This is a genomic window from Paenibacillus sp. VTT E-133291 (assembly GCF_002264395.1).
Taxonomy (GTDB): domain Bacteria; phylum Bacillota; class Bacilli; order Paenibacillales; family Paenibacillaceae; genus Paenibacillus_AQ; species Paenibacillus_AQ nitricinens.
In genome coordinates, this window is record NZ_NFVA01000013.1 from 1 (window position 1) to 94,068 (window position 94,068).

The 94,068-nt window shown below is 44.2% G+C and carries 95 protein-coding genes and 2 pseudogenes; 82 read left to right on the top strand and 15 right to left on the bottom strand.

All coding sequences use genetic code 11. From position 1 onward, the window contains the following. Positions 1-757 precede the first annotated feature (757 nt). From CA598_RS08095 to melA, 6 genes are all read left to right on the top strand, one after another. Complete coding sequence (locus CA598_RS08095) at positions 758-2,092, top strand: sugar ABC transporter substrate-binding protein (protein ID WP_094876179.1); 1,335 nt, start codon at positions 758-760, stop codon at positions 2,090-2,092. A gap of 107 nt (positions 2,093-2,199) precedes the next feature. Then, complete coding sequence (locus CA598_RS08100) at positions 2,200-3,513, top strand: sugar ABC transporter permease (protein WP_094876180.1); 1,314 nt, start codon at positions 2,200-2,202, stop codon at positions 3,511-3,513. After that, positions 3,510-4,352 carry a sugar ABC transporter permease gene (locus CA598_RS08105; protein ID WP_042186333.1) on the top strand — a complete coding sequence of 281 codons (843 nt, stop codon included), beginning with the start codon at positions 3,510-3,512 and terminating at the stop codon, positions 4,350-4,352. The genes CA598_RS08100 and CA598_RS08105 overlap by 4 nt, the downstream gene beginning before the upstream one ends. Before the next feature lie 96 nt (positions 4,353-4,448). Beyond that, positions 4,449-6,503 carry a methyl-accepting chemotaxis protein gene (locus tag CA598_RS08110; protein WP_094876181.1) on the top strand — a complete coding sequence of 685 codons (2,055 nt, stop codon included), beginning with the start codon at positions 4,449-4,451 and terminating at the stop codon, positions 6,501-6,503. A 164-nt stretch (positions 6,504-6,667) separates the two neighbouring features. After that, positions 6,668-7,600: an AraC family transcriptional regulator gene (locus CA598_RS08115; RefSeq protein WP_373455813.1), complete on the top strand. Its 933-nt coding sequence runs from the start codon at positions 6,668-6,670 to the stop codon at positions 7,598-7,600. A 118-nt stretch (positions 7,601-7,718) separates the two neighbouring features. Then, positions 7,719-9,224: an alpha-glucosidase/alpha-galactosidase gene (gene melA / locus CA598_RS08120; protein ID WP_094876182.1), complete on the top strand. Its 1,506-nt coding sequence runs from the start codon at positions 7,719-7,721 to the stop codon at positions 9,222-9,224. A 249-nt stretch (positions 9,225-9,473) separates the two neighbouring features. Here the strand turns inward: melA and yhbH are convergent, their stop codons facing one another. The 4 genes from yhbH to CA598_RS08140 all read right to left on the bottom strand — a co-directional run bounded on the left by yhbH (position 9,474) and on the right by CA598_RS08140 (position 20,044). Further along, positions 9,474-10,637, bottom strand: a complete 1,164-nt coding sequence (gene yhbH, locus CA598_RS08125; protein ID WP_094870413.1) for a sporulation protein YhbH — start codon at positions 10,635-10,637, stop codon at positions 9,474-9,476. Between the two features lie 221 nt (positions 10,638-10,858). Further along, positions 10,859-12,544: a DUF11 domain-containing protein gene (locus tag CA598_RS08130; RefSeq protein ID WP_094876183.1), complete on the bottom strand. Its 1,686-nt coding sequence runs from the start codon at positions 12,542-12,544 to the stop codon at positions 10,859-10,861. After that, positions 12,541-19,278: a DUF7507 domain-containing protein gene (locus CA598_RS08135; RefSeq protein ID WP_094876184.1), complete on the bottom strand. Its 6,738-nt coding sequence runs from the start codon at positions 19,276-19,278 to the stop codon at positions 12,541-12,543. The genes CA598_RS08130 and CA598_RS08135 overlap by 4 nt, the downstream gene beginning before the upstream one ends. Before the next feature lie 121 nt (positions 19,279-19,399). Further along, positions 19,400-20,044 carry a methyltransferase domain-containing protein gene (locus tag CA598_RS08140; protein WP_094876185.1) on the bottom strand — a complete coding sequence of 215 codons (645 nt, stop codon included), beginning with the start codon at positions 20,042-20,044 and terminating at the stop codon, positions 19,400-19,402. 204 nt (positions 20,045-20,248) lie between these two features. Between CA598_RS08140 and CA598_RS08145 the strand changes: the two genes are divergently transcribed. Further along, the gene (locus tag CA598_RS08145; RefSeq protein ID WP_094870363.1) at positions 20,249-20,716 is read left to right on the top strand and encodes a hypothetical protein; all 468 of its coding nucleotides are present in this window, start codon (positions 20,249-20,251) and stop codon (positions 20,714-20,716) included. Positions 20,717-20,802: 86 nt separating this feature from the next. Here CA598_RS08145 and CA598_RS08150 read toward each other — a convergent pair whose 3' ends face one another. Continuing rightward, positions 20,803-21,264 (bottom strand): hypothetical protein, encoded by a 462-nt coding sequence (locus CA598_RS08150; RefSeq protein WP_094870364.1) that lies wholly within the window; start codon positions 21,262-21,264, stop codon positions 20,803-20,805. A 169-nt stretch (positions 21,265-21,433) separates the two neighbouring features. Here CA598_RS08150 and CA598_RS08155 point away from each other — a divergent pair, with 169 nt between their 5' ends. Further along, complete coding sequence (locus CA598_RS08155; protein ID WP_094870365.1) at positions 21,434-21,820, top strand: DUF423 domain-containing protein; 387 nt, start codon at positions 21,434-21,436, stop codon at positions 21,818-21,820. A gap of 77 nt (positions 21,821-21,897) precedes the next feature. On the opposite strand, the gene CA598_RS08160 is transcribed toward CA598_RS08155, so the two are convergent. Next, a complete protein-coding gene (locus CA598_RS08160) occupies positions 21,898-22,425 on the bottom strand; it encodes a hypothetical protein (protein WP_094870366.1) in 528 nt (175 codons plus the stop codon). A gap of 215 nt (positions 22,426-22,640) precedes the next feature. On the opposite strand from CA598_RS08160, the gene CA598_RS08165 reads away from it, so the two are divergent. The 9 genes from CA598_RS08165 to CA598_RS08205 all read left to right on the top strand — a co-directional run bounded on the left by CA598_RS08165 (position 22,641) and on the right by CA598_RS08205 (position 33,239). Continuing rightward, positions 22,641-22,943: a YunC family protein gene (locus tag CA598_RS08165; protein ID WP_094876186.1), complete on the top strand. Its 303-nt coding sequence runs from the start codon at positions 22,641-22,643 to the stop codon at positions 22,941-22,943. Between the two features lie 245 nt (positions 22,944-23,188). Next, the gene (locus CA598_RS08170; RefSeq protein ID WP_094870368.1) at positions 23,189-23,650 is read left to right on the top strand and encodes a Dps family protein; all 462 of its coding nucleotides are present in this window, start codon (positions 23,189-23,191) and stop codon (positions 23,648-23,650) included. 313 nt (positions 23,651-23,963) lie between these two features. Next, positions 23,964-24,746: a Fe-S cluster assembly ATPase SufC gene (gene sufC / locus CA598_RS08175; RefSeq protein WP_042186351.1), complete on the top strand. Its 783-nt coding sequence runs from the start codon at positions 23,964-23,966 to the stop codon at positions 24,744-24,746. 27 nt (positions 24,747-24,773) lie between these two features. After that, a complete protein-coding gene (gene sufD, locus CA598_RS08180; RefSeq protein WP_094876187.1) occupies positions 24,774-26,075 on the top strand; it encodes a Fe-S cluster assembly protein SufD in 1,302 nt (433 codons plus the stop codon). After that, positions 26,072-27,298, top strand: coding sequence for a cysteine desulfurase (locus CA598_RS08185; protein WP_094876188.1), 1,227 nt, complete (start codon positions 26,072-26,074; stop codon positions 27,296-27,298). The genes sufD and CA598_RS08185 overlap by 4 nt, the downstream gene beginning before the upstream one ends. Beyond that, positions 27,285-27,716, top strand: a complete 432-nt coding sequence (sufU, locus tag CA598_RS08190) for a Fe-S cluster assembly sulfur transfer protein SufU (RefSeq protein WP_094870370.1) — start codon at positions 27,285-27,287, stop codon at positions 27,714-27,716. Before CA598_RS08185 ends, sufU begins: the two co-directional genes overlap by 14 nt. A 24-nt stretch (positions 27,717-27,740) precedes the next feature. Beyond that, a complete protein-coding gene (gene sufB / locus CA598_RS08195) occupies positions 27,741-29,138 on the top strand; it encodes a Fe-S cluster assembly protein SufB (RefSeq protein WP_042186357.1) in 1,398 nt (465 codons plus the stop codon). A gap of 475 nt (positions 29,139-29,613) precedes the next feature. Continuing rightward, positions 29,614-31,374 carry an ABC transporter ATP-binding protein gene (locus CA598_RS08200; protein WP_094876189.1) on the top strand — a complete coding sequence of 587 codons (1,761 nt, stop codon included), beginning with the start codon at positions 29,614-29,616 and terminating at the stop codon, positions 31,372-31,374. Between the two features lie 5 nt (positions 31,375-31,379). Then, complete coding sequence (locus tag CA598_RS08205) at positions 31,380-33,239, top strand: ABC transporter ATP-binding protein (protein ID WP_094876190.1); 1,860 nt, start codon at positions 31,380-31,382, stop codon at positions 33,237-33,239. 69 nt (positions 33,240-33,308) lie between these two features. On the opposite strand, the gene CA598_RS08210 is transcribed toward CA598_RS08205, so the two are convergent. From CA598_RS08210 to CA598_RS08220, 3 genes are all read right to left on the bottom strand, one after another. Continuing rightward, a complete protein-coding gene (locus CA598_RS08210; protein ID WP_094876191.1) occupies positions 33,309-33,557 on the bottom strand; it encodes a DUF7667 family protein in 249 nt (82 codons plus the stop codon). A gap of 424 nt (positions 33,558-33,981) precedes the next feature. Next, the gene (locus tag CA598_RS08215) at positions 33,982-35,022 is read right to left on the bottom strand and encodes an HD-GYP domain-containing protein (protein WP_094876192.1); all 1,041 of its coding nucleotides are present in this window, start codon (positions 35,020-35,022) and stop codon (positions 33,982-33,984) included. A gap of 77 nt (positions 35,023-35,099) precedes the next feature. Continuing rightward, entirely contained in the window at positions 35,100-35,813 is a 714-nt protein-coding gene (locus tag CA598_RS08220) for a molybdenum cofactor biosynthesis protein (protein ID WP_094876193.1), read from the bottom strand. 136 nt (positions 35,814-35,949) lie between these two features. Between CA598_RS08220 and CA598_RS08225 the strand changes: the two genes are divergently transcribed. The 13 genes and pseudogenes from CA598_RS08225 to CA598_RS08285 all read left to right on the top strand — a co-directional run. After that, positions 35,950-37,389 carry a bifunctional metallophosphatase/5'-nucleotidase gene (locus CA598_RS08225; RefSeq protein ID WP_256990399.1) on the top strand — a complete coding sequence of 480 codons (1,440 nt, stop codon included), beginning with the start codon at positions 35,950-35,952 and terminating at the stop codon, positions 37,387-37,389. A gap of 73 nt (positions 37,390-37,462) precedes the next feature. Further along, on the top strand, positions 37,463-38,290 hold the full coding sequence (locus CA598_RS08230) for an undecaprenyl-diphosphate phosphatase (RefSeq protein WP_094870377.1): 828 nt from the start codon (positions 37,463-37,465) through the stop codon (positions 38,288-38,290). Positions 38,291-38,435: 145 nt separating this feature from the next. Further along, a complete protein-coding gene (locus CA598_RS08235) occupies positions 38,436-39,539 on the top strand; it encodes an HD-GYP domain-containing protein (RefSeq protein ID WP_094876195.1) in 1,104 nt (367 codons plus the stop codon). A gap of 231 nt (positions 39,540-39,770) precedes the next feature. Beyond that, a complete protein-coding gene (yfkAB, locus tag CA598_RS08240; protein WP_094870379.1) occupies positions 39,771-40,907 on the top strand; it encodes a radical SAM/CxCxxxxC motif protein YfkAB in 1,137 nt (378 codons plus the stop codon). A 51-nt stretch (positions 40,908-40,958) separates the two neighbouring features. Further along, positions 40,959-42,287 carry a hemolysin family protein gene (locus CA598_RS08245; RefSeq protein ID WP_094870414.1) on the top strand — a complete coding sequence of 443 codons (1,329 nt, stop codon included), beginning with the start codon at positions 40,959-40,961 and terminating at the stop codon, positions 42,285-42,287. Between the two features lie 163 nt (positions 42,288-42,450). Next, a complete protein-coding gene (locus tag CA598_RS08250; RefSeq protein ID WP_094876196.1) occupies positions 42,451-43,131 on the top strand; it encodes a response regulator transcription factor in 681 nt (226 codons plus the stop codon). After that, positions 43,128-44,882, top strand: coding sequence for a sensor histidine kinase (locus CA598_RS08255; RefSeq protein WP_094876197.1), 1,755 nt, complete (start codon positions 43,128-43,130; stop codon positions 44,880-44,882). Before CA598_RS08250 ends, CA598_RS08255 begins: the two co-directional genes overlap by 4 nt. A gap of 42 nt (positions 44,883-44,924) precedes the next feature. Then, the gene (gene pssA / locus CA598_RS08260; RefSeq protein ID WP_094870381.1) at positions 44,925-45,449 is read left to right on the top strand and encodes a CDP-diacylglycerol--serine O-phosphatidyltransferase; all 525 of its coding nucleotides are present in this window, start codon (positions 44,925-44,927) and stop codon (positions 45,447-45,449) included. 7 nt (positions 45,450-45,456) lie between these two features. Next, positions 45,457-45,951: a DedA family protein gene (locus CA598_RS08265; protein WP_094870382.1), complete on the top strand. Its 495-nt coding sequence runs from the start codon at positions 45,457-45,459 to the stop codon at positions 45,949-45,951. Positions 45,952-45,999: 48 nt separating this feature from the next. Next, a complete protein-coding gene (locus CA598_RS08270) occupies positions 46,000-47,025 on the top strand; it encodes an AI-2E family transporter (RefSeq protein ID WP_094870383.1) in 1,026 nt (341 codons plus the stop codon). A 209-nt stretch (positions 47,026-47,234) separates the two neighbouring features. Continuing rightward, entirely contained in the window at positions 47,235-47,453 is a 219-nt protein-coding gene (locus CA598_RS08275) for a spore coat associated protein CotJA (protein WP_094870384.1), read from the top strand. A gap of 3 nt (positions 47,454-47,456) precedes the next feature. Continuing rightward, complete coding sequence (locus CA598_RS08280) at positions 47,457-47,723, top strand: spore coat protein CotJB (RefSeq protein ID WP_094870385.1); 267 nt, start codon at positions 47,457-47,459, stop codon at positions 47,721-47,723. Positions 47,724-47,773: 50 nt separating this feature from the next. Next, positions 47,774-47,971: pseudogene (locus CA598_RS08285) on the top strand (manganese catalase family protein); the annotation flags it as partial. A 28-nt stretch (positions 47,972-47,999) separates the two neighbouring features. On the opposite strand, the gene CA598_RS08290 reads toward CA598_RS08285, so the two are convergent. Then, complete coding sequence (locus CA598_RS08290) at positions 48,000-49,577, bottom strand: recombinase family protein (protein WP_094876250.1); 1,578 nt, start codon at positions 49,575-49,577, stop codon at positions 48,000-48,002. Positions 49,578-49,764: 187 nt separating this feature from the next. On the opposite strand from CA598_RS08290, the gene CA598_RS08295 reads away from it, so the two are divergent. Further along, the gene (locus tag CA598_RS08295) at positions 49,765-50,103 is read left to right on the top strand and encodes a LytTR family transcriptional regulator DNA-binding domain-containing protein (RefSeq protein ID WP_094876198.1); all 339 of its coding nucleotides are present in this window, start codon (positions 49,765-49,767) and stop codon (positions 50,101-50,103) included. Between the two features lie 165 nt (positions 50,104-50,268). On the opposite strand, the gene CA598_RS08300 is transcribed toward CA598_RS08295, so the two are convergent. Next, positions 50,269-50,496, bottom strand: a complete 228-nt coding sequence (locus CA598_RS08300) for a helix-turn-helix domain-containing protein (RefSeq protein WP_094876199.1) — start codon at positions 50,494-50,496, stop codon at positions 50,269-50,271. 209 nt (positions 50,497-50,705) lie between these two features. Continuing rightward, a complete protein-coding gene (locus CA598_RS32205) occupies positions 50,706-51,176 on the bottom strand; it encodes a hypothetical protein (protein WP_179283614.1) in 471 nt (156 codons plus the stop codon). Positions 51,177-51,339: 163 nt separating this feature from the next. Here CA598_RS32205 and CA598_RS08310 point away from each other — a divergent pair, with 163 nt between their 5' ends. The 44 genes and pseudogenes from CA598_RS08310 to CA598_RS08525 form a co-directional block, all read left to right on the top strand. After that, positions 51,340-51,606, top strand: coding sequence for a helix-turn-helix transcriptional regulator (locus CA598_RS08310; protein WP_094876200.1), 267 nt, complete (start codon positions 51,340-51,342; stop codon positions 51,604-51,606). A 16-nt stretch (positions 51,607-51,622) separates the two neighbouring features. Next, positions 51,623-51,865: a hypothetical protein gene (locus CA598_RS08315; RefSeq protein ID WP_094876201.1), complete on the top strand. Its 243-nt coding sequence runs from the start codon at positions 51,623-51,625 to the stop codon at positions 51,863-51,865. 132 nt (positions 51,866-51,997) lie between these two features. Further along, positions 51,998-52,513 (top strand): helix-turn-helix transcriptional regulator, encoded by a 516-nt coding sequence (locus tag CA598_RS08320; protein ID WP_094876202.1) that lies wholly within the window; start codon positions 51,998-52,000, stop codon positions 52,511-52,513. Between the two features lie 9 nt (positions 52,514-52,522). Further along, entirely contained in the window at positions 52,523-52,792 is a 270-nt protein-coding gene (locus CA598_RS08325) for a hypothetical protein (protein WP_094876203.1), read from the top strand. Continuing rightward, positions 52,789-53,673, top strand: a complete 885-nt coding sequence (locus CA598_RS08330; protein WP_094876204.1) for a hypothetical protein — start codon at positions 52,789-52,791, stop codon at positions 53,671-53,673. The genes CA598_RS08325 and CA598_RS08330 overlap by 4 nt, the downstream gene beginning before the upstream one ends. 115 nt (positions 53,674-53,788) lie before the next feature. Then, positions 53,789-54,094, top strand: a complete 306-nt coding sequence (locus CA598_RS08335) for a hypothetical protein (RefSeq protein ID WP_094876205.1) — start codon at positions 53,789-53,791, stop codon at positions 54,092-54,094. Between the two features lie 12 nt (positions 54,095-54,106). Next, positions 54,107-54,295 (top strand): hypothetical protein, encoded by a 189-nt coding sequence (locus tag CA598_RS08340; protein WP_094876206.1) that lies wholly within the window; start codon positions 54,107-54,109, stop codon positions 54,293-54,295. 21 nt (positions 54,296-54,316) lie between these two features. Further along, a complete protein-coding gene (locus CA598_RS08345) occupies positions 54,317-55,123 on the top strand; it encodes a DnaD domain protein (protein ID WP_094876207.1) in 807 nt (268 codons plus the stop codon). Continuing rightward, a complete protein-coding gene (locus tag CA598_RS08350) occupies positions 55,101-55,451 on the top strand; it encodes a hypothetical protein (RefSeq protein ID WP_094876208.1) in 351 nt (116 codons plus the stop codon). Before CA598_RS08345 ends, CA598_RS08350 begins: the two co-directional genes overlap by 23 nt. Beyond that, positions 55,414-56,784 carry a replicative DNA helicase gene (dnaB, locus tag CA598_RS08355; protein ID WP_094876209.1) on the top strand — a complete coding sequence of 457 codons (1,371 nt, stop codon included), beginning with the start codon at positions 55,414-55,416 and terminating at the stop codon, positions 56,782-56,784. Before CA598_RS08350 ends, dnaB begins: the two co-directional genes overlap by 38 nt. A 76-nt stretch (positions 56,785-56,860) precedes the next feature. Further along, entirely contained in the window at positions 56,861-57,049 is a 189-nt protein-coding gene (locus tag CA598_RS08360) for a hypothetical protein (protein ID WP_143812401.1), read from the top strand. 70 nt (positions 57,050-57,119) lie between these two features. Beyond that, positions 57,120-57,656: a DUF2786 domain-containing protein gene (locus tag CA598_RS08365; protein ID WP_094876211.1), complete on the top strand. Its 537-nt coding sequence runs from the start codon at positions 57,120-57,122 to the stop codon at positions 57,654-57,656. Positions 57,657-57,695: 39 nt separating this feature from the next. Further along, the gene (locus tag CA598_RS08370; RefSeq protein ID WP_094876212.1) at positions 57,696-58,211 is read left to right on the top strand and encodes a hypothetical protein; all 516 of its coding nucleotides are present in this window, start codon (positions 57,696-57,698) and stop codon (positions 58,209-58,211) included. Positions 58,212-58,215: 4 nt separating this feature from the next. After that, positions 58,216-58,518: a hypothetical protein gene (locus CA598_RS08375; protein ID WP_094876213.1), complete on the top strand. Its 303-nt coding sequence runs from the start codon at positions 58,216-58,218 to the stop codon at positions 58,516-58,518. Positions 58,519-58,520: 2 nt separating this feature from the next. After that, positions 58,521-58,730, top strand: coding sequence for a hypothetical protein (locus CA598_RS08380; RefSeq protein WP_094876214.1), 210 nt, complete (start codon positions 58,521-58,523; stop codon positions 58,728-58,730). Between the two features lie 98 nt (positions 58,731-58,828). Continuing rightward, entirely contained in the window at positions 58,829-59,320 is a 492-nt protein-coding gene (locus tag CA598_RS08385; protein ID WP_094876215.1) for a hypothetical protein, read from the top strand. A 175-nt stretch (positions 59,321-59,495) separates the two neighbouring features. Continuing rightward, a complete protein-coding gene (locus CA598_RS08390) occupies positions 59,496-60,056 on the top strand; it encodes a tyrosine-type recombinase/integrase (protein WP_094876216.1) in 561 nt (186 codons plus the stop codon). Between the two features lie 241 nt (positions 60,057-60,297). Continuing rightward, positions 60,298-61,044 carry a phage terminase small subunit gene (gene terS / locus CA598_RS08395; RefSeq protein ID WP_094876217.1) on the top strand — a complete coding sequence of 249 codons (747 nt, stop codon included), beginning with the start codon at positions 60,298-60,300 and terminating at the stop codon, positions 61,042-61,044. Further along, positions 61,044-61,727, top strand: a complete 684-nt coding sequence (locus CA598_RS08400) for an HNH endonuclease signature motif containing protein (protein ID WP_094876218.1) — start codon at positions 61,044-61,046, stop codon at positions 61,725-61,727. Before terS ends, CA598_RS08400 begins: the two co-directional genes overlap by 1 nt. Before the next feature lie 135 nt (positions 61,728-61,862). After that, positions 61,863-62,189 carry a hypothetical protein gene (locus tag CA598_RS08405; RefSeq protein ID WP_094876219.1) on the top strand — a complete coding sequence of 109 codons (327 nt, stop codon included), beginning with the start codon at positions 61,863-61,865 and terminating at the stop codon, positions 62,187-62,189. After that, complete coding sequence (locus CA598_RS08410; protein WP_094876220.1) at positions 62,186-63,898, top strand: terminase large subunit; 1,713 nt, start codon at positions 62,186-62,188, stop codon at positions 63,896-63,898. The genes CA598_RS08405 and CA598_RS08410 overlap by 4 nt, the downstream gene beginning before the upstream one ends. 4 nt (positions 63,899-63,902) lie before the next feature. Further along, positions 63,903-65,165 carry a phage portal protein gene (locus tag CA598_RS08415; protein ID WP_218832589.1) on the top strand — a complete coding sequence of 421 codons (1,263 nt, stop codon included), beginning with the start codon at positions 63,903-63,905 and terminating at the stop codon, positions 65,163-65,165. Then, complete coding sequence (locus CA598_RS08420) at positions 65,152-65,790, top strand: HK97 family phage prohead protease (RefSeq protein WP_094876221.1); 639 nt, start codon at positions 65,152-65,154, stop codon at positions 65,788-65,790. Before CA598_RS08415 ends, CA598_RS08420 begins: the two co-directional genes overlap by 14 nt. Positions 65,791-65,810: 20 nt before the next feature. After that, on the top strand, positions 65,811-67,094 hold the full coding sequence (locus CA598_RS08425; protein ID WP_094876222.1) for a phage major capsid protein: 1,284 nt from the start codon (positions 65,811-65,813) through the stop codon (positions 67,092-67,094). A 39-nt stretch (positions 67,095-67,133) separates the two neighbouring features. Further along, the gene (locus CA598_RS08430; protein ID WP_094876223.1) at positions 67,134-67,418 is read left to right on the top strand and encodes a hypothetical protein; all 285 of its coding nucleotides are present in this window, start codon (positions 67,134-67,136) and stop codon (positions 67,416-67,418) included. Then, positions 67,418-67,702, top strand: a complete 285-nt coding sequence (locus CA598_RS08435; protein WP_094876224.1) for a hypothetical protein — start codon at positions 67,418-67,420, stop codon at positions 67,700-67,702. The genes CA598_RS08430 and CA598_RS08435 overlap by 1 nt, the downstream gene beginning before the upstream one ends. A gap of 1 nt (position 67,703) precedes the next feature. Further along, on the top strand, positions 67,704-68,048 hold the full coding sequence (locus CA598_RS08440; RefSeq protein ID WP_094876225.1) for a phage head completion protein: 345 nt from the start codon (positions 67,704-67,706) through the stop codon (positions 68,046-68,048). After that, entirely contained in the window at positions 68,048-68,476 is a 429-nt protein-coding gene (locus CA598_RS08445; protein ID WP_094876226.1) for an HK97-gp10 family putative phage morphogenesis protein, read from the top strand. The genes CA598_RS08440 and CA598_RS08445 overlap by 1 nt, the downstream gene beginning before the upstream one ends. Then, the gene (locus CA598_RS08450; protein ID WP_094876227.1) at positions 68,469-68,822 is read left to right on the top strand and encodes a hypothetical protein; all 354 of its coding nucleotides are present in this window, start codon (positions 68,469-68,471) and stop codon (positions 68,820-68,822) included. The genes CA598_RS08445 and CA598_RS08450 overlap by 8 nt, the downstream gene beginning before the upstream one ends. Before the next feature lie 2 nt (positions 68,823-68,824). Continuing rightward, positions 68,825-69,721, top strand: coding sequence for a major tail protein (locus CA598_RS08455; protein ID WP_094876228.1), 897 nt, complete (start codon positions 68,825-68,827; stop codon positions 69,719-69,721). A gap of 57 nt (positions 69,722-69,778) precedes the next feature. Further along, a complete protein-coding gene (gene gpG / locus CA598_RS08460; RefSeq protein WP_094876229.1) occupies positions 69,779-70,090 on the top strand; it encodes a phage tail assembly chaperone G in 312 nt (103 codons plus the stop codon). 242 nt (positions 70,091-70,332) lie between these two features. Beyond that, positions 70,333-73,227 carry a phage tail tape measure protein gene (locus tag CA598_RS08465; RefSeq protein WP_094876230.1) on the top strand — a complete coding sequence of 965 codons (2,895 nt, stop codon included), beginning with the start codon at positions 70,333-70,335 and terminating at the stop codon, positions 73,225-73,227. 48 nt (positions 73,228-73,275) lie between these two features. Next, positions 73,276-74,037 (top strand): distal tail protein Dit, encoded by a 762-nt coding sequence (locus CA598_RS08470; RefSeq protein ID WP_256990400.1) that lies wholly within the window; start codon positions 73,276-73,278, stop codon positions 74,035-74,037. Positions 74,038-74,042: 5 nt separating this feature from the next. Next, complete coding sequence (locus tag CA598_RS08475; RefSeq protein ID WP_094876232.1) at positions 74,043-76,211, top strand: hypothetical protein; 2,169 nt, start codon at positions 74,043-74,045, stop codon at positions 76,209-76,211. Positions 76,212-76,223: 12 nt separating this feature from the next. Then, the gene (locus tag CA598_RS08480; protein ID WP_094876233.1) at positions 76,224-76,511 is read left to right on the top strand and encodes a hypothetical protein; all 288 of its coding nucleotides are present in this window, start codon (positions 76,224-76,226) and stop codon (positions 76,509-76,511) included. 79 nt (positions 76,512-76,590) lie between these two features. Continuing rightward, complete coding sequence (locus CA598_RS08485; RefSeq protein WP_094876234.1) at positions 76,591-77,823, top strand: hypothetical protein; 1,233 nt, start codon at positions 76,591-76,593, stop codon at positions 77,821-77,823. 95 nt (positions 77,824-77,918) lie between these two features. Beyond that, positions 77,919-79,574: a phage tail protein gene (locus CA598_RS08490; protein WP_094876235.1), complete on the top strand. Its 1,656-nt coding sequence runs from the start codon at positions 77,919-77,921 to the stop codon at positions 79,572-79,574. A 62-nt stretch (positions 79,575-79,636) separates the two neighbouring features. Next, positions 79,637-80,155, top strand: coding sequence for a hypothetical protein (locus CA598_RS08495; RefSeq protein ID WP_094876236.1), 519 nt, complete (start codon positions 79,637-79,639; stop codon positions 80,153-80,155). A gap of 71 nt (positions 80,156-80,226) precedes the next feature. After that, entirely contained in the window at positions 80,227-80,460 is a 234-nt protein-coding gene (locus tag CA598_RS08500; RefSeq protein ID WP_094876237.1) for a hypothetical protein, read from the top strand. Positions 80,461-80,538: 78 nt separating this feature from the next. Next, a complete protein-coding gene (locus CA598_RS08505) occupies positions 80,539-80,823 on the top strand; it encodes a hemolysin XhlA family protein (protein ID WP_094876238.1) in 285 nt (94 codons plus the stop codon). A gap of 4 nt (positions 80,824-80,827) precedes the next feature. After that, positions 80,828-81,094, top strand: a complete 267-nt coding sequence (locus CA598_RS08510) for a phage holin family protein (protein WP_094876239.1) — start codon at positions 80,828-80,830, stop codon at positions 81,092-81,094. After that, positions 81,094-81,795: a M15 family metallopeptidase gene (locus CA598_RS08515; RefSeq protein ID WP_094876240.1), complete on the top strand. Its 702-nt coding sequence runs from the start codon at positions 81,094-81,096 to the stop codon at positions 81,793-81,795. Before CA598_RS08510 ends, CA598_RS08515 begins: the two co-directional genes overlap by 1 nt. 138 nt (positions 81,796-81,933) lie before the next feature. After that, positions 81,934-82,194 carry a hypothetical protein gene (locus CA598_RS08520; RefSeq protein WP_094876241.1) on the top strand — a complete coding sequence of 87 codons (261 nt, stop codon included), beginning with the start codon at positions 81,934-81,936 and terminating at the stop codon, positions 82,192-82,194. A 15-nt stretch (positions 82,195-82,209) separates the two neighbouring features. Continuing rightward, positions 82,210-82,593 (top strand): annotated as a pseudogene (locus CA598_RS08525) (manganese catalase family protein); the annotation flags it as partial. A gap of 279 nt (positions 82,594-82,872) precedes the next feature. Here CA598_RS08525 and CA598_RS08530 read toward each other — a convergent pair. Further along, positions 82,873-83,388, bottom strand: a complete 516-nt coding sequence (locus CA598_RS08530) for a DUF3231 family protein (protein WP_094870386.1) — start codon at positions 83,386-83,388, stop codon at positions 82,873-82,875. Between the two features lie 206 nt (positions 83,389-83,594). Between CA598_RS08530 and CA598_RS08535 the strand changes: the two genes are divergently transcribed. The 4 genes from CA598_RS08535 to CA598_RS08550 all read left to right on the top strand — a co-directional run bounded on the left by CA598_RS08535 (position 83,595) and on the right by CA598_RS08550 (position 89,157). Next, a complete protein-coding gene (locus CA598_RS08535) occupies positions 83,595-83,954 on the top strand; it encodes an MmcQ/YjbR family DNA-binding protein (RefSeq protein WP_094876242.1) in 360 nt (119 codons plus the stop codon). Further along, complete coding sequence (locus CA598_RS08540; RefSeq protein ID WP_094876243.1) at positions 83,955-85,334, top strand: MATE family efflux transporter; 1,380 nt, start codon at positions 83,955-83,957, stop codon at positions 85,332-85,334. It abuts the gene before it with no gap. A 346-nt stretch (positions 85,335-85,680) separates the two neighbouring features. After that, the gene (locus tag CA598_RS08545; RefSeq protein WP_179283615.1) at positions 85,681-87,366 is read left to right on the top strand and encodes an ABC transporter ATP-binding protein; all 1,686 of its coding nucleotides are present in this window, start codon (positions 85,681-85,683) and stop codon (positions 87,364-87,366) included. 72 nt (positions 87,367-87,438) lie between these two features. Next, complete coding sequence (locus tag CA598_RS08550) at positions 87,439-89,157, top strand: ABC transporter ATP-binding protein (RefSeq protein WP_179283616.1); 1,719 nt, start codon at positions 87,439-87,441, stop codon at positions 89,155-89,157. 128 nt (positions 89,158-89,285) lie between these two features. On the opposite strand, the gene pgmB is transcribed toward CA598_RS08550, so the two are convergent. Together pgmB and CA598_RS08560 are read right to left on the bottom strand one after the other, a co-directional pair. Then, positions 89,286-89,978, bottom strand: a complete 693-nt coding sequence (gene pgmB / locus CA598_RS08555; RefSeq protein WP_094876246.1) for a beta-phosphoglucomutase — start codon at positions 89,976-89,978, stop codon at positions 89,286-89,288. 20 nt (positions 89,979-89,998) lie between these two features. Continuing rightward, positions 89,999-92,287, bottom strand: coding sequence for a glycoside hydrolase family 65 protein (locus tag CA598_RS08560; RefSeq protein ID WP_094876247.1), 2,289 nt, complete (start codon positions 92,285-92,287; stop codon positions 89,999-90,001). A 111-nt stretch (positions 92,288-92,398) separates the two neighbouring features. On the opposite strand from CA598_RS08560, the gene CA598_RS08565 reads away from it, so the two are divergent. From CA598_RS08565 to CA598_RS08570, 3 genes are all read left to right on the top strand, one after another. Beyond that, the gene (locus CA598_RS08565; protein ID WP_094876248.1) at positions 92,399-93,157 is read left to right on the top strand and encodes an AraC family transcriptional regulator; all 759 of its coding nucleotides are present in this window, start codon (positions 92,399-92,401) and stop codon (positions 93,155-93,157) included. A gap of 161 nt (positions 93,158-93,318) precedes the next feature. Then, positions 93,319-93,465 (top strand): hypothetical protein, encoded by a 147-nt coding sequence (locus tag CA598_RS32210; RefSeq protein ID WP_179283617.1) that lies wholly within the window; start codon positions 93,319-93,321, stop codon positions 93,463-93,465. Continuing rightward, a complete protein-coding gene (locus CA598_RS08570; protein ID WP_094876249.1) occupies positions 93,437-93,769 on the top strand; it encodes a hypothetical protein in 333 nt (110 codons plus the stop codon). The genes CA598_RS32210 and CA598_RS08570 overlap by 29 nt, the downstream gene beginning before the upstream one ends. The last annotated feature ends 299 nt before the right edge of the window (positions 93,770-94,068 follow it).

A 94,068-nucleotide genomic window follows, 5' to 3' on the forward strand; every position in this document is an offset into this window, starting at 1 on the left:
CGGCAAAACTACCTCGAAAGCATACGCTTAAGTTTTGTGAGCGATACTTTTCCGAACCATTGACCACAGCGCGTGGAGGTTAGAATGTCGCTATTGTTATTGGTTGCACAGTTTTTTATGCAACATGCGCAAATGATGAGGCAATCTTGCACATAACAAAGAGGCACAACCGCCGCGAAGTAGCTTGTCCGAGGTTGTACCTTTCATAAGTAACATTGCCTTTTAGTTATATAAAACAGGAGGCAGACAATAGATGCGTTGATTCATGTTGGAGTGCCTCTTAACGATTTGGATTATAGCATGGAATAAAAGGGCTTTCAATACTCTTGTTCAAACCATTGCACAAATTTTCACTTAAGTATATGCGCGTTTCTACGCTCAGATAATTGTAAATCTATAGGAAAAGTGAATTTGTGGGATATGAGGGGCAAATAAAATAACAATTCCATTTTTAAACACATGAATTATCGATTAATTAAAAGATATCATGTGAAAAATGGAGATAAATGCCTATAGTCTTTATCAATTAATGGAAAATGGTCAAATATGGTATGTGCAAACGTTTTTAAAAACAAACGATACTGTTGTATGATGTATTCATGAATGAAGCGCTTTCTTGCACTGCGAATTGCACCTCAAGAAGGAGCGAGCTAAAAGAATAACTTTTTTTTTAGCTTTTCTGAAATCGTTTGCGCAAGTTTCTGGTTCTACTATTTTACCATCTTATTCTTTTTTAAAATTGGGAGGGGTTAAAGTAATGAAGTTGAAAAAAGTGATGGTTATCACCGCTGCTGTCTCTATGGCACTGTCCGTTACAGCGTGTGGTTCGAACAACAATGGGAATGCCGGGGGAAACAATGCAGCAAAAGCTACTAATGCTGCTAACAACACTACAGAGACTGCAGCGCCAGAGAGCACAGATGCAGCTGCAACAGGTGAGATTGTCCCTGAAGATGGAGCGACTCTAGTCGTATGGGAAAGTAAGGAAGAAAGACCATTCGCAGATGAAATTGCTAAGCAGTTCACAGCGAAATATAACGTTCCAGTCAAGATCGAAGAGTTGGCACCACCAGATCAAGTAACTAAACTTACGCAAGATGGTCCTTCAGGATTAGCTGCAGACGTTATCCTTATTCCTCACGACAACTTAGGTAAAGCGGCAAGTGCGAGCTTGGTTCTTCCAAACGATGTCTTCGGTGAAGAAACAAAAGCCAGCAATACTGAAGCTTCGATTATCGGATCTTCGTACGAAGGCGAATTGTATGGTTACCCAAGAGCAGCAGAAACTTATGCATTGTTCTACAATAAATCACTCGTTAAAGAAGCACCTAAGTCTTTTGACGATGTTCTTGCTTTCAGCAAAACATTCACCGATAAATCCAAGAACAGATACGGAATTATGTGGGAAGTAGGAAACTTGTACTTCAACTACATGTTTATCGCTTCCGATGGTGGATATCTGTTTGGTAAGGACGGTACAGATAAAGACGATATCGGACTTGCTAATGACGGAGCTGTTGCAGGACTTAAAGAATTCGTGAAAATGAAAGAAGCATTGCCAATTAAGAGCGGAGATATCAACGCTGATATCAAACGCAGCTTGTTCACCTCAGGTGATGTAGCGATGGATATTACAGGACCTTGGGAGCTTGGAGGATACAAAGCCGCTCTTGGAGATAACCTTGGTATCGCACCGATCCCTACAGTGAATGGCAAAACAGCTATCACATTCTCTGGTATCAAAATTTTCGCAGTTAACTCGTTTACTCAATATCCGAATGCTGCTAAATTGTACGCTCATTTTGCATCAAGCAAAGACGCTCAATTGCTATTGAACAAAACGATCGGTTCTGTTCCTACAAACAACGAAGCGCTTCTTGATCCACAAATTGTTAACGATCCATTCGTATCCGCTATTGCAGCACAAGCTAAGAGTTCCCAACCAATGCCTTCTATCCCTGAAATGGGTAACGTTTGGAGCCCTGTGAATGCAGCGCTTCCAGAAATTTGGGATAAAAATGTGGATCCAAAAGCAGCAATGGACAAAGCCGTTCAACAAATCAAGGATTTGAACAACAGTTCATCGCAATAAGGATCATAAATCACAGTCTTAACAGCATACAGTGAATCAAGCTGCCCGTCGCATGTTTAGCGGAGGGCAGCTTCTTATTTTCACTCGGAGAGGAGAACGGAAGCGAAATGCAGCGACATCGCACGAGGGCCGCAGTACTGTCGACGATTTTCATGGGATTGGGACAAATATATAACCGCCAATTCATCAAAGGAATCATGTTTTTAGTTGTAGAAGCCGCCGCTGTTTATTATTTTATTCAGAATCTTGCTACGGCTTTATGGGGTTTTGTCACACTAGGAGAAAACCCTAGCCGTTTGGTAAAAGTAAAAGGCATCGCTAAGATGGTAGCTGGGGATCACTCGATCTATATTTTGATTCAAAGTTTGATCACCATTCTAATGCTTATCATCATAATCCTCGCTTGGTATTTGAACATTAAAGATGCTTATAAGACTGGAGAGAAACGCGATAACGGTCTTCAGGCAAACACCTTTAAACAAAGTGTTCGCTATATACTAGATTATAAGTTCGCTCAGACGTTCTTGGTCTTGCCAGGTATTGGTGTTCTGTTCTTTACGATCATGCCAATCATCTTCATGATCCTGCTAGCGTTTACGAACTATTCCGCACCTGATCATCTTCCACCCGCTAAATTGGTGGACTGGGTTGGATTTCAGACCTTCCGTAATTTATTAGTTCTCAAAACCTGGAGTCACACTTTTTATGGCGTATTAACGTGGACGATTATATGGGCAGTTCTTTCAACGATTACTACATATTTCGGAGGACTATTGGTAGCCTTACTGGTGAGCCAAAAGGGTATTCGTTTCAAAGGAATGTGGAGAGTTATTCTGATTGTGCCTTACGCAGTACCGCAGTTAATCTCTTTGCTGCTCATGCGCAATTTATTTAACGGTCAATTCGGCCCTATCAACCAATACCTCGGATATTTTGGAATGGGTGGATTGCCATGGCTGACAGATCCATTCTGGGCTAAGGTTACCGTAATTATTGTTAACATGTGGGTTGGTATTCCAGTCTCGATGTTACTTATTATGGGCGTGCTGACTACAATTCCTCGGGATATGTATGAAGCAGCTGAGGTGGATGGAGCAACAGGTTATCAGAAGTTCCGTATTGTTACGTTACCGATGGTCTTGTTCTCCACCGCGCCTACTTTAATTACGCAGTTCGCAGGTAACATTAACAACTTTAATGCGATCTTCCTATTAACAGGTGGTAGTCCTGTAAATGGTGATTATCAATATGCCGGTTCCACGGACTTGCTAGTAACCTGGCTATACAAATTAACACTTGATCAGAATAAAAACAACATGGCTTCGGCAATAGGGATTATTATCTTTATCATTGTTGCATCATTCTCCCTGTACAATTACCGCCGGACGAAATCATTCAAAGAGGAGGATATGATCCAATGAGCAGAAAGATCGCGAACTTTATTCGCTTAAGTGGTAGCTACATCATCTTGATTGCTTTGTCGATAGCGGCCCTCTATCCGGCCCTCTGGATTTTATTTGCTTCCTTCCGACCTGGTAAATCACTGTACAGTAAAACGTTTATCCCTGAGCAATTCACCTTCGATCACTACAGAGAATTGTTCACATCCCCGAGCTATATGTTTGGAACTTGGTATGCGAATACATTGAAGATAGCCGTATTCTCCATGCTTATCGGTGTAGTTCTTACCTTGTTAACCAGTTACGCTGTATCCAGATTCCGGTTTAAAGCGCGTAAAACAGCGTTATCGACCGTTCTGATTCTTGGTATGTTCCCTGGTTTTATGAGTATGATTGCTATTTATATGCTCCTTAAGGAGTTTAATTTGCTGGATACACATATTGCCTTGATTATCGTTTATGCGGCTGGGGCGCCGCTCGGGGGAACATTTATCGCGAAAGGCTTCCTCGATACGATTCCTCGTTCTTTAGATGAGGCGGCTCGAATAGACGGGGCGAGCAATTTCGGGATATTTATGCGAGTCATTCTTCCCTTGTCACGCCCTATGATCACTTACATGGCGCTGACTCAATTTGTCGGTCCTTGGGTGGATTTTATTTTCGCCAGACTTATTTTACGGACGAAGGAGAACTGGACCGTCGCAGTCGGAATGTGGGATATGGTTAACTCGAACCAAAATACTAACTTTACTTTGTTCTCTGCCGGTGCTGTTCTGATCTCTATTCCAATTATGATTTTGTTTGTATTCTTGCAACGTCTGCTTGTTGATGGATTGACTGCAGGAGCTAGTAAGGGGTAAACGAATTCGCTTCTTTATACTAAAGAATGAACAGGGTACAGCCTTTGTACAGAAATGCAAGGCTGTACCCTTATTCCATCATAGGGAGTGAACATAATGAAAAAGCTATGGACTCTACAATTTAGATCCGTTGGAATAAAACTGTTCGTTATTCTATTTAGCTCCATAGTGCTCTTATCCTCTGTACTAGGATTGACTTCATATTATGCTGCTAAAGATATCATTACAGATGAGGTTGCCGCAGCCTCTTCGCAGTCTGTAGTTCAAGCAGCGGACAAGCTGGATTTTGTCCTAACAGAATACGAAGCGCTCTCAAGGCAGTTTGCCCTCGACTCCGCATTAAAAGGTGATTTGGAAAACATAAAAAGTGGAGAACTTACAACGGTAGCCAAAGTTTCCGCGGAAGATCGGATTCGTAGAAAGCTAGACTTAGTTAAAGGATCAGATGAACGGATGTATGGCGTCAGACTGGTATCTAAGAGCTTGGAAGAAACGGAATCGTATAAATCTACTGGCATTAGTGGCCTTCGTAGTGATGAAGGTATTGCTGAAAGACTGAAACAAATTGCAGATGCTAAAGGGGAGCCAGTGTGGTTTCCGGTTCGTGAGAAGGGCTTCTTTGATGCTTATACTGAACCTACTTTAACTATGGGGAGATTGCTTCGCAATCTTGTACATCCTGAAGCGGAGTATTATATGCTGATCGAAGTTAAAGGCAAGGCCATGACCGAAATGTTGTCTAATCTTCAGATTGGAATTACGGGTGAGATTCGAATTTTGAGCACAGAAGGTAACATAGTTTATGGTGCGGATCATGCTAAACTGGGTCAACCCTCTTACATAAAAGTAACAGATGAGCAAGATGTAGAGAAGAAACATTCTTTTACAGCAGCCGATGAGAACGGAAGTCCGCAGCTTGTCGTGTATCAGCCTTTAAAAACTGCGAAGTGGACACTCATGGGCTATGCACCGGTCAGTGATTTTACGAAGTCGGCGGACAAGCTTCTGTATATCACGTTCTCTGTGGTGCTGGCAGCTGCCGTGATAGCCCTGTTAATTGGTTATATTCTGGTTCGTTTGGTTGGACGTCCTCTGGGTAAGCTGGCGACTTTAATGGAAGATGGCGAACGGGGAAATCTTCGGGTACGAACGAATTTTAAAGGTAAGGATGAGATTGGCCGGCTTGGGCAAAGCTTCAACAAAATGATGGAGCAAATTTCTCTGCTTGCAAGCCAGAGTGAGATGTCAGCGGATGAAGTGCTGGGTACCTCGGAACAATTAGTTAAAGCATCAGGTACAACCTCACTTCATGCCAGAGAGGTCGCGTCTGCTACGGGTGAGATTGCACTTGGAGCCGCCAGCCTTGCTGCTGAAGCAGAAAGAAGCCATCATAATGTCGAAATCATTGGCAGTAAAATGAGCCAAGTAACTGAATTGAATACAGTAATGGACGCTTCTGCGGAGCGGGTTATCGAGGTTAGTGATCAGGGGACAGAGCTGATGAAGCTGCTAGTAGAGCAGAGTGAATCTACGGTGGAGATGTTCAATCGGATACAAGAAAACTCCAATAAGCTTAGAGAGAGTACACATTTAATTCGCAGTATTCTTAGTCCTATGATAGCCGTGAATAAGCAGACCAATATCTTGGCACTAAATGCCACTATAGAAGCGGTAAGAGCGGGTGCGGCAGGCAGAGGTTTTATAGTGATTGCGGATGAAATCAGACAGCTCGCTAACCAATCGAATGAGTCGATTCAATCGGTTTCCAAGATTACAGAAGAGATTGGTCTACACATTGAGAACACCGTTAAGGATATCAATGAGACCGCTCCAAAGTTTCGTGAACAGATTTCTTCCGTACGGGAGTCATCGACGATATTTGCCAGTGTGAAAGAGGAAATGGAACACTTCATGGGACATATTAATGAATCCTCATCTTCTATTCATGAACTGATAGCGTTTCAGCGTCAATTAGGCGAATCCATGGCGAGTGTCAGTGCCATAGTGCAGCAGACAACGGCTTCGACAGAGGAGGTAGCTTCGATGTCCTCACAGCAGTTTACTGTAAGTGAGGAGCTTGTTGCTTTATCTCAAAAGCTAGAGAGCTTAGCAGCAGATCTTAAGCAATCTATGGTTTCTTTTCAAGTATGAGAATTAAATCTTATTAGTAAAAACAATAAAACGAGCAACTCTCCTATGTATTGGAGTTTTGCTCGTTTTTTTAACTTAATGACTTTAAGGCGTTCTTCTTGTCTTAGAAGGAGTTTGGGAGATACACTTGGATTAACATTTTAATAGTAGAAAAGAGTGATCGATTGACAAATTTGCATCTAAGTCTTAGTGGGAGTCTTTTTCAGCAGGCATTAATTGAAGGGGATTATAGTCCTCATTTTTTTGCTTACTATTATAAACAATGGAACAATTACTATATGTCCTACCATCAGCATAATTCAACCGAAATTATGTATTTGATCTCAGGGAGCTGTGTCGTGGATGTTCACCCGAGAGCGGGGCAAGAAGAGAGATTTAGATTAAAGCGGGGAGAATTGATCATCCTTGATGCGAATGTTCCGCACAGACTGATTGTCGAGGATGGGGCGCCCTGTAGAATGCTGAATGTGGAGTTTGGATTTACGGAATATACAGGGGTTGCTCCATCTATCGGCAAGCTAGCTCGGAAAGAAGCGGCACTTGCTGAATGGTTAAAGGTTCCCTTTTCCAGTCTAGTCATGCCTGATCCGGAGGAAATTTATCATGTTCTAAAAGGACTTGTACTGGAGCTTGATCAAAGTGGCGGAAAAGGTGGAAGTATGGTCGACTTATTGTTTTGTGAGCTTCTGCTTCGATTATCTAGCTTGCGACAGGATCAGCTTCATGCCAGTCAACAGCCGTCACAGCTCTATGTGCGGCGTAGTATCGAATTCCTGCATCAGAATTACGACCAGAGTATTCAGGTTAAGGATATCGCTGCCGCGGTCAATCTGCATCCCGGATATCTGCATCGTATTTTTAAGTCACATACAGGTAGGACACTCAGTGATTATTTGAATATGCTGCGAATGGAGAAAGCGAAGATGCTGCTGGGGCAAAGTGATATTCCGATTGCTGAAATTGCCGATTATGTAGGAATTAGTAGCAGACAATATTTTCATCTCCTCTTCAAGAAATATACTGACTGCACACCCGTAGAATATCGTAATTCCATTGAGCGTCATGCTTGGAGTTATGAAGAGATGGATGTTCAATAGACAAGTTAGGATTTTTGACACCTTCCTTCAAAAGAGGTCATGATATTGGTTACGCTTTCCCTAGCGCCCCTGCTACAATGGACAGGAACAATCAATTCATTACCGGAGGATGATAAGGATGTCATTTAAAGTGTCTTTTATTGGGGCAGGCAGCATTGGATTTACCCGTGGATTGTTGCGGGACTTACTAACCGTGCCGGAATTTAATCATATTGAAGTCTCGTTTATGGATATTAATAGCCACAACCTGGAGATGGTTACCGAACTGTGCCAACGTGATATTAGAGAGAATGGATTAAATATTCAAATCCAGGCAACGACGGATCGAAGAGAAGCCCTGAAGGATTCCAAGTACGTATTTTGTACTATTCGTATGGGTGGGCTGGAAGCATTTGCTACAGATGTGGATATTCCTTTGAAATACGGCGTCGATCAGTGCGTAGGGGATACCCTTTGTGCAGGAGGCATTATGTATGGTCAGCGCGGGATTGCGGAAATGCTGAATATTTGCCGTGATATTAGGGAGATGGCTGCGCCGGATGTACTCCTGCTTAACTATTCGAATCCTATGGCTATGCTGACTTGGGCTTGCAACAAATACGGCGGTGTACGGACGATTGGTCTGTGTCATGGAGTGCAGCATGGGCATGGGCAAATTGCAGATGTGTATGGGCTGAAGAAGTCAGAAGTCGATATTATCTGTGCGGGTATCAATCACCAGACCTGGTATATTTCAGCGAGTCATCAGGGAAAGGATTTGACCGAAGGTCTTTTAGAAGCTTTTGAGAATCATCCAGAATTCAGTCGCACAGAAAAAGTTCGGATCGACATGCTGCGCCGGTTTGGATATTACAGTACTGAATCCAATGGTCACCTAAGTGAATATGTGCCATGGTACCGTAAACGGAGCGATGAAATTATGGATTGGATCGACCTAGGAAGCTGGATTAACGGAGAGACTGGCGGATATCTACGTGTCTGCACTGAAGGGCGGAATTGGTTCGAAACGGATTTTCCGAATTGGATGAAGGACCCGGCACTGGAGTATACGGGGGAGAATCGTGGAGAAGAGCATGGCTCTTTTATTATTGAAGGATTGGAAACGGGCAGAGTGTACAGAGGTCACTTTAACACTGTGAACAATGGTGTGATCTCTAATTTGCCGGATGATGCGATCATCGAAGCACCGGGGTATGTGGACCGGAACGGGATATCGATGCCGTTTGTGGGAGAATTACCGCTTGGTCTCGCAGCGGTGTGCAACGTTAGTATCTCAGTGCAGCGTCTAGCCGTCGAAGCCGCGGTGCATGGCGATGACAAGCTGCTGCGTCAAGCCTTTATGATGGATCCGCTCGTGGGTGCCGTATGTAACCCGAAAGAAATCTGGCAGATGGTCGATGAGATGCTCGTAGCTGGGGAGCAGTGGCTGCCACAATACAGCGAGTCCATTGCACAAGCGAAGGAGCGCTTAGCTACAGGAAATCTGATTCCAACGAAGACTAATAACGAAGGCGCTGCTCGCCTGAAGGTGAAAACGGTGGAAGAGATGATGCAGGACCGGGATACAGCGAATAGAAATGCCGGTGAGTCTGACAAAGGCAAGGATAGGGAAAAGGCTCATTAGATTGTAGTGGGTGCAGCACACTTGGAAGAAGCGATAACAAAGGCACTGTGAGACGGCTTCAGACAGTTGATTAGAGCTCCTTTATATAAACAACCTCCCCTCCCAAGCACTGGGATGTGGAGGCTGTTTATATGGGTTTCTATCCGATAGCTCCGAACCTTGGAGCCCCCAAGCTGGGTAGAGGAATCCCCAAAATATGAGTATCCCAAAAGTCATGAAATGACTGATGGGATACTCATGTATAGGTGATTATGAAGTTACAGTACCCTTTTGACTGAAGAAGGTCTTTAGCGCCTGGTACACTTCTTTTTTGTCTTTAATGACATAATGCATGAATTGCTCGTGCTTCAGATGACGATAAGCGGACATTAGTGTGCTGCTGCGGTTGTACTGATTCACTTCCCCGTAACCAAACATATTGCTTCGTTTTAGCAATTCTCCAATTAGCTTCACACAACGTTCGTTGTCGGAGGTGAGGTTATCGCCATCAGAGAAGTGAAACGGATAAATGTTGTACTGCGCTGGCGGGTATCGGCTATCGATAATCTCAATCGCTTTTTGATAGGCTGAGGAACAGATGGTTCCCCCACTCTCGCCACGAGTGAAGAAATCATGCTCGCTGACCTCTTTGGCCTCCGTATGGTGGGCGAGAAAGACAATCTCTACCTTCTCATACTGGCGGCGCAGAAAACGGGTCATCCAGAAGAAGAAGCTGCGGGCGCAGTATTTTTCAAAAGATCCCATCGAACCTGACGTATCCATCATCGCAATAATGACCGCATTGGAGTGAGGCGTTCGAATGTCATCCCATGTTTTGTAGCGCAGATCATCAGGACTTATGCTGTGAATGCCGGGATTTCCTCTGCTTGCATTACGCCGAAGATTCTCCAGCAGGGTACGTTTCTTATCGATGTTGGACATCATGCCTTTTTTACGGATATCGTTGAAGATGATGGATTTAACCTCAATCTCTTCCTTATTCTTGGGCTTCAGATGTGGCAACTCCATATCCTGAAACAAGATGTCCTCCAGATCCTCCAGATTGACCTCTGCTTCCACGGTGTCTTGACCAGGTTGATCGCCTGCTTTTTCCCCCTTGCCGGGCTGTGCAGACTGTGAATCCCGCCCAAGTACATCGCCGACCTGACTTTCCCCGTCGCCCTGTCCTACATGCTTTTGCTTACGAAAGTTATAAATAATTCGGTACTCATCCAGACTGCGAATCGGAACCTTAACAATCTGCTTACCGCCTGACAAAATAATATTTTCTTCGGTCACGAGATCCGGCAAATTATCCTTAATAGCTTCTCTGACCTTTTGTTGATGACGCTCCTGATCCTGATGGCCTTTGCGATGAAGGGACCAGTCTTCTTTTGAGACTACAAAGGAAAAGGGACCAGATGAATGCGACAGGATGACCACCTCCCATGGAATATAAATGTTAATCGAGGGAACCTTTTGCAAAGCCTCACTTTGTGAGGATGTTTTGAAAATATAAGAAAGTATAGGTTTTACCCTATCCATTATCCTTATATTTCTACGAGAAACGGTTATCGTCTTTAGAAGATGACAACGTCGTTTCTTCTTGGGTTGTAACTAAAGTATATTCATGGGGATGGGGGATATGTGATTTCTTATTCGCTGATCTCATCCACGGTCAATGTATAACTGTTCGACTGGCTCTCGCCAGCATATTCACGTCCATCCAAATTGAAAGAATATTGAGCGGTTACTAAGCCTTTAAGGAAACGGATCATTACATGTTCACTTACCCTGACAAAATAATGGATGTTTACAGTAGCAGCACCTTTGACTGTCCCTAGCGACAAGATACCGTTAAATGAAGATTGTGGATTTGGAATTCCGTCAATCACAATACTGCTAGGATCAATAAGACATTCCTCCGGTGATAGCCGATCAAGGGATATTTTTGCTGGCCAATTCCCACTATTCGTTAGGGAGACCCAGCACTGGACATGTTCTCCTTCTTCCACAAGGGTAGGCTTTGCATGAGTTTCGAGAGAAATCACAGGTGTGACGATTAAGGTAGTAACGGTATTGGAACGAGAGGTTTGTCTTACTGTTCGTCCGTCCGGGAGTACAAAAGTATACTGAACACTTCCATGGTTTTGTACAGCTCCGATGGCCTGAATGTTTATAGCTGCGGGGACGCTCACTTGAAAGACTACGACTGCTGAAGTTCCGCCTCTTAAAGTACCAAGCTGAATGCCGTCTGCGGGACGGGCTCCTTTTTGCATGACTCCATTTAACAGAACACTATCCCATACGAAAAGAGTGCCGGGAGGAATAGCATCCGTCAGGATTGCATTTACGGCCAAGTTCCCGCTGTTGCTTACAGTTAGTTCATATCTTAGGTTGTCACCTGGAGCTGCTGTAACATGATCTACTCTCTTGCTGATGGTGACACCTGCCAGAACAAGTGAGACAACGACGGTGTTACTCTCGGTTATATTGGGATCGTCATCGACGGTATAAATGACAGTTGCCCGATTAGTCAGGTCCAAGGATGGAGGGATCTCAGTCACTCGAACACGAAAAGAAATATCAATACTTAGGTCTTTATCAAGCTGACCGATTCCTATTCCTTGCATAGGATCTGATTCTGGATAATAGACTCCACCTGCAATGACGCTCCCTGGAATGAACACAGCTCCGTTCGGAATAGATATCGTTGCGCTGATTTGATTTAATAGGCTGTTACCTTCGTTCGTGAGCCGTAATGTATAGGTAACTACATCGCCTATAAAAGAGGTCGGAGTGCTTGCGGTCAACGAGGTAGAGAGCTGATACGAAAGCAAAGAAACGAATACGGAATTAGAATATAAATCCCCGTTAATGATTCTTCCCTCCGGTGTAGCAAAAGAAAAACGGCCTAGTGCTTTATTTTGTAGCACAAGCGTAGAAGGCAGTGAGATGATAACGACTTGAAAGGCGATGTTCACCTGACTCTGTGGAGCGATGGAACCTAGCGTTATGCCTGAAGACGGTGTAGCCCCTGGGAGAGGCACACCGTCTCTAAGCACGCTGTTAGAAATAAAGGATACACCCTCTGGAAGAGTGTCGTACACAGTTACCACAGCTTCTGTGTTTCCATTGTTGGAAGCTGTAATGGTATACACTAGAGTGTCACCTAATGAGGCATGGGATTTGTCTGTACTCTTCAGCAATGAAAGCACGGGGCCCACGACCGGGGTGTTAACGGTATTGGAATAGACAATGCCGTCAACACCCGCTGCCGAGTTGAAGAGTACCATAGATTGATTGGTTACGACAGGCTGGGTACGTGAGCCGGGAATCATAACGCTACTACCTGAACCTGGAAGGTGATGGTTGAGGAAGCACCAGCAGCAATCGTTCCGATGGCAATACCGGAAGCCGGGCTGCCATTAGGTCGTGGGGTTCCGTCTACAGTGATGCTGCCTGTTACAAACTGGCTGCCTGCTGGGATAGGGTCAACCATGATGACGTTATTCACAGGTGAAATTCCCAAATTGGTAACAACAATTGTATAAGTGATGATGTCGCCGACCACAGCATCTACAGAGGCAGTGCTCTTAACGACACTTACATCCGGAGAAGAAACAGGGATAATTAAGACGTTCGAAACTGAAGTTCCAGTGAGTAGACGACCATCTGGTGGTGTGAACGAGAACGTTGATGAAGCTTGATTGACTAACTGCTGCGGTGACGGAAGAGAAGCTACTGTAACCTGAAGGGTTATGGTCACTGTTATTGTGCTTCCCGGAGCAACTGCTCCAATATTTAATCCAGTAGACGGGTCGGATCCTGGTTGCGGCACTCCGTTAACAAGTACGCTATTTGGAACAAAGATAGCTCCGCTAGGAATCGTATCAGTTATGACTACATTTGCTGTGAGATTACCAGTATTCGTTACATTCAGGGAGTACGTAATCGTATCTCCGACAGTTGCAGCAGTTCTATCCGCACCTTTGATAACAACGATGATAGGCTGATAAACAGGAATAACAAGCGTATTAGAGAATGAAGATCCTGAGAATGCCCCAGATGTGAAGCTTACGGAAGCTTGGTCGGTTAACGTAGCAGGATTAGGCAGCACATTGACGATAGTGTTGAACGAGATATTGACTGAAACGCCCGGTGCAATGGTGCCGAGTGAGATGCCATTCGCAGGATTGGCATTAAGATGTGGAATACCATCAACGAGCACACTCCCAGTGACAAATGTAGATCCAGCCGGTATTGGATCACTAATATTTACGTTGTTGATGTTGGCTATTCCACTATTGGTAACCGTCATGTTGTAGGTAATAGTATCGCCAACAACGGCATCTGTAGCTGGTGAAGACTTAGTTACGATGACATTTGGTGAAGATACGGAAATCGAAGTTGAATTGGAATTGATCGAACTGTTAAATGTCCGACCATCAGGCAAGGTGTAAGCAAAGGCTACGGAAGCTTGGTTTATCAGCTGCTGGCTTGCTGGCAGTGTTGTAATGAGTACTGAGAACATGACAGACAGTGTTGCACCTGCGGATATTACACCAAGTGGAATGCCAGCTGCAGGATCTGCTCCTGGAGCCGGAGCGCCTTGAATAAGTACGCTATTAGGCACAAAAGTCGTTCCGGAAGGGATGGTATCACTTAGAGTAGCTAAAGCCCCGTAATTCCCTGTATTGGTTACGTTAATTGTATAGGTTATGGTATCACCGACGGTCGCTTGAACTGTATTGGAGCTTTTTGCTGCGGCTAGAATCGGTAAATAAATAGGCGTTGATACAATGTTAGAAAAGGCTACATTAGAGAGTACTCCTGAGGTGAAGCTAACGGTTGACTGGTTATTTAGTAGACCTGAAGGCGGCAATGAGACTGTGTTCACCGTGAAGGCTACAGTTACGGTTACACCTGGTGCGATACTGCCTAAGGTTACCCCCGTGGCAGGGCTGCCCCCCGCACGAGGCACACCATTAACAAGAACACTGCCGGATACAAATGTAGTACCCGCAGGAAGGGCATCCGTGAAGACGGCGTTATTCACCGTTTCAATTCCGTTATTGGTAATCGTAACCGTATAGGTAATCGTATCACCCACCGTTGTTGATGTGGTAGGTGTAGATTTTACTACAGCCAGATTTGGTGAAGAGACAGGGATAGTAATTGTATTGGATAGGACGGAACTACCAAGTGTGCGGCCGTCAGGCAATGTGAAGCTATAGGCTACGGTACCCTGATTGACCAACTGCTGAGGATTGGGCAGTGAGGTGATATCAACAGTGAATACTACTGCAGTAGTGGCACCGGGTGCAATAACTCCAGCTGGAATCCCCGTAGATGGATCCGCTTGCGCTAAGGGGAGTCCATTAATGAGTACACTATTCGGAACGAAGGTAGTACCCGCAGGAATATTGTCCGTAATGATTAAGCTTGCCGGATAGTTCCCTGTGTTGCTCACGGTCAGGGTGTAGCTAACAGCGTCACCTGTTGTAGCGTTATTCGTACTTGCTGTTTTGACGACCGAGATGTTCGGCTGGTACACAGGAATGGTAACTGTATTGGAGAAAGTCGAACCGGAAAAAACACCTGATGTAAAGGTTACAGATGCCTTATTGATAAGTGAAGCAGTAGGAGGAACAGAGGTCACGATAACACTGTATGCAACTAGAGTCGAAGCTCCAGGCGCTAGGGTACCAATTGATATCCCCGAAGAAGGGTTCAGGTTTGGAAAAGGCACTCCATTCACGGATACGCTACCTGTTACAAAAGCAGCACCGGTTGGTGTTGGATCATTAAGTATTACGCTATTGACAGCTTCTATACCGCTATTTGTAATATTTACGTTATAAGTGACCGTATCTCCGATCGCTACGGAAGTTGAGGTTGAGCTTTTGGCAACGATGATGTTAGGAGCTGAGACTTGTAGTGTGACTGTATTAGATACAGCATTTCCGCTTAAAGGTCTACCGTCAGGAGGGGTAAAGGTAAAGCTTGCAGAAGCTTGATTGCTGATTTGTTGTGGTGATGGCAGCGTCACGATATTAACAGAGAAGCTAACAGGGATACTGGCCCCTGGCGCCACACTGCCTACAGCTATGCCGGTATCGGGCGCTGCACCTGGCTGCGGCATGCCTCCTACAATAACACTGTTAGGATTAAAGACAGTTCCAACAGGAATGTTATCGGTTAAAGTTACATTTGCAGCAAGATTACCTGTATTACTTACAACCACCGTGTAGATGACTGTATCACCTACAACCAGTGCATCGGCATCTCCATCTCCATCGACTGCACTTTTTAATAAGGAGATCTGTGGTTGAGTGACTGGTGTGCTAGTAATGTTAGATGAAGAAGAACCGGAGAATACACCGGATGTAAAACTGACGGATGACTGATTATTAATCTGTGATGGTATCGGCATCGTTATCCTCACCTCGAATGTTACGGTAGCTGTGGCGCCTGGACCCAGACTACCGATTGGAATGCCGGCGGACGGAACTGCTAGCGGCTGGGTAATGCCGCCTACAATTACGGTTCCGGGAATAAAAGCTGCATTCTCAGGCAGTGGATCGCTGAGAATGATGTTGCTAACTGTAGCAATACTGTTGTTCGTCAATACAGAGGTGAATGTAAGGATATCACCTGTAACGGCGTCAGTAGCATTCACGCTTTTAATGACACTGACGTTAGGTGCAGAAACAGGGACAGAGAGCGTATTCGACACTACATTTCCTCCAAGTTGACGCCCATCTGGGAGGGTGTAGCTATATGTTGCTGAAGCGGAGTTTAGCAACACCTGTGTAGGTGGTAATGCAGTTATCGTGACCAGAAAGCTTACGGACACACTGTCACCTGGTGCCAATGGGCCTACAGGAATGCCGGTTACAGGATTGTAGCCGGGTAAAGGTGTTCCACCTATGATTACACTATTAGCGTTAAATACAGCTTGGGGTGGAAGCGTATCAGTCAATAGTAGTGTGGTTGCAATATTTCCTGTATTGCTAATGAGGATCGAGTAAGACAAAGATCCCCCAACGGATGCCTGAGCTGTATTCGCGCTTTTGACCATACTAATGATCGGTTGATAAACAGGAGTTACTACTGTATTCGAGAGTGAGGAACCGGTAAAGGCACCGGAGGTGAAAGAAGCGCTGGCTCTGTTTGCAAACTGTGCTGGATTTGGTAAAGAAGAAACGTTCACTTTAAAAGAAAGTGTTGTAGAGTTGCCTGCAGCGATACTACTAATAGATATTCCTGTATTTGGATTTGCGGCTGGCACCGATGAGCCGCCAACAATAACGCTACCTGCTACAAAGGTGCCTCCAGTAGGAATGGGGTCAGAGACGACGATGTTACTCACAGCTACGCTACTTGTGTTGGACACTGTGATTGTGTAAGTCAGATTCTCTCCGACTGCGACATCTGCAACGCTTGCGGTTTTGCTTAGCGTAACATTAGGGGCAGAGACAGGGATGCTGACGGTGTTTGATTGGCTAGTTCCGGATAAGGATCTGCCGCTTGGTAATTGGTAGGTGTAACTGCTACTGGCTAGATTGTTCAGAACAGGTGGTGAAGGAAGAGATTGGACAGTGACTAGAAATGTTACGGGCACAACAGTTCCTAAGGCCACTGTACCTAGATTAATGCCTGTAAGTGGAGAATCTGTTGGTCGTGCGACTCCGTTTACAGTCACACTACCCGATACAAAGGTAGCCCCTGAGGGAATATTGTCGGTTAAGGTTACAGCAGCTCCAATATTTCCAGAATTCTGAACATTTAACGTATAAAGAACATTGCCACCTACGGTTGCACTAGCGGTGTTCGAGCTTTTAACAATTTGAATGCTGGGTTGATATACTGGAGTCGTAGTTGTGTTGGAAAGTGAAATACCAGTAAAGGCTCCTGAACTGTAGGATGCTGTAGACTTGTTTAATAGCTGTGCTGGACTAGGCAATGAGATAACATTGACCTGAAAGGTGACGGTAACCGAACTCCCTGCAGCGATTGAACCAACAGTAATACCTGTTCCTGGATTTGCAGAGGGTTGTGACGTCCCTGCAACTGTAACACTTCCCGAAACCAGTGAAGTCCCAGTGGGTATGGTGTCTGTAAGGATGACATTAGTAACTGCTTCGATCCCGTTGTTAGTGATAACGGAGGTATAAAGGAGTGTATCGCCAACAGCGACATCAGCAAATCCTGCGCTTTTGACCACGGCAACATTAGGGAGTCTCACTGGAATAGACAAAGTATTGGATGAGGCTGATCCAGCAATAATTCGCCCATCTGGAACCTGAAAGGTATAAGCAGCGCTTGCTTGGTCGACCAGTTGCGGTGGAGATGGAAGGCTGTTGACTAAGACACGAAATTGAACAGTAGAGCTGCCTCCAGCAGCGATCGTCCCAATAGCAATTCCTGTAGCTGGATTTCCAGCGACAGGAGATCCATTGACGGTAAAGCTACCTGCAACATAAGAGCTCCCCGTAGGAATATTATCCGTAACTGTTGTTAGCGCACCGATATTACCAGTGTTGGTGATTTGAAGTGTATAGGTAATTTGATCTCCGACGGTCGCATTTGCAGTATTTGCTGATTTTACAATGTTAAGGATGGGCGAATATACGGGTAAAGTTACCGTATTGGATGGAATGACCCCCGTCATGATAGAACCGCCAGCTACACTTTGAAATGTAAAAGCAGCATTTGCGGTGTTAGCGATATTCTGCGGACTTGGTGGTAATGAAGTGACTTTAGCTTGATATGTAACCGTTATTGAAGTGCTCAGAGCCAATGACCCCAAAGAGATTCCTGCTGTAATGTCAAAGGTGGGCCTTGCGACGCCGGCCACTACAACGCTTCCGGTGACAAAGGTCGATCCTGCTGGCAGCGCATCTGATAAAACGACGCTAGCCGCACTCGCTGTTCCAGTATTACTGACGATTACAGTGTAAGTTACCGTATCTCCGACAATCGGACCGGACACATTGGCACTTTTAGTAACGTTTATTTTAGGTGCATTAATATCTACTTGTATGGCATTTCCATTAAGTACATAAGCATCACCGGAGGTAGTTAATTGTAAAATCGCTGAAGACTGATTATTTGCAAGTCTGGCTGACACGTCGACATTAGTAATGTCCCAGCCTTGTCGGCCACCGATGATGTTGGTGCCGGGATTTCCGTTTGTTTGATTGCGATTTCCGAATGTTCCAGTGGTATCCAGTACACCTAGATCGTTGTTAATCTGTGAAGCGAAGAAGTTGTTGGAAAAGTTATTGGGTCCTGATAAAGCTACGAGCGTTGTTGATGTAGGCCCGAACAATGCCTGGTCTCCCGAACGGTTCGCATCACCCTCCTGTGCGCTAAATAGTGCCCTACCTCCAAGTGCACCTGTAATTGGAGTTGCAAAGCCTGTTATTGTAGTAGAGACTGGTGCTGAAGTTGCCTGTACAAGTATTGCACCTGCCCGTAAGGACATATTACGGAAGGGCAAGGATGTATTTTGATAGATTACACCAAGTGTCCAGCCCGCATGGTTAGCTGTGGAATCACTAGGAATAACGATCGTGCCAACTACACCACCAGTGGTGTAGGTTCCGGCACCGCCTTGTGAAATAATACTGGTGACATTAGCAGAACGAACATATGCAGATGCGCCATTTCCTAAATCAACAGTATTACTAGTTACTGCATCGGGAGTTATGCTGAACGTACTCCCGGCAGGATTTATCAAAGAGACAGGGTTGTTTATTGCTGCACTGAGGTTTACGGTTCCATTGATATAGGTTCCGCCCCATATCAGCTCTGCATATAGCACAGTGCTGCCTGATGGCAGGACCAGTATAGCGGATGAACTGTTGCTCGTATAAAGACTTGTAGTTCCATTGGGATAGGTGCCAAAAATAGATGTAGTGTTAACAGTGGTGAAACCGCCGATGCTGTCTAGTGTCCCTGGCACTCCGACCGTATCGGAGCGACTAAGTCCAAGTGTGTTGCCCGTAAATGTGATAGCACCGGTCGCATTGATCGTTGCCCGTACGACTAGTGGAATGATTCTCACCTCCTTCGAGGTTAATTTGCTTTTAAAAAAGTGAACCGTCCCATAATCAGGACGGCACAGTTAATACCTGTATGTTAGCCTATGATGTAATTCGGGTATAATTGTATGTCCCATCAATAAATTATAGGAAATTTTGTCTATCGTGTGATTTTAGCCTGCGTTTCATAAGAACACGGGGTTCAGCGTAATGCCCTCTACTCATCATTTCCAGCTCATGAATAGAAATTTCTGCCTTGATTACGGTGAAATGGTACATGATCTCATGCACAACATTGGCTTGAAGCGTCTTTAGTATTTCTAGTTCTTCTGTTTCATAAAGTGGATCTTCATAAGGGTATTGATAGAAAAGCTCCATCCGCATTAACCGAAAATCGAACGGCGGCACAGGGATTGGATAGTCAGGAATCGATGGGCATACTGGACCGGACGGGGGCTGAAAAAAGGATCCTGTGAAATACCTCGGAGTATATTCATCAAACTTCTGCTTAAAGGAAGGATTGGACATATGAACAAAACTGTGGGCATACGGGGCCAGAATACAAACAATGGCTTTGTGGATGCAAATTCTGTGAATTTCCGACATAGCCGCGGATAAATCGTCGATATAGGGTAGTACACGACTAGCCATTACAAACTCAGCGGTATTGTCCGGTAAAGGGATGCCTTGGCTAATGTCACAGACAATATCCACCTCGGGACCCGCGATACGATCGATTCCGAGATAACCTGCTTCTTTACTGGATCCGCAGCCGATATCGATTCTCAAGGGGACCACTCCTTAGGGATAAATCAGGCTCAACACTATTGTATTAATCTCGCTTCAGCCTGCATCCGGCGGATGCCTATTAAAAAATGGAAGTTATTAAAAAGTAATGTATTATGAAACCTTAGCAGAGTTGAAAACGTTTATAGAGTAGGCTTGTCAAAATGACTTTGAAAATAACCGCTAAACATAGAGGAGGCAATCACCATGAAAAAACAACGTTCCTTACCCGCCATAGCTGCAATAGCAGCATTAACACTAGCCCTAACCGCTTGCGGCGCTACTAATAATTCGGCACAGCCGTCTGCAGAACCAACTGCAACAGCTTCTCCAGTACCAACAGAGGAGAGCACAAGCACACCCGTACCTACAGAAAGTACGAGTACAACTGCACCCACAGAGAATCCTAGTACTCCAGCGCCCAAACCTACTACAAATCCAGAAGCCAAAATTCTTAAAGGAACAGGCGTTTACGTCGGACAAATAGATAGTCATTCTGTTGAGATTGAGACCAAAGAAGGTCCTACGGCTTTTGAGATCACAGCTGGTATGGAGAGCGTTCTTGAGAAGTTAAATACGGATGATGCTGTAGTTTTTGAATATGTAGAAAAAGCAGTGGATGGCGATGCTACAGTTAAACAGCGGATCCTTTCGAAACTATCCCTTGCAAAATAAAGAACTTTATCATTATAGGAATAATAAAAGGGCTGCCCTGATTAAATTCAGGAACAGCCCTTTTATTATGGAATCTGATAGAAACGTTATAACGTCCCGGCATTGACTAAGAAAATAGTAATAAGCAACATAAAGAGTAAGAGAATCACACCATTAATGATTGTGCCTATGATACCGAACACTTTCCGTCTCTTCCGGATGGAAAGTCCAATAATGCCGATGACAACACCAATTACATTAAGAGCTGAAAGAATAATAACAGTCATTCCAAGAAGCATGATGGACTGCGAGGATTCGGCTAGTAGATTCGAATTCTCGTTAACCATGGAAGAAGCCTTCATAATAATGAAGATGAAGAGAGCTGCATAACCCATTATGGTCACGAGGCTGATGATGAAAGAAGCAATACCAGGTCCAGAGTGTTGTAGATCATGATCTGCTTTCTGGTACGAAGACGACGAACCAGCACTTGGTTGGCTCAGATCAGGTTGGGTATTTCCTACCTCTGCTGTAGGCGCGTCAGATTTTGAGAGAGAATTAAGGTTCATAGGTTGCACTCCTTGAGAGATAAGAATGAAATGTTGTTTATATCCACTTTTTCATATTGATGCTAAAAAAGCAACCCCTGATTGTGGCTAATTCGTAAATGGCTGCTGGAAAAAGCAATCGGTAATCGTTTATGATAGAAGAAGTCTAATATTAAGGAGTTGTAATCACATGCAACGGAAACTTATGGCCTGGGGGGCTGTGCTAGCAATGCTGGCAGTAGGAATAGGCGCTTTTGGCGCTCATTTATTAAAACCTGTTATTAGCGAAGAATATATGAAGGTATATGAGACGGGTGTACAGTATCATTTGGTACATGCGCTGGGTGTAATTCTGATAGCGCTGGCTGTGGGTCAATGGGGAGAAAGCACCCGGTTACGCTGGGCAGGAAGGCTATTAATAGCAGGCACGATTTTGTTCTCGGGCAGCTTGTATGTACTAAGTATTTCCGGGATTAAGGTGCTTGGAGCGATTACACCTATTGGTGGTGTATGCTTCATAGCAGGCTGGTTGTGTTTGGCTGTGGAAGCATTCTCACGCAGCAAAGAGGCATCCTAAGCGATCAAATTAAAGAAGTTGATAAATAAGCATCCGTTCCTTTTAGGGGCGGATGCTTATTTATGTAACGTATACGTTTACAGGAATTCGTCGATCTCATTTAAATTAAAGCTGTATACCTGTTTCTCATCCACGTGATAGACACTAATTGAGTTGGCCGCTTCATCAAAATTTAAAATACGACAGGGCATGGACACTTGTTTTCCGTACCGATTCGCTCGTAAGCGTACTAATTGGTTGTTCTGAATATACTGTCGAATTTTCCCGTATGCATCAGCAGGTGTCTCAATAGCTGACTGCTGTGCAGGCAATTCTGCCTGTTTATCTATCGGTTTATCGAGCTGCTTTTTAGCGGTCTTTGGAGGCAGCTTAAATGAAGTGGGAGGAGCAGAGCTTTGATTCAAGGCTAGTTTGGCAGAACGAAGCAAGCTGTCAATGGTTCTCCCTAATTCAAGACCGGAGTTAATGTTGAAATCTGTGATTTTGTCATTATTGTTCAACATTTCAAGCAGATATTGCAATGCAAGCGGGTTGGTACGGGCATTAATCAGGATGTCGACATTAAATAAATAGTTGCCGTCTGTGTGTTGTAGTTTCTCGTCCATAGATCCCCCAGCTTTTCGTTTGAACATTTCTTTACAATTATAAGAATGTAAATAAACTATAACATTAAACAAGTAATAATCATATACCTGACATTAGAGAAAATGGGACCAAGGTACTGTGTTTTTTACGAAAAGCCTAGGACTACCAACTGCACATCAGCAGGGAGTGAAGCATACATATACATCGTGGTTGGTGAATAAAGGAGGTGCTGCTATTGGTTACTATGGAGCCCATTATCGTAGGTGAACATACGCTGATCGGGGTAGAGGTTAAGCTTCCGAAAACAACGCTGCTCTCAATCAACACAAGCCGAGGGTATATAATGTGTGGTGCGCTGGATGTTGGTTTGCTCAATGAAAAGCTTAGTGATCGGAATATTATCGCAGCCAGGGCGGTTGGTGTACGTACGCTGTCCCAGCTGTTAGCTGCCCCATTGGAATCGGTTACCATTGAAGCGGAGCGTCTAGGTATCGTACCCGGTATGACGGGTGCGGATGCATTACTTCTCATGGTCTGAGTGAACCATCTTACAAAATCCAAAACACAAGAGGCCAATGGCCTCTTGTGTTTTTTTTGGAAAGAATTACAAATTGAACATTATAGAGAGTGTCTCTAGTGTAAATAATTGAAACAGAGATATTATGGAAGGGTACTTCTTGTTTCGTCTTACATGCTAAGGGGTAAATTAAGAATAGACAAGTTGCTGCCGGACGAAGGATTAAGCAGCCCGGTAAATATAAAGGATAAGGATGGGATCATCTCATGGCTAAAGCATCTAATAAAGTAAATACAACTTCATTGGAACAAATTATGAATCGTCAGGTTGCTAACTTGAATGTACTGTACGTTAAAATCCATAATTTTCATTGGTACGTAAAGGGAGAACAATTCTTCTCTCTTCACGTGAAATTTGAGGATCTATATAATGAAGTGACGCTGCAAATGGATGAAGTTGCAGAGCGTCTGCTAAGCATCAAGGGAAGTCCCGCTGCGACGATGAAAGAATATCTGGAATTGGCAACGATTCAAGAAGCTACGGGTAAAGAGGATACACGTGGAATGGTCCAGTCTCTGATTGAAGACTTCGCTACTATTTCTGAAGAGTTGACAGAAGGCATTGAGCTTGCTGAGGAAATTAAGGATCAGCCAACCTCCGACATGTTTATTAAAATTCGTGGTGATCTTGAGAAACATCAATGGATGCTGCGTTCCTTTCTTAGCTAAACGATAAAGCGCATGAAATAAGGCTTCCTGCGGGAGGTCTTATTTTTTGCGTTAACCTGATCATCATTGTGTTGTACTTGGAGTCAACGCTAAAAATAGCGAAATTATGCGGTATATCATAGGCAAAATAAAAAGAGATATTTGTAAAAAAACAGGCTTTGTTATAAAATTGTTGAGAATCATTGATAATCATTGTGATTCAATTTATAATAATTATAATGTGATATAGAATCTAATTGTGCTGGGAATCAGGATCATCCTGTTTCAATACAACTTTTGATTTCGCAAATCGATCAATGGAGGGAATAATATTATGGCAGCAGATTTTGTCATTGAGGGACTTAAAGCGACGATTGAGGGAAAAGAGATTTTGAAGGGGATTAACCTTCAAATGAAAGGTGGCGAAATTCACGCCATCATGGGACCAAACGGTACAGGTAAAAGTACCTTGGCGTCAGCTCTTATGGGTCACCCTAAATATGAAGTGACTGAAGGAACAGCAACACTTGAAGGTGAAGATCTTCTGGAGATGGCGGTTGATGAACGCGCACGTGCAGGTCTTTTCCTTGCTATGCAATACCCAAGTGAAATTTCTGGAGTAACAAACTCCGATTTCTTGCGCTCTGCCATTAATGCCCGTCGTGAAGAGGGAAGCGAAATTTCTTTGATTCGTTTTATCCGTCTTATGGAAGCGAAGATGAAAGAACTGGACATGAATCCTGAGTTCCTACACCGTTACCTGAACGAAGGCTTCTCCGGTGGTGAGAAGAAACGTAACGAAATTCTACAAATGATGATGCTAGATCCAAAAATCGTGATTCTGGACGAAATTGACTCTGGTCTTGATATTGATGCTTTGAAAATTGTTGCCGAAGGCGTAAACTCCATGCGGAGTGAAGATCGCGGCTTCCTGGTTATTACCCACTATCAACGTCTCTTGAACTACATCAAACCTGATTTTGTACATGTTATGATGCAAGGTAGAATTGTCAAATCCGGTGGTCCTGAGCTTGCACAACGTCTGGAAGCTGAAGGCTACGAGTGGATTAAAGAAGAACTCGGAATCGAAGACGAAACAGTAGGGCAAGACGCGTAAGAAACGCCAGGAAGGAGGAGAACACTTATGACGACACAGACCATTCTTCCGGTGGATGCCGAGCGCTTGAGCGAATTATCGCATAGTAGCGGCGAACCGGGTTGGCTGAAAGAAAGCCGCTTGAAAGCACTTGAACTGGCAGCTACTCTGACACTGCCTAAATTAGAGAAGACACGGATCGATCGTTGGAATGTGAACAATTATGGTAGCTACAAAGCAAGCGAAACCATTGCTTCACTGAAGGATGCACCTGCTTCCATTTCCTCCTTGATCAAGGATCAGGAAGAAGGCAGTCTGATTATTCAACGTAACTCTGGTGCAGTATATACACGACTAGCGCCTGAACTTGCAGCACAGGGTGTTATTTTTACCGATCTGCAAACAGCTGTTAAAGAGCATGGAGATTTGGTACAACGGTACCTGCATAAGGCAATTCAACCTGACGAGCATTCAATCGCTGCGCTTCATGCAGCATTATGGAACGGTGGAGTATTCCTCTATGTTCCTAAGAATGTAGTGGTTGAAACTCCACTTCAGGCGGTGCTGTTAACAGATGATGCGGAAGCTTCGTTTGTTCCTCACATTCTTGTTGTAGCGGATACTAATAGTTCCCTGACATATGTAGACAACTATGTGTCGGATAAAGAGGAAGCTGGCTTGCACAATGGTGCTGTAGAAGTATTCGTGGGTGCAGGCGCTAAAGTACGTTATGCTACAGTGCATCAGCTGGGCGTGGATACAACAGATGTGACTTACCGCCGCGCTGTTGTTGAGAATGACGGAACGATCGAATGGATTGTTGGAGAGATGAACTATGGTGATACAGCAAGTGATACCAAGTCTGTGCTTAAAGGTAATGGCTCTAGCTCGGATGCTAAAGTAATTGCTGTGGGTACGGGATCACAGAAACTGAATTACACTACTCAAGCTCAGCATTTCGGCAAAAATACCCCAAGTGACATGATCACTCGTGCGGTTATGCGTGATAATGCGACTTCTATCATCAACGGAATTACCAAGATCGAGAAAGGTGCTACAAGAGCCGACGGTCAGCAAACGGAGAAAGTATTGATGCTGAGTCCAAAAGCCCGTGGTGACGCCAATCCGATCCTGCTGATTGATGAAGATGATGTTACAGCAGGCCATGCCGCTTCCGTAGGACAGGTCAATCACGAGCAAGTCTTTTACCTGATGTCCCGCGGAATTACACGGCATGATGCAGAAACTCTGATCATCTATGGCTTCTTGGCTCCTGTTGTGTCGCAAATTCCACTAGAGGGACTGCGCAATCAGCTCCAATCTCTTGTGGAAAGGAAGTTAGGTCAATGATTAGCAATGCCATCCGGGAGCAATTTCCCATACTGAACCAGAATGTGAACGGACATCCACTGGTCTATCTGGACAGTGCTGCTACTTCACAGAAGCCTCGTCAAGTGATTGAGGCGGTCAAGTCGTATTATGAGTGGGATAACGCCAACGTACACCGTGGCGTCCATACTCTAGGCAGCCGTGCAACAGATGCCTACGAGGGAGCCCGGGAGAAGCTAGCTAAGTTTATTAACGCCCGCAGCACTAAAGAAATCATCTTTACGCGCGGCACAACCACTGCCCTAAATCTTGTTGCCTCTTCTTACGGGCCATCTGCAGTGGGTGAAGGCGATGAAATTGTCATCACCCTGATGGAGCATCATAGTAATTTGATCCCTTGGCAGCAGCTAGCTAAGAAGACAGGTGCTACTTTAAAATATATACCGTTGCAACCTGACGGAACGATTACGCTTCAAGATGCTGAGAAGACGATTACGGATAAAACTAAGATCGTTGCTATCGCTTATGTATCTAATGTTATGGGAGTAACTCATCCGATTAAAGAGCTTGCGGCAATTGCTCATCGTAACGGTGCGGTAATTGTCGTAGACGGCGCACAGAGCACACCTCATATGAAGGTTGATATGCAGGATCTGGATTGTGATTTCTATGCACTTTCCGGACATAAAATGCTAGCACCGACTGGAATTGGAGCTTTGTACGGCAAAAGAGCACTTTTGGAAGCTATGGAGCCTGTTGAGTTCGGTGGCGAAATGATTGATGATGTCGGTCTCTACGAATCGACATGGAAGGAACTCCCTTGGAAGTTCGAGGGAGGCACACCGATCATTGCGGGTGCTGTTGGATTAGGTGCGGCAGTAGATTTCTTGCAAGAAATCGGCATGGATGCGATTCACAGCCATGAGAAGCAGCTTGCAGCATACGCAGAGCAACGTCTATCTGAAATAGATGGTTTAACTATTTATGGTCCTCACAATCGTGAGGTTGGCGTTGTCACCTTTAATCTGGGTGACGTTCACCCGCATGATGTCGCTACAGTACTAGATGCGGAGGGTATTGCCATCCGTGCTGGTCATCACTGCTGTCAGCCGCTGATGCGCTGGCTGGAAGCCAGTTCAACAGCACGTGCGAGCTTTTACCTGTATAACACCGAGCAGGATGTAGATCGACTGGTGGACGCTTTAATCAAGACAAAGGAGTACTTCGGCTATGAACTTGGATGACTTGTACAGACGCGTAATTATGGATCATTATAAAAGTCCTCGGAATCGTGGTTCATTTGAAGATGATGCTCTGAAAATTGAACTGAATAACCCAACTTGTGGTGACCGTATTACACTTCAGCTTAAGGTAGAGGATGGAATCGTAAAAGATGCCCGTTATAACGGTGAAGGTTGTTCGATCAGTATGTCATCGGCTTCGATGATGACTGAGGCGATCAAAGGACAAACGGTTGAACGTGCGCTTGAACTAGCTGATAACTTCTCCTTACTGATGAAGGGTGAAGATGTGGATTTTGGAGAGTATGAAGATATCGAAGCCCTATCGGGTGTGAATAAATTTCCTGCGCGGATCAAATGCGCAACACTGGCTTGGAACGCACTTCGTAAAGGAATTGACGAAGAAGAGCAACATAAATAATAGTAGAACAAGGAGGCTGACACCATGGCTAAGAAAGCGCCTGATATGGAAGAATACCAGTACGGGTTCCGTGATGAGCATAAGTCGATATTCCAGTCTGGTAAAGGTTTGACGGCCGAAATTGTTAAAGAAATTTCAGCAATCAAAAATGAACCACAGTGGATGCTTGATTTCCGCTTAAAATCCCTTGAACAGTTCCGTAAAATGCCAATGCCTACATGGGGCGGCAATATGGACGATTTAGATTTTGAGGATATTCAATATTATGTAAGACCTTCCGAGAAACAAGGGAAGACCTGGGAAGAAGTTCCTTCCGAAATCAAGGAAACCTTTGATAAGCTGGGTATTCCTGAAGCGGAACAGAAGTTCCTCGCCGGCGTCTCGGCACAATATGAATCTGAGGTTGTATACCACAGCATGCAGAAGAGCCTTGAAGATCAAGGGGTTATTTTTACAGATACCGATACTGCACTGCGTGAACATCCTGAACTTCTTAAGAAGTTCTTCGGGACGATCATCCCTCCAACCGATAATAAATTTGCAGCACTTAATAGTGCAGTTTGGTCAGGCGGAAGCTTCATCTACGTTCCTAAAGGTGTGAAATGTGAAGTTCCTTTGCAGGCTTACTTCCGTATTAACTCCGAGAACATGGGACAATTTGAGCGTACCTTGATCCTCGCTGACGAAGACAGCTTCGTGCATTATGTAGAAGGTTGTACAGCGCCAATCTATAGCACGAATTCTCTGCATAGTGCGGTTGTTGAAATCTTGTGTATGAAGAACTCACGCGTTCGTTATACTACGATTCAGAACTGGGCTCCAAACATCTACAACCTCGTTACTAAACGTGCGGTTGCAGAAGAGAATGCTACGATGGAATGGGTCGATGGCAACATCGGTTCCAAGCTGACTATGAAATACCCTGCGGTTGTTCTTAAAGGCCGTGGAGCTAAAGGTTCAGTGCTGTCCATCGCGGTAGCGGGTAAAGGCCAGCATCAGGATGCAGGCGCCAAGATGATCCATTTGGCTCCAGACACAACTTCCACCATTGTATCGAAATCAATTAGTAAGCACGGCGGTAAAGTGACTTATCGTGGTCTTGCTTCCTTCGGCCGTCAGGCAGAAGGTGCGAAATCGAACATCAAATGTGATACACTCATTTTGGATAACGAATCCACTTCGGATACGATTCCTTACAATGAAATCATGAACGATAACATCGTTCTTGAGCACGAAGCAACGGTATCCAAAGTTTCTGAGGAGCAGCTGTTCTATCTAATGAGCCGCGGCCTAACAGAAGCTGAGGCAACTCAAATGATCGTTATGGGCTTCATCGAACCGTTCACCAAAGAACTGCCGATGGAATATGCAGTCGAAATGAACCGTTTGATCAAATTCGAAATGGAGGGAAGTATCGGTTAACCTTGATTTATCAAGGTTCCGGCTTCACTCTAATAAGTAATACAAAATACGTATTCGCAGTGATCTTGATGCTTTTATGCTCAAGTCACTCGTATACGTATTTTTTTATTGGAAATTGAAGTGAGGTTTTCATTTGAGAGGCCTAAAATCCAAATTTTATGCAAAAAAGCATGATAAAAGTTTTTTTTGGAGGGGGCGGTCACATTAAGGATTATGATGTTTCTTAATTCAACAGCATTAAGGAGGAAACTCGAGTATTTTAAGACAATGATGGTCGTTTATCACCTATATATGGGTCTTTTTTCCGAAATAACAGGATAAACGCTCAATTCTACCCTTTGCCGCTTTAAATTAGGGATGATACACTGCTTAAAGTCACTAAATTGAAAGCGCTAAAAAATAGCTTTACGAAGTAAAGCTAAGTCTATGCTTACGAAGGTCAGATTTACTTCGTAAAGCTTTAAGGAGGAGAGATATGGATGTTCTCAGGCAACTGCGAGGCTATTACCGAGAGAAGCTGCATTATTTAATTCTTTCGATTGTATGCTTGGCCGCCGCAACTGCAGTGGGGCTAATTACCCCCAATTTGTTAAGGAAGCTGATCGATGAAGTAATTGTTCCACTCAAGTTTAAAGAGGTGCCTGTGTTGGCTCTCAGTGTGTTAGCTGTAGTAATCGTAAAAGCATGCCTGCAATTTGCACATGGTTTTTACGGAGGGCGGTTAGGTAATTTTCTAGCATATAGGCTACGTAACGCTTGTTATGAGAAATTGCAATTTCTATCTTTCCGTTATTATGATACCGCGAAAACAGGAGATCTGATGTCCCGGCTGACCGGGGATTTGGAAGCGATTCGGAACTTTATCGGTTTTGGTTTTGCTCAGTTGCTAAATGTGTTTTTTATGGTGTTCTTTGGTTCTATTATGATGTTCACCATTAATTGGCAGCTAACATTGGTTACTTTGATTACTATGCCATTTCTGGCAGCAGTAGCTTTAAGATTTGAGTCCAAGATTCATCCGGCCTTCCAAGAGATGCGCCTTGCGCTGAGTTCTCTGACAACGGCTGTACAGGAGAATATCACGGGTGTGCGAACTGTCAAATCGTTTGCTAGAGAGGCTCACGAAGTTGAGAAATTCTCACACCGTAATGAACGTTATAAGAATAATCAGATTTTTGCCGCAGAGCTCTGGAGTAAGTTCTTTCCTGTCATGGAGCTTTTAGCATCGGTGAGTATAGCTATCCTGTTAGGCGTAGGTGGTACACTTGTCATTAACGGGAAAATGTCACTAGGGGAATTGGTTGCCTTCTTCAGTTTGATTTGGTACATCATTGGACCGGTATGGGGGCTAGGCTTTCATATTAATAACTATACACAGTCCAAAGCTTCGGGAGAACGTGTACTTGAAGTACTTAATCAAAAAATTGATGTGAAGGATAAAGAGGATGCCCGTGAACTGGTGCCTTCCGAGGTTAAAGGGGACGTTGCCTTTAATCATGTCACCTTTGCGTACGGGAACAAAATGCCTGCTGTTACTGACATCCATTTTGAAGCCAAATCAGGTGAAATTATCGGATTTCTTGGAGGCACAGGTTCAGGTAAATCCACTATTACTCAACTGATGATGCGTGCTTATGATGTCAATGAAGGGAGTATTACGCTGGATGGCATTGATATTAGAGAATATAGTGTGCGCAGTCTGCGGTCACAGATTGCCACCGTATTCCAGGAAACATTCCTGTTCTCCTCATCCATCCGCAACAATATCTCATATGGTTTGAAAAATGTAAGCATGGAGGAGATTATCCGTGCTGCACAGCTGGCAAAGGCGCATGATTTCATCATGGAGATGGCAGACGGCTATGACACTGTAGTGGGTGAACGCGGGATGGGGCTCTCTGGCGGACAAAAGCAGCGGATTGCGATCGCAAGAGCCCTGCTTAAGAATCCGCGTATCCTCATCCTCGACGATGCGACTAGTGCGGTCGATATGGAAACGGAACATGAGATTCAAGCGGGATTCCAGGAGGTCATGAATGGGCGTACAACACTTATAATTGCCCATCGGATATCCTCCTTGCGACATGCGGATCAGATCATTGTCATGAACGAAGGTCATGTTCAGCAGCGTGGTACTCATCAGGAGCTAATTGAGGTTCCGGGCCCATACCAAGATGTATACCGGATACAATATGCTGACTATCTGGCCAGAGCTACCGGAAGAGGGGAGGAGTGAGGCATATGAAACTTGAAGCCAAACAGAACACCGCTACGGTAGCAAAGCGTAAAGCAGCCGAGCAGAAGACACTTGATGAACGTTTCGTGTACAAAGACGATGATGTTATCGACAAAGCGTTTGACTGGAAGCAGTTCACCAGATTATTCAGCTATATGAAGCCTTACGCCAAACAGATGCTTCCACTGGTATCTATCATGATGATTCTGGGAACCATTACGAAGCTGACCGTTCCTTTCTTGACAAGTTTAGCTATCGACCGTGCTATAGCACCTAAGGTTGGGAATCCAAGCTTAACACTTCTTTATTCGCTTACGGCAGGTGTCATTGTCTTATATCTCATTCAATGGATTGCAGGTGTGTACCGGATTAAGTACACGAACATCATTGGACAAAGAGTCATTTATGACTTGCGTTCTGACTTGTTCAAGCATATTCAGAAGCTCTCTTTTAACTTCTTCGATAAACGCCCGGCAGGCTCGGTATTAGTACGTGTAACGAATGATATCAACTCACTGCAGGATTTGTTCACGAACGGGGTAGTCAATCTGATGATTGACTGTGTACAGCTTTTGGGGATTACCATTATTCTGTTATTGATCAACTGGAAACTTGGTCTTGCAGTAATGGTTACGGTTCCGATCATGTTCTTTATTTCTACTAAGCTGCGTCAGAAGATTCGGATCGCTTGGCAGGATGTGCGGATGAAGAACTCTAGAATTAATTCTCACTTAAACGAATCGATTCAGGGGATCAGAGTCACACAGGCCTATACACAAGAACGTGAAAACATGAATTATTTCGATTTTATGAATACAGACAGCAAAAAGTCCTGGAATAAAGCATCTGCGATGAACCAAGCTTTCGGGCCGATGATCGAGATCACTGGTGGTTTTGGAACGATGATCCTCTTTTGGCTAGGAGCGTATCTCATCCAATCTGGCGAGCTTACTGTCGGTTTGCTGGTAGCGTTCAGTTCTTATGTCAGCAACTTCTGGGACCCGATCAACCGTCTGGGGCAGATGTATAACCAGCTCCTGGTAGCGATGGCTTCCTCAGAACGGATCTTTGAATATTTGGATGAGAAGCCTTCGGTTCAAGATAATCCAGGGGCTAAACCACTAGGGATGATTCGTGGAGATATTACCTTTAATAAAGTTGTTTTTGAATATGAAAAAGGTCGGGCGGCTTTAAAAGGCATCGATCTGGATGTAAAAGCTGGGCAATCGATCGCGCTGGTGGGTCATACTGGCTCAGGGAAAAGTACAATTATTAATCTGATTGGCCGGTTCTATGATATTAAGAGCGGAAGAATTACGATTGACGGTGAAGATATCCGTGAAGTTACACTAGATAGTCTGAGAAGGCAGATCGGAATCGTGCTGCAGGACACCTTCATCTTCTCAGGAACGATTCGCGATAATATCCGATTTGGCCGACTGGATGCTACCGATGAAGAAGTGGAAAATGCTGCGAAAGCCGTAGACGCCCATGACTTTATTATGAAGCTTCCTGGCGGGTATGAGACAGAGGTAGAAGAGCGTGGTAGTGCCTTGTCCATGGGACAGCGTCAGCTGCTCTCCTTTGCCCGTGCATTATTGGCGAATCCACGGATTCTGATCCTTGATGAAGCTACGGCAAGTATTGATACAGAAACGGAGCTGAAGATTCAAGAGGCACTCAAAATCTTACTTCAGGGCCGGACCTCCTTTATCGTCGCTCATAGACTATCTACCATTCGCCATGCGGATAAAATAGTCGTTCTGGACCATGGTGAGATTAAAGAAGAAGGAACCCACCGGGAACTGACATCACGTGATGGTGTGTATAACGGATTAATAGAAGCGCAGTTCCGCTTTCTATAGCAAAGAACAACAGCCCATTCCCCTTGCGAAAGCAAATGAGGAGTGGGCTGTTTTATATCGTACATCCAATTATTTCGGGCGTTTAGGTAATCTACCCGTTATACGTAGCTCAAACATTTGGGCACAAATATCCTGATGCCACTGTGTATCCGTTGTTTGTTCCGCTAACAGTATTTCATTCTGTAGTCGTGCCATCTCGAAGCAGTAAGTAGCATTCACCTGAAGGCATTGCTGTTGTTCCGTTTCTTCGGAGGCTGTAAGCTGACGTAGACGACTTAGAGTGTATAGCTCGGCAAGACGTTCATGGACTGGAAGCATACATTTTACCTCCTGGAAATAGTTAAGCCACATATTAGTCTCGCCAAAAAAATTGTAATTCAATCATCATGAGAATAATGATAGGAAGGTTACAAATGATTAAGGATTTTGAGCAATGGGAGAACCTGTGGGATATTTAAAGGAAGGTTTGATAAAGGAAGGTACAGAATTAGCATTCTGGATTCGGAGCTTTCTATTGCAGTATCTACAATAGAAAGCTCCTTTACCGCTCACAAAATAACATCTATTGTACTTTGTGCAACTGTTATTCAAAAAATGTGCTATTAAAGGGCATTTTACTATTATTGATTGCAGAAAATACAACAGAACTACATTCCAGCTCAATATACATAAATTCTGTTGCACAAAATACAACAGAAAAAATCCCCCCGAAAGAAAACGGGGGATCATGAATCGAAACGTCTTAGTCCATATAAATTTCTACAATGGTAACGTTCCGTTCGCGGGAAAGATCCACGAACATTCCGTCAATCTTTACCAGTGGACGGAAAATATCGACCATATTGTTCATAATAATCACGCCAATATCACCTGTGTCCAGCAACACACGCTTGCCGATGAAATTGGGCATTAAATGCTGGATAAACGCTTGAACCGTTCTAGCATTCAGTTTACCGAAGCTTAGATTGTTTATTTCACGCAGGACGGAAATAAGCTCTTGCTTCGACTGATAGACTCGTTTAGAAGTCATTGCACTATAGATGTCAGCTACAGCTGCGATTTGTGCATAAGGATGAATATCGGCTTTGGTTAGACCGCTCGGATAGCCAGAGCCGTCCTCACGTTCATGATGTTGGAGAGCAGCCAAAGCTGTGTAAGAATCGTCCATGGAATTCCGTATAATTTCGTAGCCGTACTTTGTATGTAGTTTGATTTCCTCGAACTCATCTGGCGTTAGCTTGCCTGGTTTATTCAAGAGAGAGGGTGAAATCCGACATTTTCCAATATCAATCAAATATCCTGCACGGCCAATTTCATAGCATTCTTGTTTGGAATAACCAAGCCATATCGCAATATAATAAGAGAGCATGCCTACCTGAAGGGAGTGATTATAGGTATAGTTATCTTCCCGATCTAGCAAAAGCAGGAGGGACACTACATCTTTATGCTTGTCCAAAGTTTGAAGCGAAGGCTGAAGAATGTCGTTTACCACGGATTGGTTGAAGCTTCCTTTTAATAACGCTTCCATATAAAGAGACTCGAAGCCGTCAATCATGGTATCAAAACTAGTGGTCACCGTTTGAATAATTGAAGGTCTGCTGAGGGGTGATACCTCTTCCTCTAACGTCTCGATATCAACATAATCAACTCCGAGCTGCATCAGCTTGGCAATATCATTTATTTGGAGCAGCGATCCTTTTGGTAATACATGTAAACCCCTAGAACTATACGCGTCCGCGTTAAGGTGATTACCAGGTTTTAGATCCGAGACGTGTACTCTCAATGCCTATGCCACCTTTTATCCGATTTTATCCAGAATATCAACAAAGTTCAGATTTTTCAATCAAAAAGGAGAAAAGATTATTTGGAGGTTATATCGATAGCTTTTTGATCAGCGTTCACCCAATGTTGGCCCGATTCATTAATGTCTTTTTTCCAAACGGGAACCGTCTGTTTCAATCGTTCAATGGCAAAGCGGCTGGCTTCGTAACAGGTATCGCGATGGGGTGTGGAGATGGCAATGATAACACTTGCTTCCTTTAAACCTACATGCCCAATGCGGTGAGATATGGCGCAGTTTGCGCTCCAGCGGTTCTTGACCTCTTTACCAATCTCCTCTAGTTTACTTAAGGCCATAGGAATATAGGCTTCATAATGAAGTGCGGTTGTACGTTGTTCACCGGTCATTTCACGTGTAGTGCCGATAAATACTAAGGATGCTCCGTGATCGACGTCAAGAACAGCATTTAGAAGCTTCTCTGCATTTAAAGGCTGGTCCGATATACTGTAGAGACCATTAGTAGAAGTTTCATATATAGTGCCATTCTCCCCCCCGGAAACTGGAGGAATAAGTGCGACTTCGGAAGACGCTGTGATGATAGAATCATCAGGAGCATATTCTTGGTCAATGGCAATTAAAGAAGCCCCAATTTGGGATGCTGCGTTCGGATAAGAGGCAGATAGAAGCTCCTTCAGCTTGCCAGCTGTTAAGGGAATCTCAGTCGCTTGGAAGGACAGAGAAGAAGAGCCGATTGTCTCAGCCAGACCCGCGAATAGTCGGATAGTAATATGCATTTTTATTCTCCTCTGATGTATGATCTGATGTCTTCAATATACCATAATGTGTCTGAAAATGTTATGCTAGGCTCTATAAGATCACGCACCGACTGCTTCATTAAAGAGCAGCTCAAGGGTAGGAGGAATGTTGCTTATGGGGCATGTGCCGCAAAGACTGACCATACTTCATACCAATGATATACATAGCCATTTTGAAATGGTAAGTCCGATGGCAGCGGAAATATTCGCACAAAGGGCTGCAGCGGGAGAAGAGCCTATACTGCTGCTGGATATTGGTGATCATATGGATCGTGCAGCTGTTGAAACAGAAGGCACTATGGGTCAGGCTAACATCGACGTATTAAACTTAACAGGATATGATGCTGTAACCATTGGCAATAATGAGGGACTTACGTTCTCACAGGAAATGTTGTCATCTATTTTTGCCGGGTTACAGTGTCCGGTAGTTTGTTGTAATTTTGTAGAGTCTTCGACAGGAAAGCCACCAAGCTGGATGAAGTGTCATGCGATCTTGGAGAAGGATGGAATTAGAATTGGAGTGACCGGAGCAACAGCGGCATTTACTTCGTTCTATTCCCTTTTGGGCTGGGATGCTTTAGATCCTGAGACTGCGCTCCGGGAACAATGCCAACTTTTAGCGCCACAGGTGGATATTTTAATCGTTCTATCTCATCTCGGACTTCCTACGGATAAAATTCTGGCAGAACGGTTAGAGGGCGTACATGCCATTCTTGGTGGACATACGCATCATTTGCTGGAAGAGCCGCTCATGATTAACGGAACAGCGGTATGCGGAGCGGGGAAATTCGGGCGATATCTTGGGAAGTTGCAATTTGAGCGGAGAGATGAACAAGCTGAATTCTACCTGGTTACAGGTGGTTGTATTTCAATTGACCCCTTACTTAAGGAAGGGATTGTAGGTCCTGCCGTCGCAATTCATTTGGAGCATGGTCGTGAATCTCTTCAGACAGTAGTAGCGATTACAGATCGTGAGCTTCCTTTGGATTTGCAGGGAGAGTCTCCTTTTGGCAATCTTCTGGCACAAGCAGTACGTAGATTTACAGGAACTAGTTTGTCATTAGTTAACACGGGTCAACTGCTAGGACCATTGCCGGAAGGCGAGGTTACGACAGGGATGCTACACGCACTTTGTCCTTCTCCCATCAATACTTGCATAATTAAGCTAAAGGGTAAAGATATTCGCACAGCTTTGGAACAGAGCCTTACAGAGGAATTTTATAATAAGGTCATCTACGGGTACGGTTTCCGCGGGATTCATCTGGGCAGTTTGGCAGTAGATGGATTAAAAATCTTGTACGACCCACTAAAGATACCGTATGATAAGAGTGTTGCAGTTTTTGTCGAAGGAAACCCACTGGAGGATGAAAGAGAGTATAATGTTGGTACGCTGGACATGTTTACTTTCAGGGCTGGCTATGAGACGATCGCGAATGGGAAGGATGCTTTGTTTCTATTACCACATTTTTTGCGCGATCTCTTGCGGATGGAGTTACAGCGTCCAAACAGCCTCGATGAATGCTTGCTTACTCGCTGGGAGGCTAAGTCTGAATAAGGCCAACAGCTCATAATCTACACTTATAGGCTCGATCTAACAGTGCTAGATTTCCAAAAATAGGAGGACAGTTATGGACACGATTACCGCTATTATTCTAGCAATTGTCGAAGGGATCACTGAATTTATTCCTGTATCTTCGACCGGGCACATGATCTTGACTACGAAGCTATTGGGTTTCGCTGAGCAAGATTCGATTATGAAGACTTATGAAATTGTAATTCAACTAGGGGCGATTTTGGCGATTGCACTTGTTTACCGCAAGCGTGTGCTTAATTTGCTAGGGATAGGACGTAGTAGTTCGGGCAGAGGAGGCGTTATGCCGGCATCCCGTCTGAATTTAATTCATGTGATTCTTGGGATTGCCCCAGCGCTTGCTGTGGCATTTTTTGCCCGTGATTTTATCAAAAGTCTCTTTGGTGCTTCCACTGTGCTCTGGGCGCTTGTGGCCGGAGGGATTCTAATGATTGTAGCAGAATGGGTGAACAGACGCAAAATACGGATTACTGCTCACGAACTGGATGATTTGTCTTACGGACAGGCGCTGGCGATTGGATTGTATCAGATTATTTCGGTCCTCTGGCCTGGCTTCTCCCGCTCCGGGTCTACGATTTCTGGAGGGATGTTAAGCGGGGTCAGCTATAAGGCCTCTGCGGATTTTTCCTTCCTCATAGCGATTCCTATCATGTGTGCGGCTTCCGGATATGAACTGCTGGATTCGTATAAAGATTTCACAAGTGAGTCGATTGGTTATTTTGTAATTGGATTTTTGATTTCTTTTGTAGTGGCGTATATAGTAGTCATTTTGTTTATGAAATTGATTCAGAAAATTAGATTAACGCATTTCGCGATCTATCGATTCATACTTGCTGCTGTATTCTGGTTGTTTATTATGCGTTAATGTCCATTGGCATATACCTAGACACATCTGATTTTCTTAAAGGTACACCTGTCTGAATGTCCATCAAAACGGTATAGACAAAGCGTGTTGCCCAAGGATTTCAATACAGAATAGTATTTTACCGTTAAAGGCAGGAGTGAGTTTAGTGCGTTTAGTATCCGTGAATCAGCTTCAAGCAGGCATGAAATTAGGTAAAAAAATATATAATGATGAAGGTCTAACTCTACTCGCGGATGGGGTGGAGCTTACGGATGCATTGATCAAGCGTCTTGCAAGGATTGACATCGGCTATATCTACATAGAGGATTCTGTCACAGACGATATTGTGATTACTAGTATTCTACAGGATGAGACGCGCAATCAGGCCCTAAAGGTGATTCGTAATCAATTTCAGCATATGTCTGGGGCTTCAGGAATTACCAAGGGTCTGTATCATCTGGACAAAAAATTTTCTAAGATCATGGATAATATTTTAGATGATATGTCTTTGCAAGAAGATCCGATGATCATGCTGATGGATATGCACACTGCTGATAACTATTTATATGTCCATTCCCTGAATGTCTGCTTGTACACTTTAGTGCTTGGTATAGCTCACGGGTATAGCAAAGAGGAACTTCGAGTGATTGGGCTTGGCGCGCTGCTGCATGATATTGGGAAGACACAAATTCCGATAAAAATCGTACAGAAACCCGACAGGCTCAGTGATGAAGAATTCCGCCACATGCAGGCTCATACCGAAATCGGGTTTCAGATTCTAAAGGAGGAACCGAATATCCCGCTGCTCGCAGCACATTGTGCCTTGCAGCATCATGAACGCATCGACGGTTCCGGATATCCTCGGGGATTAACAGGACCCCAAATCCATGAATATGCCAAGTGGCTGGGTATAGCGGACTCCTACGATGCCATGACCTCCAATAGAGTCTACAAAAAGGCTATGCTGCCACATCAAGCCGTTGAGGCCCTCTATGTTGGTTCCGGTACTTTGTATGAGCAGAAGCATTTAGAGTTGTTTAGAGATCGTGTAGCTATCTATCCGCTGGGACTTACGGTGAAGCTTAGTACGGGTGAGAGCGGGGTTGTGGTCAAAATAGATCCAAGTACGCCTCACAGGCCCACCATACGTGTGCTTACGGGTGCTGAAGGAGAGAAAGTCGTACCATTTGAACGAGATCTTAGTAAAGCCCTCTCCGTTGTTATTATTGACGTCGCAGAACAAGGCGGTTCTTTGGAAACGCAAAATTGATTATTTATAGCAGCGTGGAGAGAAGATTAGGCTTGTCCGAAGAGATGTCGGAAGCCTATTTTTCGTCTCGCTGCTTTTATTTTTTTGAAATGTAAGGTAAGTAAAGACGGCCAGAAAGACATCCAAAGTGCAGTTTTTTTGACTAACGTGGTATGATATAGGGTAAGTCATCGTTCTTTCTTCATGATTTTGGGTTAATAATAGGAATAAGATTTAAAGGAGCTAGTACAAATGAATGTTTTAAGACCATTAATATCTTCACCGAGGGAGCTGTCGCCAAGTTACGATCCATGGGATCCAATCACTTCTCTACGTAAGCATGGCCGCCATGTGCTAACGAGTGTGGAATTCACTGTAACCAATTTATGCAATATGCGATGCGAGCACTGTGCTGTAGGTGATAGTCTAACCTCTAGAGAAGGGGATATGCTACCCCTTAAGAATATGCTAGACCGTTTAGAGGAAGTTGAACATCTGGAGACCATTAGTATTACAGGCGGAGAGCCTATGTTCCGCGCCGGAACAGTAGATAATATCATTGTGCCATTGTTGAAGTACGCCAAGGAGCGGGGAATCAGATCACAAATTAATTCTAATCTGACAATGCCATATTCCCGATATGAGAAGCTGCTTCCTTATCTGGACGTTATGCATATTTCATTTAATTATGTGAACGGTGATGATTTTCATGAAGTCGGTTTTGCGAACAGTGGTCATGCGGTTGCCAAGGAAGCCGCTTACCGGTTATATAATACAATGATTGAGAACTCTCGTCAGTTAAGTGAGGATGGTATGTTAATTTCTGCGGAAACTATGATTAATTACCGTACCCACACTAAGCTGCCTGAAATTCATAAGCTGATTCTTGACATGGGAGCAAAACGACATGAGGTTCATCCGATGTACAATTCAAGCTTTGCTTCCGCACTGCCAGTGTTGTCCTTAAATGAAATGCGGACTGCGATCCATTCGTTACTGGACCAGCGTGATCCAGAGGTATGGATGCTGTTCGGCACGCTTCCGTTTTTTGCATGTAGCTTCCTGGAAGAAGATCAGAAGTTGCTAAGTAGAATGCGTGCAGAGAAGAATGTTACGCTTCGTAATGATCCGGATGGTCGGAATCGTGTGAACGTAAATATGTTTACTGGAGATGTTTTTGTTACAGATTTCGCGGATATCGCAGCCTTTGGCAACATAGATAACCAAAAATTGGATGATATATTTATCGATTGGCAGACGAAGCATCCGCTGAACCAGAAGGTAAACTGTTACTGCGATGCAGCTGGTTGTTGCGGACCTAACCTGTTAGTAGCGGATATGTATTATCCGGAAGTGGACTTCAAAACTAGAAAAGCGATCAATCTGTAGAAATGAGGCGTTGTTAACGTGGTGCATACGGAATTTGAAGTTGGGAGATTAATGCTTAATCTTTTGCTTGTTCTGGTGCTCGTATTATTGAACGGTATTTTTGTAGCAGCGGAGTTCTCATTAGTTAAGGTCAGACAGTCTCGTCTGACCCAACTTGTCAGTGAAGGTAATAAAATGGCTGGATATGCACTCAAGGTCAATAAGAAACTGGATTCGTACTTATCTGCCACCCAATTCGGGATAACACTTGCCTCACTGGGGTTAGGTTGGGTCGGTGAGCCGGCCATTTCTGAGCTGCTCGTCGAACCGTTAATGTATAAGATGGGAATTACCGATGGTACTCTGATTTCTACCGTTTCTGTTGTTATTGGATTTTCAATTATTACATTTTTACATATTGTACTTGGGGAGCTTGCACCGAAATCCCTTGCAATTCAAAGAACAGAAGGGTCTGCGCTATTGCTCTCGGCACCTCTGATGTTCTTCTATAATCTGTTCATGCCTTTTATCTGGGTACTGAATGCATCGGCGAACGCATTGCTTCGCTTAGTGGGTGTTGAGCCTGCGAATGAGGGAGAAGCCGCCCACTCAGAAGAGGAAATTCGTATCCTGATGAATCAGAGTGCTAAGAGTGGTGTCATTGATAAAGATGAGATGAAGCTGATGGATAATATCTTTGAATTCTCTGATCTGCTCGCACGTGAAGTTATGATGCCGCGTACGGACATGGATGTGCTGTACAGTAATCTTTCGCTCGAAGAAAACATGAAGATCATTACCGAAACGAGACATTCACGTTATCCGGTTGCCTTTGAAGATAAGGACCGTATTATCGGTTTTATTCATATTACCGACCTGTTGTTTGCTCCACCTGAGCAGCAGAATGATCTTACGACTTTGGTTCGACCGATCCTTAACGTACCGGAATCGATGGAGATTAGCCACACACTGCGATTTATGCAGAAGAATAAAGCTCAGCTAACGCTAGTTGTTGATGAATACGGCGGTACAGCCGGGCTACTGACAGCAGAAGAAATTCTGGAAGAAATCGTAGGCGATCTTCATGACGAGTTCGAAGATGAGCGTCCAAGTGTGGAACGTAATGGAGAGTATATTTCCGTTGAGGGCCGGATGTTGATTGAAGATGTCAACGATCTTACAGGTGTAGTGATCGAAGATGATGAAGTGGATTCCATAGGTGGCTGGTTGTTTAAGGAGCTGGAAGGTAATCCAAGTAAGGGTAAACGAGTTAAAGTTGAAGATGTTGTTTTTGAAGTAGAGGAATCGACAAGACTACGGATTACTAGAATTAATATTCATCACGAACCGCGTGTGGAGGATGAAGAAACCTCTTCAGAACAAGACGAGGATAAAGATTAACCTATTGAAAATAGTACGTATTGTTCCGGGTGATCAGGGATAAAATGAACTCCTCCTGCTAGAGCTGCATGGCTCATGACAGGGGGAGTTTTTTGTGGACACATAAAGGACATAGCGTTCGACTATGCTAATGTTTATAAATGATTTGAAAGCGGGGTCTAGATTGAAAAAGAAGCTTCTTCTCGTTGAGGATGAAATTCGTATTCGTGAACTGGTGTCTGATTATTTCATACAGAATGATTGGGAAGTGCTCGAAGCGGATAATGGAAAAGATGCATTGATTTGGTTTGACTCAATGCTGCCGGATCTGCTGATTTTAGATATCATGATGCCTGCCATGAATGGCTTTGAAGTGTGCCGAGAAGTTCGTGAGAAATCAGCGATACCAATCATATTGTTAACTGCCAAGTCCACAGATGAAGACAAGATCTATGGATTTGAATTAGGTGCGGATGATTATGTTACAAAGCCATTTAGTCCAAAGGTGTTGGTAGCCCGGGCAAATGCACTTATGAAGCGTGTTGAAGGCACCCATCAGCCTGAATCCAGTATAATAAAATTTGGTTCTGCGATGTTTAACACCTTAGCTCATCGGTTAGAGGTAGAAGATGCGGAAGTGGAGCTTAGCCCTAAGGAATACGATCTTTTATGGCTTTTAATACGAAATAAAGGGATTGTCATTTCAAGGGATACGATCCTTAGTCGGATTTGGGGAATTGAATTTGAAGGAGACTCCAGAGTTGTGGACAGTCATATTAAAAAGCTTAGAAGTAAATTGGGTTATGAATCTCGGTTTATTCGTACGGTGATTGGTACAGGGTACATGTTTGAGGAAGAGGCATGAGAAGACGCGGAATTACTTTTAAACTGTTTGTGATGACTGTTATCTTTTTCCTCTGCTTTTATGGGATGGTCATTCTAAGCCAAACGCTATTGTTTGATAATTTCTACCAAAAACAAAAAGAGAACCGCGTGGAGAAACATCTTAAGAGCTTTGCTGCAAGATATATAAGCGAGCCGTGGGGAAGCACTCGAACCTCCCAGGAGCTCGTTCGGTTTATGCTGCGGAATAAAACACAAATGGTTATTTTGAAGCTGGATGGAAAAATGAATTCGGAAGATCCATTTCATATAAAGTTAATTGATGATGATGGAAAGAGTATGGTTGTTTCTTTATCCCTATTCATGAATCAGTACGGGGATGCGCTTAGAGCAGCAAACATAAAAGTAGATGATCAGTTGAGCGTTGAAGGTGAACTTCTGGATGAAGACAGTTCTTCACCCGTTATACTCTACCCTATAAGTATTACAAAAAAAGGGAGCGGGACAATAGGGGAGACGGAAGAAACCGGGATGATTCATGCATCTGGTACAGTTGCAGAAATTGTACTGCCTGATATGAAAATATGGAATCCACGCCAAGGCATACTGTTTGAGGCTCTAGAGGAATGGTTTCCATTGACGCCGGCGCAGATAGACGACTTCAAAAATTTGAAATTGCAGAAGCAAGACTGGATTGCTCCCTGGAGTGGGAGTCGTAATTCTGTGATTATCATGCCCCTTAAGCAAAGTAACGGAGAAATTGAACTACTATTCACAGTTACCTCATTACAGGAAGTCAAGGATTCGAACGAGGCGTTGCGTTGGTTCTTTTTATATCTGGGAATAGGCGGTATTGTTCTGATTTTGGTTCTTTCTCTCTTTTTTTCGAAAATGGTCACGCGTCCGCTAATTAAGTTAAACAACATAGCCAAACGGATGGTTTCTCTGGACTTTACAGGGGATACATCGATTCGGCAGAAGGATGAGCTAGGCAGTCTTTCTAATAGCATGTTTACTTTATCACTAAGTCTGGATTCTGCTTTACGAGAGTTAAGAGAGGCCAACCAGCAGCTGGTTGAGGATATGGAGCAGAAACAAAGAATGGAGATCATGCAGCAGGACTTTTTTGCTAATGCCTCCCATGAATTGAAGACACCGCTCAGTATTATCAAAGGTTTTGCGGAGGGATTAGAAGACGGTGTTAGCGCCGGAAAGCAGGATCACTACATTAAGGTGATTATTGAGGAAGCAGATAAAATGGAGTTTCTTGTTAAAAACATGCTAGATCTAGCTCGATTGGAGTCGGGCACGATTAAACTTCGGAAAACTTCCTTCATGTTAAGTGAATTGACGGAAAAGGTGACGGACAAGCTGGTTCACTTGCTGAGTGAAAAACATTTGGAGGTCATCATTATTCCTGCGAACGAATTACCAATATATGCTGATATGAACTGGATCGAACAAGTTGTGCTGAATTTTATGACCAATGCTATCAGACATGCGGAAGAAAGAAGTTCTATCACTGTCAATATTGAGAGTCATGCCCAGACTATTGTATTCACAGTTCAAAATATAGGAGAATCCATCCCCGAAGATCAGCTGGAGCAAATTTGGGAACGGTTCTATCGGTCTGAGCCGTCTCGCAGTCGAATGACGGGTGGTACAGGTCTGGGGCTTTCCATTGCGAAGCGAATACTAGATATGCACGCTTGTCTTTATACAGTGAAAAATACGGAGAACGGCGTCAGCTTTACTGTGACCTTTGAAGGTTAAACGGATCTACAAAAAATACTACAATGAAAGGGGTGAAACCGTATGAAATTGAATTGGTTGCCTTCAATGTGCACACTTGGAAACTTGGGGCTTGGATCACTATCTTTGTATTTCACGGTTCAAGAACGATACAGCCTGGCTTTATTAATGATATTGTTTGCGGCAATATGCGATGTACTCGATGGATTACTAGCAAGAATACTGCAATGTACCAGTGAATTCGGTAAACAATTGGACTCATTGGCGGATATTATATCATTTGGTTTAGCGCCAACCTTCCTTATCTTATTGTATAGGTTAGAAGATGCTCACTGGATTGGACCTGCAGCTTCAGTTTTCTTTTTGATCTGTGGTGCACTTCGTTTGGCCAGATTTAATCTGTCGGCGCCTTCCAAAGGGTTCGTGGGGATGCCCATTACTGCTGCTGGAGTCATTCTGTCGATGATTTCTTTACTAGATGAACGCATGAAACCAGGACTAGTCATCGTATTAATGGCAATACTGTCCGTAATGATGGTCAGTCGTATCCCATTTCCGTCACTTAAAAAATCCTTCAACAGGAAGTGATACACCCATGCCTTGGATTATTGAGATCATTTCGCAGTACGGATATTTAGCCATATTTGCCCTTATGGCACTTGGGATTATCGGACTTCCTGTACCGGATGAGGTGTTAATGCTGTTTGTAGGCTATTTATCATCCGTTATGGTTTTGGACTTTTCACTTTCTGTATTGGTTTGTTTCATGGGATCTATCACAGGAATGCTTATCAGCTATACCATTGGTTTAAGACTAGGGCAACCTGTGGTAGAAAAATTCGGCAAGTGGGTTGGACTTACACCCAAGCGTTTTGCCAGTATGAAAAGATGGTTTTTGCGGTTCGGCAACTGGGCGATTTTTATTGCCTATTTCATTCCCGGTCTGAGGCATGTATCAAGCTATATCTCAGGAATCAGTGCGATGTCTTTCAAAAAATATATACTCATAACGACTGCAGGAGCCCTAACCTGGTCACTCCTTTTTGTTTCCATCGGCTTTTTTGTGGGGGCAAGGTTTTCCTTTTTATAGCCAATGGATGATCAGCAATATTAATCGCAATTGAATGGAGCAAGATCTATGAATGTATTGAAGCGATTCTACGCGAATATAACCACCAGGCGTTTTTTTATTCTCGCACTTATCGGGTTGCTGCTGTTCAGTATTCGAGGGATGCTTAATCTGGTGTTGCTGACGTTTTTGATTGCTTTTGTCATGAACAGCTTTCAGACATTGCTTAGTAAACAAATCGGTAAATTTATGAAGGTCAACAGTAAGGTGATTATTGTCATTTTATACCTCGCTTTAATCGCAGTGATTGTACTGGCCCTTGCTAAATATCTCCCTAAAGTATTGGAACAGATTAAGCAATTAACCATCTTCCTTACCAATCTCAAATCAGAAGATCTTCCGCAGAACAAGATTACATTGTATTTGTATGATATGTTCAGGGACCTTAACTATCAGTCCTACATCAAAAGAGGTATCGATTATGTGCTGAAGGTTAGCAACTGGGGTGCGACATTTGTTATATCGACCATTCTAAGTTTTGTGTTTATTCTGGAGAAGAACCGGGTCGTCAGTTTCACTTCTAGGATGAGAGAGAGCCGGATTGCCTGGTTTTATATAGATTTGGAGTATTTCAGCCGAAAATTCATCGTTTCCTTTGGGAAAGTAATTGAAGCACAAATTCTCATTGCCATGTTCAACACCTGTCTTACTGTAATTGGCTTGTGGCTGCTTAACTTCCCATATTTATTTGCCCTTTCGATCTTGATTTTTCTGCTCAGTCTCATTCCGGTGGTTGGTTTTTTGATTTCGCTCATTCCGCTCTTAATCATCGGCTACAACATCGGTGGTCTGACAACAGTCACTTATGTGCTGGGGATTATTGCGGTATTGCATTTTATCGAAGGCTATTTCTTGAATCCTAAGTTGATGTCTACAAAAATGAATTTGCCGATGTTCTACACCTTTATCGTGTTGTTGTTTTCTGAGCATTATATAGGTGTGTGGGGACTTCTTCTTGGTATTCCCATCTTTGTATTTATGTTGGATATCCTTGAGATTACCCACGAAGAGTCGTCCGAAAAAGTGAAGTCTTGATCTTAATACTCAATATGATCCAAGTTACAAGCTGTTTTCGGTACTTTTCCGAAGGCAGCTTATTTGTCGTGTAATTACACGAAAAGTACAAGCCTGAGAGATTTTTTTGTAAATAACGTTTTATATTGTGTTCTGCTGTCATAAGTTAGCTAAGGAAGCTATGTTCAGATTCTTCAAAAAAGGAACAGGAACAAAGGAGGTACGAAAAGATGGAATCACAGGTACGGAGGTACACCCCCTTTAGGGGCCCATTTGATCCTTGCCCGCCGGTGCCGTTTAAGACTTATGTAGTTCCACCCAATCAATTCGTTAATTTTCAGCCGCCAGATTTACCTCAGTTTAGTTTGCAGGAGGCTCTAAGGTATGGCACGTTATGGCCAGCATTTTACAGTCCGTATGAGTCCAAGTGCAAAGGAGGAGGGAAATAGACTATGGAGGCAAATCCTTGCGACCAACGTTATTACGAATTGCTTGAGCAGCTGCAGACACTTGACTTTGCCTTAGTGGAGTTGAACTTATATCTAAATACTCATCCTGATGATTTGAGAAGTATTGAACAATTTAATCAGCTGACTCAGGAACGTACCAAGCTAGCGAATCAATTTCAGGAATTATATGGTCCGCTGCAGAATTTTGGCCGCGCTTATTCGAAATGTCCGTGGGAATGGAATCAGACGCCTTGGCCTTGGCAGGTATAAGAAGTGTGTACTGTAAATAACTAAGTTTCTAGAGGAGGGGAAGTTCCCGAATGTGGATATATGAGAAGAAGCTGCAATATCCGGTACGGGTCGGCAAATGTGATATCCGGATGGCGCGTTATTTAAGTGAGCAATACGGAGGAGCAGACGGCGAGCTGGCCGCAGCCCTGCGCTATATGAATCAAAGATACACGATACCGGATAAAGTTATTGGCGTTTTGAACGATATTTCTACAGAAGAATCAGCGCAATGAGGTTATCAGTAAAGAAATAACCTCATTGCTCAGGCAGTTTTGGATACAATCGCATGTCGAATTCCCGCATGGTTTCTGGTTTCCTCCAATGCCCTCGTTTCTCCTTGCTATATACGGTGCCTTGAAGCACTGATTTTAGCAGACTATTGCGCTCGGATGGATCGTCTATTTTATCATACACATCTAGGACATGCTCCACTTGAGGTATAATCCCCGCCTTTGCCTCTCTGCGATGTCTCTCCAGATTTAATTCTTCATTTGCTGCAGACAACCCATTTTCAGCATCGGCAATTCTTTCAGACAGGTTTTGGGATCGCTCCATAAACACTTCAATACTGTACACCCCACGTTCTAATAAATCATGCAAAGCACTGGACTGCTGCCGCAATTCCCCTAATGTTTTCTCCAGATCCTTAACTATCAGAGATTTGGTATTAAGTAGCTCATCGGTATTCTCCGTTTCAACAGGCATATTGTTGTCCCATTTTGCTTTATACTGGTTGATCCAGATCCGCAAACCCTCAAGAATACGTTCTTCTACTAAAATAAACTGTGAACTGATTTGTTTACACAGAGGAGTCACACATATAAGAGATGGTTCAGATTGATTTGAATATGGACGTCGCACCATCAAACGCCCACATAAAGAACATCTTACAAGTCCTGCTAAAGAACTGGTTATTACTCCTGAAGGAGCTGGGACATGATATCTTCCCTTAAGGATTCTTTGAGCCATATCCCATGTCTCCTTAGTAATAATTGCTTCGTGCTTTCCAGGTACTCTAATCCAAAGATCTTCTGATACTTCAGGACGTTTTTTCTGAATCTGGCCATCTTTACGAGTTTTCTTTTCTGGGCGCCGATTCCATACGATTTCACCGTTATAAACCGGATTTTGTAAAATTCCGCTGATTGTTGCTACAACCCATAATGAACCTCTGGCAGTTGGCACACCAAGGAGATTGAGCTTTTTCGCAATGTTACCCATGCCCATGTTTTGAGTCGTATACATATCATAGATCATTTTAACGATTGGAGCCTGTTCAGGATTAGGTGTTAGGCTGTATGACTTATCCTCTAATCGTATTTTATTATAGCCATAGGGAGGGGTGTTCCCAATGTAGTTACCCTCTTTGACGGACTGAATCCGCCCAGCCTGCTGCCTGCGATTGATAGTTTTGTATTCGCGGCGGCTCATAAACAACCCGAATTCAAAGTATTCTTCGTCGAATTCATTGTCAGGGTCATAGACTTTAACCGGAGTAATGATTTTGGTGCCGCTATATTTAAAGGCTTGTGCAACAAACCCTTGATCCATAGTATCTCCCCGGGCAAGTCGCTCAATTTCCATTACTAACACACCTGCCCATTTCCCATCTTCAACATCCTGCAGAAGTTGCTGCATTTCTGGACGATCAGCAACCCTTTCACCTGAAACAATTTCTCTATATATCTTTGAGATATTTATATTCATTTTTTTAGCAATTGCAAGCAGCGCTGTTTCATGCTTTTTAAGAGTTTCCCCTTCGCCACGAGCTTCTGCGTCCATATCTGCACGAGATTTGCGTAAATAAAGAGCGTAATCTTCAAATATGTTCATGCTCAAATCGGTTACCTCCCAATGACTTCTAGCATTATGTGCTTATTTTATAGCAGATGGAAGTCAAACACCATAGCACCATAAGTGGGACTTTACGGAAGATTGTTCCATATATTACAACGAGATTTTTTCTTCCGATACCTCTACTATTGATACAACAGCATGATTATCAGAGGAGATTAAGGGTATGAAGATTATAGGAGTAAAAATCGAAGGCAGGACAGGTGAGGAATCCGATTTCGTGATTTTCCCGATACAATCAGTAAATTATATCACGATGTTTAGTATTGGTAGATCGGCAGAACCACTGCCAGCCTTCCACACTACGGGTGGGTCATATGCTCCGATTGTAACTCTCCGTGATCTTGCAGGTGCTTTGAGTCAGTTTGGATTTACTTACTATGACAAATCAACTTTGGTTAATAAGAACCGTATCAAAGGACGTAAAAGAGACAAAGGTGTCTTAATTGTGACCTTTGTCGATAATTCGGAAATTGCAGTTGCTGGACGAAGCCGCTATAGATAAATAAAAGCTGCAATTGAACCCCCTTAAGTTGCACTCCAAAACCGACAATATATGACATAATACGCGAAACAACCCATGTATAATATAGAAAAGGCAGAAACTCACGGGTTAGACTTCAAGAATTCTTGAAGTTCGCACCGGATCGGGAGGATAAACCTCCGCGCCTCACTTGGATATTTCGACTATGCGCCAGGTATACAGCATTTCAGGGTTGGACAGCTTCATTGCTTTACTGATTGTTATCGCTGTTCCGAATCCCATTTTAGTGCGGTTATGGGCATAGTCAGATAATTGACTCTCAGGATATCCAGTGCTAATATGCACCTCGCGCTGAGATATACCGGTCAATTTATACAATTCCAAGAGGCGGCAACGATCCGGTTCATACCGCATCGTCCCTACTCCTTAATAGTTTTCTAAATTTTGAGAACAAGAGAACGTTTACGAACATATGCTCTTATGTTAAGATGGTTAAATAAATCACCCACGAATCGGATGGTGACAAGATGGATTCTACAGACAACGAAAAGATGCTTAACAAAACATTGGGTGGGTTGAGTTTATCTGACGAGCAAATTTACAAGTTATCTGAACATACTAAATCAATCTTCACTGGAGAATATGATTTTTGCTGCTCTCTTGAGTTTTTTTTGAACTTCAACATCGGAGAGGTCAAGTCCTAAATCGCTTTCTAAGTGCCTGAAGAAATCAATTTTTTTCTGGGTTTCTATATCGTCTTTTAAATCAACATTGTATTTTGTTGAGGACTCGTTAACCGTATCTCCTTTTTTCACTAAATAACCTGAATTTGAAGCTTCCGCGAGAATCGGTTTGATCTCATCGGGGGCTTTTTCAATATGTCCAGCTAAAAGAAGTGAATCAACGTCCCCACCGGTAATTTCAGCTAGCGCTCTATTGAGTGCATCTGATGCAGGTGGGTTTTTTCCGTTTTGTAGTCTGCTTAGGTATTGTTTGCTTGCAGACAGTCCTCTTTTTTCAAGTTCTAAAGAAATGTCGTCCAGGGTGAGTTTAGAACGATTTATAAAATTCTTTAAAAGTTCTGCATAATTCAATGCTTTCAGCCTCCTTCAACAACCTATTATCTCATTATTGACATTAAAATATCAATTAGTGCCCGTTGATATTTTTATATTATTTATAGTTGACATTATTATGTTGTGTTGATATTATTGTGTTACAAAGTAAACATAAAAATATCAACTTGGTGGTGAACAAATGAAATATTCTGAGATGCTGAAAGACTCCATCAGAAAAGAAAAGTTGACTCTTAATGAGATTTCAGAGAGACTCGAAAATCTTGGACGGAAAACTAACAAGATATACATCAGTAAACTTCAAAACGGTAAGCTGCCTCCAGCTAGTGACAATTTAAACGATGCTTTAGCAAAAATCCTTAACATTGATCCAGTCGAATTAATGGCAGCTGCTTACCGCGAAAAGATACCACCTGAAGTACTGAAACGACTTTGCACCTCAGCATAGACAGGAGGTAGATATAATGGCTGTCCCACTCAATGAGCTGCATACACATAGATCAAGAGGTGATGCGGCAGTGAGTAGTAAAAATTCGCTCCCAGAAGGCAATGTCGTTAAAACGGTCTGGATCGGTGAAAGCAAAATTGAGTTTTGTGATGATTTTGTAGCTCGTACACCGGAAGCCATCGCACAAGTAGAACGTGAGTTTCACTTGGCGGGTTGGAGCATCATTAAGAAGCTCCGCAAACAAGGAATTCATATATAACAAATCCCGCCTTGCATATCGCATAGGCGGGCGGGGAATGGCATCGGCAAGGGGAATTGCTTGGATTAATCATACATCACGCCTCTGTCCAAAAGCATTCCCTATATTTGGACATTTACAGGAGGAATTGATATGGCAGTTGGACATTTTCCCGAAGCGCTAAAAGAAGTCATGCAGCGCAAGGGTGTCACCTTGGCTAAAGTTGGGCAAGCCGCCCATGTAGATGGTTCACAAATCGGTAAGATCGTTAATGGTAGCCGCAAAGCTTCCAAACAGGTGATGCAGGCTACAGCGACTCATTATGATGATGCTCAATTAATACTGGCTGCGGCAGCTGAGGTAACCGGGGGTGCTTCGGTCCCCTGGCTCAATAACGCCGATCTTCATCCCAGCTCAACGCATATCAAAACTATCGAAGAGATTCAGGAAGCATTGCAGGCGCTGCTTACCCTACCGATCACTAAGAGCCTTGAACAACTAAAGGATAGGGACCGAGAGAATATCAAAAACGGCATCATGGAACAGCTTGAGGCAATAACGGCGCTTACTCATAATGCTGCTGCACTTTGCCAAAAGTATGAATTTTCATACATAGCCCTTTGGACAGAGCATCGGGCAGAGCTTAAAGCAAAAAACTATGTGAAATGAGGTAGAGAGATGGAAAGAACAGCATTGGTTGCCGAAGCAAGAGCAGCCGGGAAGACAGCCACCCATAACTTGAAGGTGATCCGTAAACAGCCGGACAAGATGTTGCCGGGGAAAGTCGGGGATGCAGAGATTTATCTGAATACCATGATCCGCATTGCAAAATTTGAAATGAAAAACGACCGCCGGTCAGGGCAGTCGCAGTTGAGATTCCGTCTAAAGAGCCTCGTTGTGTCCATTTTAACCGTAGATCAGCCAAAACGCAAGGAGGCACGGCTATGAGTGATGATAAAAAAACAGTTACTAAGGGATTCAAAGTGACTCCAGACAACAAGAAATTTATTGATGATTTGTTCGCTGCTTCGGGATTTGCAGATCAAGAAGAGTTTCTTCTTCATCTTGCTGCGCTCTACGAAATGGAGCAGTTAAAGAACGGGGAATACGCCGGATATTCCAAACAGCTTGACGAAATGGGGTTTCATACCCGCAGAATGACTGAACTGTTCCTTGGAATGATTCAGACGGAAAGCCATCTACGGTCCCAACTGAGTGAAGATCACGCCATTCGACTTGCAGACGTGTCAAGTGAAATCGCGACCCAACAGGATGAAATCCGCAACATCACAGTTGAGTTGAAAAACGAAACTCAAGCCGGGGCCGAACAGCGGAAGCAAATCGGAGAGCTCGAAAAGCATGTTCAGCAGCTCCAGCAAGCGAACGAACGGGGCGAACAGTTGATTTCCGAATACAAGGGGCGTATTGATTCACTTTCCGCACTCGTTGCCGATCAGCAGGAATCAGTTAACCAAGCGAAGGCGGTAGATCAACGGTTAACCGAGTTATCCAAGTTAACCGAAGAACAGGCGCGAAAGATTGAGCGGAAGGCGGAAGCCTCCCATGAAGATGCGCTTAAGCACGAACGTGAATTGTCCGAGCTTCGTTCCCGCGCTGAGTTGGAGCAAGAGAAGGCTTTGCTTGCAGAGCGCCGTCAGCTTCAAGACCAGCTTAATGCTGAACGTGAGGCAAACAATGCGGAGCAGCGCAGACTCTACGCCGATTTGGATAAGCTTCGTCAGCAACTTTCAGATAGCAAGCAGGTGAAAGCGAATAGTCAGGCTGCCAAACCAAAGGTCGGCAAACCGAATGAGTCAGAAAGCAAATAGGGCAGGGCTTCAGCCCCTGTCTTGGAATGTCGGACCTTAGAAATAACCTTTCCTCCGTCCGGGATTCCAAGATGCGGCTGACGCATCAGAATCTAATTGAAAGGGGAACGGCATTATGATACCTGATCATTTACTTCAGGATCGTTACTGGCGGGGGCTGCTTCACATCTTTATGAATCATAACAAGCTTAAGCAATTATTGTCGAAGCCGGAATTTGTTGATTTTGAAGAACTTACTGTCCATGTGGATGAATTGATTAAAGCTTCAAAAAGTTGGAGTCCTTCTGAGAGATTTATGCTCACATGTGCTCTTCATTTGTTCAATGGTATTAACACCATCGACATCCCGCAAGCTGATCGCTTAGACGACAAGAACACGGAAATACTGCGAGAAGCTCTGCTACTTCGCTTAGCGAGATAAGGAGGCGGGCTTATGCTACTCGTTCTCAAGGGCGACACCGTTCGGACAAGCTCCGGGCTATCAGGTGAAATAACGGATATATGGGGTATTGCTCGACCTTGGGCGAAACTCCGGCAGGAAGGCGGCGAATTAGCCTTTATCCTGCGAACAGACATTACGGAGATTTTAAAACGCCCTCCAGCTAAGAAGGGCAAACGATGATGAGACAGCAGAGGTGAGATTATGGATTTTGCGGACGAAATGACCGCCTTCACAGATTGGCTCGAAACAAACCCATTGGAGCCATCCGCACAAACTTTGCTCGTGCACCTCATGGTGATTGCAAATAAGAGTGGATATCCAGAGTGGTTTGCCGTAACCAATCCCCTGCTTCAGGCGAAGGTGGGCATTTCGGAAAACTCACTGACCAAGCACAGGAACACGCTGATCCAAAAAGGTCGGATTGAATACAAGAATCAGGGTAAGCAGCAAGCTGGAAAGTATCGGCTAACCTTCTTTACCTCAAATAATGCGGTAAAAGATGAGGTAAAACGTGCGGTAAAGCATGAGGTAAAAGGTGAGGTAAAAGGTTCAGCATTATTAAGATCTTTTAAAGACCTTAATTCTTCTTCTTCTTCATCTGCTGATCAGACGGAATATGAATCCTATTACATGGCCCACAAAAGAGTATTCGGGTTCGAGTGTAACCCCATCCAGGCAAATAAACTGGGTGTGTACATCGACCAGGACGGTCTGGAAGAAGCTGTCGTGATAAGAGCTATCGAAAGAGCTGGCTTAGCTTCCAAGGGGTATCGGTTCAATCTTATTACCACGATTTTGGATGATTACTTTCACGCCGGGGCGATTACGATATCTGCTGCAGTTGCCTTGGATGCTGCGTTTGACGCTTCCCAGCAATCGACAACCAACAGAGCGCCGAAGTCCGGTGGCAATACACCAAAGAAGCAGGGTGGCAGGGTAGACAAGCTTGCTGACCTACGGCGTAGAGCAGAGGAGGAAAAGCAAATTGAAGCGAGCGCAAGTCATTGATTTGCTAGTAAAAATTGCAGAAGAGTATAACCAGGTTGATACAAGCGATTCAGAAATTAATCGGCTTTATGAAAACCTGAAGGATTTCCCTTTTGACGTTGCCTACGAAAACATCCGGCAACACATGCTAACTAATCCATGGCCTCCTAAGATTGCGCAAATCCGTGGTGGGTCAGGGGATCTACGAGATAAGGGACTTCTCAAGGATCAGACATCAGAGTATTTTGCCGAAAGAGACAGATCCCGAGCTGCCGCTAAGCCAGTACCTGCGGGATGGAAGGAGGAACTATATGCGCGCCTTAAATCAGGAGCCACCGCACGACATTGAAGCAGAATGGTCTGTTCTTGGAGCAATCATGATTGATACCACTGGTGATGCTATAGATAAGGCGATTTCTTTAGCACCACAAGTGTTCTATGATCCGATGAATCGAACGATCTTCTCAGGAATGGTTGAGCTTCACAACGCGGGTGAGCAAATTGATATCCGATCTCTGACGGGGGCACTTCTACAGTGGAAAAGCCTGGATAAGGTTGGTGGCGTTCATCACCTTTCCCAAATTGCTCGATCATCACCAACTGCAGCGAACATCGAATATTTTATCGGCATCCTCAACAACAAATTCACTTTGCGAGAAGCCTTGAAGAATGCTTATGAGCTAATTGAAATGGTTCATGAAAGTGAGGATGCCGATGCTGTAGTGTCCCATGCTCTTACCAAGTCAGCCGCGCTATCCGATCAATCCGCGCCTAAGCAGGATTTCAAATCAACGAGAGAAATCGGAATTGCTTATATCGAAACGATAGAGCAACGGGTTAGTAACCGGCTGAGTGGAACCATTAGCGGTAAAGAGACCGGATTTAAAGATTTGGACAAGCTTACGGGCGGGTTTCAAAAGCAGGATCTGATTATTGTCGCGGCTCGTCCATCTGTAGGTAAAACGGCATTTGCCCTTAATATTGCTCAAAATGCTGCTAAATTAACTAATGAACCTATTGCTGTATTTAGCTTGGAGATGTCAGAGCAACAGCTTATGCAACGTATGGTGTGCGCTGAGGTTAATCTCGACGCTAATGACCTGAGAATGGGCGATATCACCAGTGACGATGATTGGGGTAAGTTGACCATTGGTATTTCTTCTCTTGCAGACAAGAACATTTTAATTGCTGACGATCCAGTTGTCACCGTGCATGATATTCGAGCCAAGTGTCGGCGTTTGAAAAGAGAACAGGGTCTTGGAATGATCATCATTGATTACTTGCAGCTGATCCAGGGAAGTAGTGGAAAACGTGGGGAAAATCGACAACAAGAGGTTTCAGAAATTTCCCGAGTGTTGAAGCAAATAGCTCGTGAATTGGATGTGCCGGTTATCGCGTTGTCCCAACTCAGCCGTAAAGTTGAAGAACGCCAGGACAAACGTCCGATGATGAGTGACCTTCGAGAGTCTGGTTCTATTGAACAGGATGCAGATATTGTAGCTTTCCTTTACCGGGATGATTATTACAACCAGGAGTCCGAGAAGAAAAACATTATCGAAATCATCATATCTAAGCAGCGTAATGGTCCTACTGGAACGGTTGAACTTGTGTTCCTCAAGAATTTTAACAAGTTCGTGAATTACGAAAGGGCGCATGTCAATAACTTGCCTCAGCCAGCCTGAAAATAAAGAAAGCTGGGCATTGGCGCAGAGTAGACGCATACAGCGAAGGAAGGTGAATTGCATGGATGAAAAAATAATGACTATCGCGGATTTGATTGACTATTTGCAGACATTACCGCTTGATGCTGAGTTGTTTGTATATCTCTGTAACGGTGGATTTGGATCTCTTGATACCGCCAATGATATCGAGCAATATTTTAAATTCGATGAGTCAGCTAATACCTTGTATCTCGATCATGTTCGTTATGAGTTGGAAAATAAATAATGATACTGCGCAGTACGAAGGATGCTGAACAATAGACGCATACGGTGCAAGAAGGAGGGTAATTAGAAAGATGTACGATAAGGAAAAAATGTTAGAAAAATTGAAGGGGCTAAAAGCTTTGGCTGAGCGTGGAGTTGATGGAGAAAAGGAATCCGCGCAAAGGATGCTTGAAAAGCTCATGGAGAAATACGGCATCACGGAAAGTGACATCGGTGCCGAAACGGTGGAAATCGCATGGTTCAGGTATCATGACGATTCGGAACTTCGGCTACTGAATCAGATCCTTTATATGGTGCTTGGGGATTGTGATTTTTACAGCAAATTAGGAGCTTCAAAGAGGAAACATAAAGTCTTAGGCGCTTATTGTACGGCAGCAGAACGTTTGGAAATAGAACTGAATTTTGATTTCTACAAGCGAGCGATGCAGGAAGAGTTGAAGTTATTCTATAGCGCATTCATGAACAAAAACAAGTTATTTCCTTCTGAAGAAAAAGCCAAGGCAACAACTTCTGGTAAGGCTCTATCACGAGAAGAAGAACTGAGGCTATCTTTCATGATGGAGGGCATGGAACGGCGCACCATGACGAAAATGATAGAAAATGATTGATGTGCAGTACGAATACACGGTGAAGGAGTGAAACGGAAAATGTCTTATGAATATTATATTTCCCCTGAAGACTATGAACGGGCAGCATACAACGGTATCAAACGCGGGACTCTAGATTGGAGGGTTCGAGTTGCTGCTTGGGGTATAGAACAGGCAGTTCGAATACCTCCACGGAAACTGAAAAATCACTCAGAATGGATTGAGATCGCGGCTAAGAACGGTATCCCGTATCAAAATTTCATTAACCGTGTAAGTTTAAAATGGACGCCAGAACGCGCAGCTACTCAACCGCTTTTGACTAATGAGAAGCGCGCTGAACAGATGAAGAAGCAGAATCCTGTAAAACGTAATTATCCAGAAGAATTGATTAAGCAGGCAGCCAGTAATGGAGTTTCCCGAAACACCTTTTATGCGCGAGTTCGCAACGGCTGGGATTGGGAAAGAGCAGCATCAGAACCGCTTGTCTCTTCTCAGGAATGCGGACGCAGAGGGATTGAATCAGTGTACAAGAAATACGGGAATATTAACGCTCTAATTTTTCAAAAAAGAGGCTGAGGCGTTGAGCACATTATCCCCAATCCATCCACAAGCCGTGAATATGATCAATATGGCTCTTAGCAAGGTAATTCGCAAGGGCGGCAAGATCGAGCGAATGCAGCTTTATGTATGCCCACGGTCAGAACTGGCTCAGCATTACATAATAAAAACAGCATTTGGAGATTTACGGATTCATCCAGGCGATTTCGTCCCGAAAGGCTATTCTTATCTGCTTGAAGATCCAGGTGGAGATAAGAGAGGATTTGCTTGGGTATCAATACCGAAAGATGCGAGGATAACAGAAAATCGGCAAAAGGAGGCGTAGAAGTGATCATCAAAACAGTCAAAAATATTAATTCGGCAGCTGGAAGTATTGTTTCAGGAGTGTCATTCCGGGCGCAGCGTGAAAAGAATGGGTACAGCATAACATTCGGAGAATTCAAAGGTCAGTATATCCCAGCATCATCAGCAATCATACTCAGTGATATTGTTCTTGACGAAGATGGGAAGATGCCGCGTGGATCGAGATATGCATAGACAGAAAAAGACCCCCTAATCCTTGGCGGGGGCTGGGGGTCAATGAAAGTCAACTTTTAACCTCAACCCATTATAACTGATAAAGGGGATTGAGGGGAATGGCAATGGTATTGGAACAAGGGGAATTGTTTCCAAGTGCAAGCTTGGCAGAGATAGAACGAACCAAAGTCCTTTTAATGGAATATCGGAAAATGCGGCTTCTGATGGATGATTATGAGAATCACCAGTCAGACATGCAGCAAGTTGCTATTGACGGTGAAGTCGCACGACGGGTAGATCAGGACGAAATGCACGCTGATAAGACGGCGAATGCGGTGATCCTTGCTGAAAAGCAACGCCTGGTATATGAGCAGTACCGATACAGAGATGAGGCACTTAAACGGGCACACAATATTATTATAGATGATGAAACTAAAAAGGTAATAGATTACCGATACTTTCAGGGCTTTACAATGAAGGAAACATGTCTGTTCTTCAAACGGGACGTGGGAGACAGCACCATAAAGCGTAAAGCCAAAGAAGGAGCTATCATGATTGCCAACAACCTCAAAACTCTATGTTTCTTTGATAAGGATGTAGTGAATTTTTGACCCGATTGTGACCCAGTTGTGACCTTACATTGACCCTAAGCTGATCCACCGTTGAACCTTTTTCCGTGATATATTGATATCGTAGAAATTTAGGCGAGACACAAAATGTATTTCTAAGAAAGTCGCTCTTAACTGGGCGGCTTTTTTTTCATGTTCATAATACTGGGGTGGTGATATGAAAGTAGTCCAGCCGATCCGCGATGAACGGATCATTGATGGTATGAAGTATTATTTTCGGAGCCGAAGCATGCGAAATTATCTTTTCTTTTGCTTGGGTATTTACTCAGGGCTTCGGGTTTCAGACTTACTAACACTTTCAGTCAGAGATGCTAGGCACGACTATATTAGTAAAGTCGAGCAAAAGAACAAGAACAATAAGAGATTCCTTGTTCATCATAGCATTCGCAAAGATTTAGATGAATTCATTAAAGGTAAAGCAGATGACGAATTTTTGTTCGCCAGTAGGCAAAAGAAAAAAATAAGTCAGCTTAAGCAACAGCCGATAGATCGTTCAACGGCTTATCGGTTTCTTAACGATGCAGCTAAACATTTCGATCTTGAAGAGTTTGGCAACCACACGCTTCGTAAAACGTGGGGATATCGGCTATATAAACAAGATGAGAGAAATCTACCGTTACTAATCGATGCGTTCGGTCATAGCGATATGCGGGTTACATTACGGTATATTGGCCTGACACAAGACCTTTTAGACCGTGCAACCATGCGTATGCGTTGATTCTAGCGCACCACAATTAGGCGTGTGTCGCACTCAGTAAAGAAAGGATGGATACATTATATGAAGGAACAGAAAAAATAGAAGAATGTTCTACTGCACCAGAATTCCTTTATGGTTCACTCAAAGCCTGTTTTTGAGGGGTTTAGCAGCAGCAGCCTTTAGGCCAGTAAAGTAACGATTGTAAATAACTGTTAAAAGTGTACTGTCCAAACTCGAATGTCGTGCGGAGGTGTTTGAATGAGTGGGTAGGGGCCGCAGTGAAAAACGTGACAAAGCATTCCGTATGTGGGAGAAAAGTGGCCGGACAATGCCACTGGTGGACATCGCCAAGAAGATGGATGTAGCTGCTTCGCTCATACGGAAATGGAAGCATGAGGATGCATGGGAGGCGAAGCCAAGCCGAAAGCGCGGCGGACAGCCTGGGAATAAGAATGCCGAGGGCAATAAAGGCGGCGGCGCTCCACCGGGGAATAAGAATGGCTGGAAGCACGGCATGTATGAATCCATGTGGATGAGCGAGATCGCCGCCGAGCATAAGATGAAGCTCATGACGATGGAAACAGATCCTCGTCAGATCCTCATCAATGAAGTATCGCTGCTTGAATACCGGGAATACCGCCTTATGCGGTACAGCCGAGAGATTGAGCAGGGATGGGATGCAACGATTGTCCAGTCCAAGAAAGAGCGCTTCAAGAAAGTAGTCGAGGATTTTGGCGACACTCCTACCTTTGATGCTCATGGTTTCCTTGAAGTGGAGTTGAAGCTTGAGCATGAGATGATTGAAGTGGAGACCGTGACAAAGACTCCACAAATGCTGGAGCGCCTGCTTGCAATAGAGGGCCAGCTATCAAATGTGCAAGGCAGGAAGCTGAAGTGTATTGCGCTTCTCGATCAGTTTGATCGTAATGAGCTGACAACCGCAGAACTGCAGCTCAAGGTGGAGCGTATGCAACTTGAAGTGAATAAGATCAGATCGGAGGCGTGGTAATGGCAAGGCATGCAATACTCCAGACGTTTTACACATCAGAGAAGTGGATAGTCTTTCGGCTTAATCTGATCGTGGAGCGCGGCAACTCTTGCCAGCGCTGCGGCTGTATCATTGGTAAGCCCGCTGATATCATCGGTCACCATAAGATTGAGTTAACGCCTGAGAATGTTAACGACCATTCAATTAGCCTTAACCCGGATTTGGTTGAGCTGGTCTGTTACGACTGCCATAACCAGGAACATAAACGGTTTGGCTACCAGAACAGGAAAGAGGTCTTCTTAGTCTACGGTCCGCCGCTAGCTGGGATGGTGGATCTTGTGCGGCAGCAGATGAGTCGGGGGGATCTGATCGTAAACATGGATCTTCTATACTCTGCGCTGTCGGGCCTACCTGACTATGACAAACCGGATGCGCTGTTCAGCAATGTGATCGGTGTGCAGAACTTCCTTATCGACAACATCAAGACACGGCTGGGAAAATGGGGGACGGCTTGGATCATCGGCGGGTTTCCCGAAAAGTTCAAGCGTGATCGAATTGCCGAAGAGACTGGCGCTGAACTGATCTACTGTCCAGTGAGCCGGGAGGATTGCCTTGCAAGATTGGAAGGCAGCATGGAGCTGCGATATCGCAAGGATGAATGGCGCGGCTACATTGAGAAATGGTTCGAAAAATTTCAGGAATAAATAAAAATATTTTTTTTATTTTTTTCTCAGACCCCCCCGGGTCAAAAATATTTTTTCAGCTTTGGGTAACCGTAGAGGGGACCCTTTTATTTTACACGCCTAAAATTTTGAAATTGGATCGAGGTGCTGAATTCTATGGAAAAATTGGAGGTCTACAGTCGAGAGTTGGCGAAGTTGCAGGCCATCTTTTCCGATGTTGATCCGGCTAAGGCTCAGCTGGTAGAAGGGCTGATGGAGGATGCGGCGTTCCTGAAAGCAGAAAACGCCGTTCTGAAGCAGGCGCTTAAGGCAACTGGCATGGTGAAGATCCACCCGAATAATCCAGATCTACAGAAGCCGGTTGAAGCTGCGCGGCAGTACCTGAAGAACGTCAATGCGTATGCAGTGGTCATAAAAACACTGAACGGTGTGCTTTCCAAGAATGCACTTGACCCGGATGATGATATGGAAGACTACGAATGAGTGGGTCATATTCGTCATTTCTACATGAGTATATGTATAAGTGCAGAGCTGGTGAGATCATTGTTGGGCAGGAACTTGTACAGATGTTCGATATCCTTGAGGAAAACATGCGTGATCCTGATATTCGATTCGACACTGCTGATGCTCACAAGCGGATTAGCCTGATTGAAACCAAGTGCAAACATTACGAAGCGCCATTTTCCGGAAAGCCGTTTATTCTGGAGCTGTTTCAGAAAGCTTTCATTGAGGCGATTTATAGCTTCAAAATATTTGATGATGAAATTGGCCGATGGGTCAGGCTCTACCAAGACATTCTATACTTGGTTGGGCGTAAGAATGGCAAGACCCCACTTATATCCGCTTTGATTCTGGCTGAATTCTTCTGTGGACCGGAGGGACTAAAGGCTCTGTGTTCCAGCAACGACTATGAACAGGCTGACCTAATGTTCCAGGCGATCAATGCCATGCGGGAAGAGAGTAAATCGCTGGAGCGGAAGACCCGGAAGAACATTAAAGGCATTTACTTCGGAAACCCGAAGAAGCCGACTCATACCGGAAAGTTCTCATACCGGAACAAAGGCTCTATTCGTAAAATCTCTGCTAAGACTGGCGCGAAGGAAGGCCGGAATATCGGCGTGGGTGCGGTGGATGAAGTTCACGAGATGAAGGACAACACCAGCACTATGCCAATCCGTCAGGCTCTATCCACTCAGGATGAGCCTCTTTATATTGAGCTTACGACTGAGGGATTTACGAATGAGGGCTACCTTGACGGACGTATGCGGGAGGCTCGGCAGGTTTTAAGCCATGAGCTGGACCGCCGCCGCTGGCTGATCTGGATGTACACGCAGGACAGTGAACAGGAAGTATGGAGGGATGAGAAGACTTGGACGAAAAGTAACCCCGGACTTGGGAGCATTAAGAAATGGAGCTTCCTTCGAAAAATGGTTGAAGAGTCCAAGACCAATCAGGAGATGCGGGCGTTCGTGCTGGCAAAGGATTTCAATGTCAAACAAAATAACGCTGCAGCTTGGTTGATGGATCAGGACATTGCCAACGAGGATGTTTTCGATATCGAACAATTCCGCGGGGCTTTTGCCATTGGTGGCGTTGACCTTTCCAAGTCCGGCGACCTTGCTTCTGCTCGGGCGCTGCTGATGAAGGACGGTAAGAAATATACCTGCCAACATTACTTTGTTCCCGCATCTAAGATCGCGAATCTGTCCAGGGAGGACAAGGAGCGTTTCGACAAATGGACAGCGCTCGACTTGGTCACGGTGTCGGATGGTAATGAGAACGACTTCCGGCATGTTACCGCCTGGTTCATGCGCTTATTCCGCGACTATGGCATCCGGTTCTACAAAGTAGGTTATGACAAATGGTCGGCAACCTACTGGGTCAAGGAAATGGAAGAGTATGGCTTCGATATGGTGCGGATCAGTCAGGAATACGGAAGCTTATCGGAGCCGATGAAGCTGGTCAAAGCGGATTTACAAAGCAAGCTGATCAATTACAATCAGCATCCTATTGACCGCTGGTGCCTGGAGAATACGGCATTTGAGATTAATAGCAAAATGGAGATCCGGCCCGTTAAAGTTCAAGGCAAGGATGAGAAGAAGATTGATGGAACGGTGACAATGATCTTCGTGTACAAGGTTTACATCGACAACCGGACTGAATTTCTGGATTTGGTAAAGAGAGCGGGGTGAAATAGTGGCATTAATTGATAGCTTCAAAGGGCTTCTGCCATTCAAGTCCAAAGAATACAAGCGTGCGAAAATGCTGAACGGGTATATGCCTGTATTTAGTCAGTTCGGTAATAACATTTATGCTTCTGATATTGTTCAGAACTGTATTGACATTATCGCAACGGAAATCAGCAAGCTGGAACCCCGGCATATTCGGACAGATGCAAATGGTAATCAGACCACGCCGCGCGGAAACCTGAATCGGCTTTTCAAGTTTGGTCCGAATGAGCTAATGACCACCCGGGACTTCCTTGAAAAAATTGTGTGGTTGCTGTTCATGAATTTCAACGTATTCATTTACCCTATGTACACTGTAGAGACTTCGGATGAAGGGGTAGAGAGCCGGAGTTATAGTGGATTTTATCCGCTGAATCCCTATCAGGTTGATTTTTTGCAAGACCCTACTGGTCGCCTGTATGTAAAACTATTTTTTTCTTCTGGCGAGAGCTTCACCGTTCCGTATTCAGATATCATCCACATTCGGAAACGATACTCAGTGAACGAGATCATGGGTGGCGGACAGAATGGTCAGCCGGATAATGAAGCGCTGCTTAAGATATTGCGAATCAATGACACAGTGCTGCAAGGTGTGGAAAAGGGAATTAAGACAAGCATGTCCATTCGCGGCGTTCTGAAAATTGCGACTATGCTTGATGATGATGCACAGCGTAAGGAGCGGGATCGCTTCGAGAAGCTGATGGCTTCCGGTGATTCCGGCATTCTACCGGTGGATCTAAAGGGCGATTTCACTCCGATTACCATCGACCCCAAGATGATAGACAAGGATACGCTTGCGTTTCTTAAGGACAGCACTCGGGAGTGGTTCGGAATGCCCTTTGCTATTCTTGCGCGGGATTACACCGATGATCAATACCAGTCCTTTTATGAAAGCACCCTGGAGCCGATTCTAATTTCACTGACTCAGGGATTTACAAAAACGACTTTTACATCCCGGCAGCTGGATGTAGGGAATGAGATCATTTTTTATCAGCGGAACATGATGTACCTCAGTACAGCGGCCAAGCTCAACCTGATCAAGACGGCAGGGGAGCAGGGGCTGCTCAACGATAATCAAAAGCTGGCTCTGCTCGGTTATCCTCCACTCCCGGACGGCAACCGAATTACGCAGAGCCTTAACTATGTGGATCGGTCCATAATCAACATTTATCAGTTGAATGGAACGAAGCCCCAACCTACCAAGGCGGTGAATGAAGATGCAGAAGAATAAGCTTCCGGTCATGCATGAGCCGGAGCGCCGAGCGTTTGTTATGAATGATCTTCGGGCAGATCCGGCTGGAAACGTCGTTGAAGGTCATGCGGCTGTGTTTGAACAGGTAACCGTTATCGGTGGCTGGTTCAAGGAGATCATTGAGCGCGGAGCATTCGACAAAACCGATTTTAAGGATGTGATCATGAGCGTTAATCATGATCTGAAGCGGATTCCCTTAGCTCGAAGCCGGAATAACAATGCAAATTCCACGCTTCAACTTCAAGTGGACGAGCAGGGGTTGAATACGAGGGCTGAACTGGATGTTGAGAACAACATGGAGGCTAAAGCTTTATACAGCGCAGTTGGACGAGGGGACATTTCTGGAATGTCCTTTATTTTTACAGTACGGGACGAAACCTGGGAAGGGCTTGATACAGAACTTCCCACCCGCCGCATTAAGGACATCGGCCGAGTGATTGAAATCTCTGCGGTATCCTTTCCGGCTTATGACGGGACTGATATAAATGCTCGTGACCTGCAGGCACTGGAGAGCGCCCGCACCGCACTGGAGAGTGCGCGGTCTGGACTGGATAGTTCATTGAGCGATTTGGATTTAGCAAAAGAGAAATTAAAATTCATCTAATTAACTGGAGGTAATCGTAAATGAAAGAATTCCTGAAGAAGCTTTTGAAAAATAAAGAAGAAGCCCGGACTGCTCTTAAAGACAAGGGTTTGAAAAGCAATGACATTGTAGAAGTACGTTCGATTGGTTCACAAGTGGAAGCAATTGACGTTGAAATTGCTGAGCTTCGGCAGCAACTGGAGTCCATGCCTGATGATCCGATTGCTGGTGGAGCTACTCCTCCAGAACCTGAACAACGGGGAGCGGGACAACCTCCTGCTGGAAATGCGGCAATGACACAGTTTTTGAAATCATTTGGAATCGGAACGCCAACACAGCAACGTTCGGATGAGCCGGTCGATCCATACGGCACCGTTGAATACCGGAATGCTTTTATGGTCTATGCCAAAACGGGCGAGATCAAACCGGAGCTTCGGGCTAATGCGACAACAACCACGGCAGATGTATCTGCGGTTATCCCGACAACCATCTTGAATGAGATCATTAAAAAAGTCACGGTTTACGGGCAAGTGTTCAGCCGTGTTCGGAAGCTCAATATCAAGGGTGGTGTGGAGGTTCCTATTCTTGCACTGAAACCAGTAGCTACTTGGATCGGTGAATCTCCGGTATCGGATAAACAGAAGGTGCAGGCCAATACGAAACTGACGTTCACATATTTCGGACTGGAATGCAAGGTAGCAATTTCACTCCTGGCTGACACAGTAACGCTTGCTGGATTTGAAACGGTAATCACGGATCTGATCGTAGAAGCAATGGTCAAAGCTATTGATTTGTCGGTAATCAAAGGTACGGGCACTGGACAACCAAAAGGTATCACCGTGGATGACCGTGTTCCAGCTGCACAGATCGTAACAATGACACCGACTCAGTTTGCAGAATGGGATAGCTGGGCGAAGCTTGTTCTTGCCAAGATGCCGTTGGCGTATAAGGCTGGAGCTGCTTTCATGATGGCCTCTGGTACGTTTGAGGGTTATATCAATGGAATGGTTGATGATAACGGACAACCAATTGGCCGAGTGAATTACGGAATTGCAGATGGACCACAGGAAAGATTTGCGGGGAAAGAAGTGATCCAGGTCGAGGACGATGTGATTGTGCCATATGCTTCTGCTGCCACAGGAGATGTGGTTGCCGTATATTGCAACCTTAGTAACTACGGATGGAACAGCAATATGCAGATGACTATGTTTCGTTACTTCGACCATGACACGAATGAGTATGTAGACAAGGCGATTCTGATCGCAGATGGTAAACTGATTGATCCAAATGGCGTTGTCATTGTCAAGAAGGGTGCAGCGTCCTAATAAACGGGGCCACATGGCCCCATAAAGGTGGTGAAATAAATGGCTAAAAAGTCACAAGCTACAAAGATTGACGGTGTTGAAGTTTCTACGCTGACAGGTGAAACTGTATTACTTTGGAAGGCAACGCGCGAATTATCTGAAGTCGAGCACGAGCAGCTTTCTATCAAGCTCAAGCAGGAACAGGAGCATGCAGGGATTAAAATCATACTGGTTCCGTTGTCCGTTGACCTTGAGGTAATCACGCAGGGCGAAGTCGAGCCAGCTCCAGAACCGGATACCAATCAGGAACCGTCAACAGAACCGAAGCAAGGCGGGGATGAATAATGACGGATACAGAACTGCTTGCCGAGTGTAAGGCTGGTCTAGGCATGCCCATTGACGGTACGCAATTTGACGGAGTTTTAAAGCCGAAACTACTGGCCGTCAAGTCATACATGGCCGGAGCGGGTGTGTCCGCTGAGATGTTGGCTGATGATTTGGCGGTTGGTGCAATCGTGGTCGGTGTGACGGACTTATATAATTTGAGCAGCGGGGATATTTCATTCTCCGCTGTTTTTCATGTGCTTCTTACTCAACTGGCCTGTCGAAGCCTACCGGAGGTGACTTGATTTGTGGAAGCCAGGAGTCCAGCAGTTTAACACACAGATCCGAGTGCAGCACAGGCATGAAGTACGGGTAAATGGTGCGCCGGATATCTCCTATGTGGATGCGGCTCTGCCTTTAGATTGCTGTAACTGGAAAGGACGTGGAGGTTCAGAGAGCGTTACGGCAGGGACATTAGTTGTTGCCGATACAGCAGAGCTGACTATGTGGTATCGACAGGATATAAGCGAGCGTGACCGCATTCTTTTGCGAGACAATGCGGATCTTGCCTATGAGGTGACCAATATTGAGAACGTGGAAATGCGGGATCAATTTTTGATCATCAAGGTCAAACGGGATGTGAATGCTTAATGGCAAGAAGCCGGAGAGTGACCAACTCACGCACCATCACACTAGACGTGTCTGGCGTTGAGGATTACCTTGCTCGGGTGCAAGCAGCTGGCCGGAGTGTGGACGATGCTGTGAAGGCGGCACTGACCGAGAGCGCCGCACCTATTCAGGCAGATATTAAAAAATGGGCAGAGAAGCACGAGCTGACCGGAACCACGTTGGCCGGGGTAGATGTCGCAGAACCGAAGCAGTACGGGAACAACATCGTTGTCCAGGTCGGTATTGATGATACCAAATCGCCGGGAGCGTGGCACTCCACGTTTGTCGAATATGGAACACCTACCCAACCCGCAGACCCGGGAATCCGACTAGCTTTTGAGAAGAACAAGAATAAGGTGAAGAAGATTCAGCGCGAAGTGCTGAAGCGGGAGGGGCTGCCGGTTGATTAATATCTATGAGCTGACCTGTTCCACGTTGGAGCAGCTGGGGCACGATGTGCGGGAGCAGGGCTCATATGCTCAAAATTCAAATCTTCCAGAAAGCTTTGTGACTTATCAGGTAATTGATGATAGTCCTGCGGGACATGCAGACAACAAGCCCACATCTCTCGTGTGGCGTATTCAGGTGTCGATGTATAGTAAGAGACCCACCATCAAGCAAGGCGCTTCTGAGACGATTAAGGCGGTTATGCTGGAAGCTGGATTTATGAGAGTTGGTGGACGTGATCTGCCGTTCTTGGAGACCGGACATTATGGATATACCTGTGATTACAGGTTCTATGAAATGGAGGAATAATTGTGGAGAAAAAATATGGTGAATTTGTCGGAGTAGACAGCCTACACTTTGCCAAGGTCACGGATACAACGGAAAGTTATACAGCAGAGGCTCCGAAGTATCTTGCACCAGCTGCAGAAATTTCCGCTGAAGCGGAAACCAGCAATACACCGACTTACTATGACAACGTTCCAGGCAATAACTATGTTTCTGAGGGTGTAACCACCCTGACGATTACGGTGTCCGGCATTCCGGCTTATCTGGCGGCGGAGCTGCTGGGTAAAGATTTTGATTCGGCTACTGGACGGCTAATTGACAGCGGACAGCCCAATCCGCCAGATGTGGCAGTGGGATACCGTGCCAATATTGGCAGAGAGGATTATCGTTACACCTGGTATCTCAAGGGTACGTTCTCGGGCGGCGCTGAAGAGGCAGCGACCAAAACAGCAGATGTTGATATTCGCACGTATCAGCTGACCTATACCGCTGTCGCAACCACTAAGCAGTTTGAAGTGCTAGGCGAGGACAAGCCAATCAAGAAGATTTCAGGAGATACGACACATGAAGCATTTAATCCTGCGGGTTGGTTTACGCAAGTTCAGACCCCAGATAACTCAGGAGCGCCTGCCGCGCTTACGTTGACCAGTGTCCCAGCCAATAACGCCACAGGCGTGGCAGTAGGAGCCAATGTGGTTCTGACATTTGCTAATAAACTTGCGTCTTACTCAGCCGTGCTGCTTAATGGGGGGTTTGATGTTATTGCTTCGGCAAACACGCTTGATGCTACGGGCAAGATCCTGACGATTAACCCGAATGCAAACCTAGCAGCAGCTACAGAATATGCGGTGATCATTAACGGGGCGACGGATGTGTACGGACAGATGCTACCGCAGACGGTGATTAGTTTTACAACGGCGTAATTTATCCAAGGGGCGGAGCGATCCGCCCTATTTTATTTATCCAGGAGGCAAGAATTTATGAAAGCAGTATTTATCAAATTCACAGATGCTCAGGGCGCACCTGAGAAGACATTCAGTACATGCAGTCTTAAAACGGGGATTATGGACACGATTTTTGAAATAGCAGAACGTGCAGAGAACTTTAAGTCAAGTAATCCCGACATGCAGGAAGTTCGAGAGTTTTACAGGGAAGTCAAAACGGTCATTGTTGCGGCGTTCGGCAGGCAGTTCACTTTTGACGAGCTGAACGAAGGCGTTGAAACTGATGAACTGATGAATGTATTTCAAACGCTGTGTAAAAACGTCATGAGTGGTGTCAAAAAAAACTAGCCCCGGGGGATCAACCGAAAGACGATTCCCCGGCCAGCTACCGCACAACACTGCTGAGCCTGAAATTTAACTTAGTGAAAAAAATGGGTTGGACTCTACATGCGATTGATGAGACGGATTTCCACAATTTGCTCTCTTTCCTCAACTTTAAACCAAGTGACGATCCAAATACCCGTGTAATCAATGGCAAGACCTATCGCCGCGCAAGTAGTGCGCCTAGTTGGATATAAGGGGGCGAATAGATGGCAGATAATCAAAATGACATCGGCGGGCGAGTCAGTCTAGATACATCTGATTTTAAAGCAAATATTGCTGCACTTGATCGGCAGATTAAGCTTATAGACACCGGATTCCGGGCTGCGGCTGCGGGTATGGATGATTGGGGAGCATCTCAGGACGGCCTTGAACAGCGAATCAATGCTTTGAATGGTATCACGGACTTACAGCGCCAAAAAGTGGCCAACCTGACTGCGCAGTATGAACAAGTTGTAGCGGAGCAAGGCGAAAGCAGTCGTGCAGCCCAAACTCTTCAGATCACAATCAACCGCGAGACGGAGGCGCTGAATCGGAACTTGCAAGAGCTGGGAAGAGTTACCCAGTCTCTTGGAGATCTTCGTGACGGCGCTGAAGATGCATCCGATCAAACAGATGAGTTGGCTGATTCCGCCGATGAAACCTCTGATTCGCTGAGGGAAATGGGCGAAGATGCAGCTGAAAAGGCAGCGCTCGGTATTGCTGCAATTGGCGCGGCTGCAATAGCTGCTATTACATCCCTGGTCAAGTTTGGGGATGATTCGAACAAGGCCATGAACCACCTTCAGACTCAAACCGGAGCGACAGCGGCAGAAATGGAAGAGTTTCGCAGTGTCGCCAATGATATTTATGGTGACAACTTTGGTGAATCCGTGGATGATATCGCAGATTCTATGGCAGCGATCAATCAGGTCACCAAGCAAACTGGGGATGAACTAAAGGCCACTACTGAAAACGCTCTGCTAATGCGGGATGTATTTGGCCTTGAGGTAGCTGACAGTATCAAAACGGTCAACACCCTCATGAACAATTTCGGGATAACCGCCGATGAAGCGTATGCCTTGATTGCTCAGGGCACGCAAATGGGTGCTAATGCCAGCGGTGACTTGCTCGACGTTATGAACGAATTCGCACCACATTTCGCGCAGCTTGGTCTGGATGCGAATGAATTTACCGATACCCTGATCCAAGGGGCATCATCCGGTGCATTTGAGATTGCTACAGTGGGAGATGCCGTCAAAGAATTCGGTATCATTACTCGTGAGGGAACGGACGATGCACGGACCGCGCTCACAGATATGGGACTGGATGCATCTAAATTGTTCGCTACCTTCGCAGCGGGTGGGCCTGAATCAGCAGCAGCCTTTAACGATGTTGTTGAGCGGCTCGGTGCAATGAAAGACCCGATTGCCCAAAATCAGGCTGGCGTAGCTCTGTTTGGCTCGATGTGGGAAGACTTGGGTGTTGAGGCAATCAAGGCACTCGGTGATATAGACGATAACGCCGATATGACACGTGACACGCTGAAGCAGCTCAATGACGTTCAATACAATGATATTGGATCGGCGCTTGAAGGGATCAAGCGGACGCTGATATCTGAACTTGCCGTGCCGGTGAGTGAAGTAGTTATGCCAGCAGTTAACGATTTAATTGATAAGATCAAGAATATGGACTTCAGTCCTCTAGTGAATGCTATGCAGTGGCTAGTGGACAACGCCGGTAATGTGGCCGCGGGTCTGGCGGGTATTGCAGCAGCCATGATCACAATGGAGGCAGTGAAAATCGTCACCTCCATTGTAGATGCATACAAAGCTTTCAAACTAGTTACAGAGGGTGCAACAGTCGCTCAATGGCTAATGAACGCAGCGATGGCAGCCAACCCCATAGGTCTAATCATTACGGCCGTGGTAGGTCTGGTAGCGGGTTTGATCGTTTTATGGAACACGAATGAAGATTTTAGAGAGGCTGTTATTGGCGCGTGGGATGCTATTAAAGCGGCTGGTGTAGCGGTATGGGATTGGTTAGTGAAATTCTTTACGGAGGATATACCTGCGGCTTTTACAACGGCCATCGAATGGTTTCAGCGACTTCCCGAGAAAGTTTCTGAGTTTTTCGGTAGCTTACCTGAAAAAATATCAACTGTTTTTTCATCAATCATCGAGAAGATTAAACAGTGGGGAGTCAATGCGATTACCTGGGTTACTACTGAAGTACCAAAAATCATCGAAAGTATCTTTAAATTTTTTAACGAGTTGCCCGGTAAAATCGGATATGCTCTTGGTCTGGCGATTGGAACCCTAATTAAATGGGGAGCTGATGCTCTAAAGTGGATCATTGCCGAGGTGCCGAAGCTGATCCAAAAGGTTGGAGAATTTTTTGCGCAGTTGCCGGGGAAGATTGGATCTGCTTTAACATCAGCAATAAACGGTATAAAAAACTGGGGTATCAATATTGGAACGTGGATTTCGACTGAGGTACCCAAACTGATCTCTAGCATCGTCAATTTCTTTGCTGAGTTGCCAGGGAAGATTGGTCAATGGCTAACATCTGCTTTGCAAAAAGTAACTGGCTGGGGTGCTGATTTAATTTCTACAGCAAAAACCGAAATCCCGAAGGTAATCAAAACTATCGTTGACTTTTTCAAGGAACTTCCAGGGAAAATGCTGGACATTGGTGAAAACATCGTGCGCGGCCTATGGGACGGTATTAAAAACATGACCGGTTGGATCAAGGATAAGATATCAGAATTTGCTGGAGGAATCGTGGACGGCATGAAAGATGCGCTCGGTATACACTCTCCATCCCGCGTCATGCGTGATCAGGTCGGTATGATGGTCGGTGCTGGGATGGCTGAAGGGATATCGAACAGCGCCCGACAAGTCAATGCAGCTATGCAAGATTTGAGTGGTAATGTAACAGGTGCTCTGCCTGCTATGAATAATGCGGGATCGAGATCTAGTACATCAGGAACAACGAATCATATCAGTCTCGCGGACATGTTCCGGGGGGCTAATTTTAATGTGCGGAGTGATGATGATTTGACAGTGCTGGGGCAACTACTCGGCGGGCAAATCACTGGTGCTCTGCGCGGAGCGGGGGTGTAGCCATTGAGCGGCGTTGTTGCATACTTGGGCGATAAGCGCCCGCAGGAGTTGGGCCTGCAAACACTTCGAGAGTCACAGCGGCCCATCCTGCCGCCTACTGTAGACCGGACGTACACGGTGCCGTACATGCATGGTGCCTACGATTTCGGGGCGGACATGGGTCCGAGACCTTTGCCGCTAGAATGTGCCTTTATGGAACGCAACGCGTATCAGTTGCAACGGCGGGTATCAGCACTAGCAGCACATTTAGTGGATGGTGATGGCAGGCCGCGCACGTTGCCATTGATCTTCGCCAATCAGCCGGATCGACAGTACATGGTAAGGTTATCCGGTCAGCTGCCTATTGACCGCATGGCGGGATTGGGTGAATTTTCGTTGCCGCTGGTGGCGTATGATCCGTTTTCCTATAGCACCTACGAATCTGACGACATTAACGTTGACACTCCGGTGCTGGTTGATACTCCTATATCTGTAGATGCTGCCTATAATTATGCTTTGACTGGCCCGACGACACTGGCAATTGATAATTTTGGCGGTCTGAACGTTAAGCCGGTCATTGAATTAGTGGGTAGCTTTACCTCTCTATCGCTGACCGTAGGCGGTGTGGTTACCACATACAGCGTGGCAATGTCCGGTACTCTTGTACTGGACTTCCAGCGTAGCACGGCCCGGATCGGCAGCACCAATGCGCTGCTTAACACAAATGCTCGGTTCGGTACGCTTCCACCCGGAATCTCAGCGGTGTCGGTTGCCGGAACAGGGATCAATATCGCAATGGCAATTAAATTCAGAGCAAAATATGCGGGGTGATGGAGATGGCTGACATTCAGCTGATCAAAGGAGCGGCAAACGGGAATCCATCGGATTCGCTGCCGATCATGTATGACAAAGTGAACAAGAATACGGCGAATATCAATACTCAGGTAGTTAACCATGAGGGGCGGCTTGGAACGGCAGAAGCGGCGGTTAGTAATCACGGAAGCCGGATTGCTGAGAATGAAACAGAGTTGGTTTCCCAAGATCATCGAATTAATAACTTGGTGGCGAATGCCGGAGACAGTAATGCGGAAATTGTAGATGCTCGCCAACCTGAAAGTGGAGTTCCATACGCAACTGTCGGGAAGCGCCTAAACAAAGTTGATGAACAGTTGGCGGAGATAGCGATTAACGTCAAGATGTTTGGTGCTGTCGGAGATGGGGTGACCGATGATACTGAAGCGTTCAGGTCCGCCAATCTATACGGTTACGAGAGAGCAAGAACCTCAACACCTCAACTAGTACCTACAGCTTCAATGCAAATATACATCCCTTCTGGAGTTTATAGGCTGAAAGGGCATCGTATTTTCGGTTCTCCTGTACCTGACGGAATCGTAGGCAATGAAATTCCGCAAGTGGTGTTCAAAGTTGCTGGAGATAATGCAACGATCATATGGGACTTAAATACTGTTAATGATGAATTGTTTTATTTTGACGGTACTATTGATGCTCCTAAAATTAGCGGATTAAATATTTTTGTAGTGTCTGAAAATAATACTATACCGATTGGCGGAACAATATTCAGATATTCAACAGATACTACATTGGGCTATTCTGGTGCTTCAAAGTCTGTGTACGATGGGATCACCGTTTGGAGTGGACGGTCTATAGCAAACACAAGTTATTCTACTCGCCCAAAATATGTATTTAAGCTGACTGGCAATTCTATGGCTGACCAGGCTGCTGTTATTAATTCGAGATTTAACTATTTTGAAACTTGTTTCCGATGCGAGAATCAGGAAAGTGTGAATTGGACATTCGATAGTTGTTCTTTTTATGGCGGCGGATGGGGTACAAGTATTTACTTTGATTTTACTAAGATGGGAGATAACTTCAACGTAAACAATTGTTCATTCAGTATGAATCAAAATGAGACGCTGCTGAAAACTAATTCGCCTTTATCTGGAGGGTTCTATACCCAAGGAGCTTTGTACAATTTCAATTTTGATAGCAATAGAATCGAGATTTACGGAACTTCAGGGAACACATGGAAATTATGCGACATGAACTTCGGTAGATTTAATATGAAAAACTCAAATCTACGATTAGCCTCAGGAGCGGCGAATGTAAAAACAATTGTTTCAACCTATGGCCTAGCTAATGTCAACTTTGAAAATGTCGCCTTCAACAACACACTATTCCTATTACCGATAGCTACGGCAGCTTCTCTAACGGGCGGTTTGTCTTCTATGGGTGCTATGTTTCATTATTGTGACTTATTAAGTACACTACATGAAATTAAATATTATGATGGTGTTACACAATATTCCATTAAAGAAGCCTTGACGGGAGCCGGGATATTCAGAACTGTTCGTTTTGAAGATTGTACTTACGCAAATGGAAACGGAACAATCGACTATGATATTTCAAATAATCAATCTGCGGTAGGTACAATGAAGAGAATTGAGCGGACGCTTAATTTCTCTAAAGGCGGTATTGCATTAGGCACTACATTCTCGCTCCCTCCATTTCAAACTATAAAGAACATAAAAATATTTGTCTCCACGTTGCCGTCTACTTACGATAAATTCAGGGTGTATTTTGGCGATAAAACTTTAGGAAACTATATAGATGTAGCCAATCCAAACGCGGGCGGAGATATCAAAAGCGAATTTTTATTGTGGGAAGGGATAGCAACTATTTATTACACCGACATCTCACTGCAATCAATTACAGTTTATGTACTAAATAGTGGCGTTGAAACTGGTTCAATACGATCACAGATATCAGTTACTTGTGAGCCTCTTGATCCCTTGACTTTCGGGCTAAATACAACAGCAGATTCCATTCAGATCAGAACAAAGGTACAAAATACTTCATATGGAACCACGGCAATTAGACCAACTATTGGCCTGTATATTAACAAGCAATATTTTGATACCACGTTAGGCAAGCCTATTTGGTGGAATGGAACAGTTTGGAAGGATGCCGCTGGTACAACAGTATGAGGAGGATGGGAAATGGCGCTTACTAAAAACGTAACGAGCAATACAGGAATAGAGGTCGAATCCGCTTATATTAAAGTGGATGAATACAGTTGTGGTAAAAATAATACCGTAAATGCAAGAGTAAGGGCATATGTGAGTAGAGAATTTGAACAAGAAGGAAAATCATTTATTGAAGGTGCAGAAGATATAATTCAGATAATAGGTGACTACTCAGACAATGCGCTTAATATGAAAAAACAGATATACAATCATATTAAAACGTTAGAAAAGTATAGTGATGCGATAGATGTTCTTGAATAGGATACCATTTTCTTCATTGTAAAACTATGGAATGAGACTTATAATTCACCTAAACATCTAATTTTGAGGAGTAGAGTGAATGAATAGTCACATGTCAAAGTTAACCATAATGGAACAACTTATGGTTTTAACCATTATGGTTTATTGTCTTAATGTTTTTAACAAAGGTTATTTTGCATTATTTTTTATTGTTCCTGTAGCGGTGGTTATATTGTTGAAGAGTCGTTTCAAAATAGATTTACAACAATCAGTGCTCATAATCTTTAGTATTGTTTTTTCTACTGTCTTGAGTAACTACGGTTTGAGAGATAGTAATATAGTATTTCTGAATTTAATATCTCCTATTGCTTTTTACATTTTTGCTAACAATCTGAGTAAGCGTAATAATCAAAATAAGACACTGAAGATTATGTTATTGATTGCCGCATCCCTATCTTTGTTTGGTTTCCTAAGCGTTGTTAATACGAGAGGTATTGAATTAGGCTGGCGCGGAGTTGTTAGTATATGGGGAGGGAATATTACCGCTACAGGGGTAAATACTTACCTATCTCTTGGATTGTCATTATTACCATTAATATTATTAAGCAAAAATAAAAAAATAAGACTTATTAGTCTAGTCTTATTTTCAGTATCTTTATATTCTATGTTTGCATTGGGAAACCGGACAGGTCTCCTGATAATAGCTTTGTCTGTTGTTTGCTCATTTCTATTTACTGGAAATTTAACAGGGAAGAAATTATCCATCGGAACTATAATTCTTTTATCGTCTTTTTTGTTTTACCAATATTTAAATACTACGATGATAGGAGACAGATTAAGTAGTGGTAGTTTTTTTTCTGATCCGAGATTTCAGGCTTGGAGAATTGCACTAACTGGTCTAGCTGATCACCCGTTTGGTGGGAAATTGACTGTATTACCTTTATCTTATGCCCATAACATGTGGTTAGATGTTGGTCATGAGGCAGGATTAATTCCGATGATATTACTCTTAGTATTTACTTTATTGTCATTAAAAAAGTTGATATTTATTTTAAAGAGTGATTCTCCACTTGATATTAAAATAATTTTTATTTGTTTTTTTGTTGCTTTCTTTGTAACATTTTTTCTTGAGCCAATTATGGAAGGATGGTTTTACTACTTTAATATTTTCTGTTTTGTATTTGGGGTTCTATCTCGTGAAACATCAAACCTATCAAAAATAAATACAGAAGTATCCATTAAGTTTTCGAAACAAGATAATAAATTGCTGCTAATGACAGTATTAACATGGTCTATAGCAGGTATCATCATTCTTGCATGGGTTAGTTTATAAACACATTCGGACCATACTGCGCAACAACTGAATAATTACAAGCGAGCTGCCGGATTACTCCTGCGGCTCTTTTTCATTTCTAAGGAGGTGCTGCTTTGATCACGATTAGGAATCCATCGTTCCAGCCACTGGCTGTCATTGAGCGGTATGACAATGACAGCGTAGATGAAACCATCAACGGCGAGTATAAATTGAACTTTACTGCCCTGATCGACCCTGATGGGAAAAGCGAATACCTGACTGACGGAAATTTGGCCGAAGTAGAGGATCAGCTCTTCAATATCGTCCATCACCGCCGCACCAGGGCAGTGGATGGATCGACAATGGTCGCCGTGGAGTGCGAACAGGTCAGTTATGATCTTCTGCTGCCTGAATTTACATGGGCAGACGGATTTGTCCATGCCGGAACACCACTGCAGCTGCTCGCTATGGCGCTGGAGGATACCGGATTCACTATTGGCAGTGTGGAGCTGTCCGGTTACATATCCGTGGATCTGGCCGAGGAAAATATCACCACCCGTGCAATCCTGCTGGAAATCGCAGCGCAATCGGGAGGTGAGTTGCGGTTTGATCGGTACAGTATATCGCTGTTGGCTCGCCGTGGGGCAATAAGGCCTGTCCGGTTCCAGTTGGGGAAGAACCTGGAGGGAATCGTCAAGGACGTGGATGTCCGATCCGGGGAGCGTATTACCGCCTACGAGATTGATGTGTTGGAGCTGAACAGCCTGCCGGAATTTTATGGGCTGGAGTATTTTGAACTGGGTGACACGGTAGGGATAGGAGACCCGGAGCTTGGCATTGACGAGCAGCAGCGCATTGTCGGATATTCGTACAGCCCGCAGCGGCGGATCAACAGTAAAGTGACGATTTCCAACGCTATCACCGGCATTAAGGACGCGGTTGTCGGCCTGCGGAAGACTACCATCGTCAAAGACAAAGCTTATTATGGCAATAGATTCGGTCCGGATATCGGATTCGAGAGTGTTCGTTATGACAAACTTGCCCGTTCGGTTTTCAATGCTGATGAGTTTCGCATGCAGAAAGGTGACGGCAGCGGATCTTGGACTGATGCTATATTCTTCGACCCAATAGCCGGTGAATATGAATTCACGGGAAAAATCATCGCTTCATCCTTCGAGGGTGGCACAATCATGATCGGTGAGGGGGATGATGCGTTCTGGGCCAGCGTGGAAGGCATATGGCTGGGTGATGAAACGTTTGCGGATGCTCCGTTCTCCGTTACTCCAGGGGGGCATATGAAGTCAGTGGATGGCGAGTTCAGTGGCAGGATTACAGCTGCTGAGATCGAGGGCGGGGTGATTACTGGCGCAAGGATACGAACAGCTGCTTCCGGCATGAGAGCTGAAATGAGTTCAACTGATCATTTGTTTGCCGCCTATAGGGACGCAAGCAATTTTGTTAAAATAGAAGCGGATTTGTCAGGAGCTCCAGGTGTAAGATTTACTGCCAATGATGTGGCATTAGGTGCGATTACATCGTATTTAGGTCATCTTGATGTGTGGGCAGCAACGATTCTATCTTTAACCGCCCCAAAAGTTCAAGTGGGTGGTTGGAGTAATTTGTATAGTACAGCAGATGCTAGGACTTTAAGTGAAGAACTAGACCGTATCTACACTTTGCTTGATTCTAAAGCGGACATTTCCCACACCCATAGCGTCAGCATACCAAACCACAATCACGGTAACCCTGACAACTTAAATTCAGGTGGAGGAACATTTATAGTTTATTGATTGCAAAATAATCTATCTTCCACAGATAATAGTAGTAACAATCTTCCAAAGGAGAGGTTACTTTGAAAAAGTTCATAGCAGGTGTTATAGTCGGTGGATTTTTATTTGCAGGTGCTTTTGCATTTGCAGATGGTTCAAGCTTAATCGGGCAGAAGGTTCAAGGGCTATTCAGTGTGGAGAAGGCGGGAACAAAGGTAGCTGATGCAATTGTGATCAATGGCACGGCATATGCACCTGTAAGGGCGGTTTCTGATGCAACAGAAACTGAGCTAACCGTAGAAGGAAAGCGGATCATTATACAAGAGAAGGAGGTACAGCCCACTGTGAGTAACGCAAGTGTATCCGATCAAATAAAAGCTACTCGGATCTTGGAAATAACAAAGAGCATAGAAGCATCACAAAGTGAAATTACTAAAGTTCAGTCTGATCTGGCAGCTGAGAAAGCGAAATTGGAGAGGGCTCAGACTGATGGCGAAAAAGAAACTGTTTCCTTCAGTATTCAAATGCTTGAAAGCAAATTAGAGATACTAAATAATCTCCTTACTCAAGCTGAAACAAAATTAGTTGAACTACAAAAATAATATATCAACAAATCAGGGGTCCTCTCCAACATTGGCGGGGCTCTTTTTTTGTTGGCGAAAGGGTTGATTATATGTCAGTAGTGATCAGAAACAAGATGGCCGTAGAAATTGAGCCAATAGTGCCGGACATCTGCACCTTAATATCAGCTGCAGCTGCGTATCATCGTCCCAACGGAAATGAACTCCGTTTCCTGCAGGGGATCAGAGATTCTCTGAACAGTCGGATTGCTGAACTTCAAGCTCCGCCCGCGAAGCCGACACAAAGCAAAAGGGGAGCTCATGAGAGGGGGAGAGGCAAAAAATAATTGAATTCAGATAGACGACACGCCCTTGTAGGTGTGTCTTTTGTTTTTCGGAGAGATCACATGAGAGGGGGAGAGACAATGCCGGGAGGAGGAGGGGCAGTGGCTGCTGAGGATAAGCTAGTGGAGATTCAGATTCAACTGGCTCGTATGGAAAAGACACTTGAAGTAGTGCCGACATTAACAACCACAATTGATCTTACGCGCGATCTGGCGAGAGAAGCAATGCAATCGACCAAATCAGCACATCACCGTTTGGATCGAATTGAGGACGGACAGCGATGGCTGTGGCGGACAATCGGGGGATCTATTATCACTGTAATCATTGCTGCAATTATTGCAGCTATCAAACTTACTGGAGGTTAGAAGAATGGAATGGAACGCTGTGTCAAGTTTTATTAAACCGGAATTATTGTTGGTGCTTACTGTCTGCTGGGTGATCGGCAACATCCTGAAGCAGACACCACGCGTACCAAACTGGACGATTATCTATATCGTAACGCTGGTTGCAATTATGATTGTTTGCCTCATGCTAGGTCTGAGCCCGGATAGTGTCCTGCAAGGCATCTTGTGCGGGGCGGTGGCTGTGTACGGCAATCAGCTTGTCAAACAGACGAAGAAAGGAGCAGGTGAATAATGACGCTGACATTAAATCAAGTGAAAGCAAAATCGGCGTTGCGATTGAACGGGCTACATCCGGTTGTATTGGCTGCTGCAACCGCTCTGATCGAGCGCTGCTATATGGTTGGTGTGCCGATCCTGATTACTCAGGGACTGCGGACGATTGCCGAGCAGGACGCACTTTATGCCCAAGGGCGAACTAAGCCTGGAGCGATTGTCACTAATGCGCGCGGCGGCTATAGCTACCACAATTATGGACTGGCTGTCGATTTCGCCCTGCTGCTGCCGGATGGTTCAAGTGTATCCTGGGATATGAACAGAGATGGGGACAATGACTGTACTACGGATTGGCTGGAAGTCGTCCGGGAAGCGAAGTCGCTAGGATTCGAATGGGGTGGTGATTGGAATACATTTAAGGATTATCCTCATTTTCAGCTTACTTTCGGATTGGTCTTGTCCGCACTGAGGTCAGGAGTGAAACCGTCAGAGACACAGACCGCTATCACGCTGGCGAAAATTGATCGATACATGAAGGAGGCAAACGAGGTGCAAGCAACTAAGGCGTTCGTGGTGGTTAATGGTGTGAAGTTGAAGGATAACAGCCTTTTGATTGAAGGTCGTACGTACGTGCCATTAGCAGCCATTGGAGCAGCTATCGGGGCGGCAGTGGACTGGGACAATGAATCTAAGACGGCCACGATTACAACCAAAGAGTAGACAAGATTAATTATAGCTGATATGATTAATTCATTAAATCCGGAAGCACCGGTGAGCCTCTGCAGATGCAGGGGCTTTTTTATTTGCATTGTAATAGGAACAAATGATCGCATATAATGGCAGCAGGAGGCGATTTATATGTTGAGCGATACAGCCCGCAAACTGCTAATGATTATGCGGCATTCATCGGTACATCATTGGCATATGCCGAGCCTGAAAGAACTAGAGATAAAGAGCGGACGTAAGGCGGCAGCGGTTAAGGATGGACTGAAAGAGCTTGCGGCGGAAAATTATATTGAATGGAATTCAGACATGCCGACAGAGACTGTGGTAATCCTCGAAGGTTGGCCTCGTACAGATAAGATATATGTGTCTGGACGTGGGCATTGGAATGACTGATAACCTCAATGCGCAGAAGAATTCGCCCACCTCGAAATGATTGCTACCATGATCTACAAGCTGACAAAGGACGCGTCGGTATGCGAATTAGAGGAGGCTGGATTAGGTCCTCATTTTGCCGCGCATGATCATGCCCTGTTCTATAATAATGCCTCAGGCGTACCGTTTACGACGGCTTATATTCAAGCTAAGGGTGACCCACTGGCAGATTTGTATGAGGACATTGCAGCGGAAGAAAAGGCCCGGGCTACATATCAGTGGCTGATTGACATGACAGATGATGTGGATCTGCAGGATAGCCTCAAGTTCCTGCGGGAGCGGGAGATTATCCATGCGATTCGGTTTAAAGAAGCCGTGCAGATTATTATTGATGACCGGGATCAGAAGCGGATATTCTGAGTGATACTAAAGAGTAAAGCGACCAATAGGTCACTTTACTCTTTTTAAATGTATTCAGGTCTCAATCCCTTTGCATTTCTTAGGTTCAGGCTTAGCCATTTCTATAGGTGGGCCTGCAGTACTGATCGCTTAGCCTATTCAAAAGAAACAATTTGTGGGACAACCAAAAAGGCCTCCGATTTATCGAAGGCCTTTTCAGGGTGCAATCAACTAATGAGAAATGGCTTTAAAATAGAAGCTCCGCACCAGCAACGGAAAGGAGCTAAACAAATTTAAGGCTTATTCAGACGCTGGTCTTTTTACCTGAAGTGGTGGAGGAATTAGCCACCCTTTTTTCTTGCTCAAATTGAGGATTTTAACGCCTATCGCTGCTTTAGTTAGGTGATATTTTGCAAATAATGCACCAATATCTTCTCTGATAGAAAGACCCATAACCTGGCTACAAGCTACCAATCCTGTAGCAGTATCGGCAGCAATTTTAGCAGCAATCTCGGGATCTGTGAATCGTGCACCTATAGGAATATCTTCAAGCTTAACTTCGGGTCTATTCGGCATCGCTGGTACTGAAGCAATCCCGTTATCTGCCAGCAGCGTATCACACTCACTAATTTCAAGCTCAGCTTGATCAATTAATGTGCTTAATACTTTTTTGAGATCATTGTCGCCGGCATGATATAAGTAAGCTCGGTAACACGAAAGGGCGCCCTTTGCTACCATCGAAGCTTGCCATACACTAAAGATCTCTCCATAATGCATCGGTTCATCCTTGGGGTTGCCACCTAAAATTCCTGTCATAAGAAAGCTCCTTTATATTTAAATTTACACGTAGGTAGTATGCCCATAAAGGTTCAAATGTTGCGGTCGTCTGCTCCAAAAATATGAGTTATCCCAAAGCTAAAAAAATTATACAGAAACTGCTCAGCTGAATAAAATGATATAATTAAGAAACATGTTTAAGGGCAGAGATGATCATATTGTTGATCAGCGAAGGAGAGAGAGATTTGAAGAATAATATCATCGAATACTGTTTGAAAAAAAAAGGAGCGACTCAAGAGCATCCGTTTGGCCCCACTCCATTGGTCATCAAAGTAGCTGATAAAATGTTCGCGCTTATTTTTGAGGAAACAGGGAAGGTCGTTCGCTTAAATCTAAAATGTGACCCGATCATTGCGGAGAACCTTAGAGAGCAACATGAGAGCGTTCAACCGGGATTTCATATGAACAAAAAACACTGGAATTCAATCATGATCGATGGTTCCTTGCCAGAGTCGGATGTCTTTGACATGATTGACCATTCCTACGATATGGTTGTCAAAAAGCTTCCTAAAAGCCTGCGAGAAGCTATAGTGGAATTGAATTAAATGAATAATCAAATGAAGGATCGTTTTGCCAAGCAAAGTATACCCAAGCTTATTTTCTTATTGGCTATTCCTGCCGTTATAGCTCAGCTAATCAATGCCATGTACAGTGTAGTTGATCGGATGTTCCTCGGAAGAATGGAGGAGGGGGGGACGCTAGCCTTATCCGCTATAGGTATATCTTTTCCGATTATTATGTTGATTTCAGCATTTGCTGCTCTAATCGGAGCTGGTGGGGCACCCCTAGCTTCCATAAAGATGGGCGAAGGAGAACATAAAAAAGCAGAAGAATTACTGGGAAGTTGTTTTACTATGCTGCTGATGGCATCCATAATCCTAACCGCTTTGTTTCTTATCTTTAAGTCGCCATTCTTAACGTTATTCGGGGCGAGTCACGATACATTGCCGCTAGCCGACGATTTTTTAAGCATTTACCTTCTAGGAACTGTGGCGGTGCTCATTTCTTTAGGATTGAATCCATTCATTGCAGCACAAGGATATGCCAAAACAGCCATGCTCACGGTATGCATTGGAGCGGTTGTGAATATCGTCCTTGACGCCATTTTTATTTTTGAGATGAATATGGGCATTAAGGGTGCAGCGTTGGCAACTGTAATTGCCCAATTTATTTCGGCGATTTGGGTATTGGGGTTCTTAATCTCTAAACGTGCGCATCTGCGCTTGCGTCTATCGAATATGCGCATTAAACCTAAAGAAGCTGCAAGTGTACTTGCATTGGGGCTTTCTCCGTTTATTATGATGTCGACCGAAAGTTTAATTCAAATTGTATTTAACACGTCCTTAGCTAAATTTGGAGGCGATCTGTACGTTGCTGCCATGGGGATTATGGGCACGCTGATGCAAATCTTTGGAACATTGTTATCTGGTTTTGCGCAGGGGGCACAGCCTATTATTAGCTATAATTATGGAGCTCGCGATTTCGAACGTGTAAAATCCACCATTTTATATTGCAGTGTTTTTTGCGCAGCTTTCGGATTGTCGATGTGGGGCGTAGCCATTTTTGTTCCGAAGCTGCCCATTATCATTTTTACCAATAATCCTGAGCTTGTGGCTCTGACGGCTAGATTAATGAAGATATTTTTCCTTGGCACTTGTATTTTTGGTATTCAATTAGCGTTTCAACAAGTATTTATTGCTTTAGGACAAGCCCGGGTTTCTATTTTTATCGCAATCTTGCGTAAGATTATCTTGCTTATTCCATTAGTACTTTTGCTCCCGACATTTATTAGCCCGAAAACAGATGCGGTGATTATAGCTGAGCCTATTGCTGATTTTTGTGCGGCACTGACTTGCTGTGTTTTATTTGGACTCACGATAAAGAAGCTCTTTAAAGATAGATCTGATAAAGCTGGAATACTGTGAAAATGCCCGAAATGGCGATTAGAAGTCGGTGTTCTGAGGATGAAACTAAAGATTAAGGTTCTTGCTAGCTTCGGCTATCAAGAACCTTTTTATTTGTGATGCATGAATTCACCCGTTAATCCACCTAAAATAATACTGTTTATACTAATTTATTCATACTGTTTCCAAATAATAGTATTGATAAAATGTATTCAAGAAACATTTTAAATACTAAGGGGAACTTTATGTAATGAGATCAAAATCCTTAACCTCCACTTGGACCAGCATCCGCTATGTCCTCTCCACATCCTGGATTAACAGTAGACGTTCCATTATTTATTACTCTACTGTAACGCTTCTTTTAGCTATGCAGCCCTTCCTTTTAATCCTATTCCCAAAATTTATTATAGATGAACTGACGGGACAGCAAAGACCTCAACAGTTTATCTTCCTAATTTCACTGATGTTTTTAATACTGACTATCACTAGCTATTTTACAGGATATCTACAAAATTTGGGTTTAACTCAATTAATGAAAGTTGTATTTAAACAGATCCACGCCCACACTGCGCAAAATATGAATGTTGATTTCAAAAATACAGAAGATCCCGGTTATCTTAATCAGATGGAGCAGGCCAAGCGTTCTCTACAAAGTGTGCAGAATGGGTTTCAGGGACTTTTTCATACATTTTTTTCATGTCTGGCTGGATTTCTTGCTTTTGCGGGCTATATAACTGTAATTGGAGGATTAAATATTGCTGTTATTGTTTTTCTAATTGTAAGTATTGGGTGTTCTTATGTGTTTTCCCTGCGTGCTAAACGTTATGAGTATGAACATGAACAACAGCTTTCGGAATTGGAGAGGAAGAGAAAGTATTATTCGGATATTATGCAAGACTTTACTTTTGGTAAGGAAATTCGGATTAATTCCTTTAACAATACATTGGTCTCCCTATACCATTCAAGTGTTCAAAATAGACAGAAAATTCAGTCCTCAATCAGCAGCTCTTATTTTCAAAGTGAAATATTAGATATTTTGATCCGGTTATTCCGTGAGGGGATTGTATATGGTTATTTGGCGTATCTTTACCTTCATCAGAGGATAACTATAGGTGATTTTGTGATGTACACAACTGCTGTCGCTGGATTTTCTGGCGTTCTTCAGGGATTTATGAAAGATTTAGCCCATCTGCGCACACAGAATTTATACATAGAGGAACTCCGTAACTTTTTAGAGATACCGCAAGATAAGCAGGGGGAAGGAGCTATGCATACACTCCCAACAGGCCCTTATTCGATAGAATTTAAAGAAGTTTCCTTTACTTATCCTGGTACTAGCCAGCCTGTGTTTAATAAAATATCCTTCATCATCCCTCCGCATCAACGACTTGCTATTGTGGGTCATAATGGTGCTGGCAAGACAACGCTTATCAAATTGTTATGCAGGTTGTATGAACCCGATAGTGGAGAGATAACGCTGAATGGAATCAATATCAAACATTTTGCTAAAACGGATTACTGGAGATTATTTTCTACGGTATTCCAAGAAATTCGCGTACTCGCTTTCTCATTAGCAGAGAATATTTCTCTAAAAGAACATAGAGAGTCTGACGCTTTAAGAATTCATGACAGTCTTGAAAAAGCGGGACTAAGCGAAAAAGTCGCCTCATTGAAATCAGGTATTCTCACCCCAATGCAAAAGTTTTTGGATGATCAAGGCGTTGAGTTCTCTGGAGGGGAAAACCAAAGAATGATGTTGGCAAGGGCGCTATATAAGAATGGAGAATTGATTATTTTGGATGAGCCGACTGCAGCAGTTGATGCAATTGCCGAATTCAACCTGTATACAAGATTTAATGAAATGATCGGAGAGAGAACAGCATTATATATTTCCCATCGGTTGTCCAGCACACGGTTCTGTGACCAGATATTGTATATGGAGCAAGGAGAGATTTCCGAAGCCGGTTCTCACAGCGAATTGATGGAACGCAGAGGAAAATACAATCAAATGTATCAGATTCAAGCACAATATTATAAGGGGAGTGATACCTAGCTTATGAATCCATTCCCTGCTCTGAAAAAGGATTGGCATGTGACCCTTTACTTTTTGAAGCTGGTACATTCCATGTCAAAATCTTATGTTCCGTTAATGGTAGTTTCTTCACTATGTAGCGCAATCTTTCCGTTTATAAACATTATCCTTCCCAAATATTTAATTGATGAATTGATGGGAGCTGGCCGCGAAATGAATATTATCCTACTTTGGATAGGAATTTTGGTGGCAGGTAATGCTGTCTTGGGGTTACTTCAGAGTTATCTTACTAAACAAATTGAACTGTCCAATTTATTGGTCATGGATAGTTTAGAGCTACATATTGGAAATCATATTATGAACCTGGATTATGAGAATTTAGAGAATTCCAAAGTGCTAGATCTTAAAGAACAGGCGCTTACTCCCATTAGGCAGCAGGATGTTATACGTAAAATGCTAGATAGTATGAAGATTTTGCTGCAAACAATGCTCTCCCTATTGGGACTAACGGCCTTAATCTCTACGTTAAACATTGGAATCATCGTGCTGATTATTGGGATGATTGTACTTAATACCTTTATCTTTAAAAAGTCGCAACAAGCTCAATTCAATTTTCATAAATTATTAGCTCCTCTAAATCGGAAATTTGGTTATTATTCCAAACTGGCCGTTGATTTTTCCATGGCTAAAGATGTCCGTTTGTTTGGGATGGCTCCTTATTTGCTGAATAAAGTGGATGTATATCATAATGAAAGCGTTTGTGGTTTTGGAGGGCTTTACGAAAAAGTGGGGAGATATAAGGGCCTGACCAGTGTTAATCTTCAATTGCAAATGGTCATTATCTACGCCTACATGGTTGTGAAAGTAGTTACGGGGAAAATTCAAATTGGTGGTTTTGTTATGTATATCTCCGCAGCCAATAGCTTTTCTACGCAAGTGTCTCTGGGAATGAATGCTTATGTTGATTTTCGCCAAATGTGTAAGTACATTGAGGTGTTTAGAGAATTTGAAAGTCTAAGTCCAACAATGAAAAGCGGAGAAGAACGTCTTGAAAAACTCATGAATGTTGAGATTGAATTTTGCAATGTGTCTTTTAAATATGCGGGAAACGAGAGCTATTCAATAAAAAATGTATCAATGACGATAAAAAATGGAGAGAAGTTAGCTATAGTAGGTCAAAATGGCGCAGGTAAAACGACTTTTATTAAACTGCTGTGCCGATTGTATGAACCTGATCAAGGAGAGATTCTTCTGAATGGAAGATCTATTCAAGATTATCGATACGATGAATATATGAAAATCTTAGGTGTTGTGTTTCAGGATTATAAGTTGTTTTCATTTTCTATCAAAGACAACTTATGCGCGAAGGATAGCGAAACATCGGACAAGGAAATGGAAGAAATGCTTAATCAAGTAGGATTGGAAGCAAAAATGAAAGGTTTGGACAAAGGACTAGATACACAGGTATTTAGAATCTTTGATGAAAAAGGCACAGACTTTTCGGGTGGTGAAAGTCAGAAGATTGCAATTGCTAGGGCTTTACTCAAAAAGCCACCTATTCTTATTTTGGACGAGCCTACAGCTGCGTTGGACCCTTATGCGGAGTTTGAGATGTACAACAACTTTAATCTTTTGGCAGCAAATCATACTGTTATTTATATCTCACATCGTTTATCTGCTTGTAAATTCTGCGATAAGATCGCACTTTTTAACAATGGTGAATTGCGCGAATACGGTCCACATGATCAATTGTTGAAAGATCAGCAGGAGTACAGCACGATGTGGAAAGCACAAGCGCAATATTATCAATAGGTTATTGATGATCGGAATCAGAAGCGGGTGTTCTGAAAAGTATATTTCAAACAAAAGCCGGCAAGCTTCCCTTTAGGAGCTTGCCGGCTTAGTTCGTGACTTACATATATTGAGACTGGGATACCTGATTATTTAGTTACTCTATTCTTATTAGCGAATTGCTGGTTTAGCTCGGAGTAGTTAAGTTCAGCAGTGTTGTTCAAGTTCATATCAGCGTTGGACAAGCTCTCCTGTAAGGAGATATATACAGCGAACATACCTGCCGCTCTGATCGCTTCTACCCCGGCGACTGCGTCTTCAACCCCGACGCAAAATTGCGGATCTACACCAAGTGCATCGGCGGCGGTCAGGAACACTTCCGGGTCTGGTTTGTTGCGAGCAAGCTTGGCGGCATCTACAATAACTCCGAAGTCTTTCTCCATACCTAGAAGGCGGATAACTGTAAAGGCATTTTTGCTAGCGGAGGCAATGCCAGTCTTCACTCCATGGTTCTTCAGCTCGGCGAGCAATTCGGAAATACCAGGCAGCACATCGGCCGGGGTTACCTGCTGAATGAGCTGCTGATAAAACTCATTTTTGCGGTTCGCCATCTCCTCCATCTCTTCGGGAGAGTAGGTGTGCGGAGTTGCCGCTTGTCCAAGTAGCAACTCCAGTGAGGCTATGCGCGATACACCTTTGAGGTTCTCATTGAATTCTCGGGTGAACGGGAGGCTCAGCTCTTTCGCAATCATGCCCCAAGCCTGATAATGGTATTCTGCGGTATCGGTAATAACGCCGTCTAGATCAAAGATTACGGCTTGAATTTGAGATGTTGCATTCACTGTGTATCTCTCCTTATGAATTAGGCTTGCAACGACTGAGTTACCGGCTTCTCGTTGCCCAGAGTTACCGATTGGCCGTAGAGCGTAAGTTCAAGGGCTTCACCCTCTAGCAATTCAAGCTCCACACCTTCCTCGCGAATGGTTACAGCAATGAGGCGGCCGCGGAAGGTAAGGCGAAAGTTATATTTCTGCCAACCCGTAGGTAGGGACGGAGCGAGCGAAAGGCCATTTTCTTTGAGACGTGTTCCGGCAAAACCGTACACAATGGCCATCCACGTTCCACCCATATTGGCGAGATGTAATCCGTCTTTAGTGTTTCCGTGCGTATTGTCGAGATCGAGCCGCGCCGTCTCGATAAAATAGTTATACGCTTTGTCCTTATACCCGATCTTCGAAGCCATAATGCTGAATATGCAAGAGGACAAGGAGGAATCATGGGTAGTGATTTGTTCATAATAATCGTACGATTTGCGAATAGTTTCTTGTGACTGCTCGTCTTCCAGTAAGTAATGAGCGAGTACAGTATCGGCTTGCTTGCAGACCTGATAACGGTACAGCGTGAGTGGATGGTAATGCAGCAACAACGGATGTTTCTCCGGTGGTGTATTGTCGAAATCCCAGACCGCTTTGCGTAAAAAAGTATCATCCTGCGGATTAATGCCCAGCTTCTCGTCGTAAGGAAGCAGCATGGCATTCGCCGCCTTCAGCCAGCTGTCTGCTTCTGGTCCAGTTACATGCAGGCGCACACACAAAGCTTGGAATGCAGCCTCGTCATATTCTTGAAGCCGCGCAAAACTGCGTGCGGCCCATTTTAAATTATGTTTGGCCATTACATTGGTGTAATAGTTGTTGTTCACAAGACATGTGTATTCGTCCGGTCCAGTCACTTCATCGATGTGAAACTTACCTTCGTAGTAATGACCGATCTCCATCCAAAGCCGCGCTGTCTCAAATAGCACCTCGGCGCCGTATTGGAGCAAGAAGGCGTCATCTTCTTCCGCCAGATGGTATTGGATATAGCTGTAGGCTACATCGGCGCTGATATGATATTGAGCTGTGCCGGAGGGGAAGAAGGAGGAACATTCCGTACCTGAAATCGTCCGCCATGGGAACAATGCACCTTGGGCATGGCCCATCTCTTTAGCACGTTCCCTTGCCTCCTCCAGCTTGGAATACCGGTACAATAGGAGCTGCCGGGCCAAGTCAGGCGAAGTCATTAGGAACACAGGGAACATATAAATCTCCGTGTCCCAGAAATAATGGCCTTCGTACCCTTCACCGGATAAGCCTTTCGCGGAGATGTTGCTATGCGCGTCGCGTCCGGCTGATTGCAGCAACTGATAAAGGTTGAAACGTATACCCTCCTGAAGCGACAAGTCGTTCTCAATGACTACATCGGAACGCTTCCAGAAGTCAGCCAAATAATGCTCCTGCTGTTCCAGCATATCTTCAAATGAGAGGTACTTCAATGATTCCTGTACCTGAATACCGGTATCTACAAGCATTTGTTCATGTCGTAGTGTATCGGTATAAACATTCCATTTGGTCAGCGATAGTGGTCCAGACAAGGAGGCGGTTGCCGTCACTGTAGCATCGGTTTCTCCAGCTTGAGTTTCAACCTGCCATTCACCTTTCCATTCATGCCGGGTAACACAGGAGGTCCGCAGGGCCGAAGCCATCGTCTCGTTCTCCAGGCATACATATTCACCCCGAGCTTCGCACGCTACTACGCTCAGGCGTTTGGAATGTCCTGCAGCTACACGCGGGTCATTCGGGTTAGTATAGTTGCTAACATCGCCATTTACACGAGAGACAACCCGGATTGGACCGGTGAAATTGACAGGCTCAACAGTCAGATGAATGGCAAAAAGTTCACGGGTAGTGAAAGAAACGAGTCTACGGAAATGCAGCATGAGTTCTTTACCGGAGGGGGATTTCCAGTGGATTTTACGCTCCGAGTATCCCTTGTCCAGGTGGAGGTTACGCTCATAGGCGAGGACACTCTCTGCTGTAAGTGCAAACGGCTCCATATCTTCGCCTATATAAATATTTATCCCTTGGGAATCTATAATATTAACCAGTTTTTGCTGGGTACCTGGAAAGGCGAATAGCTTCTCCCCATAGGGAATGTCAATCACATCGTGAAAGGCGTTCAAATATGTTCCGCGGATACTGCGGATTTCTTTATCAGAATACTCTTCTTCAAAATTGCCACGCACGCCCAAATATCCATTCCCCAGCGCAAAAATACTTTCCAAATTCAGTAGGGTATCTGCCGACAATCCCTGATTGGCAATGCTCCAGCTCATGCTTATGTTTCCTCCCTTGATGGTTATGAATTGAATTTTAAGTCCGAAAGAGCTAAGATTATACTAAATTATTTAGCATATTATCAAAATTTTTAGGTGAGGTTAATAAGTATGGATCAACTTTATGGACTTAAAGGACAACATAAACTACCGGAATATTGGTCCACACGTTCTGTGGATCTGACAGAGGGATTTGTCCATCCTCCGCTGGATTATGAACATGAGCTTTTGGAAGCTATCCGACTGGGTGACGAGAACCGGGCACTCGAAGCACTGCATAGAATTAACGCAATGGAAGCCGCTACGCTAGCCCGATATCCGCTGCGCTCCAAGAAAAACGCTATGATTGCATCCTGCACCTTGTTTACACGTGCGATTATCCGCGGTGGTGTTGACCCTGAGACAGCATTTCAGCTGAGTGATACGTTCATCCGTGCAGTGGAAGCTTCGACGGAGCTTGATGCACTTCATCGATATGAATATGAAATGGTCCTGCAATTCATCACAGTGATGCGGCAGCAGAAGGAGAACCTTCACTATTCACATATTGTCAATCTATCCATATATTTTATACGCGAGCATCTGTTTCAAGATTTGAACCTTAGCTTGATTTCCGGACATGTCGGTGTGCATCCCAGTTATTTGTCCGACCGCTTCAAGCGTGAAACGGGTATGCCGCTCACGGAATTTATCAACCGGCGTAGAATTGAGGAATCGCAGTCGATCCTCATTCATACGAATCAGTCTATTTCCGAAATCGCTTTAATGTTTAAATTTTGCAGCCAAAGTTACTATACACAGTTATTTAAAAAATACACTGGCCTGACCCCCAAGCAGTTTCGCCGGGACGGTGGAGCACTTACGAAATAAGAGAAATGGAATCATTAATGATCCCTAAAATTTGCTGTCCATGCTTCCCTGGTTGGGTACTGGATAGCTCTTTTTACGTTTCAGCTTCAATAGCCAAACTCGCCTTTATCCGTGATAAATGAGATTATTAATCCACTAAATTAAGTTAGAGAGATGATAAGATGGCTATTTATTTGGAATTCCCACGACTTGATAAAGCCTTTCCGTACCGCTGTATTGAGAACGATGGCAATATATTAACTACACCACATTGGCATAAGGAAATGGATATTATCTGGATTGTTAAAGGGGAAGCTAGAAACCCCTAATTGGTTTACTTTTATTGATCATGAATGGGATGCACTACAAAAAGATTTCTTTGAAAAGCCTCTCGATGGTTTGTTAGTTGATCTAGTCTTGATATTTAGAAAAGGGAATCCCAATTACATCAATTTAGGCAGTTTATTCGGCATTGAAAAAACGAGAGTTGAAGACAAGAATAAGATTATCTACAGTGTTAATCAGGTGAACCGGAAGGAAAATGACATTACTAATGTTACAATGTTTCTTGATCCTGATAGCCATAAAATCACTGAGATTTATATATATACAAGTATTACCTCAAATGAATGAACTCAAATGTAGATTAGAGGAGAGTTATTCTGATTTACTTGTTAATGTTAGCAATAAGTTTGTAATTATTTTTTTATTAACAGATACATAGGAGGTTATAAAATAACCCATTATTCAACCAGTAACACACTTAATCCATGTAATACAGGTATAGAGATTTCGACATTTCGTTTGTACGCACAATAATACTTGGAAAGTATAACCTAAATAACACTAAAGCGTTACACTGAATAGGTTGATTATAGGGAGCTACCACTATAATCAACCTATTTTTTTGCTATCTACTTATTCTTACAGCA

Coding starts and splice junctions, on each gene's coding strand:
- CA598_RS08095 (WP_094876179.1), top strand. CDS start 758: ATGAAGTTGAAAAAAGTGATGGTTATCACCGCTGCTGTCTCTATGGCA.
- CA598_RS08100 (WP_094876180.1), top strand. CDS start 2,200: ATGCAGCGACATCGCACGAGGGCCGCAGTACTGTCGACGATTTTCATG.
- CA598_RS08105 (WP_042186333.1), top strand. CDS start 3,510: ATGAGCAGAAAGATCGCGAACTTTATTCGCTTAAGTGGTAGCTACATC.
- CA598_RS08110 (WP_094876181.1), top strand. CDS start 4,449: ATGAAAAAGCTATGGACTCTACAATTTAGATCCGTTGGAATAAAACTG.
- melA (WP_094876182.1), top strand. CDS start 7,719: ATGTCATTTAAAGTGTCTTTTATTGGGGCAGGCAGCATTGGATTTACC.
- CA598_RS08130 (WP_094876183.1), bottom strand. CDS start 12,544: ATGATTCCCGGCTCACGTACCCAGCCTGTCGTAACCAATCAATCTATG.
- CA598_RS08145 (WP_094870363.1), top strand. CDS start 20,249: ATGAAAAAACAACGTTCCTTACCCGCCATAGCTGCAATAGCAGCATTA.
- CA598_RS08150 (WP_094870364.1), bottom strand. CDS start 21,264: ATGAACCTTAATTCTCTCTCAAAATCTGACGCGCCTACAGCAGAGGTA.
- CA598_RS08155 (WP_094870365.1), top strand. CDS start 21,434: ATGCAACGGAAACTTATGGCCTGGGGGGCTGTGCTAGCAATGCTGGCA.
- CA598_RS08160 (WP_094870366.1), bottom strand. CDS start 22,425: ATGGACGAGAAACTACAACACACAGACGGCAACTATTTATTTAATGTC.
- CA598_RS08170 (WP_094870368.1), top strand. CDS start 23,189: ATGGCTAAAGCATCTAATAAAGTAAATACAACTTCATTGGAACAAATT.
- sufC (WP_042186351.1), top strand. CDS start 23,964: ATGGCAGCAGATTTTGTCATTGAGGGACTTAAAGCGACGATTGAGGGA.
- sufD (WP_094876187.1), top strand. CDS start 24,774: ATGACGACACAGACCATTCTTCCGGTGGATGCCGAGCGCTTGAGCGAA.
- CA598_RS08185 (WP_094876188.1), top strand. CDS start 26,072: ATGATTAGCAATGCCATCCGGGAGCAATTTCCCATACTGAACCAGAAT.
- sufU (WP_094870370.1), top strand. CDS start 27,285: ATGAACTTGGATGACTTGTACAGACGCGTAATTATGGATCATTATAAA.
- sufB (WP_042186357.1), top strand. CDS start 27,741: ATGGCTAAGAAAGCGCCTGATATGGAAGAATACCAGTACGGGTTCCGT.
- CA598_RS08200 (WP_094876189.1), top strand. CDS start 29,614: ATGGATGTTCTCAGGCAACTGCGAGGCTATTACCGAGAGAAGCTGCAT.
- CA598_RS08205 (WP_094876190.1), top strand. CDS start 31,380: ATGAAACTTGAAGCCAAACAGAACACCGCTACGGTAGCAAAGCGTAAA.
- CA598_RS08210 (WP_094876191.1), bottom strand. CDS start 33,557: ATGCTTCCAGTCCATGAACGTCTTGCCGAGCTATACACTCTAAGTCGT.
- CA598_RS08220 (WP_094876193.1), bottom strand. CDS start 35,813: ATGCATATTACTATCCGACTATTCGCGGGTCTGGCTGAGACAATCGGC.
- CA598_RS08225 (WP_256990399.1), top strand. CDS start 35,950: ATGGGGCATGTGCCGCAAAGACTGACCATACTTCATACCAATGATATA.
- CA598_RS08230 (WP_094870377.1), top strand. CDS start 37,463: ATGGACACGATTACCGCTATTATTCTAGCAATTGTCGAAGGGATCACT.
- yfkAB (WP_094870379.1), top strand. CDS start 39,771: ATGAATGTTTTAAGACCATTAATATCTTCACCGAGGGAGCTGTCGCCA.
- CA598_RS08245 (WP_094870414.1), top strand. CDS start 40,959: ATGCTTAATCTTTTGCTTGTTCTGGTGCTCGTATTATTGAACGGTATT.
- CA598_RS08255 (WP_094876197.1), top strand. CDS start 43,128: ATGAGAAGACGCGGAATTACTTTTAAACTGTTTGTGATGACTGTTATC.
- pssA (WP_094870381.1), top strand. CDS start 44,925: ATGAAATTGAATTGGTTGCCTTCAATGTGCACACTTGGAAACTTGGGG.
- CA598_RS08265 (WP_094870382.1), top strand. CDS start 45,457: ATGCCTTGGATTATTGAGATCATTTCGCAGTACGGATATTTAGCCATA.
- CA598_RS08270 (WP_094870383.1), top strand. CDS start 46,000: ATGAATGTATTGAAGCGATTCTACGCGAATATAACCACCAGGCGTTTT.
- CA598_RS08275 (WP_094870384.1), top strand. CDS start 47,235: ATGGAATCACAGGTACGGAGGTACACCCCCTTTAGGGGCCCATTTGAT.
- CA598_RS08280 (WP_094870385.1), top strand. CDS start 47,457: ATGGAGGCAAATCCTTGCGACCAACGTTATTACGAATTGCTTGAGCAG.
- CA598_RS08290 (WP_094876250.1), bottom strand. CDS start 49,577: ATGAACATATTTGAAGATTACGCTCTTTATTTACGCAAATCTCGTGCA.
- CA598_RS08295 (WP_094876198.1), top strand. CDS start 49,765: ATGAAGATTATAGGAGTAAAAATCGAAGGCAGGACAGGTGAGGAATCC.
- CA598_RS08300 (WP_094876199.1), bottom strand. CDS start 50,496: ATGCGGTATGAACCGGATCGTTGCCGCCTCTTGGAATTGTATAAATTG.
- CA598_RS08310 (WP_094876200.1), top strand. CDS start 51,340: ATGAAATATTCTGAGATGCTGAAAGACTCCATCAGAAAAGAAAAGTTG.
- CA598_RS08315 (WP_094876201.1), top strand. CDS start 51,623: ATGGCTGTCCCACTCAATGAGCTGCATACACATAGATCAAGAGGTGAT.
- CA598_RS08320 (WP_094876202.1), top strand. CDS start 51,998: ATGGCAGTTGGACATTTTCCCGAAGCGCTAAAAGAAGTCATGCAGCGC.
- CA598_RS08325 (WP_094876203.1), top strand. CDS start 52,523: ATGGAAAGAACAGCATTGGTTGCCGAAGCAAGAGCAGCCGGGAAGACA.
- CA598_RS08330 (WP_094876204.1), top strand. CDS start 52,789: ATGAGTGATGATAAAAAAACAGTTACTAAGGGATTCAAAGTGACTCCA.
- CA598_RS08335 (WP_094876205.1), top strand. CDS start 53,789: ATGATACCTGATCATTTACTTCAGGATCGTTACTGGCGGGGGCTGCTT.
- CA598_RS08340 (WP_094876206.1), top strand. CDS start 54,107: ATGCTACTCGTTCTCAAGGGCGACACCGTTCGGACAAGCTCCGGGCTA.
- CA598_RS08345 (WP_094876207.1), top strand. CDS start 54,317: ATGGATTTTGCGGACGAAATGACCGCCTTCACAGATTGGCTCGAAACA.
- dnaB (WP_094876209.1), top strand. CDS start 55,414: ATGCGCGCCTTAAATCAGGAGCCACCGCACGACATTGAAGCAGAATGG.
- CA598_RS08360 (WP_143812401.1), top strand. CDS start 56,861: ATGACTATCGCGGATTTGATTGACTATTTGCAGACATTACCGCTTGAT.
- CA598_RS08365 (WP_094876211.1), top strand. CDS start 57,120: ATGTACGATAAGGAAAAAATGTTAGAAAAATTGAAGGGGCTAAAAGCT.
- CA598_RS08370 (WP_094876212.1), top strand. CDS start 57,696: ATGTCTTATGAATATTATATTTCCCCTGAAGACTATGAACGGGCAGCA.
- CA598_RS08385 (WP_094876215.1), top strand. CDS start 58,829: ATGGCAATGGTATTGGAACAAGGGGAATTGTTTCCAAGTGCAAGCTTG.
- CA598_RS08390 (WP_094876216.1), top strand. CDS start 59,496: ATGAAAGTAGTCCAGCCGATCCGCGATGAACGGATCATTGATGGTATG.
- CA598_RS08400 (WP_094876218.1), top strand. CDS start 61,044: ATGGCAAGGCATGCAATACTCCAGACGTTTTACACATCAGAGAAGTGG.
- CA598_RS08405 (WP_094876219.1), top strand. CDS start 61,863: ATGGAAAAATTGGAGGTCTACAGTCGAGAGTTGGCGAAGTTGCAGGCC.
- CA598_RS08410 (WP_094876220.1), top strand. CDS start 62,186: ATGAGTGGGTCATATTCGTCATTTCTACATGAGTATATGTATAAGTGC.
- CA598_RS08420 (WP_094876221.1), top strand. CDS start 65,152: ATGCAGAAGAATAAGCTTCCGGTCATGCATGAGCCGGAGCGCCGAGCG.
- CA598_RS08425 (WP_094876222.1), top strand. CDS start 65,811: ATGAAAGAATTCCTGAAGAAGCTTTTGAAAAATAAAGAAGAAGCCCGG.
- CA598_RS08430 (WP_094876223.1), top strand. CDS start 67,134: ATGGCTAAAAAGTCACAAGCTACAAAGATTGACGGTGTTGAAGTTTCT.
- CA598_RS08435 (WP_094876224.1), top strand. CDS start 67,418: ATGACGGATACAGAACTGCTTGCCGAGTGTAAGGCTGGTCTAGGCATG.
- CA598_RS08445 (WP_094876226.1), top strand. CDS start 68,048: ATGGCAAGAAGCCGGAGAGTGACCAACTCACGCACCATCACACTAGAC.
- gpG (WP_094876229.1), top strand. CDS start 69,779: ATGAAAGCAGTATTTATCAAATTCACAGATGCTCAGGGCGCACCTGAG.
- CA598_RS08465 (WP_094876230.1), top strand. CDS start 70,333: ATGGCAGATAATCAAAATGACATCGGCGGGCGAGTCAGTCTAGATACA.
- CA598_RS08475 (WP_094876232.1), top strand. CDS start 74,043: ATGGCTGACATTCAGCTGATCAAAGGAGCGGCAAACGGGAATCCATCG.
- CA598_RS08480 (WP_094876233.1), top strand. CDS start 76,224: ATGGCGCTTACTAAAAACGTAACGAGCAATACAGGAATAGAGGTCGAA.
- CA598_RS08485 (WP_094876234.1), top strand. CDS start 76,591: ATGAATAGTCACATGTCAAAGTTAACCATAATGGAACAACTTATGGTT.
- CA598_RS08500 (WP_094876237.1), top strand. CDS start 80,227: ATGTCAGTAGTGATCAGAAACAAGATGGCCGTAGAAATTGAGCCAATA.
- CA598_RS08505 (WP_094876238.1), top strand. CDS start 80,539: ATGCCGGGAGGAGGAGGGGCAGTGGCTGCTGAGGATAAGCTAGTGGAG.
- CA598_RS08510 (WP_094876239.1), top strand. CDS start 80,828: ATGGAATGGAACGCTGTGTCAAGTTTTATTAAACCGGAATTATTGTTG.
- CA598_RS08515 (WP_094876240.1), top strand. CDS start 81,094: ATGACGCTGACATTAAATCAAGTGAAAGCAAAATCGGCGTTGCGATTG.
- CA598_RS08520 (WP_094876241.1), top strand. CDS start 81,934: ATGTTGAGCGATACAGCCCGCAAACTGCTAATGATTATGCGGCATTCA.
- CA598_RS08530 (WP_094870386.1), bottom strand. CDS start 83,388: ATGACAGGAATTTTAGGTGGCAACCCCAAGGATGAACCGATGCATTAT.
- CA598_RS08540 (WP_094876243.1), top strand. CDS start 83,955: ATGAATAATCAAATGAAGGATCGTTTTGCCAAGCAAAGTATACCCAAG.
- CA598_RS08545 (WP_179283615.1), top strand. CDS start 85,681: ATGCAGCCCTTCCTTTTAATCCTATTCCCAAAATTTATTATAGATGAA.
- CA598_RS08550 (WP_179283616.1), top strand. CDS start 87,439: ATGTCAAAATCTTATGTTCCGTTAATGGTAGTTTCTTCACTATGTAGC.
- CA598_RS08560 (WP_094876247.1), bottom strand. CDS start 92,287: ATGAGCTGGAGCATTGCCAATCAGGGATTGTCGGCAGATACCCTACTG.
- CA598_RS08565 (WP_094876248.1), top strand. CDS start 92,399: ATGGATCAACTTTATGGACTTAAAGGACAACATAAACTACCGGAATAT.
- CA598_RS32210 (WP_179283617.1), top strand. CDS start 93,319: ATGGCTATTTATTTGGAATTCCCACGACTTGATAAAGCCTTTCCGTAC.